Below are 113217 nucleotides of genomic sequence, written 5' to 3'. Positions count from 1 at the left end.
TCGCCGATCTTCTTGTCGAGTGCGCCCCAGCGCTTCGCGGCGGCGTCAAGGTCCGTCAGCTTGTTGATCTCGTCGATCTCGTCATTGACGGAACGGTCGTCCAGGAAGCCGGTGTTGAAGTTGGCGCCGTCCTTCACGATCTGCCGCCCGTCGAAGATCGGGGCGAGGAAGGGGCCGCCGGAGGGCCAGTCGGCGCCCCAGTGGGAGAGGAAGAGGCCGGGCTCGTCCTGGGCGCTGTGGATCTTGTCGGAGTAGTCGTTCTCCTCCAGGCCCGCCAGCTTGACGGTGATGCCGGCCTTCTTCAGGGCGTCCTGGATCGCGGTCGCGATCTCGGGGCTCGTCTCGAAGTCCTTGGCGTTGGAGTGCGTGAGCGTGATGGTCAGCCCGTCCTCGTGACCGGCCTCCTTCAGCAGCTCCTTCGCTTTCTTGGGGTTGCCGTTCGGGCCCGCCGGGAAGTGGTCGTACTTCGTGTATCCGAAGGATTTCTGGTTCGGCAGGTAGGTGGTGGCGGGCTCGGCGAGCGAGGAGCCGCCCGCGGCGTTGACCACCGAGGAGCGGTCCACGGCGTACGAGATGGCCTGCCGCACCTTGGGATCGTCGAAGGGCTTCACCTTCGGGTTGAAGGCGAGGTAGTTCGTGTATCCGAAGTGGCCGGTGCCGACGTGCGAGGCCAGTTCCTTGTCGCCGGTGACCTTGGCGAGCTCGGCGGGGCCGAGGTTGGTGTCGGTGGTGACGGCGGCGGCGTCGGCGCCCCGGCTCGCGGAGAGCCGCTGGTTGACGACGGACGAGTCGAGGCCGGAGCGTACGTCGATGACGTCCGGGTAGGCCTTCCGCTCCGGGTCGGTCTTCGCCGACCAGTGGGGGTTGCGCTCCAGGCGCAGCCGCTCGCCGTCGTTCTCGTTCCTGACGACCTTGTAGGGCCCGGACGAGACCGGGTGCTCCTCGTACTTCGTGCCCTTGTCCTTGCTCCTGGGGACGGGGGCGAACTGCGTCTGGGTGGCCAGGAAGGGGAACTCGCCCTCGGGCTTGTTCAGACGGAAGACGATGGTGCGCTCGTCCGGCGTCTCGATCGACTCGAGTCCCTTGCCGCTCTTGTCCTTGTAGGGGCCCTGGTACGTGTCCCCGCCGATCAGCCAGTCCCTCAGGTAGGGCGCCCCTCCGCTGAGTTCGGGGGCGAAGGAACGCTCGATGCCGTACTTCACGTCCGCCGAGGTGATCGGCGAACCGTCCTCGTACTTGAGCCCCTTCTTCAGGGTGTACGTCCACACCGTGGCGTTCTTGCTCGGCTTGCCCAGGTCGGTGGCGAGGTCCGGCACGACCTCGGCGCCCTTGGCACCGTCCTCGCGGTTGCGGGTGGTCAGCGTGCGGAAGACGAGGCTCGGCACGTTGCCGCCGCCGGAGGTGTAGAGCCGCGCGGGGTCGAAGTCGGTCTGCGGGTCGCGGTTGAGGACGGTGAGCGTGCCGCCCTTCGCCGGCTCGCCGTCACCGTCGCTCCCGGCGCCGCCGCCCTTCGGTCCCGCGCAGGCGGCGACGCCCGAGGCCAGGACCAGGCTGACGGATGCCGCTGCCACGCGGCGGGCTATGACGGACGCTTGACGCATCGGGGAGAACCTCTCGGGGAACACCGCGAAAACGCGGCGGATCAGCGGAAATGGAGCAGAGCTGACCCCGGGGAGGGTGCGGGGAGGAAAACGGCACAGAGCTGTGGGACGGAGCCGGCACAACGGAGCCGTGGAAAGAGCGACGCACTCGCCGGGGCGGGCGTCAGCAACAGTGGATGTCGGCCACGCAGAGCGCGGTCACGCCGAGCAGCGCCAGCTCGATGGCGGCGCTCGAAGGGGCGTGACGGTTCGACATGCGCAGAAATATGAACGAACTTCCGGCGGATGTCAAAGCGACTCCCTCGCCGGACGCCGGTCCCGGGCTCACCGGCCGCGGCTCAACCCTCGGGGTACGCCCAGGGGTTGGCCTTGCACTTGATCCCGTCGTGATTCAGGAACTTGGTCTGCTGCTGCATGACCGGCGCGAGGCCGCCGTCCTCCGTGCAGTCCGTGTGGTTGAAGCCGAGCCGGTGCCCGACCTCGTGATTGATCAGCATCTGGCGGTACGGGAAAATGGCGCTGCCGTACTTCTTCTTGACGGCGTCGCCGTAGGTCTTGGCGCCCTGCGCCCATCGGAAGGCATTGATCATTACGCGTTCCGTCGCCGCGGAATCGCACGAGACATTGTCCTGGGTCGTGTCGAGACCGGATTTCGCGCACCATTCCGCGGTCGTCCCGGGGCTCGCGAGCGTGATGACGAAATGGGGTTTTCCCGACGAGATCCGCTGGAAGGCGCGACCTCCGTCGTGGGCCCAACTCCGGTCGTCGTTCAGGGTTTTGTGCACGGCCTGCGCGAAGAGTGTGCCGTCCAGACCGAGCCCCTTCTCGACATCGACGCGATAGCGGTAGAGCTGTCCCTTTCCGGGCGCCTTGTCGAATCCGGGAACCACCTCGAAATCACCGGAGCCCTTGAGGTCGGCGTCCAGCGGGTATTTCTTGCCCATCTTCTGCTCGTACGTCACCGGAGCCGCTTCCGGGCCCTTGACGGGCTCCTTGGGCGGCGGCCGTTCGTCGGAGCGCGAGGCGGGGTCCTCGGTGTCGCGCGCGCCACCGCCGGGGGCGGCCTGGGGGCGGACATCGGAGTCGTCGGCGCCGTCGGCGACCTGGCCCGCCACGACGATCGCGAGCACGGCGGTCACGGCGGCGGCCGCGATGCCGGTGAAGATGCGGACCCGCCCGCCCTTCCTGGCACCGGCGGAGCCGACGCCGCCGCCACCGTCGCTGTCACTGCCGCCGCCGTCACTGGCGCCGTCACTGGCGCCGGCGTCGGCGGAGAAGTCATCGGCCCCACCGTCGGCCCGGTGCGCGGGACTCTCGGTCCATTCGGTGACGGAGGCGTACGGGTCGTGGGGCGGCGGTGGCGCGCCCGGCCCCGCCCCCTCAGGGGCACCCTCGGGAAAGGCTTCCACGTAGTCCTGGCGGGGCCCTTGCCGCCCCCGCCGGGCGCGCGACGGCCGCGGCAACCCGCTCTGCCCGGCTCCGGCACCCGGCTCCGCGCCGCCACCGGAGGCATCGCCCCAGCCGCCGCCGGGCTCCCGCTGCTCGGGATGCCCACCGCGGACTTCCGGAGCAGCGGGGGAAAGCGGCGACTGCGGGGGCGCCTCATGCACGGGCGTGCCGTGCGCGGGCGGCGCCCCGTCACCCCCGGGCGCCCGCCTGCGACGACCCGTCCCCGGGCCGGGCTGCGCGCCGGACTGCGGGCGGGCACCGGCGTCGGCGCCCTGTGGCTGCGCAGTACCCGTGGTGCTCTTGTTGTCAGGTGTGGCTGCCGGGCCGCGGCGGCTGTGTCGTCCCACGCGTCGCCTCAGCTCCCCGAACCCGTACGGGCGTCACGGGGGCCTGCCTCGGCGTCAGGGGAACGAACCCTCCGAGCACCCCCCGTCCCGCTCGACTCCCCCGCATCCAGGAGCAGTTCGCGGAAAGCGGTGGCCACGCTCCGCGGATCCTCCATCATCGCCACGTGCCCCACCTCGGTCAGCGTGAGCAGCCGCGAGTCACGGAACGCCGCGGCCGCCTTACGTGCCATGCGGTACGAGACGAGGAGGTCCCGCGCGCCGTACACCAGCAGGGTGGGCGCGAGCACCCGCTCGGCCTGCCGCCACAGCCCGTGCTGCCCGCCCAGCGTGTACGCGTCCACGACCCCGCGCGCCGAGCGCGCCATCGCGTCCCAGAAGTAGGGGAGCTGAAGCCGGCGCTCCATCTCGCGGACCGCCGCGCTGAAACCTTCCGGCGTGACCTTGGCCGGATCGCCGTAACAGAGCCCCATGACTCCGCGGACCCGCTGCTCGGCGGTCCAGTCCCTGGTGAGCCGCGTGAACAGCCCGGCGACTCCGGGCACCGCGAGCAGCCCGGTCGGCACCGCCGTGCGCTGCACGCGCAGCTCGGGCAGCGCGGGCGAGACCAGCGTCAGCGTGCGTACGAGATCGGGCCGCACCGCGGCGACGCGCGTGGTGATGGCGCCGCCCAGCGAGTTGCCGACGAGGTGGACGGGGCCACGGTTGCGGGCGTCGAGGTAGCGGATGACCGCGCGGGCGTGCCCGGTGATCGAGTAGTTCCCGTCGTCCGGCGGCGGGGAGTCACCGAACCCCGGCAGGTCGATGGCCTCGCAGTCGACGACGTCCTCGACCAGTGGCATCAGGGCCGACCAGTTCTGCGAGGAGCCGCCGAGCCCGTGCACGAACAGGGCGGGCGGGAGCCCGGGGCGGACCGGGGGCCGTGAGCGCACGGTCAGGGTGAGCCCCGGCAGGCCGACCGAGCCGAGCCGCTCACCCTCCGCGACCGCGACGGCACCGGGCTTGGGCGCGGCGGTGGCGGCCAGCAGATTCGGCAGCTCGGTCGAAGACATGCGGCAATGTTACGAGACGATCACGCGCTGACTCACGTGTTCGCCGTCACAGGTCGCGCACGGATCGCGTAGCGCCACATCCGGGCGTCTCCTACGCTCATAGAAAGCGGGCGAAGAGGGCACTCGCATTCACGAAGGGCCGCCAGTACCGCAAGGGAAGAGAGAGCCACACATGAGTGTCGACCCGACCGATCCCGAGACCTTCGAGCCGGAAGACGACGCGAGCACGGCCGAGGCGGATCTGGAGACCCCGGAGGCGGACGCCGCCGAGCAGCAGGCCGATCTCGCCCCGAGCAGGGACGACTCACTGAAGGACGCCGATCCGAACGCCGCCAATGTGGCGGACCTCGCCGAACAGGCCCGCGTGGTCGATCTCGACGAGGACGACTACCGCTGAGCCGTCCCCCAAGAACGGCGGCCGACACGGCCTGACCGTGTTTGCCCCGCTACGCACCGCCGCGAAGCCCTTCCACGGCGGTCCAGTCCGTGAAATTCTGCGCCCGCACCGCACACATCACTGTTACCGAAAAGTACGATGGCGGCGCGGCGCTCACCGCACATCGGACGATTTGGGAGGCGGCGTGACAGCCATCGAGCAGACAGAGGCGGCACGCCCGCGGGGCACTCGCCTGCCGCGTCGTGCCCGGCGCAATCAACTTCTCGGCGCGGCCCAGGAAGTTTTCGTCGCACAGGGGTACCACGCGGCCGCGATGGACGACATCGCCGAGCGCGCCGGGGTCAGCAAGCCGGTGCTCTACCAGCACTTCCCCGGCAAGCTCGACCTCTATCTGGCCCTGCTCGACCAGCACTGCGAGTCGCTGCTCCAGTCGGTGCGCACGGCCCTCGCATCCACCACGGACAACAAGCTGCGCGTCGCGGCGACGATGGACGCCTACTTCGCGTACGTCGAGAACGAGGGCGGCGCCTTCCGGCTGGTCTTCGAGTCGGATCTGACGAACGAGGCAGCGGTCCGCGAGCGCGTGGACCGCGTCACCCTCCAGTGCGCGGAGGCGATCTGCGAGGTCATCGCCGAGGACACCGGCTTGCCGCGCGACGAGGCGATGCTACTGGCCGTGGGCCTCGGCGGATACTCGCAGGTGGTCGCCCGGTACTGGCTGGCCAGCGGCAGCACGGTCCCGCGCGACAAGGCGGTGGAACTGCTCACCTCGCTCGCCTGGCGCGGCATCGCGGGCTTCCCGCTGCACGGCACCGAGGGCCACTGACGCCGCACCCCGGCTACCGCCTCTTTGTTCCCGCTCCGTGTTCGCTACCGGCGTGCACGGCAGCGGCCGTCCACATCCCCTCACCGGGCTAATGTGTGCTGGGTACGGCGCGGACGGCCGCGCACAGACTGACCGTCGGAGGGACAAAGCCGTGGAGGTCAAGATCGGCGTGCAGTACGCGCCCCGCGAGATCGTGCTGGAGAGCGGCCAGAGCGCCGAGGAAATCGAGCACGCGGTGTCCGAGGCGCTGACCGGCAAGTCGCCGCTGCTGAGCCTCGTGGACGACCACGGCCGCAAGGTCCTGGTTCCGGCCGACCGCCTCGCGTACGTGGAGCTCGGCGAGCCCACCGCGCGCAAGGTGGGCTTCAGCGCCCTGTAGGACGCGCATACGAGTACGAGTACGGCCCGGCGGTTCTCTCGACCGCCGGGCCGTACTCATGCGTTGCCGTACGCGCGTGTTGCCGTACGCGCGTGTTGCCGTACGCGGTGGCGGTGGAGCCCTCCGGATCATGGAGGGTTGCGTTCCGGCCGCCAGGGGTAGACCGGCTACGACCGATTTGCACCTGGCCGCGAAGGAGGGCACCACCGTGATTCTGGAAGCACTCGGCTCCACCTTGCTGGGCCTCGCGCTGGCCTGGGCCGCGGCCCACCGGCTGGCGCACCGGCTGCCCGCGCGCAGCCTGGTCCTGTCGACGGGCCCCGCCGGCGCCCTCATCGGCGCCTTCATCACCCACATGGCACTCGGCCCCGGCCACGCCCCCGCGGTCATGCTGGGAGCGGTGGCCGTCTCTGCGGCCCTGCTCTCCCTGCTGCTCCGCCCGACCCGAGCCGGAATGCACCGCTCAGCGACGGCGTGACAGGGGCGCGGGGAACCGCGCGCTCAGCCCACGACCACCCGCGTCCGGCAACGGACTCTCAGGCGGCCAGCCCCAGCGCGGCCATCCGCTTGGTGTGCGCCTCCGTGATCCGCGAGAACATCCGCCCCACCTCGGCGAGGTCGAACCCGTCGGCCACGCCCCCGACCAGCATGGTCGACAGGGCGTCCCGGTCCGCGACCACCCGCTGCGACTGCGAGAGCGCCTCACCCATCAGCCGCCGCGCCCACAGGGCGAGCCGCCCGCCGACCCGCGGGTCCGCCTCGATCGCGGCGCGCACCTTCTCCACGGCGAAACTGGCGTGCCCGGTGTCGTCGAGGACGGCGAGGACGAGTTCGCGCGTGTCGGCGTCGAGGCGGGCCGCCACCTCGCGGTAGAAGTCACTGGCGATCGAGTCACCGACGTACGCCTTGACGAGACCCTCCAGCCAGTCGGACGGCGCGGTCTGCCGGTGGAAACCGTCGAGCGCCGCCACGAAGGGCTCCATGGCCTCGGTCGGCTCCGCGCCGATCGCCGACAGCCGGTCCCGCAACTGCTCGAAATGGTGGAACTCCGCCGACGCCATCTTCGCCAGCTCCGCCTTGTCGCCGAGGGTCGGCGCCAGCTTCGCGTCCTCCGCGAGCCTCTCGAACGCCGCGAGCTCCCCGTAGGCGAGCGCGCCGAGCAGGTCGACGACCGCCGCGCGGTAGTGGGGCTCGGCAGAAGCTTTCGCCCAGTCCTGGGCGGCGACTCCGGTGGGTTCGGCGGGCGACTCGGGGGCGGATTCGGCGGGGGTGTCAGGCGTCTCCATGAAGCGCACAATAGCCCGCCTGCCGTAAGCCGTAAGGTCCTGGTCAGTCACTGTGACGACGACCATGTGACGAATTCGCCGGACACGCATGCGAGATTCCGGGGTACAGTGGTAATGCGCCTGCCGAATATTCGACGGGCCGTACGAATGAGGATGCCCGGTCGGTGGCCCGATCGGCTCCGACCCGACAGCCCTCCGGGCGGTACGCGCAGATGCGTGCGGCACGAGGAGGGAACCTCAGCGGTAAGAGCGCTCGAGCGCAGGCAGTGGTCCCGCGCCCCCGGCCAGCCCCCCAAGCAGCCGGCGGTAGTGGCACGGTCACGACCCCCAGCGTTCGCCTCACGCCGCGTCTCACAGAAGAGGCATAGCCCTGACTACGACTTTCCGAGAGCTCGGGATTCTTCCCGAGACGGCCGAGGCACTCGAAGCCGTCGGCATCATCAATCCCTTCCCCATCCAGGAGATGACCCTCCCCGTCGCCCTCTCGGGCAAGGACGTCATCGGCCAGGCCAAGACCGGCACCGGCAAGACGCTCGGCTTTGGTCTCCCGCTCCTGGAGCGGGTGATCGTCCCCGCCGACGTCGAGGCGGGCCGCGCCGAGCCCGAGCAGCTGACCGAGGCGCCGCAGGCCCTCATCGTGGTCCCCACCCGCGAGCTCTGCCAGCAGGTGACGAACGACCTCCTGACCGCCGGCAAGGCGCGCAACGTCCGCGTCCTCGCCATATACGGCGGCCGTGCCTACGAACCGCAGGTCGAGGCCCTCAAGAAGGGCATCGACATCGTCGTCGGCACCCCGGGGCGGCTGCTCGACCTCGCGGGCCAGCGCAAGCTCGACCTCAAGCACGTCAAGTGCCTGGTCCTCGACGAGGCCGACGAAATGCTCGACCTGGGCTTCCTGCCCGACGTCGAGAAGATCATCAACATGCTGCCGGCCAAGCGCCAGACCATGCTGTTCTCGGCGACGATGCCGGGCGCGGTCATCGGCCTCGCCCGTCGCTACATGTCGCAGCCCACGCACATCCGCGCCACCGCGCCGGACGACGAGGGCCAGACGGTCGCGAACACCGCGCAGTTCGTCTACCGCGCGCACAACATGGACAAGCCGGAGATGATCTCCCGCATCCTGCAGGCCGACGGCCGTGGGCTCGCGATGGTCTTCTGCCGCACCAAGCGCACCGCCGCCGACATCGCCGAGCAGCTGGAGAAGCGCGGTTTCGCCTCCGGCGCCGTCCACGGCGACCTCGGCCAAGGCGCGCGCGAGCAGGCCCTGCGGGCGTTCCGCAACGGCAAGGTGGACGTGCTCGTCTGCACCGACGTCGCCGCCCGCGGCATCGACGTCGAGGGCGTCACGCACGTCATCAACTACCAGTCGCCCGAGGACGAGAAGACGTACCTCCACCGCATCGGCCGCACCGGCCGCGCGGGCGCCAAGGGCATCGCGATCACGCTGGTCGACTGGGACGACATCCCGCGCTGGCAGCTGATCAACAAGGCGCTGGACCTGGGCTTCAACGACCCGGTCGAGACGTACTCCAGCTCCCCGCACCTGTACGAGGAGCTGAACATCCCGGCGGGCACCAAGGGTGTGCTGCCGCGTGCCGAGCGGACCCGTGCGGGTCTGGGCGCGGAGGAGATCGAGGACCTCGGCGAGACCGGCGGGCGCGGCCGTGGCGGCCGCGGCGGCCGTTCGCAGGACCGCGACCGTGATCGCGGCCGTGACCGGGATCGTGACCGGGACCGGGACCGTGACCGGGATCGTTCCGGTTCCGCCTCGGGCCCCGGCTCCGCGTCGGCCGATCAGGAGCGCCCCGCGCGTACGCCGCGACGCCGTCGCCGCACGCGTGCCGGGTCCCCCCTGGACACCGCGGCGTCGGCGGCCACGGCCACCGCTCCGGTGGTCGAGGAGTCCGCTCCGGCAGCCGCCGAGCCGACGGAGCCGCGCACCCGCGCCGCCGCCGCCGGACGCGCGGTGGCGCCGCCGCCGAAGCGGTGACCGCCGCCGAGACGACGGTCACGGAGCCGAAGGCCCCCGTCACCGAGCCCGCCGAGGCCCCGGTCGCGGAGAAGCCGAAGCGCCGGACGCGCAAGGCCGCCGAGCCGGTGACCGAAGCCGAGGTCAAGGTTGACGCCGAGGCCCCGGTCGCGGAGAAGCCGAAGCGCCGCACCCGCAAGGCCGCCGAGCCCGTCGCCGAAGCTGCCGCGCCGGCCGTGGCAGCGGAGCCCGTGGCCGACGCCGAGGCGCCGGTGGCGGAGAAGCCGAAGCGCCGCACCCGCAAGGCCGCCGAGCCCGTCGCCGAAGCCGAAGCCCCCGCTACGGAGAAGCCGAAGCGCCGTACCCGTAAGGCCGCCGAACCGGTGACCGAGGCCGCCGCCGAGGCCCCGGCCGAGGAGAAGCCGAAGCGCCGGACGCGCAAGGCCGCCGAGCCCGTGGCCGAGGCCGAAGCCCCCGCTGCGGAGAAGCCGAAGCGCCGTACCCGTAAGGCTGCCGAGCCCGTGGCAGATGCCGAGGCCGCGGCTGCCGAGAAGCCCAAGCGCCGGACGCGCAAGGCCGCCGAACCGGTGACCGAAGCCGCCGCCGAGGCCCCGGCCGAGGAGAAGCCCAAGCGCCGGACGCGCAAGGCCGCCGAACCGGTCGTCGAGGCCGAGATCCCCGCGCAGTCGACGGAGGAGCCGAAGCCGCGTCGCCGTGCGCGCAAGGCGGCCGCCGTCCCGGCTGCGGACGTGGCCGAGGCGCCGGTCGCGGCCCCGCGCCGTCGCACGCGCAAGAAGGCCGAGGCCGCGGAGATCACGGAGAGCTGAGCCTCCGCCCTCCCGCACCACCGAAGGCCCGCCCCGCACCAGGGGCGGGCCTTCGCGCGTATCCGCCCCCGGCCGCGAAGCCGCGGAGTACGGCGGCCAGGATGCCGGGCGCGAGGTGACACACACCGCCAGAGCCCGTCACCCAGCGGCGGAAACGGCCGCCACGACCCGGGGCCCCGCCGGACCGGGCCCGAACACCCGCCCAGGGCCCCGGGGCCAGAACCCGTTAGCCTCGCCCCATGAGCAGGCCTCCCACCTTCACGCCACCCCCGTGCACGACCGCACGCGTCCTGCACACCGCCCGCGGCGACTTCGCCGTCCTCGACGCGCTCCCGCCCGAGGGCACCCGGGTCAACGGGACCGCCCTCCTGCTCCCCGGCTTCACCGGCAGCAAGGAGGACTTCATCGCCCTCCTGGAACCCCTGGCCACCGCCGGCTACCGCGCCGTCGCCGTGGACGGCAGGGGCCAGTACGAGTCACCGGGCCCGGACGACCAATCGGCGTACGCCCAGGCGGAGTTGGCCCGCGACGTGCTGGCACAGACGGCGGCCCTGGCGGAGCCGGCGCCGCCCCATCTCCTCGGCCACTCCCTCGGCGGCCAGATCGCCCGCGCCGCCGTGCTCCTCGACCCCGGCGCCTTCGCCTCGCTCACGCTGATGTCCTCGGGCCCCGCCGCGATCACCCCCACCCAGCAGGCCCGCGCCAAGATGCTGGCGGACGCCCTCGCGGTGCTCACGATGGAGGAGGTGTGGCAGGCCATGCAGGCCATGGAGCCGCCGCCCCCGGAGGACACGGACACCGGCGGCGCCCGGGCGGCCGGCGGCGACGACAGCGCGGCCCTGCGCGCCCGCTGGCTGCGCCACAACCCCGCCCAGCTGATCGCGACCGGCAGGCAGCTCTCCACGGAGCCGGACCGCGTGGCCGAACTCGCCGCCACCGCACTGCCCAAGCACGTGGTCTCCGGCGAACGCGACGACACCTGGCCCGTGCCGCTCCTGGACGACATGGCACGCCGCCTGCGCGCCCACCGCACGGTGATCACCGGCGCCGAGCACTCCCCCAACACGGACCGCCCCGAGGAGACGGCCGCGGCCGTGACCGGCTTCTGGGACGGCCTCGGCCGACGCGAGGACGACTGAGAACCAGAACCAGTCTCAGTACTGCGTCCGCAGGTGGTCCCAGAACCCGTCCCGCAGCGCCCTGCGCAGATCGGACTGCCCCCGCAGCGAGTACTGGAGCATCCGCTCCGCCTCCACCAGCAGCTCCTGGTCCACGGACCCGGGCAGGTACGGATGCCCGGGCAGGAGGCCCACCAGCGCCTCCCGCCCCCGCGCCGCCAGCCACTTCGCGGCGATCTGCGCGCCGACGAAGCGGACGTCCTCACGGGTGGGGCGCTGCGCGTCGGGCCCCGCCTCGTACGTCGTCGTGGCGGCACGCCGGGACACGTACGGCTTGCAGAAGTCGAGGTCGAACGTCCGCTGGCTGTCGACCTCCCACAGCAGCGGCTCCGCCTGGTTGCGGCCGTCGGGTGCCTCGATGCCCCACAGGTGCACCCGCGCGCCGTACCCCTGGGCCGCCTCGACCGCCGAGACCAGGTCCTCGTCGCCGCCGATGAGGGCCGCGTCGCTGATGGCGCGGTGCCGGGCCAGGGACTCCAGGTCGCTGCGGATAAGGGAGTCGACGCCCTTCTGCTGGTTGTTGGCGTTCAGGTTGCCGAGCCTGACCTTGACGTCGGGCAGCTCGGCGATCGACTGCTGCTCGGTGGTGTGGATGCGGCGCCTGGCCCCGTCGTACCAGTAGACGCGCAGCAGCCGGCTGTCCGCGAAGATCGTGCGGGCCTTGTCGATGAGCGCCTCGATGAGGCCCTCGGCGTCGAGGTCGAAGGACCGCCGGTCCTCGGTGCCCGCGGCGAGCCGGCCCGCGGCCGCGTACAGGTATCCGGCGTCGACGAAGATCGCGTGCGTGGACGGGGTCTTCGCCACCTCCGCGAGCACGCGTTCGAGCAGCCCGTTGGCGCGCTCCAGCTGGGCGCTGAGGTGCGCCGCGGCACCGTGGTCGGCTGCGCTGTGTTCGACGTTGTTCATAGGGAACCCAGTCTCCCGCTGGTCACACAGCGAACACAACCGGTGTCGCTACCCACGGGTAATTAGGTACTCGAAAAATTTCCTTAGCGTAGGGAATGTTTGCACGGGGCAACTCGTTGTACCCATCAGGAACGCGGGCACAGGAAGCACGCAACCGACACTTCATGGCCGGGAAACAGCCTGGCCATCTCCAGTAGTTCTCCTTCAGGAGGATGACCAGACGAAGGGAGAAGCCTCATGCGCTTCGAAATCATGCGACTCGATGACGTCGATGGCAACGCCGTGGACAGCACCGTCGTGGACGCCGCCTCCGTCAATCGGATCGTGCAGCAGGCCGCAGCGATAGGCCAGCGCATCTACATCCGACCGGCCGAGTCCTCGGCCTCGTAACGCAGACGACACAGGGCCCCGTACGAAAGCCGTACGGGGCCCTTCGTGCGTCCGTGTCCGTCCGCGGCGGGACGGACACGGACCGGGAGCTCAGCTCCCGTTGATCACCTGCGTGACGCCGTTGATGATCTGCTGGACCGCGATCGCGGACAGCATCATGCCCGCGAGCCTCGTCACGAGCACCACGCCGCCGTCCTTGATGACGCGGATGATCAGCAGCGAGTACCGCATGACCAGCCACAGCACCACGTGCATCGCCACGATCGCTGACCAGACGGAGACCTGCGTACCGACGCTGTCGGCGTCCTGGACGGCGAGGATCACCGAGACGATCGCGCCGGGCCCGGCGAGCAGCGGCATGCCGAGCGGGACCAGCGCGACGTTGACGTCCTTGGTCTGCTTCGGCTCGTCCGTCTTGCCGGTGAGCAGGTCGAGCGCGATGAGCAGCAGCAGAAGGCCGCCCGCGATCATCAGCGCCGGAACGGACACATGCAGGTAGTCGAGGATCTGATGGCCGACGAGGCCGAAGACGGAGATGACGCCGAAGGCGACGCAGACGGCCTGGAAGGCCATCCGCTGCTGCACCTTGGCGGGCCGGCCGGCGGTCAGGCCGAGGAAGATCGGGGTGATCCCTGGAGGGTCCATGATCACGAAGAGCGTGAGGAAGAGGGAGCCGAAGACGGCGACGTCGAACACAGTGATGGCCTTGCGGAGAGTCGTACGAAGGAGCCGCACCGGATGCCGCCGGGCGCAGGGCATGGCGGCCACCGGCCCGGAACAGCGGAACAGTGGAGCGAGGGGGAGGGTGAGGGTGAGAGCGAGGGAGGCAGTGCGCGCGGACGCGGGAGCGTTACGCCGCCGGGGTTCCGCCCGCCCCGGGCACGGGGAACGCCCCGGTGGCCCGGCGGGTGATCTCGCCGTAGATCTCGGGGTCGGTGGTGAACTCACCGAGCAGACAAGTCTTGCGGGTGCCGTGGTAGTCGCTGGAGCCGGTGACCAGCAGGCCGAGGTCCGCGGCGAGGCCGTGCAGCCGGGCGCGCGTCTCCGGCGCGTGATCCATGTGGTCCGCCTCGATGCCGTCGAGGCCCGCCGCGGCGAGTTCGGCCATCGCGCTCTCGGGCACCACCTGGCCGCGCTTGGCGGCGGCGGGGTGCGCGAAGACGGTGACGCCGCCGGCCGCCTTCACCAGGCGGATCGCGTCGAAGGGGTCGAGCTCGTGCTTCTCGGCGTACGCGCGGCCGCCGTCGGCGAGCCACTCGGGCGTGAAGGCGTCGGAGACGGTGGGCACGACGCCCAGCTCGACGAGCGCCTCGGCGATGTGCGGGCGGCCGACCGAGCCGTCGCCCGCGATCCGGGCGACCTGCTCCCAGGTCACGTCCACGCCGAGCGCCCGGAGCTTGCCGATCATGGCCTTCGCGCGCGGCACCCGGTCGTCGCGCACCAGTTCGCGCTCGCGGGCGAGCTCCGGCTCCTCGGGGTCGAAGAGGTACGCCAGCATGTGCAGCCCCACGCCGTCGAGGCGGCAGGAGAGTTCGGCGCCCGTGACGAGGGTCAGGCCCGAGGGGAGCGCGGCGATCGCTTCGGCGTATCCGCGGGTGGTGTCGTGGTCGGTCAGCGCGACGACGTCGAGACCGGCGGCCGAGGCGTTCCGCACCAGCTCGGCCGGGGTGTCCGTGCCGTCGGATGCGGTGGAGTGAGTGTGCAGATCGATGCGCACGGCGCTGACTCCAGGGCTCTGACGGGCGGACGGCGGGGACGCTCAAGGATAACGGGAATCGAACGCTCCCCCGGCCGCCCCGGACGAGGCATCGCTCACGGCGTGAGCAGCCGCGGCGACAGCGCCCCGCACGGCACCAGGTCCACCTCGGCGCCCGCGTCCCGCAGGTCGGTGAGCACCAGCTCGTCGTACATCAGGAGCCCCGACTGCTCCGGCCACGCGATGGCCCACAGCCACAGGCCCCGCGCCTCGCCCGCGAAGACGGCGCGGTCGTCCGGCGTCGCCGACACGTGCCACAGCGGCGTGGGCCGCCCGGCGGCGTGGACCTTGGCGTGCGCGGGCTGGTCCACGCTCATGTAGGGGCCGGGGTCGGGGCCGTCGATGCCCGCGTACCGCGCGCCGAGGCCGACACCCAGCTCTTCGGCGACCAGGACCAGTTCGCCGACGCCGCCGAGCGGGGCGGGGCCCGAACAGGCCACGGCGGTCGCGCGACCGCCGCTCCTGTCGTCACCCGCGCACGCCACACCGGTGAACAGCCAGCCGACCGGCAGGGGCCACGGCATCCACACCGGGACCTGCGCACGGTGCACGACGACCTGGAGGGCCTCGACGCTGGGCGGGATCACGGGCTGCAGCGGGTGCACGGTGCCGTCCACATCGCACTGCCAGGAGTCGGTAAAGAGACCGGGAGCCCTGACCCGGCCACCACACTTCGGGCAACTGGGTTCGCCCCTCATAGCCACCAACGGTCCTCTTCGGTCGCCGCCCCGTCAAGGACGATCACCCGTCCGGTGGCCCTGTCAGCAGGGGAATTTAGGTGTAGCTTGCACTCTTTAGCCTCTCTAACTTAATATATGTATACGTCAACGAACTCTGCGCGGCACTGAACGCGAAAGCAGTGAAGGAGCGGCTGTATGAACAGCAGGACAGGAGGCCCCGCCGAAGGGGACCCGTTCGACGCCGGAGCGGGCAGTATCCTGCGGCAACCGAAGGCGGTGTGGGCCACGGCGGGCGCCTCCGTCGTCGCCTTCATGGGCATCGGGCTCGTCGACCCGATCCTGCCCTCCATCGCCGAGGGCCTGGACGCCACCGCCGGCCAGGTCTCCCTCCTCTTCACCTCGTACTTCCTGATCACGGCCCTCGCCATGCTGGTGACCGGCTTCGTCTCCAGCCGCATCGGCGGCAAGAAGACGCTGCTCCTCGGCCTCGCGCTCGTGGTGGTCTTCGCGGGCCTGTCCGGCACCTCCGGATCGGTCGGTGAACTGGTCGGGTTCCGCGCGGGCTGGGGGCTCGGCAACGCGCTCTTCGTGTCGACCGCGCTCGCCGTCATCGTCGGCGCCGCGGCCGGGGGCAGCGCGGCCGCGATCCTGCTGTACGAATCGGCGCTCGGCCTCGGCATGGCCTGCGGGCCCCTGGTCGGCGCGCTGCTCGGCGACGCCAGCTGGCGCTACCCGTTCTTCGGCACCGCCGTGCTGATGGCGATCGGCTTCCTCTGCATCACGGCGTTCCTCAAGGAGCAGCCGAGGCCCGCGCGGAAGACGTCCCTGCTCGACCCCATCAAGGCCCTCGGCCACGGCGGGCTCGCCTCGGCGGCGGCCTCGGCCTTCTTCTACAACTACACGTTCTTCACCGTGCTGGCGTTCACGCCGTTCGTGCTGGACATGACCCCGTACAAGTCGGGCGCCGTCTTCTTCGCCTGGGGCGTGCTGCTCGCGGTCTTCTCGGTGCTCGTCGCGCCCCGGCTCCAGGAACGCTTCGGGTCCCTGAAGGTGCTCGGCGGTTCACTGGTGCTGCTCGCCGTGGACGTGCTGGTGCTCGGGTACGGCAACCACACCGCGGCCATCGTCTGCACGATCCTGTCCGGTGCCTTCATCGGCGTGAACAACACCGTCTACACCGAACTGGCCCTCGGCGTCTCCGCCGCGCCGCGACCGGTGGCCAGCGCCGGCTACAACTTCGTCCGGTGGTTCGCCGCGGCCGCCGCGCCGTTCTTCGCACCGAAGATCGAGGAGTGGAGCGACATCCACATGCCGTTCGTCGTCGCGGCCGTCACGGCGGTGCTCGGCGCGCTCGTGGTCTGGGTGCGCCGCGCCTCCCTCGCCCACGAGGCCGAGGAACTGGAGCCGAAGCACGCGACGGAGGACGGGGTCGGCGTCTTCGCCGGCTGAGGCCCGCACATGGCAGGCCCCGCACACGGCATTTCCGCCCGGTCAGTCCAAGGACACCGACCTGCGCAGCGGATCGCGCAGGTCCGTCCCGCTGGTCAGCCAGCGCTCCTGGAGGGCCGCCGCGCCGTGCACCCGCTTCCAGGCCGCCTCGTTCGGCGTCATGGGCAGCAGGGGCAGGAACCGTACGGGGTCCATGGGAGCGTCGAGATCCAGGTCCTCCACCAGGCCGCCGGACTCGGCGACCAGGACCGAGGTGAACGGCGCGGCAGGCCACAGGGGTTCGCCCACGTCCAGTGAGGCGCCCGGCGCCACGACCAGGCCCTCGACCTGAGGGGAGGCCGCCAGCACCGCGAGGGGCCGCAGCACCTTGTCCGTGTCGGCGAGACCCCCCCGTACCGAGAGGACCAGTTCGGCGCGCGGGCCCTTGACCGGGTCGGCGAGGGCCGCGGTGGGGTCGGCCATCGGCTGGGCGGACATACCGAGCGTGGCGTAGCGCACTACGTCGCCGTCCGTGAACCGCAGCACTTCGATCCGGTCGGTGCCGAGGAAGGTCACCGCCGCACGCGCGTCCGGTTCTCCGAGGCCAGTACGGAGACGGGCCTCGACCAGCGCAAGAACATCAGCCATGACGTGAGCATAGAACTCGTCAGTGATGGGCAAAGCGGGGGCTTGACACTGCGGTCGGCTGATAGTGTTGGCCGCTGGCTCAGGGCAGCACGCAGAAGCGTCGCTTTCAAGCCCTGCGGACAGACACTGACTTTGCGCCACGGGCGCAGAGGGCGCATGGGACTTCCCTTACGGGGGACCGGCCGGAGGAGGTGGGGCTGCAATGGACCGAAGTCGACCGTGCAGTACCACCCGCTCTTCCGCCCGGTGAATCACGCAGCTCCGTAGCTGCACAAGCACAGGCACGTGTCGCATGCACCGCATGCGCTGTTCGTGCCGGGTGCGACGGAAGAGCACTTCGTTTCCACCTGATCTGTCTGAGTTCCCTGATCTGTGTCAGTAGCGAAGCTGCCACCGCGACGGTGCGGTGCTCCCCGCTTTGTGGACGTGCCAAACATTCCCGCAGCAGGACGTCCCCATTCCGGGCAGTTCCACCCGTCGTAGGCGGCCTCCCCTCGAAGGAGCCTGCCCATGTCGATGATCCGCGACCTTCGTGCCGCCGTCCGCCCCTCACTGCGCAAGGACGGCACCCCCTACTCCGCCGCGGCGTCGTCATCGTCCGGGTACGCCTATGACGCGACCCGTGACGCCGCGTCCGCCGTCGTCGACTGCGCCGTCTACCGCGACGGGCGGCGCCTGGAGTGCGCCGACGCCCTCTCCCCGCACGAGGCGATGCTGGAGGTGCGCCGCCAGGGCGGCTTCGCCTGGATCGGTCTGCACGAGCCGACCGAGGCCGAATTCGCCGGTATCGCCGCCGAGTTCGGGCTGCACCCGCTCGCCGTGGAGGACGCGGTCCACGCGCACCAGCGGCCCAAGCTGGAGCGGTACGACGACACGCTGTTCACGGTCTTCAAGACCATCCACTACGTCGAGCACGAGGAACTCACCGCCACCAGCGAGGTCGTGGAGACCGGCGAGGTGATGTGCTTCACCGGCCGGGACTTCTTCATCACCGTCCGGCACGGCGGACACGGCTCGCTGCGCGCCCTGCGCCGCCGCCTCCAGGAGGACCCGGAGCTGCTCGCCAAGGGGCCCTCCGCCGTCCTGCACACCATCGCCGACCACGTCGTCGACGGCTACCTCGCGGTCGCCGACGCGATGCAGGACGACATCGACGAGGTCGAGACCGAGGTCTTCTCCGCGCCGAGCAAGGGCAAGGGGACCGCGCGCGGCGTCGACGCCGGGCGGATCTACCAGCTCAAGCGCGAGGTCCTGGAGTTCAAGCGGGCCGTCTCGCCGCTGCTGCGCCCCATGCTGCTGCTCAGTGAGCGGCCCATGCGGCTCGTCGACCCCGACATCCAGAAGTACTTCCGTGACGTCGCCGACCACCTGACACGCGTCCAGGAGCAGGTCGTCGGCTTCGACGAACTGCTCAACTCGATCCTCCAGGCCAACCTCGCGCAGGCCGCCGTCGCGCAGAACGAGGACATGCGCAAGATCACCTCGTGGGCGGCGATCATCGCCGTGCCGACGGCGGTCTGCGGGGTCTACGGCATGAACTTCGACCACATGCCCGAGCTGCACTGGCGGTTCGGGTACCCGATGGTCCTCGCCCTCATCGGCGGCGTCTGCTTCGCGATCCACCGGACGTTGAAGCGCAACGGCTGGCTGTGACGGGGCGGCCCGCCCCGGCCGTCACTCGATAGGCTGCCGCCATGACTGCTGACGCGCTGCTCGGCCCCGCCCTCGTCGAGGAGGCCACCAAGAAGTCCGGCCTCATCTGGGTGCAGGGCGAGGGCTCCCCCGCGCGGGCGCTGTGGCACGTCTGGCACGAGGGCGCCGCGTGCCTGGTCGGCGACGGGCCGGGCGAGCAGCCGCTGCCGGGGCTCGTCGACGGCGGGCTCGCCGAGGTGACCGTACGCAGCAAGGACAAGGGCGGCCGGGTCATCGCCTGGACGGCGACGGTGAGCGAGCTCGCGGCCGGTTCCGAGGAGTGGGAGGCCGCTGTCGCCGAGCTGAAGGGCAAGCGGCTGAACGCGCTCGACGCGGAGCGGATGCCGCAGCGCTGGGCCGAGGAGTGCCGGGTCGTGCGGCTCGCTCCGCTGGAGGCGACGACGGAGCTGCCCTCGGGGTCGCTCGCGGCGGCTCCGCTGCCCACGGAGGCCACCACCCGCCAGGCGGTGCCCGCGGGGCTTCCCCGGCTGCTGTTCAAGCGCAAGCGCCGCTGAGCTCAGTGCCGTTGCTCCCTGAAGCCTGCCCCTCCGGGGCTCGCTTCTTCTGAATGGCGCACGGCTTCAGAATGGCGCACGGCTTACGACGTCGGGAGCTGCTTGCCGTAGTCGACCATCTCGGACTTGTTCGGCTCCTGGAGAGGGAAGTCCTTGTTCCAGTCGGTGAGTTTGAGGGTGCCCGCGTGGCCGCCGCGGTCCAGGCGCAAGGGGTACGGCTTTCCGTCCAGGGCCACGCTCAGCGTGCCGCCCGCGCCCTCATCGCCGGTGATCTTGATGGTGCGCAGGGCGCCCGACTTCCCCCGGTCGCCCTTGGCCAGTTCGCCGTGCAGGGTGAGCATGCCCTCCAGGAGCACGTCCTTGTCCGTGAAGCCGCTCAGCTGTTCGTAGGCGGGGTCGCCCTTCGGGACCTTCACGTACTTGCCGTCGAGCTTCGCGGCAGCCGCCTCGTCCGCCTTCTGAGGCGTCCCGTCACCCTTGCCGCTACCGCTACCGCTGTTGTTGTCGTTGTCGTCGTGTGTCCAGAACCGCGAGTCGGCCTTCAGGAACAGGTCCTCGCCCACCCGCAGCAGCCGGAACGTCTGCCCCTTGGAGGTGACCGAGCCGGTGCCGCCCTCGCCCTTGAGGCGCATGTCGAGGGTGTAGGTGTGCCCCTTGCTCACCACCGTGCCGGAGAGCCGGACCGCCGAGGCCGCCTGCGCCAGCCTGCTCGACTTGTCCTGGATCTTCGGCGCCGAGAGCTTCCCGACACCGTTCGTGCCGGCGTCCGGATCCTCGGCACTGCCACACCCGGCAAGACTCGTGACCGCCGTGACCACGCCCACGCACATCGCGCTCACGAACGCTGCCCTGCGGGCGCGGCTGGCCAGGGGAAGTGCAGTCACAGGCGGCGCTGCCTCTCGTACGGACGACCTCTACGGCTACGGCAGTACGGCAGCGTACCCGGGTCGGCGCGGCGGAGCGGAGCCAGTCCGTCCGGACCCTCCGCCGGGGCGTATCCGACCGGGACGGGCTAGCCTGAAGCCCGTATTGCCGGACAGAACGGCAGGAATCAGTTCAGCACGTGGGAAGCCCGCGAGAAGGAGGCGCACGCATGGCGGCAGGCGCCCCCAAGATCTTCGTCTCCCACCTCTCCGGCATCCCCGTCTTCGATCCGAACGGCGACCAGGTGGGGCGGGTACGCGACCTGGTGACGATCCTGCGCGTCGGCCGCAGGCCGCCGCGGCTGCTCGGCCTCGTCGTCGAGCTGGCGACCCGGCGCCGCATCTTCCTGCCCATGACCCGCGTCACCGGCATCGAGTCGGGCCAGGTCATCACCACCGGCGTGCTGAACGTACGGCGCTTCGAGCAGCGGCCCACCGAGCGGCTGGTCCTCGGCGAGATGCTCGACCGCCGGGTCCACCTGGTCGAGACCGGCGAGGAGGTCACCGTCCTCGACGTGTCGGTGCGGCAGCTGCCGGCCCGCCGCGACTGGGAGATCGACCGGGTCTTCGTACGCAAGGGGAAAGGCGGCACCTTCCGGCGCAAGGGCGAGACGCTCACCGTGGACTGGACCGCCGTCGACGGGTTCTCCCTGGAGGAGCACGGGCAGGGCGCGGAGAACCTCCTGGCCACCTTCGAACAGCTGCGTCCCGCCGACCTCGCCAACGTCCTGCACCACCTGTCTCCGAAGCGGCGGGCCGAGGTGGCCGCCGCCCTTGACGACGACCGGCTCGCCGACGTCCTCGAAGAGCTGCCCGAGGACGACCAGATCGAGATCCTCGGCAAGCTCAAGGAGGAACGTGCTGCCGACGTCCTGGAGGCCATGGACCCCGACGACGCCGCCGACCTCCTCGCCGAGCTGCCCGAGGACGACAAGGAGCGCCTCCTCACCCTGATGCAGCCGGACGACGCGGCCGACGTGCGACGCCTGATGGCGTACGAGGAGCGCACGGCCGGCGGCCTGATGACGACCGAGCCGATCGTGCTGCGCCCGGACGCCACCGTCGCCGACGCCCTGGCGCGGGTGCGGCAGCAGGACCTCTCCCCCGCACTCGCCGCACAGGTGTACGTGTGCCGGCCGCCCGACGAGACGCCGACCGGCAAGTACCTCGGCACCGTGCACTTCCAGCGGCTGCTGCGCGATCCGCCGTACACGCTCGTCGGCTCGATCCTCGACGACGACCTCCAACCGCTCGCCCCGGGCGCCGCCCTGCCCACCGTCGCCGGCTTCTTCGCTGCGTACGACATGGTGGCGGCGCCCGTCGTGGACGAGGGCGGGGCGCTGCTCGGGGCGGTCACCGTCGACGACGTACTGGACCACATGCTGCCCGACGACTGGCGCGAGACGGAGTTCCACCTGGAGGAGGAGGGAGCGGACGATGGCGGCGGCTGACCGGGAGCGCGAGAACCGCGCCGAGCCCAGGAGTCCACGATTCCGCCTCGACCAGCCGCGCACCCCGCGGCCCAAACTGCTGCCCGACTACGACCCGGAGGCGTTCGGACGGCTCTCGGAGCGGATCGCGCGGTTCCTGGGCACCGGCAGGTTCATCGTCTGGATGACGGTCGTCATCATCCTGTGGGTGGTGTGGAACGTCTCGGCGCCCGCTCATCTCCGCTTCGACCAGTACCCCTTCATCTTCCTCACCCTGATGCTCTCGCTCCAGGCGTCGTACGCCGCGCCGCTGATCCTCCTCGCGCAGAACCGCCAGGACGACCGCGACCGCGTCAATCTCGAACAGGACCGCAAGCAGAACGAGCGGTCGATCGCGGACACCGAGTACCTCACCCGGGAGATCGCCTCGCTGCGCATGGGCCTCGGCGAGGTGGCCACCCGCGACTGGATCCGCTCCGAGCTCCAGGACCTGGTCAAGGAGCTGGAGGACCACCGGCACGAGCAGCGCGGCGAGAACCGCGTCGTATTCCCGTCGGAGGGGTCGCGGGGACGTGACGTAGGCGACCGCTGACGGCCCTTTCCCGGGCGGGGTTACCGCGCCGTACTATCGGGTCTATGGCTACGGAAGACGCGGTGCGTGAAGCACTGGCGACGGTGAACGACCCCGAGATCCAGCGACCCATCACCGAGTTGGGGATGGTCAAATCGGTGGACATCGGCGCCGACGGGGCGGTGGCGGTCACCGTGTACCTGACGGTCTCCGGCTGCCCGATGCGCGAGACCATCACGAAGAACGTGACGGACGCGGTCGCCGCCGTCGAGGGCGTCACGCGCGTCGACGTCACGCTCGACGTGATGAGCGACGAGCAGCGCAAGGAGCTGGCGTCCGCGCTGCGCGGCGGCACCGCCGAGCGCGAGGTCCCCTTCGCCAAGCCCGGCTCGCTGACCCGCGTCTACGCGGTCGCGTCCGGCAAGGGCGGCGTCGGCAAGTCCTCGGTGACGGTGAACCTCGCGGCCGCGATGGCGGCGGACGGCCTGAAGGTCGGCGTCGTGGACGCGGACATCTACGGCCACTCCGTGCCGCGCATGCTGGGTGCCGACGGCAAGCCCACCCAGGTCGAGAACATGATCATGCCGCCGTCCGCGCACGGCGTGAAGGTCATCTCCATCGGCATGTTCACGCCGGGCAACGCCCCGGTCGTGTGGCGCGGCCCGATGCTGCACCGCGCCCTCCAGCAGTTCCTCGCGGACGTCTTCTGGGGCGACCTCGACGTGCTGCTGCTCGACCTGCCGCCGGGCACCGGCGACATCGCGATCTCCGTGGCGCAGCTGGTCCCGAACGCCGAGATCCTCGTCGTGACGACGCCCCAGCAGGCGGCGGCGGAGGTCGCCGAGCGGGCCGGTTCCATCGCCGTGCAGACCCACCAGAAGATCGTGGGTGTCGTCGAGAACATGTCGGGGCTGCCCTGCCCGCACTGCGGCGAGATGGTCGACGTGTTCGGCACGGGCGGTGGCCAGAAGGTCGCCGAGGGCCTCACGAAGACGACGGGCGCCACGGTGCCTGTCCTCGGCTCCATCCCGATCGACGTCCGGCTGCGCGAGGGCGGCGACGAGGGCAAGCCGGTCGTCCTGACCGACCCGGAGTCCCCCGCCGGTTCGGCGCTGCGCACCATCGCGGGCAAGCTGGGCGGCCGTCAGCGCGGCCTGTCGGGCATGTCGCTGGGGATCACCCCGCGCAACAAGTTCTGAGCGTGCCCTGAAGGGGCGCGGGGAACTGCGCGACCAGCCACGGCGGACCCGCAGCCGGCCACGCGCCCGGACAGGCCCTAGGCGTACGCGCCGATGTCCTTGATCACCGAGAAGCCCAGCCCGTACGCGCTCATGCCGCGCCCGTACGCGCCCAGGTGGACGCCCTCCTCCGTGGAGCCCGCGAGGACCCAGCCGTACTCGGACTCGCGGTAGTGGAACGGCGTCGGCGTCCCGTCCACCGGCAGTGAGAGCGTCGACCAGTCGGCGCCCTCCAGGTCGTCCGCGAGGACCCACGCCGTCTCCGTCTGCTGGTCCAGCCAGTCGTCACGCAGGCTGTGGTCCATCTGGCCCGGCCAGGTGTAGGACAGCAGGCCGACGCCGGCGAGCCAGGCCGCCGAGGAGACCGAGGTGGCCTCCAGGAGGCCGGTGCCGTCCGCGCTGCGCCGCACGGGGTTGGCCGCGACGGTCACCACCACCGCGAAGCGTTCCTTGTCGCTGTTGCCGAGGCTTCCCTCGGCGCGGACCGACGGCTCGTCCCCGTGGCCGATCGACCCGTGTTCCACGGAACCGTCCGCCGTCGCGCCGACCCGCATCAGCCAGCGCGGCCCCGTGAAGGCCTCGTCGAGGCCGTACCAGGGGAAGGGCGCCAGCAGGTAGCCGTCGACCATGCGCCGGGCGGAGGGCACCGCTTGTGCGGTGCCGTCCGCGGCCGGCGCCTGCGCGCCTACGCGACTTGTCGTCTCCATGTACCCGGCCGCCTCCTCGCTCTCGTCTGCCCGGAGCGGCCCGCCCCCCTCGGGCGTCCTCACGCCGGACAACAAGGCAGGATAGCCACACCGGTCGGCGGCGGCGGTTCAGGTGATCGTCAGGTGGCGTCCGCGTCGAACGGCGGGCGGTCGGCGGAGTCGAGCTTCCCGGGCTCGGCGGACTTCTTCCGCATGTCCACGCGCGCCCCTGAAGAGGAGGTGGCAGCGGCCGGCGAAGAGGCGTCGGACGAGTCGCTGTCGCGGCCGTGCACGGCGTCCGCGACCTCGTTCATCTCCTTCTTCAGGTCGAAGCCGTTGCGGATCTCCTTGAGCCCGAGCTCGTCGTTGTCGAGCTGCTTGCGGATGAACTTCTTGGGGTTCAGGTCCTCGAACTCGAAGTCCTTGAACTCCGGGCCCAGCTCCTCACGGATGTCCGCCTTCGCGCTGTCCGAGAACTCGCGGATCTTGCGGACCGTGCGGGAGATGTCCTGGATGACCTTCGGCAGCTTGTCGGGGCCGAAGATGAGCACGGCGAGGACGACCAGCGCCACTATCTCGAGTGCGCCAATGTCATTGAACACCTAGAGCTCCTTGCGATGTCCTCAGCCCGCAACAGGTCGTCGTCCGAGGTCTGGACCGTGACCACGGTACCCGCCGCTCATGTCTGTCCGGTAGCCGCTGCGCCACAACCGGGGGCGGACATGGCCGGACCTTTGCCCAGTGGCCCGGCCGCTCCGCTCAGTCCCCGTCCGCCGAGCCGAGCACCAGGGTGACCTCACGGTCGCGGCCGCCGCGCTCGATGGTCAGGTCCAGGCGGTCCTTGGGGCGGTGGGCACGGACCTTGACGATCAGTTCGTCGCTGGAGTGCACGGGCGCGCCGTCCACCTCGGTGATGACGTCGCCGGGCTTGAGGCCCGCCTTGTCGCCGGGGCCGTTCGTGTTGACCGCGGGGCCGCCGTCCTTGCCCTTGTCGGCGATGCGGGCGCCGTCACCGGTGAAGTCGGTGTCGAGCGTGACGCCGATCACGGGGTGCGTCGCCTTGCCGAAGTTGATCAGCTCTTCGGCGACGCGCTTGCCCTGGTTGATGGGGATGGCGAAGCCGAGGCCGATGGAGCCCGCCTGGCCGCCCTTCATGTCCGAGCCGTCACCGGCCGAGCGGATGGCGCTGTTGATGCCGATGACGCGCGCCTTGGAGTCGACGAGCGGTCCGCCCGAGTTGCCCGGGTTGATGGGGGCATCCGTCTGGAGCGCGTCGACGTACGAGATATCGCTGCCGTCGCCCTTCTCGCCGCCCGCGGTGATGGGCCGCTCCTTGGCGCTGATGATCCCGGAGGTCACCGTGTTCGCCAGGTCGAAGGGGGCGCCGATGGCCACGACCGGGTCGCCGACCTGCACGTTCTCGGAGTTGCCGAGGGTCAGCGGCTTCAGGCCCCGGACGTGGGAGACCTTGACGACCGCGAGGTCGTAGCCGGAGTCGCGGCCGATGACCTCGGCCTCGGCGGTGTCACCGCCGCTGAAGGTCACCGTTATCTCGCCGCCGGTGCCTGCGGGCTCCACGACGTGGTTGTTGGTGAGGATGTGGCCCTTGCCGTCGAGGACGAACCCGGTGCCGGTGCCCTGCGCCGAGTCGCCGCTGACGTGCAGGGTCACGACGCCGGGCAGGGCCGCGGCGGCGATGCCGGCGACGCTGCCCCGGGGGCGGTCAGCGGACTCCGCGTCGGCCTGCGGGAGTTCGATCTCGTCGACGCCGTTGCGCTCCAGGTACGAGCCGAGCGCGCCGCCGATGAGGCCGGACACCAGGGCGATGAGGGCGACCCCGACGACCACGAGCCGCCTGGCCCGCTTGCGCTGCTTCTCCCTCGTCTCCGGGGGCAGCGAGCCGATCTGCTGGAGCGGTTGGTTCCAGGGGTCGTACGGCTGCCGTGGCACGCCCTGGGCCCCCTGCGGCTGCCCCGGCTGCGGGGCGCCGCCGTAGGGGCCGGGCGGCCGCACCGGGCGGGGCGGCGTGGTCCCGTGCAGCGGGCGGGGCCCTGGGTGCCGTGCGGGGCGTGCCGCTCTGGGGGCCGCCGGGAGCGTGGTGCCGTGGGCCGGGGTCGCCGCCGGGTGCTGCACCGGCGGTGCGGGCGCCCAGGGACCCGGCTCGCCGTACGGCGGGGTGCTGTACGGGTCGGGGTCATGCAGCGGGAGGGGCCGCTCGGCCTGCGCGGGCTGAGCGAGACCGGCGGGCAGCGCTGTGCCCGTGGCCGGGGTGCCCTGCACGGGGACAGCCGGGCCCGCCTCGGCCTGGGCCGGACCCTGCGGGAAAGCTTCAGTCTGCCCGGCGGCAGGCCGCCCCGTGCCCGTGGCCGGGGTGCCCTGCACGGGGACAGCCGGGCCCGCCTCGGCCTGGGCCGGACCCTGCGGGAAAGCTTCAGTCTGCCCGGCGGCAGGCCGCCCCGTGCCCGTGGCCGGGGTGCCCTGCACGGGGACAGCCGGGCCCGCCTCGGCCTGGGCCGGACCCTGCGGGAAAGCTTCAGTCTGCCCGGCGGCAGGCCGCCCCGTGCCCGTGGCCGGGGTGCCCTGCACGGGGACAGCGGGGCCCGCCTCGGCCTGGGCCGGACCCTGCGGGAAAGCTTCGGTCTGCCCGGCGGCGGGCCGCTCCGGCTCCGCGGCGGGCGGCTGATGCGTGGGCCCCGGCGATCCCTGCCGGGGCCGGCTCCACCACTTGGCCTTCGTGGGCCTGCCCTCGTCCATGCTCTCCCCACAACTGGCCCGCGGCGGACGCCGATTACATGCTCGAACCCGTGCCCGCCAAGTCCCCCCGGCAGGCACGGCCCACCGAGATTCAACCAGGTTCCCGCGCCGAAGCGCAGGGCACCGTCCCTTCGACCGCCGCGTCAGTGCACCCGCGAGGTGCCCAGCAGAGGGCCCGAACCCGGGGGCGCGGTGGCCGTGGTGGTCTCGGCGCCGGTGGTGGCGGTGGTCTCCAGCGGAACCGCACCCGTGCCGACGGGCCCCACCGCGGGCGGCCGGGCGAGGCCGGGCGCCGCAGGGGACCGGTGGTCCGGCTGCGGCGGGCGTATCAGCGGGGAGATCGTGGCGGCGCCCGCCAGCATCGGCGCGGTCAGTTCGTACACCGCGTCGTGCGAGCGGGGCGGCCGTGCGGTCCCGGGCAGCAGCGGGCCCGTCACCTCGGTCGGGGCGACCGGGCCGGAGTGGGCGCCGGGGCGCTGGCCCAGCGCCGACAGCGGATTGCCGGCGCCGCGGCGCCGGACGGAGTCGGGGGTCACGGCGACACCCGAGCCCTGGGTCCGCTGCGGCGTCACATTGCTGTTGGCCTTGGAGCCACTGGCCCGCGGGGCGACGGTATCGGCGGGGACGCCCACCGTGACACCGCCCAGCGCTATGGCGGCCAGCGACACCGCGCCCGCCGCGGCGAACGCGAAGCGCCGACCGCGCCAGAGCGAGCGGTCGCCGTCGTGCCGGGTGACGTCGTGGATGTGGAAGCCTCGCCCCGCGCCGGGCAGCACCCCGGCGTGGGCGCCGGCCGGGACATACCCCACGAAGGGCTCGGTGCTCACGCCGAAGAGGCCGGTCCGCGGCAGTCCGGCGGAACCGGTGGAGCCGGTGACGAACCCGTCCCCGTCGCCGGGATGTCGGGGGCCGTCGGGCGGCTCGGCGCCGCCCGCCGGAAGACCTTGGAGGCGGGCGAGGAAACTCTCGGAGGGCGGCGGCGGTGCCGCCTGCGCGAAGACGCTCTTCACGCGACGCTGGGCGTCCGCCTCGGTCTTGCACATCGGACACGTCGCCAGATGCGCGAGGACGCGCTCGCGCGCGTCATGGCCCAACTCACCGTCCACCAGGGCGGCGAGTCGGTCTCCCAGATGCTGCTCGGCCTCGGCCAGATGCCGCCCGGCAGGATTCGACCGTGATCCACTCACGCGGTCGCGCCCCCTCCTCCCAGCGCCAGAGCCCCCGTGACCGCGAGCGAACGACGCTCGGCGCGGGCCTCGGGAGAGCGGTGCTGGAGGGCCTTGCGCAGCTGCGAGCGGCCCCGGTGGATTCGGCTGCGGACCGTACCGAGCTTGACGCCGAGGGTGGCGGCGATCTCCTCGTACGAAAGGCCCTCGATGTCGCAGAGGACCACGGCGGCGCGGAATTCGGGCGCGAGGGTGTCGAGCGCCTGCTGGACGTCCGCGTCGAAGTGCGTGTCGTTGAACACCTGCTGCGGCGACGGCTCGCGGCTCGGCAGGCGCTCCGCCGCGTCGTCCCCGAGGGCGTCGAAGCGGATGCGCTGCTTGCGGCGCACCATGTCCAGGAAGAGGTTCGTGGTGATGCGGTGCAGCCAGCCCTCGAACGTGCCGGGGGTGTAGGTCGAGAGGGACCGGAAGACACGGACGAAGACCTCTTGGGTGAGGTCCTCGGCGTCGTGCTGATTGCCGGTCAGGCGATACGCCAGGCGGTAGACGCGGCCGCTGTGCGTGCTGACGATCTCCTCCCAGGTGGGCGGAGTCCACGCCTGCGATTCCGCGTCAGCGGCAAAGGTCGCGGTCTGAGCGGAGTCGTTGGCACGGATGCGGTCAGCGGTGTCGGTCACGGATTTCGGCTCACCCGCCAATCCGAGAAAACGCCGCAGCGCTCCTCCCCGATCCGCGGACGCAGCCGCACCTCCCCTGTCGGCTCTGGTGGTGTTGTCCAGTGGAGCCCCTACCATAACCACCTCGCCCGTTAGCTCCGGATAAGCGTTTTTACGTGAATTTGGTACAGGCTTCCGGGCAGCTGTCCTGCCGCATCGGCGCGCCCGCTTCCGGTCTTGATCCATCCGTTACCCCCGCTGGCCTCCCACCCCCTGTAAACGCCCGGTCCCATCTGCGGGTTCCCGGCCCCAACGGATACAGTCACGGCCAGGCAACCACGGGGACAGGAGAGGGCCATTACCGGCAACCGGCAGACGAGCTGGGCGTTCGCCGACGCCTTTGTCGCCGAGGACGAGGCGCTGCGCTGGGCCCGGGACCGGGCCCGGGAGGCAGGGCTGCCCTCGGTGTCGCCCGGCACCGGCGCCGCGCTGCGGATGCTCGCCGCCACGGTTGACGCGAAAGCGGTGGCCGAGATCGGCACCGGCACGGGGGTGTCGGGGATCCACCTGCTGCACGGCATGCGGCCCGACGGTGTGCTGACCACGGTCGACCCCGAGCCGGACCACCAGCAGTTCGCCCGGCAGGCCTTCCGCGCCGCCGGGTTCGCGGGCAACCGCGCGCGCTTCATCCCCGGCAGGGCCCTGGACGTCCTGCCGCGCCTCGCGGACGGCGGTTACGACCTCGTGTTCTGCGACGGCGACCGCGTGGAGTCCATGGAGTACCTCGCTGAATCGTTGCGTCTGCTGCGGCCGGGCGGCCTCGTCTGTTTCGAGGGTGCCTTCGCGGACGGCAGGACCGTGGACTCCGGGCCGCAGCCGGTCGAGGTGCTGCACCTTCGCGAGCTGCTGCGCACCGTGCGGGAGAGTCCGGAGCTGGTGCCTTCGCTGCTGCCGGTGGGGGACGGGCTGCTCTGCGCCGTCAAGCGGTAGCGCTGCGCTCGCTCGGGCGGTTCTCTGTGCTGCCCCGGTGGGGGGTGCCGGGCCCGCTTCTGTGGTGGGTCATGTGCGGGTCGGAGGGGGCTGGTCGCGCAGTTCCCCGCGCCCCTTGCAGGGGCACGGCCCCCGAACGCAATACTGCCCCGGATCGGTGTCGCGGATCCGGGGCAGTGAAAAGTGTTGGCGCTTGCGCGTCAGCCGACGACCTTCTTCAGAGCGTCGCCGAGTGCGTCGGCCTCGTCCGGAGTGAGTTCGACGACAAGTCGTCCGCCGCCTTCGAGCGGAACGCGCATGACGATGCCCCGCCCCTCCTTGGTCACCTCGAGCGGGCCGTCGCCCGTCCGCGGCTTCATGGCCGCCATGCTCGTTCCCCTTCCTGAAACCAGCTCATCGCAGCCGACAACCCAGGTGTCACCGGCATCGAACACATTGCTTCCAGGTCATTATCCCGCATGGCGGGACCCGATGACCAACATCGGTCGGCATCGCTTGCGCAACGCGCGCCCGCAAAACCACCCAATTCGCCGATGTGGCTGCGATACTTCGCCGCCCCATACGCCTCACAGACCCGAAATTCTTTGACGCAGGTCACATATCCGGCCTCATGCCGGAGCCGGATGATCTCCGTCATGCTGAGTCCACGTACTGGACCGACGGAGGGGAACCCCATGGCCGACACCGTGCTCTACGAGGTGAGCGACGGACTCGCGACGATCACGATCAACCGTCCCGAGGCGATGAACGCCATGAACACGGAGGCCAAGGTCGCCCTTCGGGAGGCCGCGCGGTCGGCCGCCGAGGACACCGCCGTGCGCGCCGTTCTGCTCACCGCGACCGGGCGCGCCTTCTGCGTCGGGCAGGACCTCAAGGAGCACATCGGCTCCCTGGCGGCGGACCGCGAGGCCGGTACCGGGCAGACCATGAGCACGGTCAGGGAGCACTACAACCCCATCGTGCGGACGCTGACGGGCATGCCGAAGCCGGTGGTGGCCGGGGTGAACGGCGTCGCCGCCGGCGCGGGCCTCGGCTTCGCGCTCGCCGCCGACTACCGCGTGGTCGCGGACACCGCGTCGTTCAACACCTCCTTCGCCGGGGTCGCCCTGACCGCCGACTCGGGCGTCTCCTGGACGCTGCCGCGCGTGATCGGCCCCGGTCGCGCCGCCGACCTGCTGCTCTTCCCGCGGAACCTGAGCGCCCAGGACGCGTACGACCTGGGGATCGCCAACAAGGTCGTCCCCGCGGCCGAGCTGGCCGCCGAGGCCGCGAAGGTGGCCCGCGCCCTGGCCGAGGGCCCGACCCTCGCCTACGCGGCGCTCAAGGAGTCACTCGCCTACGCGGCGGCCCATTCCCTGGACGAGGCGCTGGACAAGGAGGACGAGCTGCAGAGCAGGGCGGGCGCGTCGCAGGACCACACGATCGCCGTCCAGGCCTTCATCGCCAAGGAGAAGCCGAAGTACCTGGGCCGTTAGGTCGCGTAGGACGCCCGCGAGGCCTCGCGGGCCACGCAGTCCGCGAGGTGGTCGTCGACCAGGCCGCAGGCCTGCATGAGGGCGTACGCCGTGGTGGGACCGATGAAGCGGATGCCGCGCTTCTTGAGGGCCTTGGACAGGGCGATGGACTCGTCGGTGATCGCGGGCACGTCGGCGAGGACCCTCGGGGCCTCGCGGGAGGCGGGGTCCGGCGCGAACGACCAGATCAGGGCGTCCAGTTCGCCCTCGGCCCAGTCGGCGAGCACGCGCGCGTTGGCGAGGGTCGCGTCGATCTTGGCGCGGTTGCGGATGATGCCCGGGTCGGCGAGGAGCCGCGCACGGTCCTCGTCGGTGAACTCCGCGACCGCGGCGATCTTGAAGTCGGCGAAGGCCGCGCGGAAGCCCTCGCGGCGGCGCAGGATCGTGATCCAGGAGAGGCCGGACTGGAAGGCCTCCAGGCAGAGCCGTTCGTAGAGCGCGTCGTCGCCGTGGACCGGGCGGCCCCACTCGCCGTCGTGGTACGCGACGTAGTCCTCGGTGGACAGGCCCCAGGGGCAGCGCAGCGCGCCGTCCGGACCCGGGACCGCGCCGCTCTCGCTCTCGCTCTCGGTGCTCACTGGTCGTCGTCGCCCTTCTGGTCCTTCGGCTGAGCGGTGTCCTCGGCCTTGTCGTCGGCGGCCGCCTCGTGGGGGCGCGGGTCGTACCCCTCGAAGAGGGCGGGGCCCGCGACCGCCGTGGCCTGGGCGCCGGCCAGGGCCGCCTCCAGCTCGGCGATGCGGGCGTCCCGCTCGGCCAGCTCCGCGCCGACGCGGCCGAGCACGTCGTCCACCTCGCCCATGTGATAGCCGCGCAGGGCCGTCGGGAAGCGGACGGCGTCGACGTCGGCCCGGCGCAGCGGACGGTCGACGGGCAGCGGGTCGGTGAACCGCTCGGGCGGGGCATCGGGCAGGGCGGCGCTCTCACCGCCGCCGACCACGGCGAGGGTCACCGCGCCGACCACCACCACGAGGGCGATGACCAGGAACAAGAACAAGACCATGGCGTAGGCCCCCACGCTCGACTGCCCGTGCTGAAACTGTCAGGGTCCGATCGTGCCATGTGGCTGTGACAGTTAAGGTCGCAGGCGGCCGCACGCGACGAGGACCCAGGAGGGCCACAGGGGATGCTCAGGCTTGGCAGGCGCGAGTTCGACGCGCACGAGCCGGTGATCATGGCGATCGTGAACCGGACCCCGGACTCCTTCTACGACCGGGGCGCCACGTTCCGCGACGAGCCCGCGCTCGCCCGGGTGGAGCAGGCGGTGGCCGAGGGCGCCGCCATCATCGACATCGGCGGGGTCAAGGCGGGCCCCGGCGAGGAGGTCACGGCGCAGGAGGAGGCGCGCCGCACGGTCGGCTTCGTCGCCGAGGTGCGCAAGCGGTTCCCCGAGGTGGTGATCAGCGTCGACACCTGGCGGCACGACGTCGGCGAGGCGGTCTGCGAGGCCGGCGCCGATCTGCTCAACGACGCCTGGGGCGGTGTCGACCCCAAGCTCGCGGAGGTCGCCGCGCGGTACGGCGCCGGCCTGGTGTGCACGCACGCGGGCGGCGCCGAGCCGCGGACGCGGCCGCACCGCGTCACGTACGACGACGTGCTGGCCGACATCCTGCGCGTGACGGTGGGCCTGGCCGAGCGGGCGGTCGGGCTGGGCGTCCCGCGCGAGTCCGTGCTGATCGACCCGGGGCACGACTTCGGCAAGAACACCCGGCACAGTCTCGAAGCCACCCGGCGGCTCGGCGAGATGGTGGAGACGGGCTGGCCCGTGCTGGTCTCGCTGTCCAACAAGGACTTCGTCGGCGAGACCCTGGACAAGCCGGTCAAGGAGCGGGTGATCGGCACGCTGGCGACGACGGCGGTCTCGGCGTGGCTGGGCGCGCAGGTCTACCGCGTGCACGAGATCGCGGAGACGAAGCAGGTCCTGGACATGGTGGCCGCCATCGCGGGGCACCGGCCCCCGGCGGTCGCCCGCCGGGGACTCGCCTGAACCACACCGGCGCCCCCTGAACTCCCTTGAACTCCCCCGAGGGGAAGTTACGTTCCGACTTCCTTGGTCACCAGGGAGATGGCCTCTTCCACGTCGTCCGTGACGTGGAAGAGGAGCAGGTCGGCCTCCGAGGCCTTGCCCTGGGCGATGACCGTGTTCTTCAGCCAGTCGATCAGGCCCTGCCAGTACTGCGAGCCGAACAGGACGATCGGGAAGCGCGTGACCTTGCGGGTCTGGACGAGGGTGAGCGCTTCGAAGAGCTCGTCCAGGGTGCCGAGGCCGCCGGGCAGCACCACGAAGCCCTGGGCGTACTTCACGAACATCGTCTTGCGGACGAAGAAGTAGCGGAAGTTCACGCCGATGTCGACATACGGGTTCAGGCCCTGCTCGAAGGGGAGCTCGATGCCGAGGCCGACCGAGGTGCCCTTCGCCTCGACGGCGCCTTGGTTGGCGGCCTGCATGGCGCCGGGCCCGCCGCCCGTGATGACGGCGAAGCCGGCCTCCACGAGCGCCCGGCCGATCTCGACCCCCGCCGCGTACTCCGGTGAGCCCGCGGGAGTGCGCGCCGAGCCGAAGACGCTGATCGCGGGCGGGAGTTCGGCGAGGGTGCCGAAGCCCTCGATGAACTCGGACTGGATGCGCAGGACCCGCCAGGGGTCGGTGTGCACCCACTCGGAGGGGCCTTTGGAGTCGAGGAGACGCTGATCGGTGGTGCCTGCCTGGACCTTGTCGCGGCGGCGCAGCACCGGCCCGAGCCGCTGCTCCTCGGGACGCTTCCTGGCAGCGGGGGCACCACTGTCTGGGCTGGCATTGGGGTCGGTCATCGTCTGCTCCCTCCACGCGTGCGTGCCTCACAGCGTAGATCTACGCGGGTTACGCCCGAGGGACCTCGGGATGTCCGGCCCCCAAGCCGCCCGGGAAGCCGCCTACGAGGTCAGCCAGGAGCGCAGCCGCTCCTCCGCCTCCGGGATCAGCGAGGCCTTCACACGCTCGTCGATCTTGTGGGCGAGCAGCGGGTCGCCGGGGCTGAAGTTCACCGCGGGCACGCCGAGCGCGCTGAAGCGGGAGACGTCCGTCCAGCCGAACTTGGGGCGGGCCTCGCCGCCGACGGCCGCCATGAACGCGGCGGCCGCCGGGTGGGTGAGGCCGGGGCGGGCCGGGCCGGTGTGGTCGTCGACGATGAACTCGTCGACGCCGCAGTCCGCGAAGTAGTCGCGTACGAAGGCGAGGGCTTCCTCCTCGCTGCGGTCCGGCGCATAGCGGAAGTTGACGGTGACGGTGCACTCGTCGGGGATGACGTTGGTGGCGACGCCGCCCTCGATGCGGACGGCGTTGAGGCCCTCGTGGAACTCAAGGCCCTCGACGACCGGCTTGCGCGGTTCGTACGCGGCGAGCTTCGTCAGGATCGGGGTGGCCGCGTGGATGGCGTTGGAGCCCATCCACGCGCGCGCGGAGTGCGCGCGCACCCCCTTGGTCCTCAGCAGGACCCGCAGGGTGCCCTGGCAGCCGCCCTCCACCTGGCCGTCGGTCGGCTCCAGGAGGACCGCGAAGTCGCCCGCCAGCCAGTCGGGGTGCGCCTCGGCGACGTGCCCGAGGCCGTTCAGGTGGGCGGCCACTTCCTCGTTGTCGTAGAAGACGAAGGTGAGGTCGCGGTTGGGCTCGGTCACCGTCTGGGCGATGCGCAGCTGGACGGCGACGCCCGACTTCATGTCGCAGGTGCCGCAGCCCCACAGGACGCCGTCCTCGTCCAGGCGGGAGGGCACGTTGGGAGGATTGTCCGCGATCGGCACCGTGTCGATGTGCCCGGCGAGGACGACCCGCTCCGCGCGGCCCAGATTCGTGCGGGCCACCACGTTGTTGCCGAGCCGGTCGACCGTGAGGTGCGGCAGGCCGCGCAGGGCCGCCTCGATGGCGTCGGCGAGGTCCTTCTCCGAGCCGCTCGGGGACGGGAAGTCGACGAGCCGGGCGGTCAGCTCGGTGGCGTCCAGCGTGAGGTCAAGCGCGGTCTGAGGCATGCGGAAGACCCTAACGCCAGAGAACTCCACGGGGCGCGCGGGCCTGTCGGTGGACTCCAGTACCTTGGACGCGTGCCTGAGCCCCCCACCCCTTTCCTCCGGCGCGGCCGCATCCGCCGTCTCACGGCCGCGGTCGTCGTGCTGCTCGCCGTCGTGGGTTATGTGGCGGTGCAGTACGTCTACGGGGGCAAGCCCGCCCCCCGGTGCACGGTGGTCTCGGGGGGCGACGACGGCGCGTCGTACGAATTCACCGCGGAGCAGGCGCGGAACGCCGCGACGGTCGCCGCCGTCGGCACCTCGCGCGGCATGCCCGAGCGCGCCGTGACCATCGCCCTGGCGACCGCCCTCCAGGAGTCGGGGCTGCGCAACATCCGGCACGGCGACCGGGATTCGCTCGGGCTCTTCCAGCAGCGCCCCACGCAGGGCTGGGGCGACGAGCGCCAGATCATGGACCCGGCGTACGCGTCGGCCCGTTTCTACGAGCACCTCGCCGAGGTCCCCGGCTATTCGCGCCTGCCGCTGACGGTCGCCGCGCAGCGCGTGCAGCGCAGCGGCTTTCCGCAGGCCTACGCCAAGCACGAGCCGGACGCCGTGCTGCTCGCCGCCGCGCTCACCGGCCGCGCGCCCGCCACGTTCACCTGCGAGGGCCGCCCGGGCACGGATCCCGGCGGCCCGGCGAGGTGCAGGCCGCGCTCGTGCGCGACTTCGGCCGCGAGGTGCGGCCCGACGCCGCCAGGGGCGCACGGTGACGGTCCCGGTGCCCGCCACGGCCGCCGCCGACGGCAGGGCCCCGCGGCGGGGCTGGGAGCTGGCGCACTGGGCGGTGGCGCAGGCCTCGGCGCTGCGTGTCGAGCGCGTCTCGTACGGCGGCCGGGAGTGGCGTGCCTCGGACCCGGGGGCGTGGCGCGAGGTGCGCCGGAACGGGGCCGCGGGGCCCGGCGGCGCCCTCGACGAGGTCCGAATCGTCACTGGGCAGTAGTGCGGCCGGTCACCCGATCGAGGGGCGGCGAGCACGGCACGGCGACGCGCCGCCCGGATTTCCCGCGGGTCTGCCGAGGCACCCTGAAAGGCCGTGCGGCCAAAGGGAATTAAGGTTTCGGCAGCGCTCCGGAAACACGAGCTTTTTGCCCGTTTTTATCCAGAGCCGATAATGCGACGCATTGCCAACTCTTTACGTTGGCGCACCGCAACCTTCGCGGGCTTCGAGCGGTATCCACTGTGTCCGATCGCCGGAAGCCATCCGGTGGGACGCCGGAACCGAACCGGCCGGACACCCCAACGTTCTCTCCCCGTCTGAAGGAGCATCATGTCCCTCCCCCTGACCCGCCGGATCGCCCGCGCCGCGCTGCTCAGCGCAGCAGGCGCAGCTTCCGTGGTCGGTGCGGCCGGCTCCGCGAGCGCCGTTGGCCTGCCTGCTGCCCCCGACCTGGGCGGGCTGACCGCGCTGGACGGCGCCGGCATCGGCGACACCGTCGACGGCGCCGCCCAGAAGACCACCAAGGTCGCCGGTGACACCGGCAGCAAGGCCGTGAAGAAGGGCGTCCCGACCGCGGGCAAGGTCGTCGGCAAGAGCGCCAAGACCGCGACCCCCGCCGCGCAGAAGGCCGCCGGTGACCTCGCGGCCAGCGCCGGTGAGGTGGTCGGCGAGACGGCGGGCACGGCCACCGGCGCCGGTCTGCCCACCGACGGTGTCGCCAAGGGCGGTCTGCCGACCCAGGGCCTGCCTCTCGGCTGATCACTCGCACCTCATGACGCAGGGCCCGGAGCCGATGGCTCCGGGCCCTGCGTCGTGCTCAGGGGCTCACCCCAGGCGCTCGACCGCCGCGGCCACCCGCTCGTCCGTCGCCGTCAGCGCCACGCGCACGAAGCGGTCGCCCGCCGGGCCGTAGAAGTCGCCGGGCGCCACGAGGATGCCGAGCCCGGCGAGGTGGCCGACGGTGTCCCAGCAGGACTCCTCGCGCGTCGCCCACAGATACAGGCTCGCCTCACTGTGCTCAATCTGGAAGCCGTGCTTCAGGAGGGCGTCGCGCAGGGCGGCGCGCCGGGCCGCGTACCGCTCGCGCTGCTCGCGGACGTGCTCGTCGTCCCCGAGCGCCGCGACGACGGCGGCCTGGGTCGGCGCGGAGGTCATCATGCCGCCGTGCTTGCGGATCTGCAGCAGGTCGCCGAGGACGGCCGCGTCACCGGCGATGAACGCGGCGCGGTAGCCGGCGAGGTTCGACCGCTTGGAGAGCGAGTGGACGGCGACGATCCCGTCGTACGAACCGCCGCACACGTCCGGGTGCAGCACCGAGACCGGGTCGGCCTCCCAGCCGAGCTCCAGGTAGCACTCGTCGCTGACCAGCAGCACGCCGTGCTCGCGCGCCCAGGCGACGGTGCGGGTCAGCTCCTCGGCCGTGAGGACCCGACCGGTCGGGTTGGAGGGCGAGTTCAGCCACAGGAGCTTGAGGCGGGTGGGGTCGAGGTCCGTGGGCTCGTCGTAGGCCACGTAGTCGGCACGGGCGAGCCGGGCGCCCACCTCGTACGTGGGGTAGGCGAGGCGGGGGTAGGCGACGACGTCGCCGGGGCCGAGCCCCAGCTGCGTCGGGAGCCACGCCACCAGCTCCTTGGAGCCGACGACCGGCAGCACCTCGCGGTGCGTGATGTCCTGTGCGCCAAGCCGCCGCCGGCACCAGCCGGTGATCGCGTCGCGCAGCTCGGGGGTGCCCCACACCGTCGGATAGCCCGGCGAGTCGGCGGCCCCGACGAGGGCCTTCTGGATCAGCTCGGGGACCGGGTCGACCGGCGTCCCCACGGACAGGTCGACGATGCCGCCCGGGTGCGCGGCCGCCGTGGCCTTGTAGGGCTCCAGCTTGTCCCAGGGGAAGGCGGGAAGCCGATCGGAGACTGCGGACACGTGCTCACTCCCGTGGTGCGCTTGTTCTTCGGGGGCGCCTCGCACGCTCCCGTGGAAACACCTCGGTCCCGTACGCGGGACGTGCCGTACGGGACCGGGGCGGTGCTCAGGCCGTCGTTACTGGTTCTGCGGCGGCAGTGCGGCGATGAAGGGGTGGTCGCGCTCGATCAGGCCGAGCTTGCTCGCGCCACCGGGCGAACCGAGCTCGTCGAAGAACTCGACGTTCGCCTTGTAGTAGTCCTTCCACTCCTCGGGAGTGTCGTCCTCGTAGAAGATCGCCTCGACCGGGCAGACCGGTTCACAGGCACCACAGTCGACGCATTCGTCCGGGTGGATGTACAAGGACCGGGAGCCCTCGTAAATGCAGTCGACCGGGCACTCCTCGATGCACGCCTTGTCCTTGACGTCGACACAAGGCTGCGCGATGACGTAGGTCACGCTGTCGTTCCTCCTCGATACGGGCGTTGGCGGGCCGTCCTCAGGCTCCGCTCGCCTGGCGCGCGGGAGCGCGGCGTCGTCGATGCCCGCACCTAGTATCTCCGTTCCTGGGCATGATCCGAACAGGAGGGGCGTACAGAGCTGTGGAATTCACTGCGGGCGGACGGCTTGAGGTCCGCATCACCCCTGCTGACGTGGGGAAACGGGTCTCCGTCCGGCGCCTGGGTGAGGCGGGAGAACCCGGGGGCAAGTTCACCGACACGGTCGGTGTTCTCACATCGTGGACCAATGGTGTGGTGGTCATCACACGGCGGAACGGCGAGAGCGTCCGCATCCCGGAACACTCCCTGGTCGCGGGCAAGGTCGTGCCGTCGGCACCGGCCCGCCGGCGGGGCCCCGCCGCCTCGTACGCCGAGCTGGCCCGGGTCTCCGCGCGGGCCTGGCAGCCGGTGGAGAGCGAGCGGCTCGGCGACTGGGAGCTGCGGGCCTCGTCCGGCTACATGCGCCGCCTCAACTCGGTGCTGCCGCTGGGCGACCCGGGACGGCCGCTGGACGAGGCGCTGAGTTACGTACGCCAGTGGTACGCGGCCCGCGGGCTGCCCGCCCGCATCCAGGCCGCGACCGGCGCCGAGGGCACCCAGGAGCTGCTCTGCGCCGAGCTGGCGGCGCGCGGGTGGGAGCGCGAGGTGAGCGCTGAGCTGCACATCGGCGCTCTCGCGCCGATCGCCGATCCGAATGTCGACGTGGACGTGTCGCGCGTAGACCTGTCCCGGTCCTGCGGCGAGGCGTGGCTGCGGCGCTACGGGCGGTCCGGGGACTTGGCACCTCATGTGCCCAAGGTGCTGGCGAGCGGGCCCTCGGTGTGGTTCGCTTCCGTGCCCGGGAGCGGTGACTCCATGGCCGCGATCGGGCGGTGCGTGGTGGACGGACGCTGGGCCGGGTTCATGGCGGTCGAGGTGGACCCGGAGCACCGGCGGCAGGGACTCGCCACCGCGGTGATGACCGCGCTGGCCCGTCAGGCCCTGTCCGACGGCGCGTCGGCGGCCTGGCTCCAGGTCGAGGAGGGCAACGACGGTGCGCGGGCGCTGTACGGCCGGATGGGCTTCGCGGCGCATCACGCCCATCACCACTACCGGCACGGCGGGGCCTGAGCGGGAGCGGCCCGGCGGGGTCAGCACGGCACGGCACGGAAAGCAGCCCGGCGAGGGCATGAGACACGAGGCACGTATGCACGCGGAGTCCGGCGAATGGCGGCGGCGGTTCGCCGAAGAGGCACGGTCCGAACGGCCCGGACTCGCCCTGCTGTGTCTGCTGATCGGCACGGAGGCCGACCCCTCACTGGACGAGGCGGGCATCGACGCCGCCGAGATCGAGCTGGACCGGCTCGCGGGGCTGCTGCCCTTCCGGCCCGGCGGGCCCCGCGCGTGGGCGTCGGCGATGGCCGAACTCCTCGGTGAACAGTGCGGGTTCGAAGGGACGCCGGGCGACTACCAGCGGCTTGAGTCCTCCCTGCTGCACGAGGTGCTGCGGCGCCGCAGGGGGCTGCCGATCCTGCTCTCCGTCGTGTGGATGGAGGTGGCGCGGCGGGCGGGCGCTCCCGTGTACGGGGTAGCGCTGCCGGGCCACTTCGTGGTCGGCTTCGGGCCCCGCGACGACCAGGTGCTCGCCGACCCCTTCGACGGCGGACGGCTGCTGACAGGGCAGGACGCGGAGCTGCTGGTGGCGGGAACCGCGGGCACCGGGATCCAGCCGTCGATGCTGACGCCCGCCGACCCGCTGAACATCGTGCAGCGCATCCTCAACAACATCCGCGCCTGGGCCGCCGCGCGTCCCGAGCGCTCGGAGGTCGCGCTGTGGGCCCTCGACCTCTCGCTGCTGCTGCCCGCGCACCCGGCGCGGCTGCGCTACGAACGCGCCCAACTCCTCGTCCAGCGCGGCGACTTCCTCGGCGGCGCGGCGGAGCTCGACGAGTACGCCGACGTGGTGACGGCCGTGGAGCCGACCACGGCGGACCGGGTGCGCCAGCAGGCGCGGGCGGCCCGGGCCATGCTGAACTGAGCGGCCGGGGCGGCGGTACTCGATCGGGCCGACCGGGCACGAGGGACGTATGCATCCCCGACCCCCCCAAGCCACCGAGTGGCGGCGGCTGTTCGCCGCCGAGGCCGGTGCCCCGCGGCCCGATCTCGCGCTGCTGTGCCTGCTGATCGGCGCGGAGGCCGACCCCTCCCTCGGCCGGCAGGACATCGACCGGGCCCGGCGCCTGATCGGGCGGCTCGCGGAACGGGCCGCGCACGGCCACCGGGCCCGCGGCGCCGTCGGCCCCCGCGCGTGGGCCGACGCCCTGGCCGAACTCCTCGGCGCGCAGTTCGGGTTCAGGGGCAGGCCGGGTGATTACCAGCGCCTGGAGGCCTCCCTGCTGCACCGGGTGCTGCGGCGCCGCGGCGGGCTGCCGATCCTGCTCTCCGTGCTGTGGATGGAGGTGGCGCGGCGCGCGGGCGCTCCCGTGTACGGGGTGGCGCTGCCGGGCCACTTCGTGGTCGGCTTCGGGCCCCGCGACGACCAGGTGCTCGCCGACCCCTTCGCCGGTGCGGGCGCGTCCTGACCGGCACCGACGTGGAGCTGCTCGTCGCGGCGGCCACCGGCGGGCCGCCCGCGCCCTCGATGCTGGACCCCGCGGACACCCTGGACATCGTGCGGCGCGTCCTGAACAACATCCGCGCCTGGGCCGCCGCGTGCCCCGAGCGCCGCGACGTCTCGCTCTGGGCGCTCGAACTGTCCCTGCTCCTGCCGTCGCCACCGGCCCGGCTGCGTTACGAACGGGCCCAAGTCCTCGTACAGAAGGGTGACTTCGTGACAGGTGCGCGGGAGCTCGACCGTTACGCCGACGAGGTGGCCGGGCGGGACGCGGCCACGGCCGACCGGGCGCGGCTCCAGGCGCGGGGCGCGCGGGCGCTGCTGAACTGAGCGGCCGGGCCGCGGGTCAGAGCCAGCCCTTGTCGCGGGCCGTCCTGACCGCCTCCGCGCGGTTGCGGACGGCGAGCTTCTGGATGGCCGTGGAGAGGTAGTTGCGGACCGTGCCCCGGGAGAGGTGCAGGGCGTCGGCCAGCTCGGCGTTGGTGGCCCCGCCGGCCGCGGCCCGCAGGACCTCGCGCTCGCGGTCGGTGAGAGGGTTCGCGCCCTCCGCGAGGGCCGCCGCCGCCAGCGTCGGGTCGATGACCCGCTCCCCCGCGAGGACCTTGCGCACGGCCTCGGCGAGCTGGGCGGCCGGGGCGTCCTTGACGAGGAACGCGTCGGCGCCGGACTCCATGGCGCTGCGCAGATAGCCGGGACGCCCGAAGGTGGTCAGGACCACGATCTTCGACTCGGGGCGCGCGGCACGCAGTTCGGCCGCCGCTTCGATGCCCGTGCACCCGGGCATCTCGATGTCGAGGAGCGCCACGTCCACGTCGTGGGCGCGGGCCGCCGCGAGCACCTCGTCGCCGCGGGCCACCTGGGCGACGACCTCGATGTCCGGCTCCAGGCCGAGCAGCGCCGCGAGTGCCTCGCGGACCATCGACTGGTCCTCGGCGAGGAGCACCCTGATCGTCGCGCTCCCGCCCCCTGCCACCCTGTGGCCGTCCTCGCTGGTCATGAGGGGGATCCTACGGCCGTCCCGGCCATCGGGACGCGGGCCGCCAGGCGGAAGCCGCGGCGGCCCGCCGGGCCCGTCTCCAGGGCACCGCCGACCGCTTCCACGCGCTCGGCGAGGCCCGTCAGGCCGTTACCCGCGGCCGTGCCCTGGCCGCCCACGCCGTCGTCCTCCACGGTCAGCTCAAGGAGCGGCCCGGCGAGGGTCTGGCGGGCCGTGAACGCCACCGTGCAGCGCCGGGCGCCGCTGTGCCGCACGACGTTGGTCACGGCCTCCCGCAGCGCCCAGGCGAGCGCCGCCTCGCCGTCCTCGCCGGGCAGTTCGGCCGGTGCCCGGAGCGGGAGGCCCGGCTCGATGCCCGCGGCGGTCAGCGCCGTGCGGGCGCCCGCCAGCTCGCCGGCCAGGGTGCGCCTGCGGTACCCGGAGACGGCCTCGCGGACGTCCACCAGGGCCTGGCGGCTGACCTGCTCGATGTCGGCGACCTGCTGGGCGGCCTTGTCGGGGTGGTCGGGGAGCATCCGCCCGGCGAGCTCGCTCTTGAGCGTGATCAGGGAGAGCGAGTGGCCGAGCAGGTCGTGCAGGTCCCTGGCCAGCCGCAGCCGCTCCTCGTTGGCGGCGAGCTGGGCGACGGTGGCCCGTGCCTGGCGGAGCTGGATCGCCGTACGGACCAACTGGCGTACGCCGCTCATCGCGAAGCCGATGAGGACGTTGAGCACCACGAGGTTGCCGAGGAGGTCCTGGAGGCTGTCGGTGCGCAGACCCACCCCGATCAGCACGGCGGTGACCGCCGGGATGATCCAGGCCGCCTGGCGCGGCGGCAGCACCGCGCCCGCGGACACGGAGACGTAGACGAACAGGCCCAGCCAGCTGGTGCCGAAGCTGAACGCGAGGATCACCGCCAGGGCGAACTGCGCCGCGAACCAGCCGTGCACCCTGCCCCAGTCGAGCACCTTGGAGGTGTACCGGAAGACGAGCGAGAGGTAGCAGACCACGAAGACCGTCAGGCCCAGCCAGCCGAGCACCGTGGCCGCGGCGGTGCGCTCCGCTGTCAGGAGGTCCCGCACGGGGCTCGCCAGGAAGACCAGCCAGATGCCGATCCACAGCGCCTTGCCGAGGATCTGGCGGCGGTCCCGGACGGGCTGCCCGAAGGTGTACAGCGGGTGGGACCCTTCGCCGCCTCCCATGTCGTACGCGTCCGTGGCGCGGTGGTGGTGGCTCACGCCTTCAGTGTGTCCTTCCGGTACAGCCATGCCGCGCCGCCCGCGAAGAGGATGAAGTAGACGGCGAGCAGGGTGACGTCCTTCGCGTGCGGGGCGTCGCCCAGTTCGATCGCCTGCCCGAGGGCAGCGTACGCGTGGGTGGGCAGCCAGGACGCGACGTCCCGCAGCCACTGCGGGAAGGTCGTCGTCGGCATCCACAGGCCGCCGAGGAGCGAGAGCCCGAAGTAGACGATCATCGTGATCGGGCGGACCGCGTCGCCGGAGGCGAGGTAGCCGATGGCCACACCGAGCGCCGCGAAGCAGAGGCTGCCCGCCCAGATCGCGCCGGTCAGCGCCAGCCACTGCCAGGCCGCGAAGCGGACGTCCTTGAAGGCGGCGGCGACGGCGAACACCACGACGATGGACGGCAGGCTGACCACGGCCGCGCTCGCCGTCTTCGCCAGCACGTAGCCGCGGCCGGGCAGCGTCGTCAGGCGCAGCTGCCGCACCCAGCCGCTCTCCCGCTCCTTGGCGATGCGCTCGCTGTTGCCCATCAGGACGGCGGTGAGGGCGCCGAAGGACGCCATCGACACCATCACGTACGCGGGTACGGACAGCCCCGAGCCGGGGACCTCGTCGGAGCCGCCCTGGCTGCCCGCGATGATCAGGAACAGCATCGCGGGATAGAGGACGGAGAAGAACAGGAACTTGCGGTTGCGCAGGGCGCGGGTGATCTCCAGCCGGACCAGGGCCCATGACGTCAAGGTGGTCAGCATGCCGACTTGGCCTCCTCGGTCGCGGTGATCGCCACGAAGGCCTGCTCGAGGCCGAGCCCGGCGACTTCGAGGTTGCGGGGGTAGATGCCGAGCCCGTACAGCGCGTGCACGGTCGCGTCGGCGTCGGTGGACTGGAGGCGGACCGTGCGCCCGGCGACGTCGAGCGACGTCAGGAACGGCAGCTTCCCGAGGCGCGCGGCCAGTTCGGCGCCGATCTCCGCGAGGTCGAAGGAGACCTTTCGGGCGCCCGCCTTCGCCTTGATCTCGGCGGCGGTGCCGTCGGCGAGGAGGCGGCCGCGGTGCAGGACCAGGACGCGGTCGGCGATCGCGTCGGCCTCCTCCAGGTAGTGCGTGGCGAAGAGGACCGCGCGGCCCTGGTCGGCCTGGTCCCGCATGGTGGCCCAGAACGCCTGGCGGGCGGTGACGTCCATGCCGGTGGTCGGCTCGTCCAGGACGATGAGGTCGTTCGCGCCGGCCGTGGCGAGCGCGAAGCGCACCCGCTGCTCCTGGCCGCCGGAGAGCTTGTCGACCTTGCGGTCGGCGATCTGTGTGATGCCCGCGTGGGCGAGCACGTCGTTCACGCGGTGGCGCCTCGGGTGCAGGGCGCAGGCGAGCTCGACCATCTCGCGCACGGTGACCTCGCCCATCAGGCCGCCGCTCTGGAGCATGGCGCCGACCCGGCCCTCGGTGATCGCCTCGCGCGGGGACGTCCCGAAGACGCGGACGGTGCCGCTGTCCGGGCGGCGCAGGCCGAGCAGCAGGTCGAGGGCGGAGGACTTGCCCGCGCCGTTGGGGCCGAGGAGCGCCACCGTCTCGCCGGGGCGCAGGTCGAGCGTGAGGCCGTCCACGGCGCGGACGTCGCCGTAGGACTTGGTCACCCGCTCGAAGCTGACCGCGCTGGTGGCGGTGGGTGGGAGTGTGGTCGTCGTCATGCCGACCATCGTCACAAAAGCGCAGGTGGGGGCGGCAGTGCCGGGAGTGATGTCTCCGGGATGACAGATGTCATGCCGGAGGCCGGACGGTTCGCCCGGTCACCCGGGCGGGCCGTCCGGCCTCCTGACGACGAGTCGGCGTACGCCGGTCAGCCGGCGTTCGTCTCGATCACACCGATGCGCTCCGCGGGCGTCTTGCCGAGCAGCGCCTTGTTCATGGCGCCGGCCACGTCCGTGGGCTGGACCGGCGTCTTCTCGCCGTTGCCGCGCTGGATCAGGATGCCGTCGAAGACGTTGCCGTACAGCTTCTTGAGTTCTTCGAGGTCGAAGTGCGGCTGGAGGGTGCCGCTGTCGGTGGGCCTCGCCTCAAGGATCTTCGGCAGGGACTTCGCCGGGCCGAACGGGATCGACCGGCCGCCCGCCTTGATCGTGACGTTGGCGGACATCGCCGGCTTCGCGAACCGGGTCATGAACTTGTCGACCTCGGCCTTGGAGACCGTCGGCTTGCGGGTGGTGACCGGGACCTGGACGGCGCCCGCGCTGCCCGTCTCGACCTGCTTCTGGTACGCCTGCGCGACCGCGGTCGTCGAGGCGTCGGCGTCGATGCCCTTGCCGACCTTGCCGTAGACGGGGACGGCCTTGCCGGGCAGGAACTTGACCGTGCCGTCCTGCGCCGAGCCCGAGCCGCCCGCGGCGCGCTCCAGGGCGGCCGCCAGCTTCTCCTCGTCGACGGGCACGACCGGGTCGACGACGCGCTGGTTGCCGAAGAGCGAACCGATCACGGAGACGGGGTTGTAGTCGCTGCCCGCCGCCACGCGGACGGTGGCCTGGCTGTCCACGGTCAGGCCGGCCTGGTCGGGCTTGAGCGTGACCGTTTCGCCGTCCACCGACAGCTTCAGGGGCTTGGTGACGCGCGCGCCGATGGCGTCGTCGAGCTTCTTGACGGCCTCGTCACGGGTGCCGCCGCCGATGTCGACGCCGAGCACCGTGGTGCCCTTCGGCACGTCCGCGTGGTTCATCAACAGGCCCGCGCCGTACGCCCCGCAGGCCACGACGACCACGGCGACCGCCAGGAGGACCAGCTTGTTGCGGCCCTTCTTCTTCTTTGCGGGCGCGGCCGCCGGCACCTCGGAGCGCACCGGCTCCGGCAGCTTCGGCGGCGTGTGCGACGTCGCCCCGTCACCCTGCGGGCCCGCCGGGAAGGGCGAGTTGTCCTGCGTGGGCGGTACGACGGGGATGCCGCTGGTCAGCGTGTCCCCGGAGACATTGGTGCCGGGCGTCGGGGCGCCGGGGCCGCCGGGCAGGGAACCGGGACCGCCCGCGGGCGGGCGCCGGCCGCCGGGGGGCGGCGAGACGGGCCCGGCCTTCTGCGGCGTCAGGATGGCCGTGTCGTCGCTCATGGCACCCGAACGCGGCGGACGCGCCGCGGGGCCGCCGGAGCCGCCGCCGGGGCCCGAGGGGCGGGCGCCGGGCGGGGCCAGCGGGCTGTCGCCCGTCACGGGGCCGCCGGTCGGGCCCGCGGGCCCCCTGAAGTCCTGTGCGCCCTGTGGGTCCTGGGAGCCGCTGGAACCGGCGCCCGAGCCCTGGGACAAGTACGGCAGGTCGCCGCCCTGCGGTGTCCCCGAGCCGAGTGGGCCCGACGCCACGGCGCCGGACACGTCGAAGGAGCCCGATCCGGAGCCGCCGGGGCCGTTCTGGCCGCCGGAACCGGCCGCGGGCGAGCCGCCCGACGCGCCGCTCTCGCCCCGCGCGGGCTTGCGCGGCGCGAACCAGTCGCTGGTCTTCTCCTCGGAACCGGAACCGGAACCTGAGCCGCCGGGACCGCCCGCGCCGCCGTCACCGGAGGCCGGCCCGGCCCCGGAACCGCCGCCGTCACCGGAACCCTGGGAGCGCCCGCGTGGGACGCGGCCGGGGCCCCGCCCCTGCCCTCCGGGCCCGCGTTCGCCGCGCCGGGAGCCCTCGGCGCGCTGTCACGGCGGCTCTCTCCGTCCGCACGGTCCCCGCGCGGGGCGTCGCCCCGGGAGCCGCCCTCGTCACCGACGGGCGTACGCATGACGACCGGTGGGATGGGCCGCGAACCGGGGATGTTGATCCGGATGCGCGTGGTCAGCGTGGTCTGGGTCTCGGGTTCGCCGGGCCGCCCGCCGTCCGCGCCGCCGTCCGCGGCAGCGCCCTGCGCCGGGGAGCCGTACGGCGGCGTCCCCGAGGGGTATGCGGCTCCACCGCGCCCCTGGGGCCCGGAGGACGAACTGTCAGTTTCACGACTCAAGGCAGGTTCTCCTGGTTGACTCCGCCGCCCGTCTCGACCTCATCCGGGGTCCCCCCGGCCGGAGGTTGGGGGAGGCTCGGCGGCCGCACCACCATACTGGCCGCCGTCGGCGCTCATCCTGTGACCGGCGTCAAACCCGTGCGGGACACGGGCTGAAGTGGTACGTCACTTGCCAAGTCGGGCGCCGGACGCGCCCGGTTGCGGCCGCTGCCCGAGGGTGGCACACATCACAGCCACCGCCATGCCGCCGAGCAGGAAGCCGTACGAGCCGAGGCCCGCACCGAAGAGGAAGTCCCCCTCGGGTCTGGTGGCGGTGAGCAGCATGACCGCGACCAGCCAGCCGGCGGCGGCCGCGACGGCCCCCGCCTTGGTGCCGACCGCCCGCGCGCCGCCGTAGAAGGCGCCGGCGGCGCCGAACAGGGCGAGCAGCAACCCGGCTGGGAAGAAGCCGCCTTGGACGAGGGCGCCCGCGGCGCCGACGACGGCACCGAGCACGAACAGTCCGGCGTACGCGGCGAGTCGCCCCGCCCTCAGCGGCTGGGCGAGGAAGCTCCCAGCGGGCGCCGCGGCGGACGCCGGGGCGGGCGTCGAGGCGGAGCCCGAGGCGCCCGGAGTCCCCGAGGCCCCGGAACCGGCCCCCGACGACGCACGAGATCGCGTACTCACAGCGCGGTCACCTCAGCCACATCCGTCACCCTTTCGAGCCCGGCGAAGAGATCGGTCTCGCGAATCGTGCCTTCTGTGGACGCTTCTCCCCGAACCAACTCGTAGTACTCCACCTCGAAGAGTGGCTGTGCCAGTTCGTTGGAGAGGACGAAGAGCGGCTCGCTCACCGTGATCTGCGTGGCGTGGGCGCGCATCGCCGCCGCCTTGGCCGCCTTGAAGGGGCCGCCGTCGATCTCCGTCGTGATCCGCTCGTCGTCCGTGACGCCGGGGACGTCCGCGACGGCGGCGGGGGCCGTGAACGGCGAGTGCCGCAACTGCCCCTCCAGCCGCCGGAACCGCTCCTCGGCCACGGACCGCGGGACGCGGTTCCAGTAGATCTTGGCGATCGCGTGCGGCTCCCCGAGGTCGCGGCGGAAGGCCGGTTCGGCCGCGAGGTCGGCGGCGCGCATGGCGACGCGGTGCGCCTGGATGTGGTCGGGGTGGCCGTAGCCCCCGTCGGGGTCGTACGTGATCAGGACCTGCGGCCGGACCTCGCGGATCACCTCGACGAGATGGGCGGCCGCCTCGTCGGGGTCGGCCGACCAGAAGGCGCCGGGGCGGTGGTTCTGCTCGGTGCCCATCATCCCGGAGTCGCGGTAGCGGCCGGGGCCGCCGAGGAAGCGGTGGTCGGTGACCCCCAGCTCCTTCATGGCGGCGGCCAGCTCGCCCACGCGCCAGGACCCCAGGGAGTCCTCACGGTCGGCGGCGAGGTGGGCGAGCCCGGGCGGGATGACCTCGCCCTCCTCGCCCAGCGTGCAGGTGACCAACGTGACATGGGCGCCCTCGGCCGCGTACTTGGCCATGGTCGCGCCATTGTTGATCGACTCGTCGTCGGGGTGCGCGTGCACGAGCAGCAGGCGCCGGGCGGGCGGTTCCGTCATGGGACCACCCTACGAGGAAGGTGAGGAGGGCGAGGGTCCAGGGAGAAGGGTCAGAACTTGATGTCGCCGATCATCCCCGCCACGTTCGTCGTCAGCTCGCTGATCGTCGGGGCGATGGACGAGCTCGCCAGGTAGAAGCCGAGCAGCGTACAGACGACAGCGTGCCCCGCTTTCAGCCCTGACTTCTTGACCAGCAAGAAGACGATGATCGCCAGCAGCACCACCGCCGAAATCGAGAGTGCCACGGCGGTCACCTCCAAGTCGTTGCCGTAACCCAGTGCGGACGCCAGCAGGTTCATACCCACCAAGCGCTACGGATCATAACTATCCGTGCGGACGCATGACTCGGAGCACGGCAGCACAGGGGGGCGCATGCGGCCTAGGCTCGGGGGATGACCACCGAGAACCCCGGAATCCGCAGGCCCGACGAGAGCCCGGCACCACGGCTCTCCTTCCCGCGTCAGAGCGCCCGCACGCAGCGGTTCACCCTTGGTGCGCCCCGTGCGTTCACGGTGGCGCCCGACGGCTCCCGGGTGGTGTTCCTGCGCTCCCCGTCCGAGACCGAGCGGGCGAACCAGCTCTGGGTCCTGGACCTTTCGGGCGGCGCCGAGGAGCGCCTCGCGGCCGACCCGGGCCTGTTGCTCGGCGGCGCGCCCGAGCGGCTCTCCGCGCAGGAGCGGGCGCGGCGCGAGCGCAGCCGGGAGGGCGGCGCGGGCATCGTGGGCTACGCGACGGACGCGGCGGTGGAGCTGGCGGCGTTCGCGCTGTCGGGCCGGCTCTTCACGGCGGAGTTGCGCGCGGGCACGGCGCGCGAACTGCCCGCGCGGGGACCGGTGATCGACCCGCGCCCCTCGCCGGACGGCCGGCATGTCGCGTACGTCGCCCAGGGCGCCCTGCGCGTGACGGGCACCGACGGCGAGGGTGACCGGGCGCTGGCGGAGCCGGAATCCGGCCACACCGGAACCGTCACGTACGGTCTCGCGGAGCATGTCGCGGCCGAGTCGATGGCGCGGCACCGGGGCTTTTGGTGGTCGCCCGACTCCACGCGGCTGCTCGTCGCGCGGGTCGACGACAGCCCCGTCCTGCGGTGGTGGATCGCGGACCCCGCGCACCCGGACCGCGAGCCGATGAAGGTCGCGTATCCCGCCGCGGGCACGGCCAACGCCGACGTACGCCTGTTCGTCCTCGGCTTGGACGGGTCGCGCACGGAGGTGGTGTGGGACCGCGTCCGCTTCCCCTATCTGGGCCGGGTGCACTGGTCGGCGGATGGTGCGCCGCTGCTGCTCGTGCAGTCCCGCGACCAGCGGAGCCAGCTGTACCTCGCGGTGAACCCCGGGGACGGATCCACCCGAATGGTGCATGCCGAGGAGGACGCCGACTGGCTGGAACTTTTCCCCGGAGTGCCCTCCTGGTCCCCCAGCGGCAAGCTGGTGCGGATCGTCGACGAGGGCGGTGCGCGGGTGCTCGCGTGGGGCGAACGGCCGCTGACGGGGGCGCAGTTGCATGTCCGCGCGGTGCTGGACGTGACGGAGGAGGACATCCTCGTCTCGGCGTCGGCGGGCGAGGCGGCGGCCGACCCCGAGACCGGTGAGATCCACGTCTACCGCGTCAACGAACTGGGTGTGGAGCGCCTCTCGCGGGAACCCGGCGTGCACGCGGCGGTCCGGGCGGGCGGTGTCACCGTGCTCGTCTCGGCCACCCTGGAACGTCCCGGCGCGTCGGTCCAGGTGCTGCGCGACGGCAAGCAGGTCGCCACCGTCGCCTCACACGCCCAGCGCCCGGGGCTCACGCCGCGCGTGACGCTGACCGAAGGGGGCACGCGGCGGATTCCGTGCGCCGTCCTGCTCCCCACTGATTACAAGGCGGCGGACGGGCCGCTTCCGGTACTGCTCGATCCGTACGGCGGGCCGCACGGGCAGCGGGTCCAGCGGGCGCAGAACGTCTTCCTCACCTCGCAGTGGTTCGCCGATCAGGGCTTCGCGGTGGTTGTCGCGGACGGCCGGGGCACCCCGGGCCGCTCCCCCGCCTGGGAGAAGTCGATCAAGAACGACCTCACGCTGACCCTCGACGACCAGGTCGAGGCCCTGCACGCCCTCGCGGCGACCGGGGTGTACCCCCTGGACCTGGAGCGCGTCGCGATCCGCGGCTGGTCCTACGGCGGCTACCTCGCCGCGATGGCCGCGCTGCGCCGCCCCGACGTCTTCCACGCGGCGGTGGTCGGCGCGCCCGTGACGGATCTGCGGCTGTACGACACGCACTACGAGGAGCGGTACCTGGGCGACCCCACCCGGACCCCGCAGACGTACCGCCACAACTCCCTGGTCTGGGACGACGGGCTGGTGGAGGCGGCCGCCGGGCCGCACCGTCCGATGCTGATCGTGCACGGCCTCGCGGACGACAACGTGGTGGTGGCGCACTCGCTGCGGCTCTCCTCGGCACTGCTCGCCGAGGGCCGCCCGCACGAGGTCCTGCCGCTGTCGGGCGTGACGCACATGATGCCGCAGGAGCAGGTCGCGGAGAATCTGCTGCTGCACCAGGCGGACTTCCTGAAGCGGTCGCTGGGCCTCGCGTAGCGCCCCGGCTACGGCACGACCTGCCTCTCCTCGGCGAAGTGGCAGGCCGAGTCGTGCGCGGCGGGCCCCTGCGTGTACCGGAACTCGGCGGGCACCGCGAGCGCCGGCACCTCCAGGGCGCACCGCTCCCGCGCCTTCCAGCAGCGGGTGCGGAAGCGGCAGCCCGAGGGCGGGTTGGCGGGCGAGGGCACGTCGCCGGTGAGGATGATCCGCTCCCGGTGCTCGCGCGCCTCGGGGTCGGGGACCGGCACGGCGGAGAGCAGCGCCTGCGTGTAGGGGTGCGTCGGGTGTTCGTAGATCTCCGCGTCCGTGCCGGTCTCCACGATCCGGCCGAGGTACATCACGCCGACCCGGTCGGAGATGTGCCGCACGATCGACAGGTCGTGGGCGATGAAGACGTAGCTGAGGTCGAACTCGGTCTGGAGCTGGTCCAGGAGGTTGATGACCTGGGCCTGGACGGAGACGTCGAGCGCGGAGACCGGCTCGTCGGCGACGATGACCTCGGGCCTGAGCGCGAGGCCGCGCGCGATGCCGATGCGCTGGCGCTGACCGCCGGAGAACTGGTGCGGATAGCGGTTGACGTACTCGGGGTTGAGCCCCACCACGTCGAGGAGTTCCCGCACCTTCTGCCGCCGCGAGCCCTTCGGCGCGACCTCGGGATGGATCTCGTAGGGCTCCCCGATGATGTCGCCGACGGTCATCCGGGGGTTCAGTGAGGTGTACGGGTCCTGGAAGACCATCTGGATGTTGCGGCGGACCGCCTTCAGGGCCCGGCCCGAGAGCCGCGTGATGTCCTCGCCCTTGTAGCGGATCTCGCCGGCCGTCGGCCGCTCCAGGTTGACCAGCATCTTGGCGACCGTCGACTTGCCGCAGCCCGACTCCCCCACGATGCCGAGCGTCTCACCCTGGAAGAGGTCGAAGTCGACGCCGTCCACGGCCTTGACGGCGCCGACCTGCTTGCGGACGACGATGCCCTGGGTCAGCGGGTAGTGCTTGACCAGGCCGCGCACCTGGAGGATCGGTTCGCGCCCGGTCTCACCGTGTGGCATCGAGCGTCTCCTTCCAGAAGTGGCAGGCGCTCCTGCGTTCCGCGACGAGGCCCTCGTACGTCACCCGGGCCAGCGGCGGTTCCTCGGTGACGCAGACGTCCTGGGCCAGGGGGCAGCGGGGGTGGAAGGCGCAGCCGGGCGGGATGTTCATGAGGTTGGGCGGCAGGCCCTTGATCGCGTAGAGGTCCTGGCCCTTCTGGTCCAGGCGCGGGATGGAGGCGAGCAGGCCGCGCGTGTACGGGTGGGCGGGCGCCCGGTAGATCTCGTGGACGGGGGCCCTCTCGACGATGCGGCCCGCGTACATGACGGCGATGGTGTCGGCGACGTCGGCGACGACCCCGAGGTCGTGGGTGATGAGGATCAGGCCCATGTGCAGCTCGCGCTGGAGCTCCGCGAGGAGGTCCATCACCTGTGCCTGGACGGTGACGTCGAGGGCGGTGGTCGGCTCGTCGGCGATGATGAGGGAGGGCTCCAGGGCCATCGCCATGGCGATCATGATGCGCTGGCGCATGCCGCCGCTGAACTGGTGCGGGTACTGGCCGACGCGTTCGCGGGCGGCCGGGATGCGCACCCGGTCCATCAGTTCGATGGCCCTGGCCCTGGCGTCCTTCTTGGACATGCCCCGGTGGACGACGTACATCTCGGCGAGCTGGTCGCCGACGCTCAGCACCGGGTTCAGGGACGACAGGGCGTCCTGGAAGATCATCGCCATGCCCGCGCCGCGGACCTCGCGCCGCTCGCCCTCCTTGAGCTTCAGCAGGTCGCGGCCCTGGAAGAGGATCTCGCCCGCGGTGATCCTGCCCGGCGGTGTGTCGAGGATGCCCATGACGGCCTGGGCGGTCACGGACTTGCCCGAGCCTGACTCGCCGAGCACGGCCAGCGTCTCGCCCGCGCTGACGGCGTAGTCGACGCCGTTGACGGCCTGGGCGACGCCGTCCCTGGTCCGGAACTCCACATGCAGGTCGCGTACTTCGAGGAGCGTGGTGGGCGCTTCGGTCGACGCCTCGGAAGCGGTTGCCATGGGCGCTTACCTCAGCTTCGGGTCGAGGGCGTCGCGCACCGCGTCGCCGAGCATGATGAACGCGAGCACGGTGACGGCCAGCGCGCCGGCCGGCCAGAGCAGCATGTGCGGGGCGTTGCGGATGTAGAGGGAGGCGGCCGAGATGTCGATGCCCCAGCTCACCGTCGGCGGCTTCAGTCCGACGCCGAGGTAGGAGAGCGTGGCTTCGAGCGCGATGAACGTACCGAGCGCGATGGTCGCGACGACGATCACGGGGGCGACGGCGTTCGGCGTGATGTGGCGCAGGAGCAGCCGGGTGTTGGAGGCGCCGAGCGCCCGCGCCGCCTGGACGTAGTCGTTCTGCTTGGCGGTGATGACCGAGCCGCGCGCGATGCGGGAGATCTGCGGCCAGCCGAGCAGCACCATGAAGCCGACCACGGGCCAGACGGTGGAGCTGGTCACCACGGACAGCAGCACGAGGCCGCCGAGGACGACGGGGATGGCGAAGAAGACGTCGGTGATCCGCGAGAGGACCGCGTCCCCCACGCCGCCGAAGAACCCGGCGAGCCCGCCGAGGACGCTGCCGAGGAGCGCGACGCCGAGCGTGGCGCAGACGCCGACGGTGACGGAGACCCGGGTGCCGTGGACGACCCGGGTGTAGACGTCGCAGCCCTGTTCGTTGAAGCCGAAGGGGTGGCCGGGGGCGGAACCTTTCTGCGCGTTGGCGAGGTCGCAGGCCAGCGGGTTTCCGGTGGCGATGAGCGAGGGCCACAGGGAGATGACGACGAGGAAGACGATGATCAGGCCCGAGACGAGGAAGACCGGATTGCGCCGCAGGTCCCGCCAGGCGTCCGACCACAGGCTGCGGGCGGGCGCCGCGGGGCCGCTGCCGTCGGGGCCGCCGGGCGTCGCCGCCAGCGAGGTCGCCTCGCTGGCGGCGAGGTCCATGGCGCCGCCCGCGCCGGTCGCCGCGATCGCGCGCTCCGGCTGATGGGGTTCAGGCATAGCGGATCCTCGGGTCGAGTACGGCGTACAGGAGGTCGACGATGAGGTTGGCCAGCAGGAAGACCAGGACGAGTACGGTCACGAAGCCGACGACGGTCTGGGTGCTCTGGCGCAGGATGCCCTGGTAGAGCTGGAAGCCGACGCCGTGGATGTTGAAGATCCGCTCGGTGACGATCGCGCCGCCCATCAGCGCGCCCACGTCCGTGCCGATGAAGGTGACGACGGGGATGAGGGAGTTGCGCAGCAGGTGCCGGGTGATGACGCGGCGCCGGGGCAGTCCCTTGGCGACGGCGGTGCGCACGTAGTCGGCGCGCCGGTTCTCCGCGATGGAGGTGCGGGTCAGGCGGGTCACGTACGCGAGGGAGACCGAGGCGAGGACGAGCCCCGGGATCAGCAGTTCGTCGACGGGCGCCCCGCTGGACACGGACGGCTTGATGACGCCCCATCGGACGCCGAGCAGCAGCTGGAGCACGAGTCCGGTGACGAACGTCGGGACGGAGATCACCACGAGCGTGAGCAGCAGTACGGCGGTGTCGATGGGCCGCCCGCGCCGCAGCCCGGTGAGGACGCCGAGCGAGATGCCGATGACGATCTCGAAGACGACGGCGACGAGGGTCAGCCGGATGGTGACGGGGAAGGCGGCCGCCATCAGCTCGGTGACCGGCTGGCCGTTGAAGGCGGTGCCGAAGTCGCCGACGAAGACGTTGCCCATGTAGGTCAGGTACTGCTGCCCCACCGGCTCATCCAGGCCGAACTCCTGTTTCAGCCGCGCGGCCGTGGCGGCGTCGCAGGCGCGGTCCCCGCACAGGCCCGCGACGGGGTCGCCCATCACGTGCACCATCAGGAAGATCAGCAGGGTGGCGCCGAAGAAGACCGGGATCATCTGGAGCAGACGCCGGATCACATAACGTCCCATGGCCGCCTCCGGCTTATCGGTCCACCGTGATCTGCTCGTACACCGGCACGCTGAACTGGTTCAGCGCGACGTCGGAGATCCGGTCCGAGTGGCCCGCGCTGCCGTTCTGGTACCAGAGCGGGATGGCCGGCATCTTCTCGGCGAGGATCTTCTCGGCCTTCTGGAACGTGGCGACGGCCTTGGCGGTGTCCGTCTCTCCGTTGGCCTCGTTGACGAGCCTGTCGAACTCCTTGTCGGAGAACTTGCCGTCGTTGGACGAGGCGTCCGTGAAGTAGTTCGGCTCCAGGAAGTTCTGGATCAGCGGATAGTCCATCTGCCAGCCCGCGCGCCAGGGCCCGTCGAGCTGCTGCTCGGACGCCTGGCTGCGGAAGTCGGCGAAGGTGCCGACGGGGTTGCCGACGCAGGCCTTGTCCTTCTGGAGCGCCTTGTTGATGGAGTTGCAGACGGCGTCGACCCACTCCTTGTGCGATCCGGTGTCCGCGTTGTACGTGATCCTCAGCCGGCCGCCGGGGATGCCGCCGCCCTCCTCGACCAGCCGCCTGGCGCGCGCGGCGTCGTACGCGCAGGCGTCGCCGCAGAGCCCGGGTCCGTAGCCGCCGTCCTTGCCGAGCACCGGCGAGGTCCAGTCGGTGGCGGGCGTCCGCGTCTTCTGGAAGATCGTCTCGGTGATCTGCTCGCGGTTGATCGCCATGGACAGTCCCCGGCGGACCTTCTCCCGGCCCGGCTTGTTCCACTCCTCGTCGTAGAAGGGGAAGGCGAGGGTCTGGATGATGCCGGCGGGGGTGTTGATGTACCGGTCGCCGAGGTCGCTCTCGGCGTTCCTGAGCTGCGCCGCGGGCACGTCGTCGACGAGGTCGAGGTTGCCCGCCATGAGGTTGGTGTAGGCGGTGTTGTTGTCGGTGTAGACCTGCATGTCCACCCCGTCGTTGCGCGCCTTGTCCTCGCCCGGGTACGCGTCCCACTTGCGCAGGGACATCTGTGAGCCCTTGGTGTACGCGTCGACGGTGTACGGGCCGTTGCCGACGGGTTTGGCGAGCCAGGCGTCGTGGTCGTCGTAGAACGCCTTGGGCAGCGGCGCGAAGGTGGGGTAGCCGAGGGTGTCGGGCCAGGTGGAGAACTTCTGGGAGAGCTTGACGGTGAAGGTGGTGTCGTCGACGACCTTCAGCCCGGAGAGGGTCTCGGCGCTCGGCTCGCCCTGCTCGGGGTGGACCTTGTCGTATCCGTCGATGTAGCCGAAGAAGTACGCGTTCTTCTGGTTGTTCCGGGCGTTCGCGCCGTAGTTCCAGGCCTCCACGAAGGACTTGGCGGTGATCTTCTCGCCGTTGCTGAACGTCCAGCCCTTCTTGATCTTGACGGTGAAGTTCTGCGCGTCCTTCGTCCCGATCGACTCGGCGACCATGTTCTTGGCCTCGCCGGTCTTCGGGTCGTACCGCTTGAGGCCCCGGAAGATCATGTCGAGGATCTTGCCGCCCTGGACCTCGTTGGTGTTCGCGGGTTCCAGCGGGTTCTGCGGATCGCCCCAGGAGGAGGTCACGACCCCGGGGCCGCCGCCGCTTCCGCCGCCGCCACAGGCCGCCGCCGCGACGGCGACGGTCACCGCGCATGCGGCCCACCTGGCGTGCGTGGCTCCACGCATGGAGATCTCCTGTTCCGGATTACGTATCGCCCAATATCACCGCAAGCAGAATGAACCGCATATTTACCCCACCCGTACGTGTCCGAGCCCATCCGGATGTACGCATTCCGAGACGGCGGCGCCCGCATATCGGACTCATTGCCGTGCTTGCCCCATACCGCGGCACCTTGTCCATCACGCTTGATTACGCCAAGGCAATGTCATGACCTTGATTGGGCAAAGACATGGTCAAGGATCCCAAGAGCCCATCAAGTCGGACCAACATTCATTGACCGCGTGGGAAACGCCTTGCGAAAGTCGCGCCTAGCCCGTAGGTGCCTGGTTGTCCTGCGGAATCCTGATGACCCCTCCGGGCCTGGAGCGCCATGACCTCGCCAACTCCCGCCGCTGCCGCCACGCTTGAAGTGACGGACAAGACCGACGGCAACCCCTCCTCGCCCAAGAAGCAGGGCAGCGAGGGCCGTTCGCCGGGGCGGCTCGCCTGGACTCGGTTCAAGAGGGACAAGTCGGGTGTGACCGCCGCGTGCGTCGTGCTCTTCTTCTTCGTCATCTCGCTGTGCGCACCACTGATTTCGAAGCTCTACGGCAAGGACCCGTACACCACGTACGGCGTGAACGACCCGAGCCTGTTCAACGAGTTCAGCTATCCGATCAAGCCAAACGGCGGCATCGACAGCGAGTTCTGGTTCGGCATCGAGCCGCAGCTCGGCCGGGACGTGCTGACCTTCCTGCTGTACGGCATGCGCAACTCGCTGCTGATCGCCGCGGCCACCACGATCCTGGTGACGCTCATCGGCATCGCGGTCGGCATCACGGCCGGATATCTCGGCGGCAAGACCGACTACTTCATCGGCCGGGTCATCGACATCCTGCTGGCCTTCCCCTCGACGCTCTTCTTCATCGCCTTCTGGCCGGTGATGATCTCCGTGGTCGTGGCCCCGGAGGACAAGACACCGACCTGGCTCACGGTCACCAGCCTCATCGCGGTGATGACGGCCTTCGGCTGGGCCTCCATCGCCCGACTGCTGCGCGGGGAGGTACTGGCCCTGCGCGAGCGGGAGTTCGTGGAGGCGGCGAAGGTGACCGGCGCCTCGCCGGCCCGGATCATCTTCAAGGAACTGCTCCCCAACCTGTGGACGCCGATCCTGATCCAGGCCACGCTCGCCCTGCCGATGTTCGTCACCGCGGAGGCCGGACTCGCCTTCCTGGGCGTGGGACTTCAGGAGCCCACCCCCGACTGGGGCGTGATGATCCAGCGCGCCTCCGAGGTGTACGAGCAGGACATCACGTACATGGCCTTCCCGGGCATCGCGATGGTGATCTTCGTCGTCGCCTTCAACCTCCTCGGCGACTCGGTGCGCGACGCGCTGGACCCGAAGACCAAACGCTGACACTCCCCAAGCCCGGCACCCGCGACGGGGCAGTGCCGGGCCGTCCTCCGCTCCTCTTCTCTCGACACTCAGGGTTGGTAGCCAGATGTCTCTCTCCCGCAGAAACTTCGTCGTCGCGACCTCGGTCGCGGCGGGCGGATCGATGGTCCTCTCCGCGTGCAGCAGCGGCGGCTCCGGCAACGGCGGCAAGGGCGGAAACCACGGTGGCGCCACCGAGTACACGGGCGCCCACGTCAAGATCGGCACCGCTGAGGACTCCAAGGGCCCGGCCCCCGAGGTCGAGGGCGCCCAGAAGGGCGGCACGATCTACGGTGTCGCCGAGGACGACGTGTCGCACATGGACCCGCAGCGCATCTACTTCGCGTACAACTCCTCGGTCGCCATGCTGTTCGCCCGCGCCCTGACCGGCTACTACATCGACCCCAAGGGCGGCATGACCCTCGTCGGTGACCTGGCGACCGACGTGGGCAAGGCGTCCGACGGCAACAAGACCTGGACCTTCACGCTGAAGGACGGCCTGAAGTGGCAGGACGGCAGCGAGCTGACCGTCGAGGACGTCCGCCACGGCATAGAGCGCTCCTGGGCCCCCTTCATCACCGAGGGTGCCTCCTACGTCCAGATGGCGCTGACCGGCAAGGGCGCCAAGTGGCGTGAGGGCTACAAGGGCCCGTACGGCGGCGACCACCTGGACTCGATCGTCACCGACAAGGCCAAGAAGACGATCACCTTCAAGCTGAAGGAAGCCCGCCCGGACTTCAACTTCACGCTGGCGATGACCTCGTACTCCCCCGTGCCCGTCAAACACGACACCAAGGAGAAGTACGACAAGACGCCGTTCTCCTGCGGCCCGTACATCGTCAAGCACCGCTCCATCGACAAGTCGATGACGCTGACGCGCAACAAGCACTGGGACCCGAAGACCGACCCGATCCGCAACGCCTACCCGGACGGCTTCGAGTTCGAGTTCGGTCCGACGGGCCTTGACTCCTGCGACCGCTTCATCGCGGACCAGGGCAAGGACCAGCAGATGATCGCCATCTACGAGCCGATCCCGGCCGAGCGCATGCAGAAGGTGCTCAGCAACCCGGCCATCAAGAAGCGGTCCTTCAACGGCCTCTCCTCCGGCACGTACTACTACGCGATCAACACCAAGCGCATCACCGACGTCGAGGTCCGCAAGGCCCTCAACATCGCCTGGCCGCTGGAGCAGATCCGCCGGATCTACGGCGGCGAGTCGGCGGGCGAGCTGGCGACGACCATCCTCAGCCCCGACATCATCGGCCGCGAGAAGTTCGACGTCTTCGGCAAGCTGAAGAAGCCCGCCGGCGACCCGGAGCGCGCCAAGGCCATCCTGAAGAAGGCCGGCAAGCTCGGACAGAAGATCGTCTACGCGTTCCCGCAGCGCCCCACGTACGACAAGACCAAGGTCGTCATCGAAAACGCGCTGAAGGCCGCGGGCTTCGACCCGGTCATCAAGCCGCTGAACTCGACGGACTACTACGACCAGGCACAGCGCATCGACAACAAGTTCGACGTGATGTGGTTCGGCTGGTCCCCGGACTGGCCGACCGCCTACACCCTCATCCAGCCGCTCTTCGACGGTGAGGCCATCGGCGACGGCCAGAACAACATCTCGCAGACCGACGTCGACTGGATCAACGAGGCGATCAAGAAGAACGCCGAGATCTCGGACCAGAAGGAGGCCGGCAAGGCCTGGGCCGAGCTCGACAAGAAGATCATGACGGAGGTCGTGCCGATCATCCCGGAGACCTACCAGCGCCGCTTCTACCTGCACGGTTCCAAGGTCGGTGGAGCCCAGCACGACCCGCAGTTCGCCGCGACGCTGATCTACAAGACCTACGTCAAGGCCTGACGACCGGCCCCTGTGGTGGGGCGGCCCCTCCTCGCCGAGGGCCGCCCCGCCCCCTCCTCACCCACGGCATCCGTCAGGAAAACCAACTGCCATGCTCCGCTTCCTCCTTCGCCGCATCGCCGGTGGCGCGGTGATCCTGCTGATCATCAGCGTTCTCGTCTTCGTCCTCTTCTACGCCGCCCCGCGCGACCCCGCCCGGCTGGCCTGCGGCAAGGTCTGCTCCCCGGAGACCCTGGACCTGGTGCGGCACAACCTGGGGATCGCCGATTCGCTGCCGGTGCAGTACTGGCACTGGTTCCAGGGCCTGTTCGTCGGCCGTGACTACGCCTCGTTCGGCAACTGCCCAGCGCCGTGCCTCGGTTACTCCTTCCGCAACCGTGAGCCCGTCCTCGGCACGATCCTGGACCGCTTCCCGACCACCGTGTCGCTCTCGCTCGGCGCGGCCTTCGTCTTCGTCATCTTCGGTGTCGGCACCGGCATGCTGGCCGCCCGCAAGCAGGGCAAGCTCATCGACAAGATCGCCTCGTCCGCGTCGCTGATCGCGTCGTCGCTCCAGATCTACGTCGTCGGCGTCTTCGCCGTGTACCTCTTCACCTACCAGCTCCAGTGGTTGGACCGGCCGCAGTACACGCCGTTCAGCGAGGATCCGGGCGCCTGGTTCTCGGGCCTGATGATCCCCTGGATGGTCCTCTCCCTGATCTTCACGGCGAACTACACCCGTATGACGCGCTCGCAGATGGTCGAGACCCTCAGCGAGGACTACGTCCGTACGGCGCGCGCCAAGGGCCTCTCCGGCCGCTCGGTCTTCTTCCGCTTCGCCTGGCGCGGCGCGATGGGCCCGATCGTCACGATCTTCGGCCTCGACCTCGGCGTCCTGCTCGGCGGCGCGATCATCACCGAGAAGACCTTCGCCCTGCACGGCATCGGTGACCTGTCGGTCCGCGCGGTCAACACCAGCGACCTGCCGATGCTGCTCGGTGTCGTGCTGGTGGCCGCCACGGCGATCGTCGTCTTCAACATCATCGTCGACGCGATCTACGCCCTCATCGACCCGCGCGTGCGCCTCGCCTAGGAGCCGGAACCCATGAGCACCCCCTTCCTCTCCGTACGCGACCTGCGCGTCCACTTCTCCACCGAGGACGGCGTCGTCAAGGCCGTGGACGGCCTCGACTTCGACCTGGAGCAGGGCAAGACCCTCGGCATCGTCGGCGAGTCCGGCTCCGGCAAGTCCGTCACCAACCTCGCCATCCTCGGCCTGCACCACAAGGACAGCACGGCCATCGACGGCGAGATCCTGCTCGACGGGCAGGAGCTCCTCACCGCCACCGAGCGGGAGCTCGAGCGGCTGCGCGGCAACAAGATGGCGATGATCTTCCAGGACGCGCTCGCCTCCCTGTCGCCGTACCACACCATCGGCCGGCAGATCGGCGAGACGTACCGCAAGCACACCGGGGCCTCCAAGAAGGAGGCGCGGGCGCGCTCCATCGAGATGCTGACGAAGGTCGGCATCCCGCAGCCGGACCTGCGCGTGGACGACTATCCGCACCAGTTCTCCGGCGGTATGCGCCAGCGCGCGATGATCGCCATGTCGCTGGTCTGCAACCCGACGCTGCTGATCGCGGACGAGCCGACCACAGCCCTCGACGTGACGGTCCAGGCGCAGATCATGGACCTGCTCAAGGACCTCCAGCAGGAGTTCGGCACCTCGATCATCTTCATCACCCACGACCTCGGCGTGATCGCGGACATCGCGGACGACGTCCTCGTGATGTACGGCGGCCGGTGCGTGGAGCGCGGCACGAAGAAGGAGGTACTGCGCTCGCCGCAGCACCCCTACACCTGGGGCCTGCTGGGCTCCATGCCGTCGCTGGACGGCCCGGTGGACGTGCCGCTCTCGCCCATCCCCGGCACCCCGCCGAGCCTCCTCAACCCGCCCTCCGGGTGCCGCTTCCACCCGCGGTGCACGTTCACCGAGCAGGTCGGGGGCGGGCGCTGCTCGGGCGAGCAGCCGCTCCTCGAACTGACCGGGGGCCGGGGCGCCGCCTGCCACCTCACCTCGGAGCAGCGGTCTGAGTTCTTCACGGGCTTCGCGGGCTCCACGGGCTCCGCGGGCGCTGCCGAGCGTGGCACGAGCACCGCCGACCGACGCGACTGACGTACAAGAGACGGGACTTCACTCCAATGAGCAGCACCACTCCCACTCCTCTTTTGGATGTCAGCGGGCTGACCAAACACTTTCCGATCATGGGCGGCTTCCCGTTCAAGCGGAAGATCGGTGCCGTGCAGGCGGTGGACGGCCTGGACTTCACCGTCGCCGAGGGCGAGAGCCTCGGCCTGGTCGGCGAGTCCGGCTGCGGCAAGTCGACGACGGGCCGCCTGATCACGCGCCTCCTCGAACCGACCGGCGGCAAGATCTCCTACCGGGGCAAGGACATCACGCACGCCTCGCGCAAGGAGCTGGCGCCGGTCCGCTCGGAGATCCAGATGATCTTCCAGGACCCGTACGCGTCGCTGAACCCGCGCCAGACGGTCGGCAAGATCATCTCCGGCCCGATGGAGGTCAACGGCATCAACCCGGCGGGCGGCCGGGAGGCCCGGGTCCGCGAACTCCTGGAGACGGTCGGTCTCAACCCGGAGCACTACAACCGCTTCCCGCACGAGTTCTCGGGCGGTCAGCGGCAGCGCATCGGCGTGGCGCGGGCGCTGGCCCTCGAACCCAAACTGATCGTCGCGGACGAGCCGGTCTCGGCCCTCGACGTGTCGATCCAGGCGCAGGTGGTGAACCTCCTCCAGAAGCTCCAGAAGGAACTGAACATCGCCTTCCTGTTCATCGCGCACGACCTGGCGGTGGTGCGGCACTTCTCGCAGCGGGTCGCGGTGATGTACCTGGGCCGGATCGTGGAGATCGCGGACCGCGAGGACCTGTACGGCAATCCTCGCCACCCCTACACGAAGGCGCTCCTGTCGGCCGTCCCCGAGGCGACGGCGGACGACGCCCCGCGCCGCGAGCGCATCCTGCTCACGGGCGACGTCCCGTCCCCCGTCAACCCGCCCTCCGGCTGCCGCTTCCGCACGCGCTGCTGGAAGGCGACGGACAAGTGCGCGTCGGAGGACCCGCCGCTGGTCCAGATCGACGGCAACCGCGGCGGTCACCTGACGGCGTGCCACTACCCGGAGGGCGCTGCCGAGCTGTCCGTCCCCGCGGCGCGCAAGTCCCTCTGACCGGCGTCCGCCCTCGGACCGGGGCCCTGCCCACCCCTCCGGGCCCGGCCCCGCCCGCCCGGAACCGGCTCCGCCCCCTCCCCCTTGACCCGAGCGGGGGCGGAGCCGGTTCCGGGGCCGGGCGCCCTACGGCAGTCGCTCCGGCCAGGCCGTCCTGGCTACCCTTCAGGCATGGACTACGCCAAGATGCGTGGGATCGCCGAGGAGCTCGGAGCTTATGCCGAGCATCTCGAGGGGGCCTGGTCCGTCGAGATCGGACCGTCGGGACCGGTACTGGCCATGGTGTGCCCCTCGAAACGCCACGAGGGCACGGTCCGTCGCATTCGCGACCAGCTCAACAAGCAGCTCGCCGCCACTCACCCCGGTCATGTCTGCGAGAACGGCCCCGAGGTCGAGCATCCCTCCCTCGGCCGCATGCGCCGCCCGGACGCTCTCGTGATCCCCGAGGAAGTACTCGACGAAGAGGGCCTCGCCGTCGATGCCACGCAGGTCTTGGCCGTCGTCGAGATCGTCTCCCCGTCCAACCCCAACAATGACTACGGGGAGAAGCTGTCCGACTACCCGGCCATGGGCATCGGCCACTACATGATCGTCGACCCTCGGACCGGCACGATCGAAGTGCACTCCGAGCCGTGTGCGGGCCGTTACCTGAACAAGGATCCGTACATCTTCGGTGACGTCGTGCCGTTCGGCCCCTGGAGGGTGGAGACCGCCGATTTCCGGCGGTACGGGAAGCCTGGCGGCGGCGAGGGCTGAGGCAGGTGCCCCTCACCCCGGGCCCGAGCCCGGGTCCGGGTCCGGGTCCGTCGCCAGCCGTGCGTGCAGTTCCACGTCGTAGCGGACCCCGTCGTACTCCAGCCTCTGGCGTTGCAGGCCCTCCACCGTGAAGCCGGCCTCCTCGGCCACGCGGCAGGAGGCGCGGTTGTTGGTGCGGTGGCCCAGTTCCAGCCGGAACAGCCCCAAGTCGTCGAAGGCCCACCGCGCCACCGCTCTGCAGGCGTACGTGGCGATGCCCTTGCCCTGCGCGGCCGGTGTCGTCCAGTACGACACCCAGCCGAGGCCGTGGACCCGGTTGACGGCACCCACCGCGACGTTGCCGACGGCCGTGCCGGTGGTGCCGTCCACCACCGCGAGGGCGTACGCCGAACCGGCCTCCCACTCGGCGGTGCGGCGGGCTGTCCAACGAGCCGCCGCGTCGAGGGAGTCGACGGGCTGATCGGCCTGACGGGCCGTCTCCGGGGTGGCGAACGCCTCCAGGACGGCGGGGGCGTCCCCGCGCCGCCAGGGCCGCAGCAGCGGTCCGTCTGCGGCCGGTGGGGGCAGGAGCGGGGAGTGGGAGCGGTTCATGGTTCTGCTTCCTGTCGGGGCGAGGGAGCACGAGGGGCCGAGGGACCACGGGGGGGCGATGGGCCGAGAGGTTACGAGGAGGGCTCCTTCATCACCGGCCCCTCGCCGACTCCTCCACCTCCACCTCCACCACGGAGACCCACCTGCCCCAGCGCTCGACCTCCACCCGCAGCCACGAGGCGGACTCCGTCGTGCCGGACCAGTGGCCGGCCGCCCCCTTGCCGTGCCACTGGAGACCGCACTCCGTCAGCGCCTCTTCGAGCAGGGCGGCCTCGCGCCGGGCGACGGCCCCGCTCTCGTACGACGTGACGCGGTGCCGTGCCGTGGCGGCGCCTTCGTCGCTGTGATACTCCGTGCCGTACTGCGTCTGGTCGGGTGCCGACCGCTCGGCGTACGACGCCGGGCAGCTGTCGCGACCTCCCACCCTCGGCAGCGGGTGGTTCTCCGTCGTCTCCTCCTCGTCGCCCGTCCACTGCCACTTCCCGGCGGCCGGCATCCGCTCGGGAGGCAGCAGGCGCACCATGCCGTCCACCAGGAAGGGGTTCTTCGTGGGCGACGCCGCGGGGCGTATGTCCCGGCCGCCCTCGCCGCCCCGGGCCAGTGCCGCCATCGCCAGCGCGCCTCCCGTGACCGCCACCGCCGCGGCCACCAGCGCGGCCCGCCGCCGAACCGTCCTCCTGCGGCCCCGCGTCCGCAGTTCCTCACCTCCCGGCATCCGTACGGTGACCTCGTCCAGCAGTTCCTCGACCTTCACTTCAGCCATGGCTGGCCGCCCCCTCGGCAGTGTGTGCGGACGTATGCGTGGATGTGTGCGTGGGTGAGTCGGACAGGCGCTCCCCGAGGACCTTCCTGGCTCTGCTCAGCCGGGTGCGGACCGCGCCGCTGGAGGAGCCCGTCTCCCGGGCGACCTGCTCCACCGGGAGGTCCAGGAGGTGGTGCAGGACCACCGCCTGCCGCTGCTGGGGCGGCAGGCGGCGCAGGGCCGCCACCAGGGCCACCCGGTCCGGGGACAGCTCCGGGGCGTCCGAGGCCGCGCCGTGCCGCAGGTGTGCCCGCAGCCGGTTCCGTGTCCGCCGCCAGGTGCTGATGGCGAGCCGCGAGGCCACCGTCCGCACCCACGGCAGCGGATCGCCCTCCCCGGTCAGCCGCTCCCACCGCTGCCAGGCCCGTACATACGCCTCCTGCACCGCGTCCTCCGCCTCCGCCAGGTCGCCGGTCATCGCATAGACCGTGGCGACCAGGCGCTTGGCAGTGGCGGCGTAGAACGCGTCGAACTCCGCGGAGTCCGCAGAGCCTTCCGACCGCGTCGCCATCGTGTTCCCCCGTCTGTACCGCGCGCGCTTTCGCTTGCCTCTGACAGTTACACGCACGGTGAGCGCGGCTTGTTACACACGAAGGCGCCCCCGGCCTTGACGGCCGGGGGCGCCTTCGGTGTCGTACGGGCAAGAGCCCGGGAGGATTACGCCGCGTGCACGACGTTCTTCTCCTCCGCGAAGTGGCAGGCCGACTCGTGCGCCGCCGGCGTGTCCTGGCCCTTGAACCGCTCCGGGACAGCGAGCAGCGGGACCTCCTTCGCGCACTTGTCCTCCGCCTTCCAGCAGCGGGTGCGGAAGCGGCAGCCCGAGGGCGGGTTCGCGGGCGACGGCACGTCACCCGTCAGGATGATCCGCTCGCGGCCCTCGCGGGCCTCCGGGTCCGGGACGGGGACCGCGGAGAGCAGCGCCTGCGTGTAGGGGTGCGTCGGGTGCTCGTAAATCTGCTCGTCCGAGCCGATCTCCGCCATCTTGCCGAGGTACATCACGCCCACGCGGTCCGAGATGTGCCGGACGATCGACAGGTCGTGCGCGATGAAGAGGTAGGAGAGGTTGAACTCGTCCTGGAGCTTCTCCATCAGGTTGATGACCTGGGCCTGGACGGAGACGTCCAGTGCCGAGACCGGCTCGTCGCAGATGATGATCTCGGGGTTGAGGGCCAGGCCGCGCGCGATGCCGATGCGCTGGCGCTGGCCGCCCGAGAACTGGTGCGGATAGCGGTTGATGTACTCGGGGTTGAGCCCCACCACGTCCAGGAGGTCCTGGACCTTCTGGCGGCGCGAACCCTTCGGGGCCACCTCGGGGTGGATCTCGAAGGGCTCCCCGATGATGTCGCCCACCGTCATACGCGGGTTGAGCGAGGTGTACGGGTCCTGGAACACCATCTGGATGTTGCGGCGGACCGCCTTCAGCGCGCGCCCGGACAGCTTGGTGATGTCCTGGCCCTTGTAGAAGACCTCGCCGGCCGTGGCCCGCTCCAGGGTCATCAGGAGCTTGGCGACCGTGGACTTGCCACAGCCGGACTCACCCACGATGCCCAGCGTCTCACCCTGGTACAGGTCGAAGGAGATGCCGTCGACCGCCTTGACCGCGCCGACCTGCTTCTTGATCAGGACTCCCTGCGTGAGCGGGAAGTGCTTGACCAGGTTGCGGACCTGGAGGATCGGCTCGCCGCGCTCGACCGGGGCCTCGATGGCGGCCACGGCCTCCGTCTCGGTGGCGGCCTCGACCGTCTCCACCTCGGAGACGTTCGGCATGGCGTCCAGCGGCTCCCCGGCCTTCGAGGCGTTCGAGGCGTTCGAGGCCTTAGAGACCTTCGAGGCCTTCGTCGGCTCAGCCATGGATCGTCTCCTTCCAGAAGTGGCACGCGCTGCCGCGGCCCGGCAGCTCCCCGCCGTCCCGCTCGGTGACCGGCACCAGGGCCGGGACCTCCGTGCGGCAGATGTCCTGCGCCTTCGGGCAGCGCGGGTTGAACGCGCAACCACCGGGGATCTTGAGCAGGTTGGGCGGCAGGCCCTTGATCGCGTAGAGCTCCTGGCCCTTCTGGTCCAGGCGCGGGATCGAGTCGAGCAGGCCACGGGTGTACGGGTGCGCGGGGCGCTTGTACAGCTCGTGGACCGGTGCCGTCTCGACGATCCGGCCCGCGTACATGACCGCGATCTTGTCCGCGACGTCGGCGACCACGCCGAGGTCGTGGGTGATCAGGATCAGGCCCATGTTGTACTCGCGCTGGAGCTCCGCGAGCAGGTCCATGACCTGGGCCTGGACCGTCACGTCGAGCGCCGTGGTGGGCTCGTCCGCGATGATCAGGTCCGGCTCCAGGGCGAGTGCCATCGCGATCATGATGCGCTGGCGCATACCGCCGGAGAACTGGTGCGGGTAGTCGTTCACCCGGTCCTTGGCGGCCGGGATCTTGACCTTGTCCATCAGCTCGATGGCCTTGGCCTTGGCCTCCTTGCGGCCGAGCCCCTCGTGCACCCGGAACATCTCGCCGAGCTGGTAGCCCACCGAGAGGACGGGGTTGAGCGAGGACAGCGCGTCCTGGAAGATCATCGCGATCTTGCGGCCGCGGATCTTCCTGCGCTCCTCGCCCGACATCTTCAGCATGTCCTGGCCGCGGAAGAGGATCTCGCCGTGCGGGATCTTGCCGGGCGGCATGTCGAGGATGCCCATGATGGCCTGCGCGGTCACGGACTTGCCGGACCCCGACTCACCGAGGACGGCGAGCGTCTCGCCCGCGTCCACGCTGTAGTTGACGCCGTTGACGGCCTTGACCACACCGTCTCGGGTGTGGAACTCGACGTGCAGGTCCTTGACGTCCAGGAGCCTGCCGCTCTTCTCCTCGCCCGAGCGGGGGGCGGGGACGGAGTCTGTCTTCAGATCGATGCTGGTCACGTACGCCTCCCTCAGCGCAGCTTCGGGTCGAGGGCTTCGCGTACGGCGTCGCCGAGCATGATGAACGCCAGCACGGTGAGGCTGAGCATCCCGGCCGGGAAGATCAGCGTGTGCGGGTTGTTCCGGATGTCGCTGAGGGCGTCGGAGATGTCGCCGCCCCAGGAGAGCGCGTCGTCGCCGAAGCCGAGGCCCAGGTACGACAGCGTCGACTCGGCGACGATGTACGAGCCGAGCGCGATGGTCGCGATGACGATGACGGGGGCGATGGCGTTCGGCAGGATGTGCCGGAAGAGGATCCGCTTGGTGTCCGCGCCGAGCGCGCGTGCCGCCACCACGTAGTCCGCGTGCTTGGTGGTGATCACCGCGCCGCGCATCACACGGGCGATCTGCGTCCAGCCGAGGAAGGCGAGGGCGCCGATGATCACCCACGCGTTGCGCTCGGTGAAGGCGTTCAGGACGACCATGGCGCCGAGCAGGAACGGGACGCCGAAGAACACGTCGACGATGCGGGAGAGCAGGCTGTCCCAGATGCCGCCGAAGTAGCCCGCCAGCATGCCGACCAGGCCGCCGAAGAGGGTGACCAGGATGGTCACGCCGAGGCCGACCATGATCGAGTTGCGCGTGCCGTAGACGGCGCGGGCGTAGACGCTGCGGCCCTGCCGGTCGTATCCGAACCAGTCGGCCTGGAAGACGTGGCCGAGGCTCGGCTTCTGCAGGAAGTGGTTCGTCAGGTCGCCGTACTTCGGGTTCGCGTCGGTGAACGCGCCGGGGAAGGCGGCCACGACCAGCAGCAGCAGGATCAGCGCGGCCGAGATGAGGAACAGCGGCCTGCGGCGCAGGTCCCGCCACGCGTCGCCCCAGAGGCTGCGCGGCTTGCCGGGCGCCTCCACGGCTTCGGCCGCGGCCTGCGCATCGCTCGGTACGATGCCGGCGGCCGCCTCGGCCGGACTCGGCGTCTTGGTGATGTCAGGCATAACGGATCCTCGGGTCCAGGACCGCGTAGAGCAGGTCGACGAGCAGGCTGGCGAGGAGGTACACGAGCACGAGGACGGTCACGACTCCGACGATGACGGTTCCTTCGTGCTGGAACAGCCCGTCGTAGAGGAGGTTTCCGACGCCGGCGACGTTGAAGATGCCCTCGGTGATGACCGCGCCGCCCATCAGGGTGCCGATGTCCGTACCGAGGTAAGTGACCACGGGGATCAGCGAGTTGCGCAGCAGGTGCCGGGTGATGATGCGCTTGCGCGGCAGCCCCTTGGCGACGGCGGTACGGATGTAGTCCGCCTGCCGGTTCTCGGCGATGGAGGTGCGGGTCAGGCGGGCCACGTAGGCGAGGCCGACCAGACCGAGCACGAGGGCCGGCAGGAGCAGTTCCCCGATGTTCTCCGAGTCCTGGACCGTCGGTGTGACCCAGCCCAGTTCGTTGCCGAAGATCAGCTGGAGGAAGAGGCCGAAGACGAAGATCGGGACGGAGATCACGAGGAGCGTGAAGAGCGTCACCGTGTTGTCGAGGATGCGGCCGCGCTTCACGCCCGCCAGCACGCCCAGGGCGATTCCGACGACCAGCTCGAACGTCCACGCCATGGCGGCGAGCCGTGCCGAGACCGGGAAGGCCTGCGTGATCTCGTCGAGGATCGGCCGGTTGCCGGCGATGGTGTTGCCGAAGTCGCCCTGCAACAGTCCACCCATGTAGTGGAAGTACTGCTGCCACAGCGGCAGATCAAGCCCTCGGTCGTGCTTGATCTGGGCCACCTGCGCGGGGTCCGGCGGCTTGTCCCCCCACAGCGCGGCCACCGGGTCGCCCGGCAGCACGTTGACCATCAGGAAGATCAAGAGTGTGGTCCCGATGAAGACCGGGATCATCTGGAGCAGTCGCCTCGCGACGTAGCGCCCCATGGTGGTGCCTCCGTCCATTGCGGAGCCGCCCGCGAAGCGACGCCCGGGATCGCCGGGCGTCGCTTCGCGGGAGCGGAACTCCGACGACTGCTACTTCTCGAAGACCTCGACCTCGGTGAGGATCGGGTCGCCGGCCTGGTCGAACTCGACCTTCTTCACGTTCTTCGAGTACGCGGAGAGCGTCTTGTTGTACCAGAGCGGGATGCCCGGGAAGCTCTTGACCAGCTCCTTCTCGGCCTGCTGGTACAGCTTCGCGGACTCGTCGATGGTCTTGGCCTGGTCGGCCTTCTTGGTCAGCGCGTCGAACTTCTTGTCCGAGAAGCCGCCCTTGTTGCCGTCGACGCCGGTGCCGTAGAGGTCGGCGAGGAAGTTGCCGTTGAACGGGTAGTCGAGCACCCAGCCGGAGCGGTACATCGACTTGACCTTCTTCTGGTCACGGATCTCCGTGTCGGCCGCGAAGTCGGTCACCGGGTCGCCGACGCACTTGACGCCGGTCGCGTTGGTGATCGAGTTGCAGACCGCGACGACCCAGTCCTTGTGCGGCTGGTCGGCGTTGTACTGGATGGAGATCTTGTTGCCGGGAACGCCGCCGCCGGCCTTGATGGACTGCTTGGCCTTCTTCGGGTCGAACTTGCAGAACTCGCCACAGGCGTCGTTCTGGTAGCCCTTGACGCCCTTGGCGACCCAGCCGGTGGCCGACTCACGCGTGCCGTGGAACACCGTCTTGGCGATGGTGTCGCGGTCGATCGCCATCGACAGGCCCTGGAGGACCTTGACGTCGATGTCCTTCCACTGCTTGGTGTAGAAGGCGAAGTTGACCGTGTTGATCGCCGAGAAGTCCATGTCGATCGCGCGGTCGCCGAAGTCCTGCTTGAAGTTGGCGATCTCGCTGTTGGGGACCAGCGGCATGGTGTCGACGTTGTCCGACTTCAGGTCGGCGTAGGCCGCCGTGTCCTTGTTGTAGGCCTTGAAGTCGATGCCGCCGTTCTTCGGCTTGTTCGCGCCCTTGTAACCGCCCCAGGCGCGGACCGAGATGACCTTCTTGTGGTCCCACTTGTCGAACTTGTACGGGCCGTTGCCGACCGGCGACTCGCCGTACTTCTTCGGGTCCTTCAGAGCGGCCGAGGGCAGCGGGTAGAACGGCGCGTAGACGAGCTTGTACGCGTAGTACGGGATGCCGTGGTTCAGCGTGATGGTGAAGGTGTTCTCGTCGACGACCTTCAGGCCGGACATGGCCTTCTTCTTGGCCTTGCCCTTCTCCGGGTGGACGTCCTCGTAGCCGACGATGTCGCGGTACCAGGAGCTGTTCTGCTGGCCGTTGGCCGGGTCCGCGGCCCAGTTCCAGGCGTCCACGTACGACTTGGCGGTGACGGCCTCGCCGTTGTGGAACTTCCAGCCCGGCTTCAGCTTGACGGTCCACACCTTGTTCGCCTTGTCGGGAGTGACCGACTCGGCGTTCTCATAGGTGATGTTGCCCTGCTTGTCGTAGTGGACCAGGCCCGTGAAGAGCGAGTCGATGACGACACTGCCGTACGCCTCCATGGTGTTGGACGGCTGCAGGGCGTTCTGCGGCTCACCGTTGGCGTAGCTGACGATCCCCTTGGGGTCGACCTTGCGGTTGCTGTTGTCGCTGCTGTCGCTGCCGCCGCCACAAGCGGTGGCAGTCAGAGCCACAACACCGGCTATCGCGACCCACTTGGCGCTCTTGGCACCACGCATGGGGTTCCTCCTCATGAGTCCACTTGTTCACTACAAGAGGGGGTACGTGCGATCGCGCCGACACCCCTGACGGCGAAGATCGAGTACCCCAGTGTGCTCGTGAGTCGGCGCTCCCCACAGCGCGTGACCCATTGACCCGAGCTATACGCGGTCAACTATTAGCCATGAGGTACCGGTCGACCACACTCTTTTGGTCTCGGTTCAATCACACCTGGCACGTACAACTTCCAAAATCCGGACAAACCGATCCTAGATAGATGGTTGCGAAACGGACGTGTTACACATCTAACGGTCAGTGACGTCCGCATAGCGGACGTTTCCCCGCTGAAAAGCGGTTGCGACGGATCTCTCCACGCGGCAGTGGGCACACGGTACCGCCAGCGGAAACGCCGGAGGCCGGCTTCCGCCGACTCCCCTGAGGGAGGGCGGAAACCGGCCTCATACGTCCCTGTGGCACCGCCGGAGGTTTACCTTCCGGCGGTGAGGGGGCGTCAGTTGCGCTTGGCGCGCGACGCGGTGCGGCCGCGCTCCTTCTGGTCCAGGACGACCTTGCGGATGCGCACGGTCTCCGGGGTCACCTCGATGCACTCGTCGTCGCGGCAGAACTCCAGGGACTGCTCGAGCGACAGCTTGCGCGGCGGGACCACGTTCTCCGTGGAGTCGGCCGACGCGGCGCGCATGTTGGTGAGCTTCTTCTCCTTGGTGATGTTCACGTCCATGTCGTCGGAGCGCGAGTTCTCACCGATGATCATGCCCTCGTACACCTCGGTGCCGGCCTCGGTGAAGATGACACCGCGCTCCTGGAGGTTGATCATCGCGAACGGCGTGACCGTGCCCGCGCGGTCGGCGACCAGGGAGCCGTTGTTACGGGTCTTCAGCTCGCCGAACCACGGCTCGTGGCCCTCGAAGATGGAGTGCGCGATGCCCGTGCCGCGGGTCTGGGTCAGGAACTCCGTACGGAAGCCGATGAGGCCGCGGGACGGGACGATCCACTCCATGCGGATCCAGCCCGAACCGTGGTTCGTCATGGTCTCCATGCGGCCCTTGCGGGTCGCCATCAGCTGCGTGATGGCGCCGAGGTGCTCCTCGGGCGAGTCGATCGTCATGCGCTCGATCGGCTCGTGGACCTTGCCGTTGATCTCCTTGGTGACCACCTCGGGCTTGCCGACGGTCAGCTCGAAGCCTTCCCGGCGCATGGTCTCGACGAGGATGGCCAGCGCCAGCTCACCGCGGCCCTGCACCTCCCAGGCGTCGGGGCGCTCGGTGTCCAGGACGCGCAGCGAGACGTTACCGATCAGCTCCTTGTCCAGGCGGTCCTTCACCTGGCGGGCGGTGACCTTGTGGCCCTTGCCGCCCTTGCCGACCAGCGGCGAGGTGTTCGTACCGATGGTCATGGAGATCGCGGGCTCGTCGACCGTGATCAGCGGCAGCGCGATCGGGTTCTCGGGGTCGGCCAGGGTCTCGCCGATCATGATGTCCGAGATACCGGCGATGGCGCAGATGTCACCGGGGCCGGCCTTCTCGGCGGGCTTGCGGGTGAGCGCCTCGGTCATCATCAGCTCGGTGATGCGGACGTTCTGCTGGGTGCCGTCGCGCTTGATCCACGTGACGGTCTGGCCCTTGCGCAGCTCGCCCTGCTCGACGCGGCAGAGCGCGATACGGCCGAGGAAGTTGTCGGCGTCCAGGTTGGTGACGTGGGCCTGGAGGGGGGCCGACTCGTCGTACTCCGGAGCGGGGACGTGCTCCAGGATCGTCGTGAAGAACGGCTCCAGGCTGTCGCTGTCGGCCGGGACGGTGCCGTCCTCCGGCTTGGTCAGCGAGGCGATGCCGTCACGGCCGCAGGCGTAGACGATCGGGAACTCGATCTGGTCCTCGTCGGCGTCCAGGTCGAGGAAGAGGTCGTACGTCTCGTTGACGACCTCGTCGATCCGGGAGTCCGGGCGGTCGGTCTTGTTGATGCACAGGATGACCGGCATCCGGGCCTGGAGGGCCTTGCGGAGCACGAAGCGGGTCTGGGGCAGCGGACCCTCGGAGGCGTCCACGAGGAGGACGACCGCGTCCACCATCGACAGACCGCGCTCGACCTCGCCGCCGAAGTCGGCGTGGCCGGGGGTGTCGATGATGTTGATGGTGATCGGGTCGCCACCATCCTTGGGGTGGTACTTGACGGCCGTGTTCTTGGCCAGGATCGTGATGCCCTTCTCACGCTCCAGGTCGTTCGAGTCCATCATGCGGTCGTCGAGCGACTCCGCGGCGTGGGCGGCGAAGGCGCCGGCCTGCTTGAGCATGGCATCGACGATGGTCGTCTTGCCGTGGTCGACGTGGGCGACGATGGCGACGTTACGAATGTCGTGGCGCGTGGGCATACAGCTGCGCTTCTCCCGGGAAGAGTGGACGGCGGCGCGTACGGTCCGGTACGCGTGCCCTGCCGGGCAGACAACACGCCACGGCCTTACCCCAGTCTACGTGGCTCGCGCGGAGGCAGCCTCCGCGGGGGGTTTCCGGGCAGCCGCGAGCGTCTGCCCCGGATGGGGGCGTCAGGGGTGAAACCGCAGGTCAATGGGTGGATATGACCTTGCCCGCCCAGGTGGTCGGCGGGCAAGGGAGTTGAGCGGAATCTGAGCGTCGGTCCCGTGAAGAGATGGTGTACGTCACTTGCACGGCACGTACGCCGCCCACGGGCCGGGGCCCGGGGTCACTTGGCCGCGGGCATGCCCGACGGCTTCGCGCCCGGCTTCAGGAAGCCGATGTCCTCGTAGTTCGGGGCCTGGAAACCGAAGGCTCCGGCGTTGGCGAGGTTCGGGCGGGCCGCCATCAGCTGGGGCCGCTGGTAGAGCGGGATGGAGCCCGCCTCGGCCCAGATGCGGGCGTCCGCCTTCTTCACCAGGGAGCGTGACGTTTCTTCATCGAGTTCACTCATCGCCTGGTCGAACAGCTGGTCGATGTGGTCGGTGCCGACGCGCGTGTAGTTCTGCTCGACGTTCAGCGAGCCGTCGGCGGCCGGGACCGGCTTGGCGAAGATCGGGCGGGCGTCGGTGGCCGGGAACGCCGACGCGGGCCACGAGTAGAGGGCGAGGTCGTACTGGCCGGAGGCGATGTGGTCCTTGAAGTAGCTGCTGTCGGAGACCTTCGCCGTCTCCGTGCGCACGCCGATCTTCTCCAGCATCCGCGAGATCCGGTCGGCCACCGCCCGCAGCGGCTCCGAGCCGTCCCCGGAGGGGAGCACGAAGCGGAGGGTGAGGGGCTTGCCGTCCTTGGCCAGCGGTGCGCCCGCGGCGGGAGCGGCGGTGCCCTTGGGGGCGTACGCGCCGGGGGCGCCGCCCTTGGCGTGGTCCCGGGAGCGGGACGTGACCGACTGCCGGTCGCCCTGCTGTCCGGTGCGGTCGGCGGTGTCCCTTTTTTCGAACGTGTTCCCGAACCTGTGCTCGGACCTGTCCCCGAACCGGCTTTCGGACCTCTGCTCGCGCCTCTCCTCGGCCCGCTCGGCGGCCCTCTTCTTTCCTGCCTGCTTCTTTTGTGCCTTCTTTTCTGCCTTCTTTTCGGCCCTCCTTTCGGCGCTCTTCTTCTCCGCTTTCTCCTTCTCCGCCTTCTTCGCCGCCTTGCTTGCGGCCTTCTTCTGCTCCGTCTCGGCCTCGGCCGGCAGCCGCAGGACGTCCGCCTGGCGGGTCAGCGCGGCCTTCTGGTGGGCGGCGGCGGGGGCGGGCGCGAGCACGGAGGAGCTGCTGTCGCCGGGCTTTCCGTCGTCCTGGCCGACGATGTACGTGCCGTCGTCGGCCCCGGATCCGGATTCGGACCCGGACTCCGTGTCCGACGGCTTCGCGGAGGCCTGGCCGCCCGCCGTCTTCGTCTTCTTCTTGTCCTTCAGCCCGTCCTTGACCGCGGCGCCCGGCGTCCAGCCCGCGTCCGCGAGGAGCGCCCGCGCCTCGGCGGTGTCCTGCTTGCCGAGGGCCCCGCTGTTGTCCGCGTACGCCGACTGCCCGGCGAGGGCGAGGTGGCTGCCGACCGGCTCGGCGGGCAGGCCGAGCGGCTTGAGCACCGCCTCGGCGAGCTCCTCGCGGTCCAGGGCACGGGCGACCGCGCGGCGTACCCGGTCGTCCGCGAGCGGTCCCTCGGAGCCGTTGAGGGCGAGCTGCGTGTAGGCCGGTTCGAGGGACTTGCGGACCACGTAGCCGCTCAGGCCCGCCTGCTCGGTCGCGTACTTCTTGACCGCCCTGCGGGTCTTCTCGCGGGCCTCGTACTCCGCCTGAGCGGCCTCCTCGTCGGAGCCGTTGACGATCGCCCAGGAGCGCAGGGCCTTGGCGGGCGTCAGCTGCGCGCCGGGGCCGTGGGCCGGTGCGCCCCCGTCGGCCTTGTCGCGGGCGGCGAGCGTGATCCGCCCGGCCTCCGTGGCGTCGATCTCGGCGAGGTCGACCCTGCCCTTGGCGAGCGCCTCGGCCCGCTCGCTCCGGGACACCTCGCGCAGCACCAGCTTGTCGAGCTTGGCCTGCCGCCCCCACCAGCGCGGGTTGCGCCCGAGGGTCACCTCGCCGGCCTCCCGGTCGATGTCCGTGAGCGTGAAGGGGCCCGCGGTCGCCTTCAGCTTGCGGCGGGCGCCGTCGTTGAAGGAGTCGGGGCTGCCCATGACCTGCTTGGGGTAGAGCGGGGAGAACAGCGAGCGCCAGTCCGCGTAGGGCTTGCCGAAGGTGACCCGCACCTCCAGGTTGTTCGCGCCGCGCTCGATCTTCTCGATGCGGTCGTATCCGGCGTTCCGCGCCGTCCAGTACGCGGTGTCCTTGCCGGACAGGGCCCGCCACTGGGCGGCGAAGTCGTCGGCTCCGATCTCCCGGCCGTCGCTCCAGACCGCCTGCTGGTTGAGCTTGTACAGGACGACCTGCCGGGGCTCGCGCTCGACGACCTCCGCCGACTCCAGGAAGTCGGCGTTGCGCTGCGGCCTGCCCTGCGCGTCGAGGCGGAACAGGGACGGCAGGACCGCGCCCGCGATCCGCGAGGTGCCCGCGTCGGCGTCGGACTGGAAGGTGTTGAGGGTCTCGGGCAGCGCGTCGAGCGCCCAGTTCATGGTCCCCCCGTCGGCGACCATGCCCCGGGCGGCGGGAGCGACGTCCTGGCCTGCGGCCGGCCCGCCGGCCTCGTCGTTCGAGCTGCATCCGGCGAGGGCGGGCAGAGCCAGCACCCCCGTCGCGAGGAACACGACAGATCTGGCCCTGACGCGGTCGTGGGACATGGCTGGTACCTCCGGGGTCCGGGGCTCGCCCGGCCCCCCGCTACCAGGACCGGGCCGGGATTGATCACGTTTGGCGGTATATGGAGCTGATCACATCTATGGCCCCACTGAAGGTGACCGGGCGGGCCGCGCGACGCAGACACGGCGTGGCGGCGCCCGGATGCCACTCGTGCGGCCCAACGCGCCGGAGTGCCCGAGGTCCGGACCGGCGCGACAGGGGCGTGATCCGGCGCGTTCACCGCCCTCGATCCGGCAATCGGTGCAGATCTCTTCACAAGCCGGGATGCGGCGCGCGACACTCGCAGGCGCATGAGCGTTGCCACCGCACCCCCTAAGTGAGGGCAAGTCATGGCTCTGCACGATGAATTGACGGCCGTTCAGCGCTGCGTCGAGGAGTTGGTCCGCACCGTCGGCAGGCTGGAGAGCCAGGCCGGCGACCAGTTGGCGGGCGTCGACGTGCGCCGGGTGCGCACGGACACCGACCGGCTGACCGAGAGCGTCGCCCTGCTGCGCTCCGCCGCCGCGCCGTCCACACCGCGCGAGAAGCCGCTGCGGACCGATCTCGTGACCATTCCCGACACGCCGTACGACAGCTCGCTGTGGACGAACGCCGGGGACTGCGACGACGAGGGTCTGGGCGCCCACCACCGCCACGCCCCCTGACACCCGCCCCGTCGAACCCCTCCCGCACGCCTGACCCCGCGGTACCCGAGGACGAAGGAGTGGAGCCTCGTTGGCCACCGGCACGGAACCCCAACCGAAGAGCGGAACGGCCCCCGGCGGCGGCGTGCGCGACGGCACGCGCGCCGCGATCGCCGCTGCCCACCTGCGGACCGACCGCTGGTGGCTGGCGCCCGCGGCGACCGCCGCCGGGCTGCTCGCCTTCGTCGTCTACTCGACCTGGCGGGCGTTCGCGAACGCGGACTACTACCAGGCGCCCTACGTCTCGCCGTTCTACTCGCCGTGCCTGGCCGACAACTGCGAGCCGATGCGCTCCGGCCCCAACTGGGAGATCTTCGGCAGCTGGTGGGGCCTGTCGCCCGCGCTGCTGATCCTGATCTTCCCGCTCGGCTTCCGGCTGACCTGCTACTACTACCGCAAGGCCTACTACCGCGGCTTCTGGGCGTCACCGCCCGCCTGCGCGGTCGCCGAGCCGCACAAGAAGTACTCCGGTGAGACCCGCTTCCCGCTGGTGCTCCAGAACATCCACCGGTACTTCTTCTACGCGGCGGTGCCGGTCGCGGGCATCCTCACGTACGACACCGTGCTCACCTTCCGCGACGAGCACTACGAGTGGGGCCACATGGGTCTCGGCACGCTCGTCTTCCTGCTCAATACCGTGCTGATCTGGGCCTACACGCTCTCCTGCCACTCGTGCCGGCACATCGTCGGGGGCAAGCTCAAGCACTTCTCCAAGCATCCGGTCCGGTACCGCATGTGGCAGTGGGTCGGAAAACTGAACGCACGCCACATGCTGCTCGCCTGGGCGTCGTTGGTGAGCGTGGCGCTCGCCGACTTCTACGTGTATCTGATCGCGTCCGGCGCCTTCGACGATCCGAGGTTGTTCTGATGTCTCAAGTGGGGCGGCAGCAGTGGGATGTTGTCGTGGTGGGCGCCGGTGGCGCCGGTCTGCGGGCCGCGATCGAGGCGCGTGAGCAGGGCGCCCGTACGGCCGTGATCTGCAAGTCGCTGTTCGGCAAGGCCCATACGGTGATGGCCGAGGGCGGTATCGCGGCCTCCATGGGCAATGTGAACTCCGGCGACAACTGGCAGGTCCACTTCCGCGACACCCTGCGCGGCGGCAAGTTCCTCAACCAGTGGCGGATGGCAGAGCTGCACGCGCGTGAAGCACCGGACCGCGTGTGGGAGCTGGAGACCTGGGGCGCCCTGTTCGACCGTACGCCGGACGGGCGGATCTCCCAGCGCAACTTCGGCGGGCACGAGTACCCGCGGCTCGCGCACGTCGGCGACCGCACCGGGCTCGAACTGATCCGCACGCTCCAGCAGAAGATCGTCGCCCTCCAGCAGGAGGACTTCCGGGAGTTCGGCGACCACGAGGCGCGGCTGAAGGTCTTCCAGGAGTGCACGGTCACGCGCGTGCTGAAGGAGGACGAGAGGGTCGGCGGGGCCTTCTGCTACGACCGCGAGTCGGGCCGCTTCTTCGTCCTGGAAGCACCGAGCGTCGTCCTCGCGACCGGCGGCATCGGCAAGTCCTTCAAGGTGACGTCGAACTCGTGGGAGTACACCGGCGACGGGCACGCCCTCGCGCTGCTCGCCGGGGCGCCGCTGCTGAACATGGAGTTCGTGCAGTTCCACCCGACGGGCATGGTCTGGCCGCCGTCGGTCAAGGGCATCCTGGTCACCGAGTCGGTGCGCGGCGACGGCGGGGTGCTGCGGAACTCCGAGGGCAAGCGGTTCATGTTCGACTACATCCCCGACGTCTTCAAGGAGAAGTACGCGCAGTCGGAGGAGGAGGGCGACCGCTGGTACGACGACCCGGACCACAACCGCCGCCCGCCCGAGCTGCTCCCCCGCGACGAGGTCGCGCGTGCCATCAACTCCGAGGTGAAGGCGGGCCGCGGCTCACCGCACGGCGGCGTCTTCCTGGATGTGTCGACGCGTATGCCCGCCGAGGTCATCAAGCGGCGGCTGCCGTCCATGTACCACCAGTTCAAGGAGCTCGCGGACGTCGACATCACCGCGGAGGCCATGGAGGTCGGGCCGACCTGCCACTACGTGATGGGCGGCATCGCGGTGGACTCCGACACCGCGGCCGCGCGCCGCGTGAGCGGGCTCTACGCCGCGGGCGAGGTCGCGGGCGGCATGCACGGCTCCAACCGGCTCGGCGGCAACTCCCTGTCCGACCTGCTCGTCTTCGGGCGGCGCGCGGGGCTGCACGCGGCGCGGTACGCGGCCGGTCTCACCGCGCGGCCCGTGATCGACGAGGCGCAGGTGGATGCCGCGGCGGCCGAGGCGCTGCGGCCGTTCAGCGCCGAGGGCCTCGCGGACGGAGAGACTCCGGAGAACCCGTACACCCTGCACCAGGAACTGCAGCAGACCATGAACGACCTGGTCGGCATCATCCGCCGCGAGGCCGAGATGGCGCAGGCCCTGGAGAAGCTCGCCGAGCTGCGGGCGCGGGCACGGCGGGCGGGGGTCGAGGGGCACCGCCAGTTCAACCCCGGCTGGCACCTCGCGCTCGACCTGCGCAACATGCTGCTGGTCAGCGAGTGCGTCGCCCGGGCCGCCCTGGAGCGAACGGAGAGCCGCGGCGGCCACACCCGCGAGGACCATCCGGCGATGAGCCGCGAGTGGCGCCGCGTCAATCTGCTGTGTCAACTGACCGATCCGAGCGGTGGGCTGGCCGCCGCCGATCCCGTGCGCGGCCAGATCGACCTCGTCCGTGACACGACCGAGCCCATCCGCCCGGACCGCCGCCCTCTTCGTCAAGTACCTGCAACTCGACGTCGATCGAGTGCGTCGAGTCCGTCGAGTTCGTACGGCGCGCGGTTCAAGGTCTGGCGCGGGGACGTCGGCGGTGGCGGCCTGGCGGACTTCGAGGTCGAGGTCAACGAGGGCGAGGTCGTCCTCGACATCATCCACCGCCTCCAGGCCACCCAGGCACCCGACCTCGCCGTGCGGTGGAACTGCAAGGCGGGCAAGTGCGGTTCGTGCTCGGCGGAGATCAACGGCAGGCCGAGGCTGATGTGCATGACGCGCATGTCGGTCTTCGGGCGCGACGAGGTCATCACGGTGAGGGTTGGTCGGGACGGTGACCTCGGCTGAAGAGGCGGCGTGGACGAATGAGTTCGCATCCGAGTGCCGCTTCGAGGCTGCCGAGCGTGCGCTTCGAGGTGCCGTCGATCCGTACGGGCGCGCGGGGTCTGGCGCGGCGGAGGTCCGGCGGCCGCGGATCCCCTTCGTCGCGAGGGTCGATCACGGATGCGGCTCGCGGCCGCCGGGCTCGCGGCGGGTCTGCTGCCGACGTCCGCCACCGCCGCGCCCCCCACCGGTGCGGGGGTCCGGTTGCCCGCACCGACCGGCCCGTTCGCGATCGGGACCGTATCCGCCCGGCTCGTCGACCGGTCACGACCCGACCCGTGGGTGCCCGCGCTGCCGTATCGCGAGCTGATGGTCGACGTCTGGTATCCGGCCGCGCCCGGCCCCGGCGGAGGGCACCGCCGCGCGCCCTACATGGCGCCGGGCGCCGCCGCCCGCTGGGACGCCACCGCGCCGCACGGCATCCCGCGGGGCGCCCTCGACTTCGCCGCCCTGCGGACGCATGCCGGGAAGGGAGCGGCGGCGGCCATCCGAGGCGGGCGGCGCCCCGTCCTGCTGTACGCGGCGGGCGCGGGCGACCCGCGCACCTGGGGCACCACGCTGGTGGAGGAGTTGGCGAGCCGCGGCTATGTCGTGGTGACCGTCGACCACACCTACGAGAGCCCCGGCGTGCAGTTCCCCGACGGCTCGGTCAAGGGCAACGAACCGCTGCTGGAGGCCCTCGCGAAGGCGCAGCGCGAGGGCACCATGTCCGCCCTGCTCAAGAAGGTCCTCGGGGTCCGGGCCGCCGACTCGACGTTCGTCCTCGACCGCCTCGGCTCGCTCCCGCACGGCCTGTCCGCGATCGTCGACCGGAGCCGCGTCGGCATGGTCGGACAGTCCGCGGGCGGGGTCTGCGCCGCCCAGACGATGTACGAGGACCGCAGGGTCAAGGCGGGCGTCGACCTGGACGGCACGCTGGAGTTCAACCCCGAGCCCGACGGCACGAACCTGCTGCCGGTCGCACGGCACGGCCTTGACCGCCCCTTCCTGCTGATGGGCCGCGAGGGAAGCGACCGTACGACCGAGCCGTCGTGGCGGTCCTTCTGGACCCACAGCACCGGCTGGAAGCGGAACCTCACGCTGCGGGGTGCCAAGCACCAGACGTACACCGACCTGGCCGCGCTGCTGCCCCGGGCCGGGGTGGACCGCGCGACCGTCGAGGAGCACATAGGCACGGTCGTCCCGGAGCGGGCGGTGGCGGCACAGCGCGCGTATGTGGTCTCGTTCTTCGACCGGTGGCTGAAGGGGGAGGACGACGGGCTCCTGGAGCGGCCCTCGGAGCGCTGGCCGGAGGTGGTGTTCGCCGGCTGACGTGCCGTGAGCGGGCGTCCGGCGGCTAGGGGGTGGCGTGGGTGATCCCGGGGGACCGCGTCGCTTGGCGTTCCGCGCGGTTCAGCCAGTGGAGGTACCAGGCGGCGAACGTGACGCGGCCGGGCCTGCCGACGAACTGGACGGGGACCACGCCCTCGGCCGCCGCTCTCGCGTCGTGCCACATCGTGCCGCGCTCGGGCCCTGTGAGGGCCAGCAGCGTGTAATAGCCGCAGCCCTGCTCGCCCACGCACAGCGTGCCCTCGGTCAGGATCTCAAGGAGCTCGTCCTCGCGCCGGTCCCAGGCGTGATGGTCGCGGCGGAACCGTGCCTCGTCCTGCGGTGTGCCGCCGTACGCCGCGCGCGACGGCTCCGCGTCCTGGTGGTCCGCGAGCTCCCGGGTGCGCTCGGGGCGGAAGGGGCGCGCGCCGTGGGGCGTCGCGGGCGGTGTGTCGGGCCCGACCGGGCGCACGGGGAACAGGCCGTAGTCGGGTCCGGCGCCGCCCGCGCCGACCTCCAGCAGGAAGCCGCGGTACTCCGCGGGGAACGCCACGCCGCGGTGCCGTTCGACCGCGGCCACCTGCTCCCGCGTCAGCACGGGCAGGAGCGCGAAGCCATGGCCGTACTCATGGAACTCGGCGCCGAACACCGCCTTGCGGTACGGCGCGGAGCGCAGGGCGAGCACCCGCTCCCGCACCCCCGTCCAGACCCCTCCCACCTGCGCCCCTTCCTCTTCCGGCCGCCCCTCGAAGCGTCCCGCACCGGGTCACCGTACGCGTCCGCCGTGCTGGTGCCTCCGGCGGCGGGGCCTCCTCCAGGGGACCGCCTTCAGAGGGCCGCCGTCCGGTCGCGGCGGCCCGGAGGCCGACCTACGCTCGCCCATGTGACGCCTGTGACGCCGTCCCCGCGGCTGCCCGCGCGGGCAGTCGCGGTCGCCGTGGCCGCGCTGCTCGCCTGGTTCCCTCTGCTGTGTCCTTGGCCGGCCTTCGCGGAGGACCCCGTCACGCTCTCCCGCACCGGCCAGATCACCGACAGGGTGGACGCCCTCGGTGAGCGCGCGGACGCCGCGGAGCAGGCCCTCGACCGGCTCTATGACGACCGGGGCGTGCAGCTCTTCGTCGTCTACGTACGTGACTTCTCCGGCCGTTCCGCGCAGAGCTGGGCGGACGCCACCGCCGGGCGCAACGGCCTCGGCCTGGACGACGTGCTGCTCGCCGTGGCCACCCACGACCGGCAGTTCGCCTACTCCGTGGACGACGCCTCCCGGCTCAGTGACGCCCAGCTCCAGGAGGTGGCCACCACCGCCATCCGGCCCGCCCTGCGGGAGAACGACTGGGCCGGGGCGGCCATCGGCGCCGCGAACGGCTACCGCGCGGTCCTCGCGGGGCGGCCCGCGCCGACGCCGTCGGTCACCCCCGGTCCGGCCGATCCCGGTGGGCGCGACGACTCGGTGGCCGGTGACCTCGTGCTGCCCGTGGTGGTGGCGGGTGTGGTCGGGGCCGCCGCGCTGGTCGCCCACCGGCGGCGCAGGAGGCGGGCCGCGACGCGTACGACGCCCGGCTGGGGCCGTGGCGCGGGTACCGGCCTCACCCCGCTCCCCCGCCTCGACGAACTCGACAAGAAGGCACGGCTGCTGCTGGTCGAGACGGACGACGCGATCCGCACCAGCACCGAGGAACTGGGGTTCGCGACCGCCCAGTTCGGCGAGGGCGCGGTCAAGCCGTTCGGTGAGGCGCTCGCGTACGCCCGTTCGGAGCTGACGGCGGCCTTCCGGCTGCGGCAGGAGCTCGACGACGCCTACGGCGAGGACGAGGCGACCCGGCGCCGCATGCTGGACGAGATCATCGCGCGCTGCACGGAGGCCGACCGCCGCCTGGACGCGGAGACGGCCGCCTTCGACGAGCTGCGTTCCCTGGAGAAGAACGCCCCGCAGGCCCTTGCGCAGGCCGAGACGGTGTTTCGTCAGGTCGCGGCGCGGACCGGCACGGCCGATGAGGGCCTCGCGGCGCTGCGCCGGACGTACGCGCCGAGCGCCGTCGCGGGCGTGGTCGGCCATGTCGAGCAGGCCAAGGACCGCCTCCTCTTCGCCACCACCCACCTCAACCGGGCCCGGCAGTCGCTCGACGCGGGCGAGAGCGGTGTGGCCGCCGTCCATCTGCGCGCGGCGGAGGGCGCGGTCGACCAGGCGGGCACGTTCGTGGCCGCCGTCGAGCGCCTCGCCGGGGAGCTCGCGGCGGCCGCCGAGCGGCTGCCCGGCGCGCTCACCGAGACCGGGACCGACCTCGCCGACGCTCGGGGGCTGCTCGAAGGGACCGCGGCGGGGGTGCCCACGGCGGACCTGCGGGGCCGTATCGCGCGGGCGGAGGCCGTGGTCGCCGAGTGCAGGGCCAACTGGCCGCGGGGCCCTGCGACCCGATCGCGGCCCTGCGCCGCGTGGAGGAGGCCGACGCGGCGCTCGACGCGGCGCTGGCGGGCGCCCGGGGCGCGAGGTCGCCGACCGGCGCTCCCGCGACCTGCTGGGGCAGGCCCTGCTCACCGCCCGCAGCGCCGTCAGGGCGGCCACGGACTACGTCACCACGCACCGCGGCGCCGTCGCCAGTGAGGCGAGGACCCGCCTGGCCGAGGCGGGCGGCACCTCGCGCGGGCGGAGGCACTCCAGGACGGTGCCGCCGGTGCCGACGACGGCGACGCGACGGCCGCGCTCGCCGCGGCGCAGCAGGCGGACGCGCTGGCCCGCCAGGCCCATCAGCTCGCCGAGCGCGACGTGCGGGGCTACGGCAATCCGTACGGAGGTCCCGGCCCGGGCGGCGGCCGCGGCGGGGGCATGGGCGGCGCGGTTCTCGGCGGCATCATCCTGGGCGAGCTGTTCGGCGGCATGGGCCGCGCGGGCGGCGGCTACGGAGGCGGGGGGTTCGGCGGTGGTCCCGGGCCCGGGAGCTTCGGCGGCGGGGGGACGCGGGGGCGCAGGGGCGGGGGCGGCAGGTTCTGAGGACCGCTCCGCCCCGCTTACGGAAAAGCCCCGTCGGCCTCACCACCAGCAGCTTCATACTCGGACAAGGAGGACCAGGCCATGACGAAGCAGACCATCCTCGGCCGTGTCACCCAGCTCGCCAAGGCGAACGTCAACGCGCTCCTCGACCAGGCCGAGGATCCGCAGAAGATGCTCGACCAGTTGATCCGCGACTACACGAACAACATCGCGGAGGCCGAGGAGGCGGTCGCGACCACCATCGGCAATCTGCGGATGCTGGAGCAGGACCACCGGGAGGACCGCGACGCGGCCGCCGAGTGGGGCGGCAAGGCGCTCGCGGCGAGCCGGAAGGCGGACGAGCTGCGGGCGGCCGGGAGCGCGGGCGAGGCGGACCGGTTCGACCGGCTCGCCAAGGTGGCCCTCGGGCGTCAGCTCCAGTGCGAGAAGGAGGCACAGGCCGCGGAGCCGGTCATCGCCTCGCAGACCGAGGTCGTGGACCGGCTCAGGTCGGGGCTCGACCGGATGAAGACGAAACTGGCCGATCTGCGCTCGCGCCGCGACCAGTTGGTGGCGCGCGCCAAGACCGCGCAGGCGCAGAACCGGATGATGGACGCCGCCGCGACCATCGACGTGCTGGACCCGAGCAGCGAGCTGAGCCGCTTCGAGGAGAAGGTGCGGCGCGAGGAGGCGCGGGCGTTCGGCAGGCAAGAGCTCGCCGCGTCCTCGCTCGACGGGCAGTTCGAGGAGCTGGAGGGCCTCGGCGACGCGGCGGAGGTCGATGCCCGCTTCGCCGCCCTCAAGTCGACCACCTGAATCCCGCGGGGTCAGAACAGGCTGAGCAGTGCCTCCGCCGCGTCCATCGGCTCCGTCTCCCCGTCGGGCAGCGGGAGTTCGAACCAGACCGTCTTGCCCCGGGGGGTCCTGCGTGAGCCCCACGCGGCGCTGAGCAGGCCGACCAGCTGGAGTCCGCGCCCGCCCTCGTCGGTGTCGCGTGCCCGGCGGCGGCGCGGCTGGACGAAGCCGCCGTCCCAGACCTCGCAGACCAGGGTGCGGTCAAGCAGGAGGCGCAGCCGGATCTCGCCCTCGCCGTACCGCAGGGCGTTGGTGACGAGTTCGCTGACCAGCAGTTCCGCCGTGTCGCAGAGCGGTTCCAGGTCCCAGGCGCGCAGCTGGTCGCAGGCCAGTTCACGGGCGCGGCCCACCGACTTCGGGTCGCGCGGCAGCGTCCAGTCGCCGACGTGCTCGGCCGGCAGCCCTTGGACGCGGGCCATCAGCAGGGCGATGTCGTCCTCGCCGTGGTGGGTGTCGAGGGAGTTCAGGACGTGGTCGCAGACGTCCTCCAGGGCCGGCGGGGCGTCGCCGAGTGCGCGTACGAACGCGTTCAGCCCCTCGTCCAGCGGGTGGTCGCGGGATTCGACGAGGCCGTCGGTGTAGAGCGCGAGGAGGGCTCCCTCGGGGAGTTCGACCTCCACGTCCTCGAAGGGTTCGCCGCCGACGCCGAGCGGCAGGCCGGGCGGGACGTCGAGCATGAGGGCGACCTGCCCGGGGTCTCCCGGCTCGACCAGGGCGGGCGGCAGGTGCCCCGCGTTGGCGAAGGTGCAGCGGCGGGTGACGGCGTCGTAGACCGCGTAGACGCAGGTGGCGAGGTAGACCTCGCTGAGGTCCGCGTCCGCCGCCTTGCGGGCCGCGCGGGTGTTCTGCGGCCCGGCGGGGTTGCCGAGGCCGCGGGCGATCTCGTCGAGGGCGGAGAGGACCTCGGCGGGCTCCAGGTCGAGCAGGGCCAGCGTCCGTACGGCGGTGCGCAGCTCCCCCATGGCGACGGCGGCGCGCAGGCCGCGGCCCATGACGTCGCCGACGACCAGGGCGGTGCGGTGGCCCGGCAGCTCGATGACATCGAACCAGTCGCCGCCCACCTCCGTGGCGGCGTTGCCCGGCAGGTAGCGGCAGGCGATGTCCAGGCCGGACGCCTCGGGGTCGCCGGGGGGCAGCAGGGAGCGTTGCAGGATCAGCGCGCGTTCGTGTTCGCGGCGGTAGAGGCGGGCGTTGTCGATGCAGACGGCGGCGCGGGCGGCCAGTTCGACGGCGAGCGCGCGGTCGCGTTCACCGAAGGGTTCGCTGCCCTTCGTACGGGAGAACTGGGCGAGGCCGACCACGGTGTCGTGGGCGATCATCGGCACGGCGAGCGTCGACTGGATGAGGCCGCCGGTGAGGCGGCTCGCGGAGCCGTCGTCTCGCGCGGTGGTCAGCCGGGGCCGGGCCGCGCGCAGGGCGTCGGCGCAGGGCGAGGTGAAGGCGAACCGGTGCACGGCGCCGACGTCGACGGGCGCGCCCCCTTCCGGGAACGGGGCGTCGGCGACGGCGCTCGCGAAGGCCACGCGGCGCAGTTCCGCGCTGCCGTCGGCGAGGCCCGGTGGGGTCTCGTCACCGGCGAGCAGGCCTTGGTACAGGTCGACGGAGGCGAGGTCGCAGAAGCCGGGGACGGCGACGTCGAGGAGTTCCCTGGCGGTCGTCTCCAGGTCGAGGGAGTTCCCTATGCGGGCGCCCGCCTCGTTGAGGAGGGCGAGGTTGCGGCGGGCGTGGGCGGCCTCGCGGGCGGCGGCGTGCCGCCGGGTGACGTCGGTGCCGATGCCCGCGACCCCGATGGGGCGGCCGGAGCCGCTGTGCACGCGGTAGAGGTTGATCGACCAGTGTCTGCGGTCGTTGCTGCCGGGCGCGGGGCCGACGATCTGCATGTCCGTGACGGAGTCGCCGGTCTCCAGGACCCGCTTCAGTGCGGCGGCCATGCGGTCGGCCTCGTGGCGCGGCAGGTAGTCGTGGACGGTGCGGCCGCGGTGGTCCTCGGTGCCACCGCCGAAGACGGCGGCGAAGCGGCGGTTGGCACGCTGGACCCGCAGGTCCGTGCCGAAGAGCAGGAAGCCGAAGGGAGATTGGCCGAAAATGGCCTGCGAGGCGGCGAGGTCCGTCTCGATCTGCCGGAGCGCGCGGACGTCGACGACGATGCAGACCGCGGCCCGCTCACCGTCCTCCGTGCGGGTCGGCATGACGTAGACCTCGGCGACGCCCTCCAGGCCGGATTCCCCGGCGCCGTCCTCGCCGGGCACACGGAAGGGGACGACGCCCGTCCACTCCCGTCCGTCCAGGATCTCCGCCATCTTGCGGTAGCCGCCGGCGCGCAGCTCGGCGGGGACGAAGGCCTCGATGGGGTCCTTGCCGACGGCGTCGCGCGCGGGCACGCCGAAGAGCCGCTCGGCGCGCGCGCTCCACTGGTCGACGAGGCCGTCGGGGCCGATCGAGAACGAGGCGACCTTGATGTAGTCGTAGATCGAACCGGGCGGACTGCTGTGCCACGTCTCGTCGGCCGGCACGTCGCCGGGGGCCTCGCCCGGCACGTCGCCGGCCGGTCCGCCGGCCGCCGGATCGCCCGACGGCCGCTCGGTCTGCGCGTCGCCCGACGGCCCGTGCGGCCCCGTCGCCTTCGCTGGTATCTCGCTCACGCGAACCGTCCCCTCCAGCTCACCGCGTCCGGCACCGGTCACCAAGTACGGCTGACCGCAGTATCCAGCACTACGGTGCAGCGCCACACGGCGTTCACGATCACAGCACGGACTCGACGCTTTTTGGCCCGTGCCGCACTTGTGCCCGACGCCCTTCGCACACTGCAAGTCTTCTAACCCGGCAGCGCCAGCTCGAACCACACCGTCTTCCCCGTCCTGCCCGTCCTGCCCTGCCGTGTGCCCCAGCGCCGCGAGGAGCGGGCCACGAGCTGGAGGCCGCGTCCGCTCTCGTCGTCGGGTGCGGCGGCGCGCGCCAGGGGCGGGTCGGGCAGGGGGTCGGACACCTCCACGAGAAGGGTGCCGAGCGGGTCGGCGGGGCGTACGAGGCGTACGCCGATAGGCCCGGAGGCGTGCCGCAGGGAGTTGGTGACCAGCTCGCTCACGAGCAACGCGGTGATGTCACCGAGGGACGCGAGACCCCAGTCGCCGAGCTGCTCGCGGACGACATGGCGAGCGGTGCGGACCGCGCCGGGGTCCGCGGGGAAGTCCCACTCGGCGCAGTCGCCTTCGATGTCGATCACGCCGATCACTTCCAGACCAGAAGCAGAACCTGTCCGGTTTCGGGTGGTTAATGCCCACATACCCGATATACCGGCGGCTTTACCGCGTAATGGGGCGCGCTGTGGCACGAACGGCGTAGGAGAGATCAGTGCGTGGCGCGCGCCACGGCGAGCGCCGCCGTCACAGCAGGCACATCCGCCGTCAGCCAGTCCACCGACCACACCTGGTCGGGGGCGAGCCAGCGCAGCTCGTCATGGTCCTGGAGGGGCTCGGCGACGCCCGAGAGGAGCCGGGCCGTCCAGACCCGCAGGACGTACCCCTTGGCGAGCGGCCACTGTCCGGGCACGCGCTCCACCACTTCCGCCTCGACGCCCAGTTCCTCGCGGAGCTCGCGCACCAGCGCGTCCTCACCGCGCTCACCGGGCTCGACCTTGCCGCCGGGCAGCTCCCAGCCGCCCGCGAGTTCGGGGGGCGCACTGCGCCGCGCGGCGAGCAGGCGTCCGTCGTCGTACAGGGCGGCGCCCACCACGATGCGTTCGTTCATGCGCCGGAGCCTACGGTCAGCGCCCGCCGCCGTTCTGATTCAGCTTCTCGATCCAGTACAGCTGCTGGTGACCGCGGTCGTCGAGACTGTCCGCGATCTTCTGGGCCTCGGCCTTCGTGGCGAACCTGCCGACGCGGTAGCGGTTGCCGTTGTCGTCCTGCCGGATGACGAGCCAGGGCAGCGTGACCGTCCCGTCGTTCATCGCGCCCCTCCGTTCGCCGCCCCCGGCGCGCGCCACGCCTCGATCACTAAGGAAACCGCAATACGCATATGCCCGAGCCTACGCCCGACCTTTACTGTGCGGATACGCGTTTGCACAAAGAGGTACGCGGCACGGAGTGCCAGGCGTAGGCAATCGGCCACTTGTGCGGAGCCGGTGGGGGGCGCACCCACGCGACGCGCCCCCAGCGGGTCACTCCGTCACTCCACGGACTGCTCCGAGGTCACTTCACGGGCAGGTGGTAGGCGACGCAGTAGCGGTCGGCGGGGACGACGACGTCGGCCGTCTCCACCGGGCGGCCCGAGGCGTAGTAGGTGCGCTGGACGACGAGGACCACGTGGCCGGGGACGCCGCCGAGCGCCGTCAGCTCCTCCGCGAGGCCGGGCCGGGCGCCCACCTCCTCCGCGACGTTGTCCACGACCACGTCGATGGCCGCCATGCGCTCCACGACTCCGCAGCCGCCGAGGGGGCCTTCCTCGGGGAGCATCACGGGGGTGCGGCCCGTGACGGCGAGGGGCTCCCAGGAGGTGGAGAGCATCATGGCCTCCCCCGCGTCCCGGAAGACGTACTTGGTGCACATCACGCGGTCGCCCTGGCGGATGGCGAGCCGCTCGGCGATCGCGGCGCCCGCCTCGACCTGCTCGCTGCGCGACTCCCAGGTGCCGCGCGCACCCTCGGCCGCCTGCTCCTGGCGGAAGGGGGTCGAGCCGCCGTTCACCGCGCGGTAGCCGGTGCGGGCGATCCTGCGGGGGACGGGGCGCTCGCGCACGTACGTGCCGGAACCGGAGCGGCCCTCGACCAGGCCCTCGGCCATCAGGACCTTGCGCGCCTCCAGGGCGACGGTGTCCGAGACCCCGTATTCCTCGCGGATCCTGGCCTGCGAGGGGAGCCGGGTGTGCGGCGGCAGCGAACCGTCGACGATCTTCTTGCGCAGATCGCCCGCGACGCGCAGATACGCCGGCTGCTCACCGAAAGTCACTGGCCACTCCCATCAGGTTGACAGACAGCTACAGCCTGGCAACCGTGGGTTGTTGCCTGCAACCCAAGGCCAAGGAATCACTCGAAGTGATGATTTCTGCCCTGCCGGGTCTTCCCGCGGGGCCGTTCTCCGGATACAAGCACCTCGTCGTACAAGCACTCGCCCCCGCGGCCGACCGGGTCACCGACCCCGATCCGCACCGCGAGGGCGAGGTTCACGCGCTCAGAGCCTCAGAACTGCAGGCTCCAGGAGTCGATCTTCCCGGTGTCCTGTGCCGCGTTGTCGCTGACCCGCAGCTTCCACGTGCCGTTGGCCGTCTCCGAGGAGGCGTTCACGGTGTACGTGGTGTTGATGTTGTCCGCGCTGCCGCCGGTGCCGTAGCCCTTGAGGGTATAGGCGGTGCCGTCCGGAGCGATCAGCTGGACCTGGAGGTCGCCGATGTAGGTGTGCTGGATGGTCACCGGCACGCTCAGGGCGGCGGGCGCGTTGCCCGGCACCTCGGTCACGGTCACCGGGGACTCGGCCGTGGCGTTGTCCTGGATCGCGTAGTCCGTGTCGTTGGTGAACTTCTTGCCCGGCGGGTTCGTGGTGCCGCCCGTCACGTTCAGCAGGCGGTTGGGCGAGCCGGAGCCGGGGTTGGTGACGACGCCGGTCGAGGAGGCGCCGACGAGGGCCGAGGAGACCTGTGCCGGGGTCGCCGACGGGTTCTGGCCCACGTAGATGGCGGCGGCGCCGGCGACGTGCGGGGACGCCATCGACGTACCGGAGATGGTGTTGGTCGCCGAGTCGCTGGAGTTCCACGACGAGGTGATCGAGGAGCCCGGCGCGAAGATGTCCAGGATGCTGCCGTAGTTGGAGTAGCTGGCCCGGGCGTCGGTGCTGGTCGTGGCGCCGACGGTGATGGCCTCCGCCACGCGCGCGGGCGACTTCGTCGACGCGTCGGTCGACTCGTTGCCTGCCGCGACGGCGTACGTGATGCCGGAGGCGATGGAGTTGCGTACGGCCGTGTCGAGCGCGCTGTCGGCGCCGCCGCCGAGCGACATGTTGGCGACGGCGGGCTTGACGGCGTTCTTCGTCACCCAGTCGATGCCCGCGACGACCTGGGCGGTGGTGCCCGAGCCCTGGTTGTTCAGGACGCGGACGCCGACGATCTTGGCCTTCTTGGCGACGCCGTGCAGGGTCCCGGCGACCGTGCCCGCGACGTGGGTGCCGTGGCCGTGGCCGTCCTGCGCGGTGTTGTCGTTGTCGATGGCGTCATAGCCGTAGGAGGCCCGGCCGCCGAAGTCGCTGTGGCTGATGCGGACGCCGGTGTCGATGACGTACGCGGTGACGCCCTCGCCCGCGGAGTCCGGATACGTGTACTTCTGGTCCAGCGGCAGGGTCTTCTGGTCGATCCTGTCCAGGCCCCACGAGGGCGGGTTGGTCTGGGTGGCGCTGGCAGTGAACGTCCGGTTCTGGACGACCGCGTCGACGGCCGGGTCGGCCGCGAACTTCTTCGCCTCGGCCTCGGTGAGCTCGACCGCGTAGCCGTTGAGGGCCTTGTCGTAGGTCCGCTCGATCTTGGCGCCGTACTCCTTCGCGAGGGCCCTGCCCTCGGCGGAGCGGGCCTTCGGGCCGTCCTTGTCGAGGCTCACGATGTAGCTGTTCTTGATCGTGCCGGGGGCGCCGGCGTTCTCGATCCTGCCGTCCGCCTGCCGCGCGTCGGCGGTGGCCGGGAGGGCGGAGACGACGCCGAGGGCGAGGGCCGCGACCGCTGTCGCGCTGATCCCGGCCAGTCTTCGGCGGTTATGACGCATCACTGCCATCTGAGGGGTCCTCCTCAATAGGTGGTGCGCTGGTGGGGGATTGGTGCCTGTGGTGCCCACACACGCGGAGGCGCCCGCTCGACAGGAGCATGTCAATATGACATGCCGCCCGACCGTGCGGGATCCGCCTCCGTCGGGACGAAAGATTGGCGGATCCATAGGAATCCCACAAGGGCCAGGACCGGACGGAACGTGACCGCCGCGGGTGCCGTTCGCCTCACGGAACACAGCAACCCCACGGCTGGCATGGCGCCCCGTCAGACTCTGCCCCCGGCCGCCCCCTCGCCCGTCGGCCTCCCGGTCACTCGACGCGGGCGGCGATGAGGCGGGCGCAGGCCAAGGATTCGGTGTGCGTGGAGTCCACCTCCAGGTCGTAGACCACACCCCGGTGGACCGACTCCGCCTGCGCCGCGGCCATGCCCGTCGGCCGGTCCCCGCGGGCGGTCTCGCGGCCCGCGGCGACCTCGCTCTCACACCTGACGCCGACCCACAGCACGTCAGGCCAGGCACCCTCGCGCCAGCCGCTCGCGTCACCATCGCGGGGTCACGGTAGGGGCTGGTGCCCAGGGCTCGAAGCGGTTTTCCGCCGCGCCCGCCCTTGCCGCGCGGCGAACCGCTCCAGACCCGGCACTAGCCTGCGCGCATGACCGCCGTGACCCGCGTGACCGCCATGACCGCACTGCCGGACCGCTTCTGTCCCGCCGACGGGACCCGCGTGCCCGGGGGGTCGCTGGAGTGGGCCTGTCCTGTCTGCCGTGGCCCGCTCGACCTGGACTTCTCCCCCACCCCGGCGCCCCTCGCCGCACTGTCCGGGCGCGTCAACTCCCTGTGGCGTTACGCGGAGTCCCTGCCGCTGCCCGCCCCCGCGATCTCGCTCGGTGAGGGCCGCACGCCCCTCGTGGAGCTGACCCCGGAAGTCTCGGCCAAGCTGGACTTCCTGATGCCGACGCTCTCCTTCAAGGACCGGGGCGCGGTCGTGCTCGCCGCCCTCGCGGGGCATCTCGGCCCGGACCGCGTCATCGCCGACAGCAGCGGCAACGCGGGCACGGCGGTCGCCGCGTACTGCGCGCGGGCCGGGCTCCCCTGCACCGTGTACGTCCCCGCCGGGACGCCGCCGAGGAAGCTGGCGCAGATCGGGGCGCACGGGGCGCGGCTGGAAGTCGTCGACGGCGGGCGGGAGTCGACCGCCCGCGCGGCCCGGGCCGCCGCCGGCACCGCCGGCACGTTCTACGCCTCGCACGTCCACAACCCCTACTTCCTCCAGGGCACCAAGACGTACGTACACGAGCTCTGGGAGGACCTGGGCGGCCGGCTGCCCGACGCGCTGGTGGTCCCCGTGGGCAACGGAACGCTGCTGCTAGGTGCCGCCCTCGCCGTGCGTGAGCTGCACGCGGCCGGGCTCATCGCGAAGGCGCCTGCGCTGTACGCGGTGCAGGCCGCGGCGGTGGCCCCGCTCGCCGAGGCCTGGCGGGCGGGCGCCGCGGACCTGGTCGGCGAGACCCCGGCGGCGGCCACCTCGGCGGAGGGCATCGCGATCCCGCGTCCGCCGCGCGCGCGGCAGATCCTGGCAGCGGTACGGGAGTTCAGGGGCTCCTTCCTCACCGTGACGGACGAGCAGATCGCGGCGGCCCGACGGGACCTGGCGGCGCGTGGCCTGTACGTGGAGCCCACCGGGGTGGCCTGCTGGGCGGCCGTGCGGGACGGAGCGCTCGACGGCCGGACGGCGGTGGTGCCGCTGTGTGGGGCGGGGGCGAAGGCCTAGCCGCGGGCGAGCGCCCCCACCCGGACGGCGTGGCCCACCTCGTCCAGCATCGGCAGGTCGGAGGGGTCGTCCCCGTACCCGTAGCAGTCCGCCGGGTCGATGTCGGCGTACCGGGCCAGCAACTCCCTCACCAGGCGCCGCTTCTCGGCGCCGATGACCGGGGCGCCGAGGAGCGCCCCGGTGTAGACCCGGCCGCACCGCTCCGGGCGCGCGCACAGCACGTGTTCGGCGCCCACCGCCTCGGCGAGGGGTGCCAGGAGCGGGCGGAACGAGCCGGAGACCAGGGCGATGCGCGCGCCGTCGGCCCGGTGGGCGCGCAGTTCCTCGGCGACACGGCGTACGTAGAAGCCCTCGGCGGCGCTGCGTTCGGTGAACCAGCGGCGGGCCCACTCCTCGACCGCCGCCACCGGCTCGCCCCGCCAGGCCCGGTAGTACGCGCGGTTGCCCTCCTCCCTCGGCAGGCCGGCCGTCGTTTTCGCGCGCAGGTCCTCGCGGACCCGGGCCGCGCGGCGCGCTCCCTCGGCGCCGTACCGGCCGGCCGCGTAGTAGTCGAGGAAGTCGAAGAGGCTCTTGCAGGTGATCAGCGTCTCGTCGACGTCGGTGAAGACCAGGCGGGGGCGGCGGACGGAGTCAGACTTCGGCATGGGGGACCTCGATCCCGGACAGGTCCGCACCGGACAGTTCCGCACCGGACAGTTCTGCCGACACTTCGGAGAAGACGCTGCGTGCGTAGTCCACCGCCGCCTGCTCCCGGCGCAGCATGCGGTGGCCCGCCACGGTGCGTACGTCGCGGCGGCACCGTTCGACGACGTCCGGGCCGGCGCCTTCGGAGCGGACGCCGGTGCGGTGGAGCCGCTCGACCGCGCGGGCGAGCAGTCCGACGACCGAGGCCGCGATGCGCCGGTTGCGCGCCACGTCCCGCTCGGTCCAGGTCTCGGCGTCGGCGCGCTGCGCGGCGTCCCGCAGCAGGAGCTGGGCGGCCTCGATCTCGTCCGCGGAGAGGGCGAGGACCCGGTGCAGCCGCAGCGCGGCGGCCTCGGGGAGGTCGCGCGCGTGCCGTGCCGCCCACCGTGACCACGCCTCCAGCGCGTGGCGCGCGGCGCCGAGGGCGGGGGCGCAGAAGAGGAGGCCGCCGCCCAGCTGGGCGGGGACGGTGTGGCACCTGGCCCGCCCGGGGCCGGGGGTGCCGGCGGTCAGGTCGGCCAGGAGGAAGGAGCGGTGCCGGGGCACGGCGACGGACTCGACGACGACGGTGTGGCTGCCGGTGCCGCACATCCCGTCGGCGCCCCAGGTGTCGAGGACGTCCACCTGCTCGCGCGGCAGTGCGAACACCCGGCAGCCGCCGCCCTGTTCGGCGGGTTCCGCGGAGGTCAGCAGCAACCAGTCCGCGAAGGCCACCCCGCTCGCGTACGCCCAGGAGCCGCTCAGCAGCCAGCCGTCCGGGGTGGGCGTGGCCTCGCCCGAGGGGCCCATCACGGCGGTGATGCGGGTGTCGGGCGAGGCCGCCCAGAGGTCGCGTTGCCCGTCGGGCGGCAGGTAGGCGGCGAATCTGCCGTGCGCGGCCCACAGGGCGCCGCACCACGCGGCCGACGCGCAGCCCGCGCCGACCGCGGAGGCCGCGTCGAGCAGGGCGCCGAAGGTGCCCTCGGTGCCGCCCCAGGCGCGGGGCACGAAGTGCCGGGTGAAGCCCGCGCGGGTCAGCAGCCGCACGGTCTCGTCGTTCAGGCGGCGTTCGCGCTCGGCGGCGTCGGCGTGCACGGCCGCCGAGCGGGCGGCGCTCGCGACCGCGGCGGGCGGCAGGAGCGCAGGTCCACTGACGCGTCGGTGTCCCGCTGGTGAACTCTGTGACTGAATCATCTGTGGCATACACCCCTAGGGCCGATTAGAATTCGTTCTCGAACGTATCTTTAGCGCCGTCAATCCCTCGCCGCTCGATTCCCAGTGAAGGAGGTGTGCACCTTGCCGAAGCAAGCACGGGCCTTGCGCACATACGACGCCGTCCTGGACGCCGCCGCCTACGAGTTCGCGCGATACGGGTACGCGAACACCAACTTGCAGAAGATCGCCGACCAGATCGGCCTGACGAAGGGCGCCCTCTACGGCCACTTCTCCAACAAGGAGGAGCTGGCGGCCGTACTGTCCGCCCACCTGACAGCCGCGGTCGAACTCCCCTTGGGCGAGGCGAAGGCCTCCACCGATCCGGCGTTCGACCGGCTGCGGACCCTCATGCTCACCCTCGGGGAACTCTTCCAGGGCGATGTGCGTGCGCGCGCCGCGCTCAGACTGACGCTGGAGACCGCTCAGGCGTCAGGGGTCACGGCGGCCTTGCTGGAGGAGACCCACGCGGTGGTGCTGCGGTTGGTGGGCGAGGTGCAGCAGGAGGGGCGCTGGGAGGCCTCGGCGTCCGCCAAGGCCGTGGCCGACCTGCTCGTGGCCGCGTTCTTCGGTGTGTTCTGGATGGGTTCCGCCGCCGAGCGGTCGGAGTCGGGCGGCCGGGTGGCCGCGATGTGGAACGTCCTGGCCCACGCCCTACGGGGCAAGGCCGGTCAGTGAGGCCGGCTCGGGCCACCGGCCCGGCGCCTCCCCCGGGTCGCGCGGGCCCACGCCCGCCCACTCCATGTCGGTCCTTGCCAGCAGGGTGTCGCCCTGGAGGGCCGCGACGCGCAGCCGGAAGGCGTCCGCCGCGGTGGCGCCCGGCACGCTCTGCTCGACCAGCAGCCGGATCGGCGCGTCCAGTTCGGCGAAGGCCGCGCACTCGACCTGGGCGCCGACGAGCGCGTACGCCCGGTCGCCGAGCGGTTCCTCGACCTGTTCGTGCACACAGAGGTGACCGAGCTGCCGGAAGCCCTCCATCAGGACCATCAGCGGCACATGGTCGGTGGGATGGTCGAAGAGCACCGCGTGGTCGCGGTCGAGCCGCAACTGCCAGTCGCCGTCCGGCCAGCAGCGCTCAAGGACGCAGTCCTTCCAGCGCAGCCGGCCGACCCGGCGCGGCGGCACGAGCGGCGCGGCGGAGTCCTCGCCCGCGGCCCGGACCGGGACCGGCGGGGCGTCGCCGCCCCACGCCATCCGGCGCAGCAGGCCGTACCGCCGGTCGTCCATCACGAACACCCGGATCGTGCCGGTGCCGCAGGACTTGCCGCCCACCAGCAGCCGTACGTCGAGCCGGGCCCCCCTCGGCCGGCCGCCCTCCCAGGTCCACTCGGCCTCGAGGACCACCGGGACGGGGACGCCGACGATCCGCAGCGCGGCCGGGTCGGTGATGTCGAAGGACAGGTCACGCCCGACGAACCGGTGGCCGAGCGGCACCTCGCAGTACTCGTGGGCCACGTAGAGCAGGGCCTGGCGGAGGGTCTCGGCGAAGAGCATCGGGTCGCTCAGACCCTGCTCGTCGGGGTGGTAGAGCGCGTGATCGCGCGGCCACTGGGCCGCTACAGAGAAACGGCTGTCGCTTGTGCGACAGCCGTCCGTGACGAAGACCTCCGCGATCGAGCTGCGGTGCACCAGCTCGCGCGGGACGGGTCTGAGGAAGGTGAGGACAGGTACCGCGGGAGCCATTGATGCGGCATCCGGGTTTCTGGGATCATCGATGAGCACGACCGACTTCTGAGACAACGCTTCCCCCAAATCAGGACGAACTCTTGCCAGAGAACGCACGTGTGAAGCCTTGCTGCGCGGGAATTAATATACCTGCGAGAAGGTATATTTCAAGGGTCGAAACCACGTTCCATTGCCACCAACTCGCCCTGCCCAGCCACGAGTTGGCGTAGAGCACGATATGGAAGCCATGAGCAACGAACGCAAGGCACCGCTGCCCCTGCCCCCTCTCCCGACGGCCGCCTCGTCCGACGACACGTCGCACCTCAAGCAGGAGCGGGCCATCCACACCCGCAGGACGATCCTCAACGCGGCGGCCTCGGTCTTCGCCGACACCGGCTTCCCCGCCGTCACGATCAAGGACGTGGCCGACAAGGCGGAGCTGACCAAGGGGGCCGTGTACTTCCACTTCGCCAACAAGGAGGCGATCGCGGTCGCCGTGGCGGACGAGTTCTACCGGCGGCTGAACGAGATCATCGCCCCCGTCCTGGAGGACGGCGACCCGGCCTCGCCGCAGACGGTGGTCGACGTCCTGACGGCGGTGGCCCGCGGCTTCCGCGACGACGACTACATCAAGGCGGGCTCCCGGCTCCAGATCGAACGCCCCTACATCAAGGGCGACATGCCGATCCCCTACGTCGGCTTCACCGACCTGCTCACCGAACTCCTGGAGAACTGCCACAAGGCGGGGACGCTGCGGACCGCCGACCCGGCCGCGCTGGCGCGCGTGCTGCGGGCCGCGCTCTTCGGCGCGCAGCACATCTCCTGGGTGCAGGCCAACCGCCAGGACGTCATCGAGCGCGTACAGGAGATCGTCGACGTCTTCCTGGAGACGCACGAGACGGTGTACTGACGGTCGGGCCCTGCGCTCTCAGTCGAGGAAGGCCGCCTCGATCCAGCGGCGCACCCCGCCCGGCCGCATGCGGTGCAGGGCGCCCACGGTGTCGGCCACCTGGTGCGATCCGCCGACCGCGAGGAACTTCTCGCGGACCATCTCCGAGTGCCGCGACCGTGTGTCGGGACCTGCGGCGCCCACCGGGATGAGACGGCCGCGGGTGAGCGTACGACCGTCCTTCAGCCGTACGGTGACCCGGGCGCCGGTCGCCTTCGTCGAGCGGGAGAAGTCCTGGCCCGCCGTGCCGAGATCGCCGATGAGGTCGACCAGTTCGTCGCCGCCGAAGCCGCGCAGCCAGGGCGCGGCCAGCGGGCCCGCCTCGCGCACCGCCTCGCCGAACGGCGCGTCGGACAGGAAGAGTTCGCGGGTCATGCCTTTGTCGTGCTCCAGGCGCACCCGGCCGGCCAGCTCCCAGCGGTCCGGGTCGTCCAGGCGCGGCGAGGAGAAGTCGTCCACCGAGAACTCCCCGGTCAGCAGCGTGGTGGCGACCGGGTAGGGCACGTCGAGGACGAGGGCGCCGAGCGGCGAGCCGGGGCCGTTGACGTACTGGGCGGCGCGCTCCCCCGCGAAGAGCGTGTAGAGGGACGCCTCGACGACGATCTCCGCCACGTCGTGCGGGCTGACCGGGCCAAGCTCCCGGTGGATCTCGGCGGCGCAGTCCACCGCGGCGTCGATGCCGGGGCCGCCCGGGTGCATCTTGAAGGAGAGGGTGTCGGTGTGCCAGCGGCTGCCGAGGCCCTTGGCCACCGCCTGCGGGAGCGGGACGGTCGCGAAGCGGGCCAGGAAGCCGTCCTGGTGCTCGATGATGTCGGGGGCGCCGCGCAGCCCGGCGGCCGCCGCGTCGCAGGCGTCCATGGCGGTGCGTACCGGCGTGAAGGTGTTGAACAGCCGGGCGTCGCTGGCCAGGAAGGCGCGCATCAGCGGCCAGTTGGGCATGGCGAAGGCCAGGCCGAAGGAGTTCTCCCACTGGGAGGCCGGGGCCCGGTCGCAGTGCAGCCGGCCCGCCACCGCGCCCGCGAGGTGGGTGTGCACGGCGCTCTGGCCGCGCAGCGGGCCGAGCGTCGCGGAGGCGGTGATGCGGGCCGCGCACTCGTTGGCGGCGACCACGGCGGTCAGCAGCGAGAGCCCGTCGAGTCTGCGGGCGTAGGCGAAGGCGAGGGGCACCGCGACGGTGGAGTTCGAGAGATGACCGGCGTACGCGGTGTCGTCGAGGTTGAGCCAGGAGCCGAGGGCGGCGAAGACACCGGCGGCGGCCCGCGGGTCGCGCTGCATGGGGTGGCCGAAGGCGGCGACGAGCTTGCGGCCCAGCGGGTGGGCGAGGCCCGCCCTGATGGAGGCGATCTGCGAGAGCACCTGGCTGGCGGCGAGCTTCAGCACCCGGCAGGGGACGTCCTGGGGGCGCAGCCGGGCCGCCCACCGGGACAGTTCGCGCAGCGGGGTGTCCGTGGAGGCGCGGGGCGACGTGGTCCGCGGCGGCTCCCACTGCTCGCACAGCGTTCGGGCCACCCGCTCGGCGAGAACACCCGACATGTGACGCACCCTGCCTTTCCTGTGCGGGCCCGGCGGCGCGCTGCCGGGCCGGTGTGGTCCGGGGCGGCGGCACGCCGGTGGCGCACGGCCGCCCCGGGGTGATCAGGCCGCGGGGACCTTGTCGAGGAAGCCGTAGACGCCCTTGATGCGGCCGTCCTCGGCGGTGACCGCGACGTCGAAGCCGATGGCGATCGGCTCGGCGCCGGGCTCGGTCACCAGGCCCCACTGGAAGCGGGCGAGGTTGTGGTGGGTGTCCACCGTGCCGATCAGCTCGAAGCTGAGGCCCTTGAACTGGTCGCGGGCGCCCGCGATGACCGCGGCGACACCCTCGTGGCCCTCGACCGCGGCGAGCGGGTCGATGTAGGGCGCGTCGGCGGTGAACAGCTCGGCGATGGCCGCGGCGCGCTTGTCGGCGTCCGCCTCGTTCCAGATGGCGAGGTAGCGGGTGACGGTGTTGGTGAGGTCGCTCATGAGGTCTCCTTGCGAAAGAAAGAGGGTGGGAAGGAAGGAAAGAAGGAACGGGAGTAGGGAGGGCGGGCGGGTCAGGCGAGGTCCGCAGGGGCCCAGGCGGCGAGCGCTCCGGGGAGCACCTCGAAGGTGGCCGAGGCGCCGATGGAGTGCTGGTACTCGCCGTCGTGCTCCAGGGGCAGCCGCTCGCCGTCGGTGCGCTCGACGGTGATCGTGCGGCCGCGTGCGTACACGGTCGCCGGGTGGGCCATGTGCGCGGCTTCCAGGGTCAGTCCGGGCACCTCGGCGGCGGCCATGCCGTCACCGATGACACAGACGTCGAGCAGCCCGTCGTCCAGCAGCGAGTCGGGCAGCACCAGGAACCGGCCGCCCCGGTGACGGCCGCCCCCGACGTTGGCGAGGACGGTCGGGCCCTCGTGCACCACCCGCCCGTCGACGACGACCCGGCCCGGGTACGGGACGTAGGCCTCGGCGGTCTCGGTGAACGCGCGGGCGTACCGCTCCCGTCCGCGGAGCGGGATGCCCTTCGCGGTGATGAGCGCGTCGGCGATCACCCCGCTGCACGCACCGAGGTAGACGCAGTTGCGGGTCTCGGCGAGCCGCGCCAGGTCCAGGTGGCGCAGGCGGGCGCTGCCGCCCGCACCGGAGTCGGCGAGCACCGCCTTCAGGGACTCGGTCCAGGGCCGCTCGCCCCAGAGCATCTTGTACCCGGAGTTCCCGGTGCCGCCGGGGACCACCATCAGCGCGGCCCGTCCGGTGGCGCCGACGAGGCCCTGCACCACCTCGCGCACGGTGCCGTCGCCGCCGATGGCCACGACGAGGTCCGGCGCCCCCTCGGACCGCTCCAGGGCGCGGCGCACGAAGCCGGTCGCGTCCCCTTGTGCCGTGGTGAGGTGGAGTTCGCTGTGGCGCAGGTGGGCGGAGCACAACTCCTGGACCTCACGCACCAGTTCGGGGCTGTGGCTGCCGGATGCGGGATTGGCTATGACCAGGGCCCTGGTGGGGCCCGCGGCGTCGCTGCTGTCGGCCATGTCGGGCATACTCCTTGATCTGGAAGCACCTGCGAACGACTCTTCCACCGGGTGCTGACGCGGATCTGACGCGCAGCTGACGGCGGCCCGGGGCGGCGGGACGCGGCTGCTACCAGGTCACGGTCAGGGAGTTCAGGCCGTAGTTGATGGTGTTCTCGCGGAACGAGACCGCCTCGGGCACGTCGGCCACGCGCAGTCCGGGGAAACGCCCCACCAGGGCCCGCAGGGCGACCTCCAGCTCCATGCGGGCCAGCGAGGCCCCCGGGCACAGATGCGGGCCGTAGCCGAAGGCGATGTGCCGGCTCGCGTCCCGCTCCAGGTCGATGCGGTCACCGCCGGGGAAGACGCTCTCGTCGTGGTTGGCGCTGGGGTAGGCGAGGATCACGCCGTCGCCGCTCGCGATGCGGGCGCCGCCGATCTCCGCGTCCTCGACGGCGACCCGGACCTGGTTGTCCTGGGTGATGGACCAGTAGCGCAGCAGCTCCTCGACGGCCGGGGCGAACAGGCCGGGGTCGCGGCGCAGCCGGTCCCACAGCCCCGGTTCGCGCAGCAGGCTGAGCACGCTGAGGCTTAGCTGGTGGGCGGTGGTCTCGTGGCCGGCCACGAGGAAGAGCCGGGCCATCGCCACGAGGTCGTCGTGGGCCAGCTCGCCCGTGGCCAGGTACCGCGTGGCCAGGCGGCTGAGCAGGTCGTCCCGCGGGTCCTCGGCCTTGCGCCTGATCAGCCCGTCCAGGTACGCCGTCATCTCGACGAAGGAGCCGTAGATCTCCGCGGGCGTCGCGTCCTGCGAGAGGACGGCCTGGCTCAGCTCGGTGAAGTCGCACTCGTCCTCCTGCGGTACGCCCAGCATGCGGGCGATCACCAGGGACGGCAGCCGGACGGTGAAGCGCGCCACCAGGTCGGCCGGGCGTGGCCCCCGCTCCAGCTCGTCGGCGAGGTGCTCCACCAGAAGCTCCACGGAGGGCCGCAGCGCGCGGGTGCGGCGTGCGGTGAACTCGGTCATCGCCATGCGGCGCAGCCGCCCGTGCTCGGGTCCGTCCATGCGCGTGAAGGACATCACCCGCGGCGTGGGCGGCAGTTGTATCCGCACCGGGAAGCCCGGCAGCGTGTCGTCCGAGCTGAAGCGCGGATCGGTGAGGATCGCGCGCACATCCGCATAGCGGGTGACAAGCCACGCCTCGCCTGTCCGGATCCTTACCTTCACCGGTGCGCCCTTGCGGAGCTCGGCGTAGGCGTCCGGTGGCGCGTACGGGCAGGTGCGCGGCATGGGCCAGGCGGCGAGACGCTCCTCGGTGACCGGCATGACAGGAGTTACCGTCATGACATTCCCCCCTGATTTCTGGCTGAGTTCTGGCTGATTCCTTTCCGTCATGCTGGCCGAAACCTCTGATGCTCCCCTGACGCCCGACTGACCCTCGCGGAGCCCTCCATACCGCTTCTGACCTGCGAAAGGCGGGTGCCCCGGAGCGAAAGGCTCCGGGGCACCCGCCGTTGTCGGCCGCCCGTCTCCGGGCCCTTGTTCAGGCCTTCTCGGCCTTGCGCGGCAGGAACTGCACCAGCACCGCCACCAGTACGCAGATGCCGGCCTGGACGTACAGGCTGAATCCGAAGCCGTCGGTGTAGCCCTGCGCGGACGGATGCTCCCCGACCCGGTCGAAGAAGACCACGCCGATGACCGCGATGCCCAGGGCGTTGCCCATCTCCTGGCCGGTGGAGAAGACCCCGGACGCCGCCGCGGCGTGCCCGGGCGCCACGCCCTCCAGGACGAGGGAGGTGAGCGGGGCGACCACCATGCCCATGCCGAAGCCGCAGACCACCATCGCGGGGACGCACCAGCCGACCGAGCCGGTGGTGCCGAGTTGCGCCGCCGTCTGCGCGAAGGCGATGTCGCCCGCGGCCACCACCAGGGCGCCGAGCGCCAGCGCCTGGCGTCCCAGCCGCGCGGCGAACTTGGGCGCCATCGCCGAGGCCACGAAGAACCCGAGCCCCAGCGGCACGAAGAGCAGCCCCGACTTCAGGGCGGAGACGCCGTGCCCCTGCTGGAGGTAGAGCGCGAGGACCAGGAAGAAGGAGGCCATCACCGAGAAGTAGACGAGGATCGTGACGGACCCGACGCCGAACGCGCGGTCACGGAAGAGGGACGGGCTCACCAGCGGCGACTTGTCGCGCGCCGCGAGCCGCCGCTGAGTGGCCCAGAAGGCGGCGAGCAGCGGCACCGCGGCCGCCATGCACAGCCACGTCCAGGTGGGCCAGCCCTCCTCGCGGCCGATGACCAGCGGCAGCACGACGGCGGTGAGGCCCGCGGTGACCAGCAGAACGCCCGTCAGGTCGAGCCCGGTGCGACCCTCGGACTTCGACTCCGGCACCAGCTTCGGGGTGAGCACGAGGACGAGCACGCCGATCGGCACGTTGATCAGGAAGATGGTCCGCCAGTCCCAGCCGAACACGTCGGCCTTGATCAGCAGGCCGCCGATCAGCTGCCCGAAGACCGCCGCCGCGCCGAGCGCCACGCCGTACGCGTTGAACGCGACGGCCCGGTGCTTGCCCGAGTACGTGGTGGTCAGGATGCCGAGCACCTGCGGGATGACCAGGGCGGCGGCCGCGCCCTGGATGCCGCGGGCGATGATCAGCTCGCTCATGTTCTGCGCGATGCCGCAGGCGAGCGAGGCGAGCGTGAAGACCGCCACGCCGATCGAGTAGACCTTGCGGCGCCCGTAGATGTCGCCGAGCCGGCCGCCGGTGATCAGCAGCGCGGACAGGCCGATGGTGAACGTGACGGCGATGAGCTGGATGTCCGCCGCCGTGGCGTGCATGTTCTTCTGGAGCGAGGGGATCGCCACGTTGACGATGAAGAAGTCGAGATTGGTGATGAAGAGACCGGCCAGGACGACCAGGAGCGCCCCGTAGGAGGGCCTGGCCGCCGTGGCCTCGTCCGGCGGCGCGGCCGTCGGCGCGAGCGGTGGTGCTTGTGCGCCCTTGATTTCCGCTTCGGTGGTCATGACCGACCTTCCCTGAGTCGTTCGTTCAGCGGGCGGACGCGGCGACGAGCCGCCGCAGCCGCTGGGCGAAGTGCGTGGTGACGGCCTCGGCGTGGCTGTCGATGTAGAAGTGGCCGCCGGGGTACTCGCTGTGGCCCAGGTACTGGGGGCTGCGCCCGGCCCAGTGCGACATGGCGTCCGGGCTCTCCATCAGCGGGTCGGAGGCGCCGCCGTAGGAGACCAGCGGGCAGGCGGTGCCCGCGCCGTCGTCGACGTACTGCGCGGCGACCCGCAGGTCGGCGCGGAGCGCGGGGACGACCAGGGCGAGCATCTCCGGGTTGTCGTAGATCTCGGCGGGGAACGAACCCAACTTCTTGATCCACTCGACCAGTTCGGGGTCCGGCATCCGGCTCTGCTCCTCCGTCGGCTGGAAGAAGCCCTCGGGCGACCAGCCGGACATGCCGACGAGGATCGGCGCGGGACCGCTCTCGGCCTCCATGCGGATCGTGAGCCGGAACGCGAGCTGGGCGCCGAGGCAGTGCCCGAAGAGCGCGAAGGGCCGCTCGTCCAGGTCGTCGAGCACGGCCTCGTGGAGCGCGTCGAGCAGCGGGTCCCAGTCCTCGTAACTCATCTCCTCGCGCCGGTTGTGGCGGCCGGGCAGCGTCACCGCCTGCGGGGCGATGTCGGCGGGCAGCAGCCGCTCCCAGTCGCGGTAGATGATGGCGCCGCTGCCCGCGTGCGGCAGCATGAACAGCCGTACGGAGGCGTCCTCGGACGGCTCGGCGGGGTGGAACCACTCCCCCGCGGCGGACATGTCCTGGCCGAGGACCGCGGTGGTGGCGGTGGTGGTGGCGGTGGTCACGACTGTGCTCTCCCAACGGTTGTCTGCTCCCCGATGGCGCGTACCGCGGGCAGCAGCACCTCGGCGATCTCCTTCAGCTGCGGCTCCGGGTCGAGCGATCCGACGCGGATGACCAGGTGGCGGGCGCCGGCCCGCACATACGTGCCCAGCCACTCGGCGCAGCTCTCGGCGCTGCCCCAGCCGTAGGCCTGGATGGCCGACATCTGCTCCAGGGAGCGCCCGTAGTAGTGCTCGATGTAGTGCTCCAGCTCGGCCTTGGCCGCCGCCTCGTCGCGGTTCACGGTGACCGTCGCGTACAGCGCGGGGGTGACCGCGTCCGGGGCGCGGCCCGCCGCCTCGGCGAGTTCGGCGATGCGGGCGCGGGCCCTGCCGTACGCCTCGGCGTCGGGCAGGAACGGCAGCCAGCCGTCGTACTTCTCGGCGACCCTGGCGAGCACCTTCGGGGTGTCGCTGCCGGCCAGCCAGAGCGGCGGACCGCCGGGCGTGGCCGGCTTGGGCAGCCGCTCCAGGCGGTCGGCCTGCCAGAACCTGCCCTCGAAGTCGCAGGGCCGGCCCTCTTCGCCGGAGCGCCAGGCGGTGCGCCACAGGGCGGTGATCTCGTCCAGCCGCCCCACCCGTCCGGCGAAGGAGGCGCCGACCGAGGCGAACTCCTCCTCCGTCTCGGGCATCGGGAAGCCGGAGCCGAGCCCGAGGACCAGCCGGCCGGCGGCCACGTGGTCGAGGCTCGCGATCATGTGGGCGCCGATCAGCGGGTGGCGCAGGGCGGGGGTGAACGCGGCCGTACCGACGGTGATCCGCTCGGTGGCCGCGGCGGCCGCGGAGAGCACGACGAGGGGGTCCAGGCGCGGCCGGGCGGTCAGCGAGTCCCCCGCCCACAGCGAGTCGAAGCCGAGCGCCTCGGCCTGCCGGGCGAAGTCGAGCAGCGGGGCGGCGGCGTAGGTGCCGTTGATGGCCTGCTCCCGGGTGGGCAGCAGGATGCCGATGCGAAGGGGCCCGGCGGCTAAGGACTGCATGGGGGTACTCCGTTTCGTGTGGCGGAGGTTGCTGGGGCGGAGGCTGATGTGGAGGCGGTCTTCTGTGGCGGCTGTGCGCTGGCGGGGCGTACGCGTCAGATGGGCTGTCTCTGCGGCGGCAGGGAGGCCGCCTTGGCCGAGGTGCGGCGCTGGAGGGGAAGCGTGAGGCGCTCGGCCGGCGCGGGCGCCTCGGCGGTCAGCCGCTCCCGTACGGCGCGGCGCAGGATCTTCCCCGAGGGGTTGCGCGGCAGGTCGTCGGCGAAGTGGAAGTCGCTCGGGATCTTGTAGTCGGCGAGGTGGCCGCGGAGGGCGACGAGGAGTTCGCGGGGTTTGACGGTGGCGCCGGGCCGCAGGACGACGACGGCGTGCACCGCCTCGCCCCAGTGCGGGTCGGGCACTCCGACCACGGCGGCGTCGGCGACGGCCGGGTGCGCGGCGAGCGCCTTCTCGACCTCGGCGGGATAGATGTTCTGCCCGGCCACGATGATCGTGTCGTTCATGCGGTCCCTCAGGTGGACGTAGCCGTCCTCGTCGAGGTAGCCGGCGTCGCCCATGTGCAGCCACTCCCCCACCAGGGTCCGCTCGGTGGCCTCGGGGAGGTTCCAGTAGCCGAGCATCCGTGAGGGGGTGCGCACGCATATCTGGCCGGTCTCGCCGGGCGGCAGTGTCTCGCCGTCCGGGCCGACGACCTTCACCTCGTTGCCGGGGCAGGGCCTGCCGACCGACGTCAGGAGGCGGGTGCCGGGGCGGTGCGCCTCGGGCGGCAGGCACACCGCGACACTGCCGGTCTCCGTGCTGGCGTAGATCTGGGCGAACTCGCAGCCGAACACCTCCAGGCAGCGTTCGAGCAGCGTCGGGGACATCGGCGCGGCCCCGTAGGCGATCTTGCGCATCGAGGTGAACGCGGCGGGGCCCGCGTCGCGTTCGGCCATCATCATCTGGAGCATGGCGGGCGCCGCGAAGGTGATCGTGACGCCGTGCTCCCGGATCAGCCGCACCGCCTCCTGCGGGATGAACTGCGGCATCACCACGCTGGTGCCACCGGCGTTGAAGGTGTGCATGAACCAGCCGATGCCCGCGATGCCGAAGCCCGGCAGCGAGATCAGGCTGACGTCGTCCGGCAGCCAGTCGAGCCAGTCGGCGCCGTGCTCGCGCATCGCGGCGGGCAGCGTGAAGAAGCTGCGGTGGGCGAGGACGGCGCCCTTGGGCAGGCCGGTGGTGCCGCTGGTGTAGATCTGCACGACGGCGTCGTCGGGGCCGGTGCCCGGCTCCAGGTCGGTGGCGGGGTGGTTCGCGTACCAGGCGGGCAGCCCGGTGCCGCGGGCCGGTTCGCCCTCGCTGTCGGTGCCGTCGACCCGGACGACGGTGCGCAGCCCCGGAAGGTGCGGCTTGACGCGGTCCGCCGTCTCCCAGAACTCGTCGTCGACGAAGAGCAGTACGGCGCCCGAGTCCCGCAGGATGTGGTCGACCTCGGCGCCGGTCAGGCGCCAGTTGACCGGGACGAGGACGGCGCCGGCCTTCGCGCAGGCGAGGATCGTGAGGTAGTAGTTCTCCGATTCGCGGCCCAGGTAGGCGACGCGGTCGCCGTGCCCGATCCCGGCGTCGCGCAGGGCGTGGGCCGCGCGGTTGCTGTCCCGGTGCAGCTTCCCGTACGTCGTCGTGCGTTCCTCGCAGATGATCGCCGCGTGCTCGGGCCGGGCGCCCGCGTGGGCTCTGGAGGTCCGGGTCAGCGTCCAGCTGCTGGTGGTGTGCTCTCTCACTGTGGTCTCCCCGCTGCGTAGGACATCTCGGTGGGTGTCGTGAGGGTGAGTGGATGCCATGGGGGGTGGCTGCTGTCGTACGGGGACGGTCAGGGGTGCTGCTGCGTGGCCGGGGCCAGGCGCCCGTCGAGGAACTCGGTGAGCCTGCGGACCGTCGGGTGGTCGAAGGTCAGGGAGGCGGGCAGCGGCAGCCGGAACAGCGACTCCAGGCCGCCCTTGACGGTCTGGGCCATCAGCGAGTCCAGGCCGAGCGAGACGAACTCGGCGTTCGGGTCGAGGTCGTCCTCGGCGTCCATGTGCAGGGCGTCGGCGACCTGTTCGCGCACGGCCGAGGCGATCAGCGCCGTCCGTTCCGGCTTCGGCAGGGCGCTCAGCGCGGCGAGGTCGAGTCCGGTGCCGCCGTCACCGCCCTGGTCCTGCCGGGCGAGCCGGTCGTAGAAGGCGTCGTCCACGACACCGCCCGACACATAGCGGCCCCAGTCGAACTCGCCCACCACCCGGCGGCTGCCGGCCCGGTGCCAGAGCCCGGCCAGGGTGTCCAGCGCCCTGGTCGGCGAGAAGAAGCGGACACCGCTGCGGTCGATCTCCTGGGCCAGTTGCTCATCCAGCCGGGCGGACATGCCGACCCTGGCCCAGGCGCCCCAGTTGACCGAGAGGCCGGGCAGGCCCTTGAGGCCGCGCCACTCGGCGAGGCTGTCGAGCCCGGCGCTCGCGGCGGCGTAGTGCCCCTGCGTCGCGCCGCCGAGGACGGCGGCGATCGAGGAGTACGTCACGAAGAACTCCAGCTCGGGGAAGTGCTCCTCGGCGGCCTCGTGGAGCAGCCAGGCGCCGTACGCCTTCGGGGCGAGCTGGGCGTCGATGGACTCCCAGGTCAGCTCGGCGATCAGCTTCTTGTCGAAGGAACCGGCGGCGTGCACGAGGCCGCCGACGGGGTGAGGCCCTGCCGCGAGTTCGGCGGCCAGGCGCCGCACGTCCTCGGCGTCGCTCACATCGGCCCGTACGACGGCGACCTCCGCCCGCTCGGACAGCTCCGCGAGGACCGGCGCGGCCTCTTCGGTGGCCCGGCCGCCACGGCTGACCAGGGTCAGGTGCCGTGCGCCGAGCTCGACCAGCTTGCGGGCGGTGACCAGGCCGAGGCCGCCGAGGCCGCCGGTGACGAGGTAGGTGCGGTCCGGGCGGACGCCGACCGGTGCGGGCGCCGTCTCCGGGCCGCCGGGCACGTCCACCCACACCTCGGCGCGGGAGCCGCAGGCGGCGGTGCGCAGCGCCTCGCCGATCTCCTCCAGGCGGAAGGCCGGGAGCCGCCCGCGCCGTGCCGCGCGCCGCGCCGGGGCGAGCGCCACGGCGGTGGCCGGGACGGTGAGGGTGGCGCGCAGGGCGCCGTCATGGCGTACGTAGACCTCGTCGCCCGCGGTGAACGCGGCCTCGGCGCCGGCCGCGACGACCGTCCCCGCGGCCAGGGAACCGAGCACGGGACCGGCGCCGCCGGACTGTTCGCCGTCCAGGGCGGTCCGGGCGTCCTCGGCGGTGAGGGCGACCGAGGCGACCCGCACCTGGACCTCACCGGCCGCGGGCGCGCGGTCCTCGACGGGCGCGAGGGAGAGGTCGGAGAGGTCCCCGGACCCGGGGGTGCGCAGGGCGAAGCCGCCGGGCCAGGTGCGGGCGGCGTCGCCGGGCAGCAGCCTGCGGACGTGGCGCGTGCCGGTGCGGTGCGCGACCTGGAACTCGCCGGGTGCCTCGGCGCGGAACTCGTCGAACAGCGCCGTCAGGTCGCCGCCGGGCTCGATGTCGACCAGCGTCGCGCGGTACTGCGGGGACTCGGCGAGCAGGACCCGGCCGAAGCCCCACAGGGTCGCGGCGCCGAGGTGGGCGCCGTCGCCCGGCCGGTCGCCGGGCAGCTTCTGGGCGCCCTCGGTGACCAGCCAGAGCCGAGGCGGGCGCTGCTGCGCGGCGGCGTCCAGGGCCGTCAGCAGGGCGAGCAGATCACGGTAGTTGTGCTCGCACTCGGCGCGGTACAGCGCGGCGGTCATGGCGCCGGGCAGCGGCCGCCAGCTCCAGCAGACGTCGGTGACGGAGGTGTCCTCCAGGGCGGTCTTGAGCGCGGCGGGGTCCGTGACGGACGTGACGTGCAGACCGTCGCCGCCGGTGGCCTCGGCGCCTTCGGAGGTACCGCCGACTTCGGGGCGGCCGAGGAGCAGGACGTGGCGGGGGGCGGTGCCCGAGGCGACGGCGGGCAGGGCGCGGCGCACCCACTCGGAGCGGTGCAGGAACTGCCGTTGCCCCGCGGGGCCTTCGGGGCGGGCCAGGGTGACCCCGCCGAGTTCGAGGACGGGGTTGCCGTTCTCCAGGACGAGGATGTCGGCGAGGCGCCTGTCCTGCTCCGTGGCGACGCGGGCGACGACCTTCAGGCGCTCGCCCCGGGGCTTCTTGAAGTGGCGTACGGACGCGATCTGCCGGGGCAGGAAGACCGGGCCCTCGGGGTCGAGGGCGACGGTGGCCTCCAGCGCGGCCTCGATCAGCCCGGCAGGCACCTGCTCGACGGCGGTGGTGCCGCCGCACTCCAACTCGGCGGTGAACACGCCGCCTTGGTGACGTGCCACGGCGGCGAGGAGGCGGGCGCGCGGGCCGTGCGGGCGGCCCACCGACGCGAGGTCGGTGTAGAGGTCCTCGGCGTCGCTCTCCAGGGTGGCGGGGCCGGGCACGATGCCGGTGAGCTCCGGCTCGGCGAGTTCCACGGACTGCTCCGGCCCGGCGGTGAGCACGGCGCTCGCGTGCACCCGCTCCTCCCGCTCGCCGCCGCCGTCCTTCTCCGCGGCGGTCACGACCGTCACGTCGGCGCCGCCGTCCGGGCGCGGCCGCAGCCGGGTGGTCAGCGTGCGGGGCGTCTCGGCCTTCAGGGTGAGGGGCTCGCCAAGACGCAGTTCGCGGACGGCGGCGCGGGTGTGGCCGTGGACGGCGTCCTGGAGCGCGAGCAGCAGGTCGACGTAGGCGCCGGCGGGCAGCGTCGTACGGTCGCCGTCGGCGAAGTCGGCGAGGGTGCCCAGCTCCTCGACGGTGAACTCCGCGGTGAACTCTCGTACGGCGCCCTCGCACGCGGCCTCCGTGCCGAGCAGCGGGTGGTGCGCCGCCCCGCCCTGGGCACCGCCCCTGCGCGGGGTGACGGAGGGCAGCCAGTAGCGCTTGCGCTGGAAGGCGTAGGTGGGCAGCGCGACCTTGGCCGGGACGGCGCGGCCCTCGTGGTAGCCGGACCAGGAGACGGGCAGACCGGCGGTGTAGTACTCGCCGAGCGCCCGCAGCGTGGTGTCGCCGCCGCGGTCGCGGCGGCGCAGGCTGGCCAGCCACAGATGGTCCTGGACCGGCAGCGAGCGCTGGGCGAGGGCGGTGAGCGCGGTGGAGGGGCCGATCTCGACGAGGGCGTGGCGCCCGCGCTTGGCGACCGCTCGGATACCGGCGAGGAACTGCACGGGTTCGCCGATGTGCCGCACCCAGTAGTCGGCGGTGCCGATCTCGGCGAACCGCGCGAGCTTGCCGGTGACGTTGGAGATGAGGCTGATGGCCGGTTCGTGGAAGGTGATGGTGTCCAGGGCGGCGCGGAAGTCGTCGTACACCTCGGCCATGAGCGGCGAGTGGAAGGCGTGCGACACGGCCAGCCGGTCGACGCGCAGGCCCTGCCCGGCCAGTTCGGCGGTGACCTGCGCGAGCGCCTCGGCGCCGCCCGAGATCACGCACTGGTCGGGGGCGTTGGCCGCGGCGAGCGCCAGGTCCGGGTGGGCTTCGAGGAGCGGCAGGACGTCCTCGGCGGGGGCGGCGACCGCGGCCATGCCGCCCTTCGCGCGCACGGCCTGCATGAGGCGGGCGCGGGCGGCCACCAGCGTCACGGCGTCGGGGAGGCTGAAGAGCCCGGCGACGGCGGCGGCCGCGGCCTCGCCGATGCTGTGCCCGATCAGCACGTTCGGGCGCACGCCCCAGGACATCCACAGCTGGGCGAGCGCGTACTCCAGGGTGAACAGGGCGGGCTGGGTGTACTCGGTGCGGTCGATCGCCTCGGGGTCCTCGGCGGCGCCGATGACCAAGTCCCGTATGGA

99 protein-coding genes and 5 pseudogenes (2 of these 104 only partly in view) are annotated in these 113217 nt (G+C 71.6%); 37 read left to right on the top strand and 67 right to left on the bottom strand.

What is annotated here, in order from left to right; all coding sequences use genetic code 11:
- The 4 genes from KKZ08_RS25305 to KKZ08_RS25295 all read right to left on the bottom strand — a co-directional run.
- Window positions 1-1601, bottom strand: partial view of an ABC transporter substrate-binding protein gene (locus KKZ08_RS25305; protein ID WP_223776626.1) — the 5' portion only. The gene continues 130 nt to the left of window position 1, outside the view; the window shows 1601 of its 1731 coding nt (coding positions 1-1601); the start codon lies at window positions 1599-1601; its stop codon lies beyond the left edge, outside the window.
- 163 nt (window positions 1602-1764) lie between these two features.
- Window positions 1765-1857 (bottom strand): Ms4533A family Cys-rich leader peptide, encoded by a 93-nt coding sequence (locus KKZ08_RS39015; RefSeq protein ID WP_317850838.1) that lies wholly within the window; start codon window positions 1855-1857, stop codon window positions 1765-1767.
- 82 nt (window positions 1858-1939) lie between these two features.
- Window positions 1940-3397 carry a DUF3152 domain-containing protein gene (locus KKZ08_RS25300; protein WP_223776625.1) on the bottom strand — a complete coding sequence of 486 codons (1458 nt, stop codon included), beginning with the start codon at window positions 3395-3397 and terminating at the stop codon, window positions 1940-1942.
- A gap of 8 nt (window positions 3398-3405) precedes the next feature.
- Window positions 3406-4446, bottom strand: a complete 1041-nt coding sequence (locus tag KKZ08_RS25295; protein WP_223776624.1) for an alpha/beta hydrolase — start codon at window positions 4444-4446, stop codon at window positions 3406-3408.
- 172 nt (window positions 4447-4618) lie between these two features.
- Between KKZ08_RS25295 and KKZ08_RS25290 the strand changes: the two genes are divergently transcribed.
- The 4 genes from KKZ08_RS25290 (at window position 4619) to KKZ08_RS25275 (ending at window position 6526) form a co-directional block, all read left to right on the top strand.
- Window positions 4619-4843, top strand: coding sequence for a hypothetical protein (locus KKZ08_RS25290; protein ID WP_223776623.1), 225 nt, complete (start codon window positions 4619-4621; stop codon window positions 4841-4843).
- A gap of 184 nt (window positions 4844-5027) precedes the next feature.
- A complete protein-coding gene (locus KKZ08_RS25285; RefSeq protein WP_205040194.1) occupies window positions 5028-5669 on the top strand; it encodes a TetR/AcrR family transcriptional regulator in 642 nt (213 codons plus the stop codon).
- Between the two features lie 151 nt (window positions 5670-5820).
- Window positions 5821-6048 carry a DUF3107 domain-containing protein gene (locus tag KKZ08_RS25280; protein WP_194138286.1) on the top strand — a complete coding sequence of 76 codons (228 nt, stop codon included), beginning with the start codon at window positions 5821-5823 and terminating at the stop codon, window positions 6046-6048.
- A 208-nt stretch (window positions 6049-6256) separates the two neighbouring features.
- Window positions 6257-6526, top strand: a complete 270-nt coding sequence (locus tag KKZ08_RS25275) for a hypothetical protein (protein WP_223776622.1) — start codon at window positions 6257-6259, stop codon at window positions 6524-6526.
- 58 nt (window positions 6527-6584) lie between these two features.
- Here the strand turns inward: KKZ08_RS25275 and KKZ08_RS25270 are convergent, their stop codons facing one another.
- Complete coding sequence (locus KKZ08_RS25270; protein ID WP_223776621.1) at window positions 6585-7343, bottom strand: ferritin-like fold-containing protein; 759 nt, start codon at window positions 7341-7343, stop codon at window positions 6585-6587.
- Window positions 7344-7797: 454 nt separating this feature from the next.
- Here KKZ08_RS25270 and KKZ08_RS25265 point away from each other — a divergent pair.
- Both KKZ08_RS25265 and KKZ08_RS25260 read left to right on the top strand, forming a co-directional pair.
- Window positions 7798-10133 (top strand): annotated as a pseudogene (locus tag KKZ08_RS25265) (DEAD/DEAH box helicase).
- A 239-nt stretch (window positions 10134-10372) separates the two neighbouring features.
- Window positions 10373-11272 carry an alpha/beta hydrolase gene (locus KKZ08_RS25260; RefSeq protein WP_223776620.1) on the top strand — a complete coding sequence of 300 codons (900 nt, stop codon included), beginning with the start codon at window positions 10373-10375 and terminating at the stop codon, window positions 11270-11272.
- 15 nt (window positions 11273-11287) lie between these two features.
- Here KKZ08_RS25260 and KKZ08_RS25255 read toward each other — a convergent pair whose 3' ends face one another.
- Window positions 11288-12217, bottom strand: a complete 930-nt coding sequence (locus KKZ08_RS25255; protein ID WP_223776619.1) for an NYN domain-containing protein — start codon at window positions 12215-12217, stop codon at window positions 11288-11290.
- 237 nt (window positions 12218-12454) lie between these two features.
- On the opposite strand from KKZ08_RS25255, the gene KKZ08_RS25250 reads away from it, so the two are divergent.
- Window positions 12455-12607 carry a hypothetical protein gene (locus KKZ08_RS25250; RefSeq protein ID WP_162933566.1) on the top strand — a complete coding sequence of 51 codons (153 nt, stop codon included), beginning with the start codon at window positions 12455-12457 and terminating at the stop codon, window positions 12605-12607.
- 90 nt (window positions 12608-12697) lie between these two features.
- Here the strand turns inward: KKZ08_RS25250 and KKZ08_RS25245 are convergent, their stop codons facing one another.
- The 3 genes from KKZ08_RS25245 to KKZ08_RS25235 all read right to left on the bottom strand — a co-directional run bounded on the left by KKZ08_RS25245 (window position 12698) and on the right by KKZ08_RS25235 (window position 15061).
- A complete protein-coding gene (locus KKZ08_RS25245; RefSeq protein WP_223779181.1) occupies window positions 12698-13303 on the bottom strand; it encodes a MarC family protein in 606 nt (201 codons plus the stop codon).
- A gap of 154 nt (window positions 13304-13457) precedes the next feature.
- Window positions 13458-14324 (bottom strand): PHP domain-containing protein, encoded by an 867-nt coding sequence (locus KKZ08_RS25240; protein WP_223776618.1) that lies wholly within the window; start codon window positions 14322-14324, stop codon window positions 13458-13460.
- A 95-nt stretch (window positions 14325-14419) separates the two neighbouring features.
- Window positions 14420-15061 (bottom strand): DUF6758 family protein, encoded by a 642-nt coding sequence (locus KKZ08_RS25235; protein ID WP_223776617.1) that lies wholly within the window; start codon window positions 15059-15061, stop codon window positions 14420-14422.
- A 177-nt stretch (window positions 15062-15238) separates the two neighbouring features.
- Here KKZ08_RS25235 and KKZ08_RS25230 point away from each other — a divergent pair, with 177 nt between their 5' ends.
- Window positions 15239-16492: an MFS transporter gene (locus KKZ08_RS25230; RefSeq protein ID WP_223776616.1), complete on the top strand. Its 1254-nt coding sequence runs from the start codon at window positions 15239-15241 to the stop codon at window positions 16490-16492.
- A gap of 42 nt (window positions 16493-16534) precedes the next feature.
- Here the strand turns inward: KKZ08_RS25230 and KKZ08_RS25225 are convergent, their stop codons facing one another.
- Window positions 16535-17119 (bottom strand): suppressor of fused domain protein, encoded by a 585-nt coding sequence (locus tag KKZ08_RS25225; RefSeq protein ID WP_223776615.1) that lies wholly within the window; start codon window positions 17117-17119, stop codon window positions 16535-16537.
- Window positions 17120-17629: 510 nt separating this feature from the next.
- Between KKZ08_RS25225 and KKZ08_RS25220 the strand changes: the two genes are divergently transcribed.
- Together KKZ08_RS25220 and KKZ08_RS25215 are read left to right on the top strand one after the other, a co-directional pair.
- Window positions 17630-18772 carry a magnesium and cobalt transport protein CorA gene (locus KKZ08_RS25220; RefSeq protein WP_223776614.1) on the top strand — a complete coding sequence of 381 codons (1143 nt, stop codon included), beginning with the start codon at window positions 17630-17632 and terminating at the stop codon, window positions 18770-18772.
- 41 nt (window positions 18773-18813) lie between these two features.
- Window positions 18814-19326, top strand: coding sequence for a hypothetical protein (locus KKZ08_RS25215; protein ID WP_223776613.1), 513 nt, complete (start codon window positions 18814-18816; stop codon window positions 19324-19326).
- 83 nt (window positions 19327-19409) lie between these two features.
- On the opposite strand, the gene KKZ08_RS25210 is transcribed toward KKZ08_RS25215, so the two are convergent.
- Window positions 19410-20210 carry a hypothetical protein gene (locus tag KKZ08_RS25210; RefSeq protein WP_223776612.1) on the bottom strand — a complete coding sequence of 267 codons (801 nt, stop codon included), beginning with the start codon at window positions 20208-20210 and terminating at the stop codon, window positions 19410-19412.
- Between the two features lie 209 nt (window positions 20211-20419).
- On the opposite strand from KKZ08_RS25210, the gene KKZ08_RS25205 reads away from it, so the two are divergent.
- The 3 genes from KKZ08_RS25205 to KKZ08_RS25195 are packed head-to-tail and all read left to right on the top strand — an operon-like array spanning window position 20420 to window position 23449.
- Window positions 20420-21700, top strand: coding sequence for a CBS domain-containing protein (locus tag KKZ08_RS25205; protein ID WP_223776611.1), 1281 nt, complete (start codon window positions 20420-20422; stop codon window positions 21698-21700).
- Window positions 21687-22271 carry a DUF1003 domain-containing protein gene (locus KKZ08_RS25200; protein ID WP_223776610.1) on the top strand — a complete coding sequence of 195 codons (585 nt, stop codon included), beginning with the start codon at window positions 21687-21689 and terminating at the stop codon, window positions 22269-22271. The genes KKZ08_RS25205 and KKZ08_RS25200 overlap by 14 nt, the downstream gene beginning before the upstream one ends.
- Window positions 22272-22315: 44 nt before the next feature.
- Window positions 22316-23449, top strand: a complete 1134-nt coding sequence (locus tag KKZ08_RS25195) for an Mrp/NBP35 family ATP-binding protein (protein WP_205038926.1) — start codon at window positions 22316-22318, stop codon at window positions 23447-23449.
- A 77-nt stretch (window positions 23450-23526) separates the two neighbouring features.
- Here KKZ08_RS25195 and KKZ08_RS25190 read toward each other — a convergent pair whose 3' ends face one another.
- The 5 genes from KKZ08_RS25190 to sigE all read right to left on the bottom strand — a co-directional run bounded on the left by KKZ08_RS25190 (window position 23527) and on the right by sigE (window position 28888).
- Window positions 23527-24195 (bottom strand): hypothetical protein, encoded by a 669-nt coding sequence (locus KKZ08_RS25190; RefSeq protein ID WP_223776609.1) that lies wholly within the window; start codon window positions 24193-24195, stop codon window positions 23527-23529.
- 119 nt (window positions 24196-24314) lie between these two features.
- Window positions 24315-24776: a sec-independent translocase gene (locus tag KKZ08_RS25185; protein WP_223776608.1), complete on the bottom strand. Its 462-nt coding sequence runs from the start codon at window positions 24774-24776 to the stop codon at window positions 24315-24317.
- Window positions 24777-24933: 157 nt separating this feature from the next.
- Window positions 24934-26928 carry a trypsin-like peptidase domain-containing protein gene (locus tag KKZ08_RS25180; RefSeq protein WP_223776607.1) on the bottom strand — a complete coding sequence of 665 codons (1995 nt, stop codon included), beginning with the start codon at window positions 26926-26928 and terminating at the stop codon, window positions 24934-24936.
- A gap of 143 nt (window positions 26929-27071) precedes the next feature.
- A complete protein-coding gene (locus tag KKZ08_RS25175; RefSeq protein ID WP_223776606.1) occupies window positions 27072-28115 on the bottom strand; it encodes a zf-HC2 domain-containing protein in 1044 nt (347 codons plus the stop codon).
- Entirely contained in the window at window positions 28112-28888 is a 777-nt protein-coding gene (sigE, locus tag KKZ08_RS25170) for an RNA polymerase sigma factor SigE (protein WP_223776605.1), read from the bottom strand. Before sigE ends, KKZ08_RS25175 begins: the two co-directional genes overlap by 4 nt.
- 153 nt (window positions 28889-29041) lie before the next feature.
- Here sigE and KKZ08_RS25165 point away from each other — a divergent pair, with 153 nt between their 5' ends.
- On the top strand, window positions 29042-29740 hold the full coding sequence (locus KKZ08_RS25165; protein WP_223779180.1) for an O-methyltransferase: 699 nt from the start codon (window positions 29042-29044) through the stop codon (window positions 29738-29740).
- Window positions 29741-29940: 200 nt separating this feature from the next.
- Here the strand turns inward: KKZ08_RS25165 and KKZ08_RS25160 are convergent, their stop codons facing one another.
- The gene (locus KKZ08_RS25160; protein WP_003966491.1) at window positions 29941-30108 is read right to left on the bottom strand and encodes a DUF3117 domain-containing protein; all 168 of its coding nucleotides are present in this window, start codon (window positions 30106-30108) and stop codon (window positions 29941-29943) included.
- Complete coding sequence (locus KKZ08_RS25155) at window positions 30096-30377, bottom strand: hypothetical protein (RefSeq protein WP_157996500.1); 282 nt, start codon at window positions 30375-30377, stop codon at window positions 30096-30098. The genes KKZ08_RS25160 and KKZ08_RS25155 overlap by 13 nt, the downstream gene beginning before the upstream one ends.
- 37 nt (window positions 30378-30414) lie before the next feature.
- On the opposite strand from KKZ08_RS25155, the gene KKZ08_RS25150 reads away from it, so the two are divergent.
- A complete protein-coding gene (locus KKZ08_RS25150) occupies window positions 30415-31215 on the top strand; it encodes an enoyl-CoA hydratase-related protein (RefSeq protein WP_223776604.1) in 801 nt (266 codons plus the stop codon).
- Here the strand turns inward: KKZ08_RS25150 and KKZ08_RS25145 are convergent.
- Both KKZ08_RS25145 and KKZ08_RS25140 read right to left on the bottom strand, forming a co-directional pair.
- Window positions 31212-31832, bottom strand: coding sequence for a DNA-3-methyladenine glycosylase I (locus KKZ08_RS25145; protein ID WP_276573903.1), 621 nt, complete (start codon window positions 31830-31832; stop codon window positions 31212-31214). The two genes, KKZ08_RS25150 and KKZ08_RS25145, sit on opposite strands and share 4 nt — an antisense overlap.
- Window positions 31829-32254: a DivIVA domain-containing protein gene (locus KKZ08_RS25140; RefSeq protein WP_223776603.1), complete on the bottom strand. Its 426-nt coding sequence runs from the start codon at window positions 32252-32254 to the stop codon at window positions 31829-31831. Before KKZ08_RS25140 ends, KKZ08_RS25145 begins: the two co-directional genes overlap by 4 nt.
- A gap of 123 nt (window positions 32255-32377) precedes the next feature.
- On the opposite strand from KKZ08_RS25140, the gene folP reads away from it, so the two are divergent.
- The gene (gene folP / locus KKZ08_RS25135) at window positions 32378-33238 is read left to right on the top strand and encodes a dihydropteroate synthase (RefSeq protein ID WP_223776602.1); all 861 of its coding nucleotides are present in this window, start codon (window positions 32378-32380) and stop codon (window positions 33236-33238) included.
- Window positions 33239-33285: 47 nt separating this feature from the next.
- Here the strand turns inward: folP and KKZ08_RS25130 are convergent, their stop codons facing one another.
- Window positions 33286-34062, bottom strand: coding sequence for a TIGR00730 family Rossman fold protein (locus KKZ08_RS25130; RefSeq protein ID WP_223776601.1), 777 nt, complete (start codon window positions 34060-34062; stop codon window positions 33286-33288).
- 102 nt (window positions 34063-34164) lie between these two features.
- Complete coding sequence (dapE, locus tag KKZ08_RS25125) at window positions 34165-35253, bottom strand: succinyl-diaminopimelate desuccinylase (RefSeq protein ID WP_223776600.1); 1089 nt, start codon at window positions 35251-35253, stop codon at window positions 34165-34167.
- A gap of 111 nt (window positions 35254-35364) precedes the next feature.
- Between dapE and KKZ08_RS25120 the strand changes: the two are divergent.
- Both KKZ08_RS25120 and KKZ08_RS25115 read left to right on the top strand, forming a co-directional pair.
- Window positions 35365-36232: pseudogene (locus tag KKZ08_RS25120) on the top strand (heavy metal transporter).
- A gap of 327 nt (window positions 36233-36559) precedes the next feature.
- The gene (locus tag KKZ08_RS25115) at window positions 36560-36988 is read left to right on the top strand and encodes an ATP-binding protein (RefSeq protein WP_223776599.1); all 429 of its coding nucleotides are present in this window, start codon (window positions 36560-36562) and stop codon (window positions 36986-36988) included.
- 66 nt (window positions 36989-37054) lie between these two features.
- Here the strand turns inward: KKZ08_RS25115 and KKZ08_RS25110 are convergent, their stop codons facing one another.
- Window positions 37055-38149 carry a bifunctional succinyldiaminopimelate transaminase/glutamate-prephenate aminotransferase gene (locus KKZ08_RS25110; protein WP_223776598.1) on the bottom strand — a complete coding sequence of 365 codons (1095 nt, stop codon included), beginning with the start codon at window positions 38147-38149 and terminating at the stop codon, window positions 37055-37057.
- Window positions 38150-38266: 117 nt separating this feature from the next.
- Window positions 38267-38587, bottom strand: coding sequence for a ferredoxin (gene fdxA, locus KKZ08_RS25105; RefSeq protein WP_018089397.1), 321 nt, complete (start codon window positions 38585-38587; stop codon window positions 38267-38269).
- Window positions 38588-38730: 143 nt separating this feature from the next.
- Here fdxA and KKZ08_RS25100 point away from each other — a divergent pair, with 143 nt between their 5' ends.
- From KKZ08_RS25100 to KKZ08_RS25090, 3 genes and pseudogenes are all read left to right on the top strand, one after another.
- On the top strand, window positions 38731-39738 hold the full coding sequence (locus KKZ08_RS25100; RefSeq protein ID WP_223776597.1) for a GNAT family N-acetyltransferase: 1008 nt from the start codon (window positions 38731-38733) through the stop codon (window positions 39736-39738).
- Window positions 39739-39796: 58 nt separating this feature from the next.
- Window positions 39797-40645, top strand: coding sequence for a transglutaminase-like domain-containing protein (locus KKZ08_RS25095; RefSeq protein ID WP_223776596.1), 849 nt, complete (start codon window positions 39797-39799; stop codon window positions 40643-40645).
- Window positions 40646-40694: 49 nt separating this feature from the next.
- Window positions 40695-41551 (top strand): annotated as a pseudogene (locus KKZ08_RS25090) (transglutaminase-like domain-containing protein).
- A gap of 16 nt (window positions 41552-41567) precedes the next feature.
- Here KKZ08_RS25090 and KKZ08_RS25085 read toward each other — a convergent pair.
- The 8 genes from KKZ08_RS25085 to KKZ08_RS25045 form a co-directional block, all read right to left on the bottom strand.
- Window positions 41568-42218, bottom strand: coding sequence for a response regulator transcription factor (locus tag KKZ08_RS25085; RefSeq protein WP_223776595.1), 651 nt, complete (start codon window positions 42216-42218; stop codon window positions 41568-41570).
- Window positions 42215-43399: a sensor histidine kinase gene (locus tag KKZ08_RS25080; RefSeq protein ID WP_223779178.1), complete on the bottom strand. Its 1185-nt coding sequence runs from the start codon at window positions 43397-43399 to the stop codon at window positions 42215-42217. Before KKZ08_RS25080 ends, KKZ08_RS25085 begins: the two co-directional genes overlap by 4 nt.
- Before the next feature lie 32 nt (window positions 43400-43431).
- Window positions 43432-44190, bottom strand: a complete 759-nt coding sequence (locus KKZ08_RS25075; RefSeq protein ID WP_223776594.1) for an ABC transporter permease — start codon at window positions 44188-44190, stop codon at window positions 43432-43434.
- Window positions 44184-45122 (bottom strand): ABC transporter ATP-binding protein, encoded by a 939-nt coding sequence (locus KKZ08_RS25070; RefSeq protein ID WP_223776593.1) that lies wholly within the window; start codon window positions 45120-45122, stop codon window positions 44184-44186. Before KKZ08_RS25070 ends, KKZ08_RS25075 begins: the two co-directional genes overlap by 7 nt.
- Window positions 45123-45271: 149 nt before the next feature.
- Window positions 45272-46768, bottom strand: coding sequence for a hypothetical protein (locus tag KKZ08_RS25065; protein ID WP_223776592.1), 1497 nt, complete (start codon window positions 46766-46768; stop codon window positions 45272-45274).
- Window positions 46769-47556: 788 nt separating this feature from the next.
- The gene (locus tag KKZ08_RS25055) at window positions 47557-47925 is read right to left on the bottom strand and encodes a DUF6113 family protein (protein ID WP_223779177.1); all 369 of its coding nucleotides are present in this window, start codon (window positions 47923-47925) and stop codon (window positions 47557-47559) included.
- Window positions 47926-48053: 128 nt separating this feature from the next.
- Window positions 48054-48977 (bottom strand): N-acetyl-1-D-myo-inositol-2-amino-2-deoxy-alpha-D-glucopyranoside deacetylase, encoded by a 924-nt coding sequence (mshB, locus tag KKZ08_RS25050; RefSeq protein WP_223776591.1) that lies wholly within the window; start codon window positions 48975-48977, stop codon window positions 48054-48056.
- 50 nt (window positions 48978-49027) lie between these two features.
- On the bottom strand, window positions 49028-49222 hold the full coding sequence (locus KKZ08_RS25045; RefSeq protein WP_127909498.1) for a hypothetical protein: 195 nt from the start codon (window positions 49220-49222) through the stop codon (window positions 49028-49030).
- 147 nt (window positions 49223-49369) lie between these two features.
- On the opposite strand from KKZ08_RS25045, the gene KKZ08_RS25040 reads away from it, so the two are divergent.
- Window positions 49370-51550, top strand: a complete 2181-nt coding sequence (locus tag KKZ08_RS25040; protein ID WP_223776590.1) for an alpha/beta fold hydrolase — start codon at window positions 49370-49372, stop codon at window positions 51548-51550.
- Window positions 51551-51558: 8 nt separating this feature from the next.
- On the opposite strand, the gene KKZ08_RS25035 is transcribed toward KKZ08_RS25040, so the two are convergent.
- From KKZ08_RS25035 to KKZ08_RS25015, 5 genes are read right to left on the bottom strand one after another with little or no spacing between them, the layout of a single operon-like run.
- Complete coding sequence (locus tag KKZ08_RS25035; RefSeq protein ID WP_223776589.1) at window positions 51559-52599, bottom strand: dipeptide ABC transporter ATP-binding protein; 1041 nt, start codon at window positions 52597-52599, stop codon at window positions 51559-51561.
- On the bottom strand, window positions 52586-53620 hold the full coding sequence (locus KKZ08_RS25030) for an ABC transporter ATP-binding protein (RefSeq protein ID WP_223776588.1): 1035 nt from the start codon (window positions 53618-53620) through the stop codon (window positions 52586-52588). Before KKZ08_RS25030 ends, KKZ08_RS25035 begins: the two co-directional genes overlap by 14 nt.
- 6 nt (window positions 53621-53626) lie before the next feature.
- Window positions 53627-54604 (bottom strand): ABC transporter permease, encoded by a 978-nt coding sequence (locus KKZ08_RS25025; RefSeq protein ID WP_223776587.1) that lies wholly within the window; start codon window positions 54602-54604, stop codon window positions 53627-53629.
- Window positions 54597-55520, bottom strand: coding sequence for an ABC transporter permease (locus tag KKZ08_RS25020; RefSeq protein WP_223776586.1), 924 nt, complete (start codon window positions 55518-55520; stop codon window positions 54597-54599). The genes KKZ08_RS25025 and KKZ08_RS25020 overlap by 8 nt, the downstream gene beginning before the upstream one ends.
- Before the next feature lie 13 nt (window positions 55521-55533).
- A complete protein-coding gene (locus tag KKZ08_RS25015; protein WP_223776585.1) occupies window positions 55534-57156 on the bottom strand; it encodes an ABC transporter substrate-binding protein in 1623 nt (540 codons plus the stop codon).
- 365 nt (window positions 57157-57521) lie between these two features.
- Between KKZ08_RS25015 and KKZ08_RS25010 the strand changes: the two genes are divergently transcribed.
- From KKZ08_RS25010 to KKZ08_RS24985, 6 genes are all read left to right on the top strand, one after another.
- Window positions 57522-58547 (top strand): ABC transporter permease, encoded by a 1026-nt coding sequence (locus KKZ08_RS25010; protein ID WP_223776584.1) that lies wholly within the window; start codon window positions 57522-57524, stop codon window positions 58545-58547.
- An 85-nt stretch (window positions 58548-58632) separates the two neighbouring features.
- Window positions 58633-60420, top strand: coding sequence for an ABC transporter substrate-binding protein (locus tag KKZ08_RS25005; RefSeq protein WP_223776583.1), 1788 nt, complete (start codon window positions 58633-58635; stop codon window positions 60418-60420).
- A gap of 91 nt (window positions 60421-60511) precedes the next feature.
- Window positions 60512-61492: an ABC transporter permease gene (locus KKZ08_RS25000; protein WP_223776582.1), complete on the top strand. Its 981-nt coding sequence runs from the start codon at window positions 60512-60514 to the stop codon at window positions 61490-61492.
- 12 nt (window positions 61493-61504) lie between these two features.
- Complete coding sequence (locus tag KKZ08_RS24995) at window positions 61505-62575, top strand: ABC transporter ATP-binding protein (protein WP_223776581.1); 1071 nt, start codon at window positions 61505-61507, stop codon at window positions 62573-62575.
- Between the two features lie 26 nt (window positions 62576-62601).
- Entirely contained in the window at window positions 62602-63642 is a 1041-nt protein-coding gene (locus KKZ08_RS24990; RefSeq protein WP_223776580.1) for a dipeptide ABC transporter ATP-binding protein, read from the top strand.
- A 171-nt stretch (window positions 63643-63813) separates the two neighbouring features.
- The gene (locus tag KKZ08_RS24985) at window positions 63814-64398 is read left to right on the top strand and encodes a Uma2 family endonuclease (RefSeq protein ID WP_223776579.1); all 585 of its coding nucleotides are present in this window, start codon (window positions 63814-63816) and stop codon (window positions 64396-64398) included.
- A gap of 12 nt (window positions 64399-64410) precedes the next feature.
- Here KKZ08_RS24985 and KKZ08_RS24980 read toward each other — a convergent pair whose 3' ends face one another.
- From KKZ08_RS24980 to KKZ08_RS24935, 10 genes are all read right to left on the bottom strand, one after another.
- On the bottom strand, window positions 64411-64989 hold the full coding sequence (locus tag KKZ08_RS24980; protein ID WP_223776578.1) for a GNAT family N-acetyltransferase: 579 nt from the start codon (window positions 64987-64989) through the stop codon (window positions 64411-64413).
- Between the two features lie 91 nt (window positions 64990-65080).
- Window positions 65081-65752 (bottom strand): hypothetical protein, encoded by a 672-nt coding sequence (locus KKZ08_RS24975; RefSeq protein WP_223776577.1) that lies wholly within the window; start codon window positions 65750-65752, stop codon window positions 65081-65083.
- Complete coding sequence (locus KKZ08_RS24970) at window positions 65745-66302, bottom strand: SigE family RNA polymerase sigma factor (protein ID WP_223776576.1); 558 nt, start codon at window positions 66300-66302, stop codon at window positions 65745-65747. The genes KKZ08_RS24975 and KKZ08_RS24970 overlap by 8 nt, the downstream gene beginning before the upstream one ends.
- 146 nt (window positions 66303-66448) lie before the next feature.
- Window positions 66449-67558: a dipeptide ABC transporter ATP-binding protein gene (locus tag KKZ08_RS24965; RefSeq protein WP_223779176.1), complete on the bottom strand. Its 1110-nt coding sequence runs from the start codon at window positions 67556-67558 to the stop codon at window positions 66449-66451.
- 76 nt (window positions 67559-67634) lie between these two features.
- Window positions 67635-68696 carry an ABC transporter ATP-binding protein gene (locus KKZ08_RS24960; protein ID WP_223776575.1) on the bottom strand — a complete coding sequence of 354 codons (1062 nt, stop codon included), beginning with the start codon at window positions 68694-68696 and terminating at the stop codon, window positions 67635-67637.
- Window positions 68697-68707: 11 nt separating this feature from the next.
- The gene (locus KKZ08_RS24955; protein WP_223776574.1) at window positions 68708-69670 is read right to left on the bottom strand and encodes an ABC transporter permease; all 963 of its coding nucleotides are present in this window, start codon (window positions 69668-69670) and stop codon (window positions 68708-68710) included.
- Window positions 69663-70592, bottom strand: a complete 930-nt coding sequence (locus KKZ08_RS24950) for an ABC transporter permease (protein ID WP_223776573.1) — start codon at window positions 70590-70592, stop codon at window positions 69663-69665. Before KKZ08_RS24950 ends, KKZ08_RS24955 begins: the two co-directional genes overlap by 8 nt.
- Before the next feature lie 90 nt (window positions 70593-70682).
- Window positions 70683-72311 (bottom strand): ABC transporter substrate-binding protein, encoded by a 1629-nt coding sequence (locus tag KKZ08_RS24945; RefSeq protein WP_223776572.1) that lies wholly within the window; start codon window positions 72309-72311, stop codon window positions 70683-70685.
- Window positions 72312-72802: 491 nt separating this feature from the next.
- Complete coding sequence (typA, locus tag KKZ08_RS24940; RefSeq protein WP_223776571.1) at window positions 72803-74677, bottom strand: translational GTPase TypA; 1875 nt, start codon at window positions 74675-74677, stop codon at window positions 72803-72805.
- A 329-nt stretch (window positions 74678-75006) separates the two neighbouring features.
- Window positions 75007-77532 (bottom strand): ABC transporter substrate-binding protein, encoded by a 2526-nt coding sequence (locus KKZ08_RS24935; protein ID WP_223776570.1) that lies wholly within the window; start codon window positions 77530-77532, stop codon window positions 75007-75009.
- 348 nt (window positions 77533-77880) lie between these two features.
- Here KKZ08_RS24935 and KKZ08_RS24930 point away from each other — a divergent pair, with 348 nt between their 5' ends.
- The 4 genes from KKZ08_RS24930 (at window position 77881) to KKZ08_RS24915 (ending at window position 82665) form a co-directional block, all read left to right on the top strand.
- Complete coding sequence (locus KKZ08_RS24930) at window positions 77881-78195, top strand: hypothetical protein (protein WP_223776569.1); 315 nt, start codon at window positions 77881-77883, stop codon at window positions 78193-78195.
- 70 nt (window positions 78196-78265) lie between these two features.
- A complete protein-coding gene (locus KKZ08_RS24925; RefSeq protein WP_223776568.1) occupies window positions 78266-79102 on the top strand; it encodes a hypothetical protein in 837 nt (278 codons plus the stop codon).
- Window positions 79102-81318 carry a fumarate reductase/succinate dehydrogenase flavoprotein subunit gene (locus KKZ08_RS24920; RefSeq protein ID WP_223776567.1) on the top strand — a complete coding sequence of 739 codons (2217 nt, stop codon included), beginning with the start codon at window positions 79102-79104 and terminating at the stop codon, window positions 81316-81318. Before KKZ08_RS24925 ends, KKZ08_RS24920 begins: the two co-directional genes overlap by 1 nt.
- A 156-nt stretch (window positions 81319-81474) precedes the next feature.
- Complete coding sequence (locus KKZ08_RS24915) at window positions 81475-82665, top strand: hydrolase (RefSeq protein ID WP_223776566.1); 1191 nt, start codon at window positions 81475-81477, stop codon at window positions 82663-82665.
- Window positions 82666-82690: 25 nt separating this feature from the next.
- Here KKZ08_RS24915 and KKZ08_RS24910 read toward each other — a convergent pair whose 3' ends face one another.
- Complete coding sequence (locus KKZ08_RS24910) at window positions 82691-83380, bottom strand: SMI1/KNR4 family protein (RefSeq protein WP_223776565.1); 690 nt, start codon at window positions 83378-83380, stop codon at window positions 82691-82693.
- A 219-nt stretch (window positions 83381-83599) separates the two neighbouring features.
- Between KKZ08_RS24910 and KKZ08_RS24905 the strand changes: the two are divergent.
- Together KKZ08_RS24905 and KKZ08_RS24900 are read left to right on the top strand one after the other, a co-directional pair.
- Window positions 83600-85651, top strand: a pseudogene (locus KKZ08_RS24905) (TPM domain-containing protein).
- Window positions 85652-85732: 81 nt separating this feature from the next.
- Window positions 85733-86446, top strand: coding sequence for a PspA/IM30 family protein (locus KKZ08_RS24900; RefSeq protein ID WP_223776564.1), 714 nt, complete (start codon window positions 85733-85735; stop codon window positions 86444-86446).
- 11 nt (window positions 86447-86457) lie between these two features.
- Here KKZ08_RS24900 and KKZ08_RS24895 read toward each other — a convergent pair whose 3' ends face one another.
- The 7 genes and pseudogenes from KKZ08_RS24895 to KKZ08_RS24865 form a co-directional block, all read right to left on the bottom strand.
- Window positions 86458-89127, bottom strand: coding sequence for a SpoIIE family protein phosphatase (locus KKZ08_RS24895; protein ID WP_346657893.1), 2670 nt, complete (start codon window positions 89125-89127; stop codon window positions 86458-86460).
- A 173-nt stretch (window positions 89128-89300) separates the two neighbouring features.
- Window positions 89301-89717, bottom strand: coding sequence for an ATP-binding protein (locus KKZ08_RS24890; protein WP_223776562.1), 417 nt, complete (start codon window positions 89715-89717; stop codon window positions 89301-89303).
- 116 nt (window positions 89718-89833) lie between these two features.
- A complete protein-coding gene (locus tag KKZ08_RS24885; protein WP_223776561.1) occupies window positions 89834-90232 on the bottom strand; it encodes a (deoxy)nucleoside triphosphate pyrophosphohydrolase in 399 nt (132 codons plus the stop codon).
- A 16-nt stretch (window positions 90233-90248) separates the two neighbouring features.
- Complete coding sequence (locus KKZ08_RS24880; protein WP_223776560.1) at window positions 90249-90434, bottom strand: SPOR domain-containing protein; 186 nt, start codon at window positions 90432-90434, stop codon at window positions 90249-90251.
- A 241-nt stretch (window positions 90435-90675) separates the two neighbouring features.
- Window positions 90676-91431: a GntR family transcriptional regulator gene (locus tag KKZ08_RS24875; RefSeq protein WP_223776559.1), complete on the bottom strand. Its 756-nt coding sequence runs from the start codon at window positions 91429-91431 to the stop codon at window positions 90676-90678.
- Window positions 91432-91661: 230 nt separating this feature from the next.
- Complete coding sequence (locus tag KKZ08_RS24870; RefSeq protein ID WP_223776558.1) at window positions 91662-93236, bottom strand: S8 family peptidase; 1575 nt, start codon at window positions 93234-93236, stop codon at window positions 91662-91664.
- 301 nt (window positions 93237-93537) lie between these two features.
- Window positions 93538-93735: pseudogene (locus KKZ08_RS24865) on the bottom strand (chloramphenicol phosphotransferase); the annotation flags it as partial.
- A gap of 171 nt (window positions 93736-93906) precedes the next feature.
- Between KKZ08_RS24865 and KKZ08_RS24860 the strand changes: the two are divergent.
- Window positions 93907-94998, top strand: coding sequence for a pyridoxal-phosphate dependent enzyme (locus KKZ08_RS24860; RefSeq protein WP_223779175.1), 1092 nt, complete (start codon window positions 93907-93909; stop codon window positions 94996-94998).
- Here the strand turns inward: KKZ08_RS24860 and KKZ08_RS24855 are convergent.
- Together KKZ08_RS24855 and KKZ08_RS24850 are read right to left on the bottom strand one after the other, a co-directional pair.
- Window positions 94995-95642, bottom strand: a complete 648-nt coding sequence (locus tag KKZ08_RS24855; protein ID WP_223776557.1) for an HAD-IB family hydrolase — start codon at window positions 95640-95642, stop codon at window positions 94995-94997. The genes KKZ08_RS24860 and KKZ08_RS24855 overlap by 4 nt on opposite strands.
- Window positions 95629-96855 carry an oxidoreductase gene (locus KKZ08_RS24850; protein ID WP_223776556.1) on the bottom strand — a complete coding sequence of 409 codons (1227 nt, stop codon included), beginning with the start codon at window positions 96853-96855 and terminating at the stop codon, window positions 95629-95631. The genes KKZ08_RS24855 and KKZ08_RS24850 overlap by 14 nt, the downstream gene beginning before the upstream one ends.
- A gap of 102 nt (window positions 96856-96957) precedes the next feature.
- Between KKZ08_RS24850 and KKZ08_RS24845 the strand changes: the two genes are divergently transcribed.
- Window positions 96958-97551 (top strand): TetR/AcrR family transcriptional regulator, encoded by a 594-nt coding sequence (locus tag KKZ08_RS24845; protein ID WP_223776555.1) that lies wholly within the window; start codon window positions 96958-96960, stop codon window positions 97549-97551.
- Here the strand turns inward: KKZ08_RS24845 and KKZ08_RS24840 are convergent.
- Complete coding sequence (locus KKZ08_RS24840; RefSeq protein WP_223776554.1) at window positions 97528-98556, bottom strand: ScbA/BarX family gamma-butyrolactone biosynthesis protein; 1029 nt, start codon at window positions 98554-98556, stop codon at window positions 97528-97530. The genes KKZ08_RS24845 and KKZ08_RS24840 overlap by 24 nt on opposite strands.
- Before the next feature lie 229 nt (window positions 98557-98785).
- On the opposite strand from KKZ08_RS24840, the gene KKZ08_RS24835 reads away from it, so the two are divergent.
- Complete coding sequence (locus KKZ08_RS24835; RefSeq protein ID WP_223776553.1) at window positions 98786-99448, top strand: ScbR family autoregulator-binding transcription factor; 663 nt, start codon at window positions 98786-98788, stop codon at window positions 99446-99448.
- A gap of 18 nt (window positions 99449-99466) precedes the next feature.
- Here the strand turns inward: KKZ08_RS24835 and KKZ08_RS24830 are convergent, their stop codons facing one another.
- The 9 genes from KKZ08_RS24830 to KKZ08_RS24790 all read right to left on the bottom strand — a co-directional run.
- Window positions 99467-101020, bottom strand: a complete 1554-nt coding sequence (locus tag KKZ08_RS24830) for an MmgE/PrpD family protein (RefSeq protein WP_223776552.1) — start codon at window positions 101018-101020, stop codon at window positions 99467-99469.
- 102 nt (window positions 101021-101122) lie between these two features.
- Window positions 101123-101491 carry a nuclear transport factor 2 family protein gene (locus KKZ08_RS24825; RefSeq protein ID WP_223776551.1) on the bottom strand — a complete coding sequence of 123 codons (369 nt, stop codon included), beginning with the start codon at window positions 101489-101491 and terminating at the stop codon, window positions 101123-101125.
- Between the two features lie 71 nt (window positions 101492-101562).
- A complete protein-coding gene (locus tag KKZ08_RS24820; RefSeq protein WP_223776550.1) occupies window positions 101563-102519 on the bottom strand; it encodes a diacylglycerol kinase family protein in 957 nt (318 codons plus the stop codon).
- Window positions 102520-102628: 109 nt separating this feature from the next.
- Window positions 102629-103840: a cytochrome P450 gene (locus KKZ08_RS24815; RefSeq protein ID WP_223776549.1), complete on the bottom strand. Its 1212-nt coding sequence runs from the start codon at window positions 103838-103840 to the stop codon at window positions 102629-102631.
- A 199-nt stretch (window positions 103841-104039) separates the two neighbouring features.
- Entirely contained in the window at window positions 104040-105518 is a 1479-nt protein-coding gene (locus tag KKZ08_RS24810; RefSeq protein WP_223776548.1) for an MFS transporter, read from the bottom strand.
- Between the two features lie 25 nt (window positions 105519-105543).
- A complete protein-coding gene (locus KKZ08_RS24805; protein WP_223779174.1) occupies window positions 105544-106311 on the bottom strand; it encodes an alpha/beta fold hydrolase in 768 nt (255 codons plus the stop codon).
- A gap of 44 nt (window positions 106312-106355) precedes the next feature.
- Complete coding sequence (locus KKZ08_RS24800; protein WP_223776547.1) at window positions 106356-107372, bottom strand: LLM class flavin-dependent oxidoreductase; 1017 nt, start codon at window positions 107370-107372, stop codon at window positions 106356-106358.
- A 95-nt stretch (window positions 107373-107467) separates the two neighbouring features.
- Window positions 107468-109132 (bottom strand): fatty acid--CoA ligase, encoded by a 1665-nt coding sequence (locus tag KKZ08_RS24795; protein WP_223776546.1) that lies wholly within the window; start codon window positions 109130-109132, stop codon window positions 107468-107470.
- An 89-nt stretch (window positions 109133-109221) separates the two neighbouring features.
- A protein-coding gene (locus KKZ08_RS24790; protein ID WP_223776545.1) for a type I polyketide synthase crosses the window boundary here: on the bottom strand, window positions 109222-113217 show its 3' portion. It continues 1743 nt past the right edge of the window; the window shows 3996 of its 5739 coding nt (coding positions 1744-5739); its start codon lies beyond the right edge, outside the window; the stop codon is at window positions 109222-109224.

This window comes from Streptomyces sp. 135 (assembly GCF_020026305.1).
Classification (GTDB): domain Bacteria; phylum Actinomycetota; class Actinomycetes; order Streptomycetales; family Streptomycetaceae; genus Streptomyces.
This window is presented reverse-complemented; position numbering and strand designations above follow the sequence as displayed.

Bases quoted from the DNA above. Each gene is read 5' to 3' on its own strand.
- KKZ08_RS25130 (WP_223776601.1), bottom strand. From the start codon at position 34,062: ATGACCGACCCCAATGCCAGCCCAGACAGTGGTGCCCCCGCTGCCAGG.
- KKZ08_RS25075 (WP_223776594.1), bottom strand. From the start codon at position 44,190: ATGCTGACCACCTTGACGTCATGGGCCCTGGTCCGGCTGGAGATCACC.
- KKZ08_RS24885 (WP_223776561.1), bottom strand. From the start codon at position 90,232: ATGAACGAACGCATCGTGGTGGGCGCCGCCCTGTACGACGACGGACGC.
- KKZ08_RS25205 (WP_223776611.1), top strand. From the start codon at position 20,420: ATGGCGGCAGGCGCCCCCAAGATCTTCGTCTCCCACCTCTCCGGCATC.
- KKZ08_RS24855 (WP_223776557.1), bottom strand. From the start codon at position 95,642: ATGCCGAAGTCTGACTCCGTCCGCCGCCCCCGCCTGGTCTTCACCGAC.
- KKZ08_RS24950 (WP_223776573.1), bottom strand. From the start codon at position 70,592: ATGGGGCGCTACGTCGCGAGGCGACTGCTCCAGATGATCCCGGTCTTC.
- KKZ08_RS25080 (WP_223779178.1), bottom strand. From the start codon at position 43,399: ATGGGAGGCGGCGAAGGGTCCCACCCGCTGTACACCTTCGGGCAGCCC.
- sigE (WP_223776605.1), bottom strand. From the start codon at position 28,888: ATGGTAGGGGCTCCACTGGACAACACCACCAGAGCCGACAGGGGAGGT.
- KKZ08_RS24980 (WP_223776578.1), bottom strand. From the start codon at position 64,989: ATGAACCGCTCCCACTCCCCGCTCCTGCCCCCACCGGCCGCAGACGGA.
- KKZ08_RS24815 (WP_223776549.1), bottom strand. From the start codon at position 103,840: ATGACGGTAACTCCTGTCATGCCGGTCACCGAGGAGCGTCTCGCCGCC.
- KKZ08_RS25030 (WP_223776588.1), bottom strand. From the start codon at position 53,620: ATGGCAACCGCTTCCGAGGCGTCGACCGAAGCGCCCACCACGCTCCTC.
- KKZ08_RS24835 (WP_223776553.1), top strand. From the start codon at position 98,786: ATGAGCAACGAACGCAAGGCACCGCTGCCCCTGCCCCCTCTCCCGACG.
- KKZ08_RS24860 (WP_223779175.1), top strand. From the start codon at position 93,907: ATGACCGCACTGCCGGACCGCTTCTGTCCCGCCGACGGGACCCGCGTG.
- KKZ08_RS24900 (WP_223776564.1), top strand. From the start codon at position 85,733: ATGACGAAGCAGACCATCCTCGGCCGTGTCACCCAGCTCGCCAAGGCG.
- KKZ08_RS24975 (WP_223776577.1), bottom strand. From the start codon at position 65,752: ATGGCTGAAGTGAAGGTCGAGGAACTGCTGGACGAGGTCACCGTACGG.
- KKZ08_RS25005 (WP_223776583.1), top strand. From the start codon at position 58,633: ATGTCTCTCTCCCGCAGAAACTTCGTCGTCGCGACCTCGGTCGCGGCG.
- KKZ08_RS25295 (WP_223776624.1), bottom strand. From the start codon at position 4,446: ATGTCTTCGACCGAGCTGCCGAATCTGCTGGCCGCCACCGCCGCGCCC.
- KKZ08_RS25180 (WP_223776607.1), bottom strand. From the start codon at position 26,928: ATGGACGAGGGCAGGCCCACGAAGGCCAAGTGGTGGAGCCGGCCCCGG.
- KKZ08_RS24970 (WP_223776576.1), bottom strand. From the start codon at position 66,302: ATGGCGACGCGGTCGGAAGGCTCTGCGGACTCCGCGGAGTTCGACGCG.
- KKZ08_RS25010 (WP_223776584.1), top strand. From the start codon at position 57,522: ATGACCTCGCCAACTCCCGCCGCTGCCGCCACGCTTGAAGTGACGGAC.
- KKZ08_RS24825 (WP_223776551.1), bottom strand. From the start codon at position 101,491: ATGAGCGACCTCACCAACACCGTCACCCGCTACCTCGCCATCTGGAAC.
- KKZ08_RS24965 (WP_223779176.1), bottom strand. From the start codon at position 67,558: ATGCCGAACGTCTCCGAGGTGGAGACGGTCGAGGCCGCCACCGAGACG.
- KKZ08_RS25020 (WP_223776586.1), bottom strand. From the start codon at position 55,520: ATGGGACGTTATGTGATCCGGCGTCTGCTCCAGATGATCCCGGTCTTC.
- KKZ08_RS24920 (WP_223776567.1), top strand. From the start codon at position 79,102: ATGTCTCAAGTGGGGCGGCAGCAGTGGGATGTTGTCGTGGTGGGCGCC.
- KKZ08_RS25095 (WP_223776596.1), top strand. From the start codon at position 39,797: ATGAGACACGAGGCACGTATGCACGCGGAGTCCGGCGAATGGCGGCGG.
- KKZ08_RS24945 (WP_223776572.1), bottom strand. From the start codon at position 72,311: ATGCGTGGTGCCAAGAGCGCCAAGTGGGTCGCGATAGCCGGTGTTGTG.
- KKZ08_RS24915 (WP_223776566.1), top strand. From the start codon at position 81,475: ATGCGGCTCGCGGCCGCCGGGCTCGCGGCGGGTCTGCTGCCGACGTCC.
- KKZ08_RS24820 (WP_223776550.1), bottom strand. From the start codon at position 102,519: ATGGCCGACAGCAGCGACGCCGCGGGCCCCACCAGGGCCCTGGTCATA.
- KKZ08_RS24880 (WP_223776560.1), bottom strand. From the start codon at position 90,434: ATGAACGACGGGACGGTCACGCTGCCCTGGCTCGTCATCCGGCAGGAC.
- KKZ08_RS25070 (WP_223776593.1), bottom strand. From the start codon at position 45,122: ATGACGACGACCACACTCCCACCCACCGCCACCAGCGCGGTCAGCTTC.
- KKZ08_RS25035 (WP_223776589.1), bottom strand. From the start codon at position 52,599: ATGCCACACGGTGAGACCGGGCGCGAACCGATCCTCCAGGTGCGCGGC.
- KKZ08_RS25235 (WP_223776617.1), bottom strand. From the start codon at position 15,061: ATGAGGGGCGAACCCAGTTGCCCGAAGTGTGGTGGCCGGGTCAGGGCT.
- KKZ08_RS25015 (WP_223776585.1), bottom strand. From the start codon at position 57,156: ATGCGTGGAGCCACGCACGCCAGGTGGGCCGCATGCGCGGTGACCGTC.
- KKZ08_RS24955 (WP_223776574.1), bottom strand. From the start codon at position 69,670: ATGCCTGACATCACCAAGACGCCGAGTCCGGCCGAGGCGGCCGCCGGC.
- KKZ08_RS25140 (WP_223776603.1), bottom strand. From the start codon at position 32,254: ATGGTCTTGTTCTTGTTCCTGGTCATCGCCCTCGTGGTGGTGGTCGGC.
- mshB (WP_223776591.1), bottom strand. From the start codon at position 48,977: ATGACGGAACCGCCCGCCCGGCGCCTGCTGCTCGTGCACGCGCACCCC.
- KKZ08_RS39015 (WP_317850838.1), bottom strand. From the start codon at position 1,857: ATGTCGAACCGTCACGCCCCTTCGAGCGCCGCCATCGAGCTGGCGCTG.
- KKZ08_RS25260 (WP_223776620.1), top strand. From the start codon at position 10,373: ATGAGCAGGCCTCCCACCTTCACGCCACCCCCGTGCACGACCGCACGC.
- KKZ08_RS24800 (WP_223776547.1), bottom strand. From the start codon at position 107,372: ATGCAGTCCTTAGCCGCCGGGCCCCTTCGCATCGGCATCCTGCTGCCC.
- KKZ08_RS24985 (WP_223776579.1), top strand. From the start codon at position 63,814: ATGGACTACGCCAAGATGCGTGGGATCGCCGAGGAGCTCGGAGCTTAT.
- KKZ08_RS24995 (WP_223776581.1), top strand. From the start codon at position 61,505: ATGAGCACCCCCTTCCTCTCCGTACGCGACCTGCGCGTCCACTTCTCC.
- KKZ08_RS25150 (WP_223776604.1), top strand. From the start codon at position 30,415: ATGGCCGACACCGTGCTCTACGAGGTGAGCGACGGACTCGCGACGATC.
- typA (WP_223776571.1), bottom strand. From the start codon at position 74,677: ATGCCCACGCGCCACGACATTCGTAACGTCGCCATCGTCGCCCACGTC.
- KKZ08_RS25225 (WP_223776615.1), bottom strand. From the start codon at position 17,119: ATGGCTGATGTTCTTGCGCTGGTCGAGGCCCGTCTCCGTACTGGCCTC.
- KKZ08_RS24990 (WP_223776580.1), top strand. From the start codon at position 62,602: ATGAGCAGCACCACTCCCACTCCTCTTTTGGATGTCAGCGGGCTGACC.
- KKZ08_RS24850 (WP_223776556.1), bottom strand. From the start codon at position 96,855: ATGATTCAGTCACAGAGTTCACCAGCGGGACACCGACGCGTCAGTGGA.
- KKZ08_RS24830 (WP_223776552.1), bottom strand. From the start codon at position 101,020: ATGTCGGGTGTTCTCGCCGAGCGGGTGGCCCGAACGCTGTGCGAGCAG.
- KKZ08_RS25190 (WP_223776609.1), bottom strand. From the start codon at position 24,195: ATGGAGACGACAAGTCGCGTAGGCGCGCAGGCGCCGGCCGCGGACGGC.
- KKZ08_RS24935 (WP_223776570.1), bottom strand. From the start codon at position 77,532: ATGTCCCACGACCGCGTCAGGGCCAGATCTGTCGTGTTCCTCGCGACG.
- KKZ08_RS25025 (WP_223776587.1), bottom strand. From the start codon at position 54,604: ATGCCTGAACCCCATCAGCCGGAGCGCGCGATCGCGGCGACCGGCGCG.
- KKZ08_RS25255 (WP_223776619.1), bottom strand. From the start codon at position 12,217: ATGAACAACGTCGAACACAGCGCAGCCGACCACGGTGCCGCGGCGCAC.
- KKZ08_RS24870 (WP_223776558.1), bottom strand. From the start codon at position 93,236: ATGGCAGTGATGCGTCATAACCGCCGAAGACTGGCCGGGATCAGCGCG.
- KKZ08_RS25115 (WP_223776599.1), top strand. From the start codon at position 36,560: ATGTCCCTCCCCCTGACCCGCCGGATCGCCCGCGCCGCGCTGCTCAGC.
- KKZ08_RS25215 (WP_223776613.1), top strand. From the start codon at position 18,814: ATGACTGCTGACGCGCTGCTCGGCCCCGCCCTCGTCGAGGAGGCCACC.
- KKZ08_RS25195 (WP_205038926.1), top strand. From the start codon at position 22,316: ATGGCTACGGAAGACGCGGTGCGTGAAGCACTGGCGACGGTGAACGAC.
- KKZ08_RS24930 (WP_223776569.1), top strand. From the start codon at position 77,881: ATGGCTCTGCACGATGAATTGACGGCCGTTCAGCGCTGCGTCGAGGAG.
- KKZ08_RS25230 (WP_223776616.1), top strand. From the start codon at position 15,239: ATGAACAGCAGGACAGGAGGCCCCGCCGAAGGGGACCCGTTCGACGCC.
- KKZ08_RS24805 (WP_223779174.1), bottom strand. From the start codon at position 106,311: ATGTCCGCCGCGGGGGAGTGGTTCCACCCCGCCGAGCCGTCCGAGGAC.
- dapE (WP_223776600.1), bottom strand. From the start codon at position 35,253: ATGCCTCAGACCGCGCTTGACCTCACGCTGGACGCCACCGAGCTGACC.
- KKZ08_RS25155 (WP_157996500.1), bottom strand. From the start codon at position 30,377: ATGACGGAGATCATCCGGCTCCGGCATGAGGCCGGATATGTGACCTGC.
- KKZ08_RS25250 (WP_162933566.1), top strand. From the start codon at position 12,455: ATGCGCTTCGAAATCATGCGACTCGATGACGTCGATGGCAACGCCGTG.
- KKZ08_RS25220 (WP_223776614.1), top strand. From the start codon at position 17,630: ATGTCGATGATCCGCGACCTTCGTGCCGCCGTCCGCCCCTCACTGCGC.
- KKZ08_RS25160 (WP_003966491.1), bottom strand. From the start codon at position 30,108: ATGGCGGCCATGAAGCCGCGGACGGGCGACGGCCCGCTCGAGGTGACC.
- KKZ08_RS25000 (WP_223776582.1), top strand. From the start codon at position 60,512: ATGCTCCGCTTCCTCCTTCGCCGCATCGCCGGTGGCGCGGTGATCCTG.
- KKZ08_RS25085 (WP_223776595.1), bottom strand. From the start codon at position 42,218: ATGACCAGCGAGGACGGCCACAGGGTGGCAGGGGGCGGGAGCGCGACG.
- KKZ08_RS24810 (WP_223776548.1), bottom strand. From the start codon at position 105,518: ATGACCACCGAAGCGGAAATCAAGGGCGCACAAGCACCACCGCTCGCG.
- KKZ08_RS24840 (WP_223776554.1), bottom strand. From the start codon at position 98,556: ATGGCTCCCGCGGTACCTGTCCTCACCTTCCTCAGACCCGTCCCGCGC.
- KKZ08_RS25290 (WP_223776623.1), top strand. From the start codon at position 4,619: ATGAGTGTCGACCCGACCGATCCCGAGACCTTCGAGCCGGAAGACGAC.
- KKZ08_RS25040 (WP_223776590.1), top strand. From the start codon at position 49,370: ATGACCACCGAGAACCCCGGAATCCGCAGGCCCGACGAGAGCCCGGCA.
- folP (WP_223776602.1), top strand. From the start codon at position 32,378: ATGCTCAGGCTTGGCAGGCGCGAGTTCGACGCGCACGAGCCGGTGATC.
- KKZ08_RS25200 (WP_223776610.1), top strand. From the start codon at position 21,687: ATGGCGGCGGCTGACCGGGAGCGCGAGAACCGCGCCGAGCCCAGGAGT.